Origin of the sequence: Pseudomonas sp. H11T01, from assembly GCF_048515765.1 — a bacterium.
Taxonomy (GTDB): Bacteria; Pseudomonadota; Gammaproteobacteria; order Pseudomonadales; family Pseudomonadaceae; genus Aquipseudomonas.
Genome location: NZ_JBLYED010000024.1, coordinates 1 through 89,014 on the forward strand (window position 1 = coordinate 1; position 89,014 = coordinate 89,014).

At 54.7% G+C, this 89,014-nt stretch carries 81 protein-coding genes and 5 pseudogenes; 52 read left to right on the forward strand and 34 right to left on the reverse strand.

The features are described from left to right. Positions 1–152: 152 nt before the first annotated feature. The 3 genes from fdhA to ACN1C3_RS25710 all read right to left on the reverse strand — a co-directional run bounded on the left by fdhA (position 153) and on the right by ACN1C3_RS25710 (position 3,420). Positions 153–1,352 (reverse strand): formaldehyde dehydrogenase, glutathione-independent, encoded by a 1,200-nt coding sequence (gene fdhA / locus ACN1C3_RS25700; protein ID WP_419118553.1) that lies wholly within the window; start codon positions 1,350–1,352, stop codon positions 153–155. Between the two features lie 532 nt (positions 1,353–1,884). Then, positions 1,885–2,640, reverse strand: a complete 756-nt coding sequence (locus ACN1C3_RS25705) for an SDR family NAD(P)-dependent oxidoreductase (protein ID WP_419118554.1) — start codon at positions 2,638–2,640, stop codon at positions 1,885–1,887. A 12-nt stretch (positions 2,641–2,652) separates the two neighbouring features. Continuing rightward, positions 2,653–3,420 carry an SDR family NAD(P)-dependent oxidoreductase gene (locus tag ACN1C3_RS25710; RefSeq protein ID WP_419118555.1) on the reverse strand — a complete coding sequence of 256 codons (768 nt, stop codon included), beginning with the start codon at positions 3,418–3,420 and terminating at the stop codon, positions 2,653–2,655. A gap of 603 nt (positions 3,421–4,023) precedes the next feature. Between ACN1C3_RS25710 and ACN1C3_RS25715 the strand changes: the two genes are divergently transcribed. The 4 genes from ACN1C3_RS25715 to ACN1C3_RS25730 all read left to right on the forward strand — a co-directional run bounded on the left by ACN1C3_RS25715 (position 4,024) and on the right by ACN1C3_RS25730 (position 7,233). Next, positions 4,024–5,076 (forward strand): alcohol dehydrogenase family protein, encoded by a 1,053-nt coding sequence (locus ACN1C3_RS25715; RefSeq protein ID WP_419118556.1) that lies wholly within the window; start codon positions 4,024–4,026, stop codon positions 5,074–5,076. A 126-nt stretch (positions 5,077–5,202) separates the two neighbouring features. Further along, positions 5,203–5,529, forward strand: a complete 327-nt coding sequence (locus ACN1C3_RS25720; RefSeq protein ID WP_419118622.1) for an enolase C-terminal domain-like protein — start codon at positions 5,203–5,205, stop codon at positions 5,527–5,529. Positions 5,530–5,759: 230 nt separating this feature from the next. Continuing rightward, complete coding sequence (locus ACN1C3_RS25725) at positions 5,760–6,467, forward strand: TetR/AcrR family transcriptional regulator (protein WP_419118557.1); 708 nt, start codon at positions 5,760–5,762, stop codon at positions 6,465–6,467. Further along, on the forward strand, positions 6,457–7,233 hold the full coding sequence (locus tag ACN1C3_RS25730; RefSeq protein ID WP_419118558.1) for a pyrroline-5-carboxylate reductase family protein: 777 nt from the start codon (positions 6,457–6,459) through the stop codon (positions 7,231–7,233). Before ACN1C3_RS25725 ends, ACN1C3_RS25730 begins: the two co-directional genes overlap by 11 nt. A gap of 69 nt (positions 7,234–7,302) precedes the next feature. Here the strand turns inward: ACN1C3_RS25730 and ACN1C3_RS25735 are convergent, their stop codons facing one another. From ACN1C3_RS25735 to ACN1C3_RS25745, 3 genes are all read right to left on the reverse strand, one after another. Then, on the reverse strand, positions 7,303–7,686 hold the full coding sequence (locus tag ACN1C3_RS25735) for a VOC family protein (protein ID WP_419118559.1): 384 nt from the start codon (positions 7,684–7,686) through the stop codon (positions 7,303–7,305). Between the two features lie 63 nt (positions 7,687–7,749). Further along, complete coding sequence (locus tag ACN1C3_RS25740) at positions 7,750–8,874, reverse strand: S-(hydroxymethyl)glutathione dehydrogenase/class III alcohol dehydrogenase (RefSeq protein ID WP_419118560.1); 1,125 nt, start codon at positions 8,872–8,874, stop codon at positions 7,750–7,752. Between the two features lie 55 nt (positions 8,875–8,929). Next, positions 8,930–10,966 carry an FAD-dependent oxidoreductase gene (locus ACN1C3_RS25745; RefSeq protein ID WP_419118623.1) on the reverse strand — a complete coding sequence of 679 codons (2,037 nt, stop codon included), beginning with the start codon at positions 10,964–10,966 and terminating at the stop codon, positions 8,930–8,932. A gap of 192 nt (positions 10,967–11,158) precedes the next feature. Here ACN1C3_RS25745 and ACN1C3_RS25750 point away from each other — a divergent pair, with 192 nt between their 5' ends. After that, entirely contained in the window at positions 11,159–12,139 is a 981-nt protein-coding gene (locus ACN1C3_RS25750; RefSeq protein WP_419118561.1) for an isopenicillin N synthase family dioxygenase, read from the forward strand. Positions 12,140–12,164: 25 nt separating this feature from the next. Beyond that, positions 12,165–13,076, forward strand: coding sequence for a 2-hydroxyacid dehydrogenase (locus tag ACN1C3_RS25755; protein WP_419118562.1), 912 nt, complete (start codon positions 12,165–12,167; stop codon positions 13,074–13,076). Between the two features lie 206 nt (positions 13,077–13,282). Here ACN1C3_RS25755 and ACN1C3_RS25760 read toward each other — a convergent pair whose 3' ends face one another. Then, a complete protein-coding gene (locus ACN1C3_RS25760) occupies positions 13,283–14,161 on the reverse strand; it encodes a LysR substrate-binding domain-containing protein (RefSeq protein WP_419118563.1) in 879 nt (292 codons plus the stop codon). A 206-nt stretch (positions 14,162–14,367) separates the two neighbouring features. On the opposite strand from ACN1C3_RS25760, the gene ACN1C3_RS25765 reads away from it, so the two are divergent. The 6 genes from ACN1C3_RS25765 to ACN1C3_RS25790 all read left to right on the forward strand — a co-directional run bounded on the left by ACN1C3_RS25765 (position 14,368) and on the right by ACN1C3_RS25790 (position 20,718). Beyond that, positions 14,368–14,793 carry a VOC family protein gene (locus tag ACN1C3_RS25765; RefSeq protein ID WP_046054868.1) on the forward strand — a complete coding sequence of 142 codons (426 nt, stop codon included), beginning with the start codon at positions 14,368–14,370 and terminating at the stop codon, positions 14,791–14,793. Between the two features lie 113 nt (positions 14,794–14,906). Beyond that, a complete protein-coding gene (locus ACN1C3_RS25770; RefSeq protein WP_419118564.1) occupies positions 14,907–16,166 on the forward strand; it encodes a cation:dicarboxylate symporter family transporter in 1,260 nt (419 codons plus the stop codon). Between the two features lie 184 nt (positions 16,167–16,350). Then, entirely contained in the window at positions 16,351–18,096 is a 1,746-nt protein-coding gene (ggt, locus tag ACN1C3_RS25775) for a gamma-glutamyltransferase (RefSeq protein WP_419118565.1), read from the forward strand. A 692-nt stretch (positions 18,097–18,788) separates the two neighbouring features. Continuing rightward, complete coding sequence (locus tag ACN1C3_RS25780; RefSeq protein ID WP_419118566.1) at positions 18,789–19,319, forward strand: DMT family transporter; 531 nt, start codon at positions 18,789–18,791, stop codon at positions 19,317–19,319. A 188-nt stretch (positions 19,320–19,507) separates the two neighbouring features. After that, positions 19,508–20,227, forward strand: coding sequence for a hypothetical protein (locus ACN1C3_RS25785; RefSeq protein WP_419118567.1), 720 nt, complete (start codon positions 19,508–19,510; stop codon positions 20,225–20,227). A gap of 68 nt (positions 20,228–20,295) precedes the next feature. Beyond that, positions 20,296–20,718, forward strand: a complete 423-nt coding sequence (locus tag ACN1C3_RS25790; protein ID WP_419118568.1) for a VOC family protein — start codon at positions 20,296–20,298, stop codon at positions 20,716–20,718. Positions 20,719–20,726: 8 nt separating this feature from the next. Here the strand turns inward: ACN1C3_RS25790 and ACN1C3_RS25795 are convergent, their stop codons facing one another. After that, a complete protein-coding gene (locus ACN1C3_RS25795) occupies positions 20,727–21,632 on the reverse strand; it encodes a LysR family transcriptional regulator (protein ID WP_419118624.1) in 906 nt (301 codons plus the stop codon). A gap of 291 nt (positions 21,633–21,923) precedes the next feature. After that, positions 21,924–22,165 (reverse strand): annotated as a pseudogene (locus tag ACN1C3_RS25800) (hypothetical protein); the annotation flags it as partial. Positions 22,166–22,404: 239 nt separating this feature from the next. Between ACN1C3_RS25800 and ACN1C3_RS25805 the strand changes: the two are divergent. The 8 genes from ACN1C3_RS25805 to ACN1C3_RS25840 all read left to right on the forward strand — a co-directional run bounded on the left by ACN1C3_RS25805 (position 22,405) and on the right by ACN1C3_RS25840 (position 31,202). Further along, positions 22,405–23,673, forward strand: coding sequence for a cystathionine gamma-synthase family protein (locus ACN1C3_RS25805; RefSeq protein WP_419118569.1), 1,269 nt, complete (start codon positions 22,405–22,407; stop codon positions 23,671–23,673). A gap of 136 nt (positions 23,674–23,809) precedes the next feature. Then, positions 23,810–25,246: an amino acid permease gene (locus ACN1C3_RS25810; protein ID WP_419118570.1), complete on the forward strand. Its 1,437-nt coding sequence runs from the start codon at positions 23,810–23,812 to the stop codon at positions 25,244–25,246. A gap of 51 nt (positions 25,247–25,297) precedes the next feature. After that, on the forward strand, positions 25,298–26,188 hold the full coding sequence (locus tag ACN1C3_RS25815) for a LysR substrate-binding domain-containing protein (protein ID WP_419118571.1): 891 nt from the start codon (positions 25,298–25,300) through the stop codon (positions 26,186–26,188). Positions 26,189–26,205: 17 nt separating this feature from the next. After that, positions 26,206–27,594: a threonine synthase gene (gene thrC, locus ACN1C3_RS25820; RefSeq protein ID WP_419118572.1), complete on the forward strand. Its 1,389-nt coding sequence runs from the start codon at positions 26,206–26,208 to the stop codon at positions 27,592–27,594. Further along, a complete protein-coding gene (locus ACN1C3_RS25825; protein ID WP_030130664.1) occupies positions 27,591–28,028 on the forward strand; it encodes an Lrp/AsnC family transcriptional regulator in 438 nt (145 codons plus the stop codon). Before thrC ends, ACN1C3_RS25825 begins: the two co-directional genes overlap by 4 nt. Before the next feature lie 114 nt (positions 28,029–28,142). Further along, positions 28,143–29,183, forward strand: a complete 1,041-nt coding sequence (locus ACN1C3_RS25830) for a homoserine dehydrogenase (RefSeq protein WP_419118573.1) — start codon at positions 28,143–28,145, stop codon at positions 29,181–29,183. Between the two features lie 12 nt (positions 29,184–29,195). Beyond that, positions 29,196–30,614, forward strand: a complete 1,419-nt coding sequence (locus ACN1C3_RS25835; protein ID WP_419118574.1) for an aldehyde dehydrogenase family protein — start codon at positions 29,196–29,198, stop codon at positions 30,612–30,614. 222 nt (positions 30,615–30,836) lie between these two features. Then, positions 30,837–31,202, forward strand: coding sequence for a histone-like nucleoid-structuring protein, MvaT/MvaU family (locus ACN1C3_RS25840; RefSeq protein ID WP_419118575.1), 366 nt, complete (start codon positions 30,837–30,839; stop codon positions 31,200–31,202). Positions 31,203–31,556: 354 nt separating this feature from the next. On the opposite strand, the gene ACN1C3_RS25845 is transcribed toward ACN1C3_RS25840, so the two are convergent. The 4 genes from ACN1C3_RS25845 to ACN1C3_RS25860 all read right to left on the reverse strand — a co-directional run bounded on the left by ACN1C3_RS25845 (position 31,557) and on the right by ACN1C3_RS25860 (position 36,609). Continuing rightward, on the reverse strand, positions 31,557–32,858 hold the full coding sequence (locus tag ACN1C3_RS25845; RefSeq protein WP_419118576.1) for an MFS transporter: 1,302 nt from the start codon (positions 32,856–32,858) through the stop codon (positions 31,557–31,559). A gap of 47 nt (positions 32,859–32,905) precedes the next feature. Further along, on the reverse strand, positions 32,906–34,063 hold the full coding sequence (tcuB, locus tag ACN1C3_RS25850; RefSeq protein ID WP_419118577.1) for a tricarballylate utilization 4Fe-4S protein TcuB: 1,158 nt from the start codon (positions 34,061–34,063) through the stop codon (positions 32,906–32,908). Further along, the gene (gene tcuA, locus ACN1C3_RS25855; RefSeq protein WP_419118578.1) at positions 34,050–35,504 is read right to left on the reverse strand and encodes an FAD-dependent tricarballylate dehydrogenase TcuA; all 1,455 of its coding nucleotides are present in this window, start codon (positions 35,502–35,504) and stop codon (positions 34,050–34,052) included. Before tcuA ends, tcuB begins: the two co-directional genes overlap by 14 nt. A gap of 169 nt (positions 35,505–35,673) precedes the next feature. Then, on the reverse strand, positions 35,674–36,609 hold the full coding sequence (locus ACN1C3_RS25860) for a LysR substrate-binding domain-containing protein (protein WP_419118579.1): 936 nt from the start codon (positions 36,607–36,609) through the stop codon (positions 35,674–35,676). Positions 36,610–37,295: 686 nt separating this feature from the next. Here ACN1C3_RS25860 and ACN1C3_RS25865 point away from each other — a divergent pair. The 7 genes and pseudogenes from ACN1C3_RS25865 (at position 37,296) to ACN1C3_RS25895 (ending at position 45,638) form a co-directional block, all read left to right on the forward strand. Then, entirely contained in the window at positions 37,296–38,027 is a 732-nt protein-coding gene (locus ACN1C3_RS25865) for a GntR family transcriptional regulator (RefSeq protein WP_419118580.1), read from the forward strand. A 135-nt stretch (positions 38,028–38,162) separates the two neighbouring features. Further along, positions 38,163–39,452: an MFS transporter gene (locus ACN1C3_RS25870; protein ID WP_419118581.1), complete on the forward strand. Its 1,290-nt coding sequence runs from the start codon at positions 38,163–38,165 to the stop codon at positions 39,450–39,452. A 28-nt stretch (positions 39,453–39,480) separates the two neighbouring features. After that, on the forward strand, positions 39,481–40,326 hold the full coding sequence (locus tag ACN1C3_RS25875) for an amidohydrolase family protein (RefSeq protein ID WP_419118582.1): 846 nt from the start codon (positions 39,481–39,483) through the stop codon (positions 40,324–40,326). Positions 40,327–40,622: 296 nt separating this feature from the next. Further along, entirely contained in the window at positions 40,623–42,008 is a 1,386-nt protein-coding gene (locus ACN1C3_RS25880) for a GntP family permease (protein WP_419118583.1), read from the forward strand. Positions 42,009–42,165: 157 nt separating this feature from the next. Then, positions 42,166–42,312: pseudogene (locus ACN1C3_RS25885) on the forward strand (histone-like nucleoid-structuring protein, MvaT/MvaU family); the annotation flags it as partial. Positions 42,313–42,459: 147 nt separating this feature from the next. Next, the gene (locus ACN1C3_RS25890; RefSeq protein ID WP_419118625.1) at positions 42,460–43,236 is read left to right on the forward strand and encodes an SDR family NAD(P)-dependent oxidoreductase; all 777 of its coding nucleotides are present in this window, start codon (positions 42,460–42,462) and stop codon (positions 43,234–43,236) included. A gap of 275 nt (positions 43,237–43,511) precedes the next feature. Continuing rightward, a complete protein-coding gene (locus ACN1C3_RS25895) occupies positions 43,512–45,638 on the forward strand; it encodes a TonB-dependent siderophore receptor (RefSeq protein ID WP_419118584.1) in 2,127 nt (708 codons plus the stop codon). Positions 45,639–45,807: 169 nt separating this feature from the next. Here the strand turns inward: ACN1C3_RS25895 and ACN1C3_RS25900 are convergent, their stop codons facing one another. Together ACN1C3_RS25900 and ACN1C3_RS25905 are read right to left on the reverse strand one after the other, a co-directional pair. After that, positions 45,808–47,094: a CitMHS family transporter gene (locus ACN1C3_RS25900; protein WP_419118585.1), complete on the reverse strand. Its 1,287-nt coding sequence runs from the start codon at positions 47,092–47,094 to the stop codon at positions 45,808–45,810. 107 nt (positions 47,095–47,201) lie between these two features. Continuing rightward, positions 47,202–48,128 (reverse strand): SMP-30/gluconolactonase/LRE family protein, encoded by a 927-nt coding sequence (locus ACN1C3_RS25905; protein ID WP_419118586.1) that lies wholly within the window; start codon positions 48,126–48,128, stop codon positions 47,202–47,204. Between the two features lie 332 nt (positions 48,129–48,460). Between ACN1C3_RS25905 and ACN1C3_RS25910 the strand changes: the two genes are divergently transcribed. The 4 genes from ACN1C3_RS25910 to ACN1C3_RS25925 all read left to right on the forward strand — a co-directional run bounded on the left by ACN1C3_RS25910 (position 48,461) and on the right by ACN1C3_RS25925 (position 52,887). Next, the gene (locus ACN1C3_RS25910) at positions 48,461–49,402 is read left to right on the forward strand and encodes a hydroxymethylglutaryl-CoA lyase (RefSeq protein WP_419118587.1); all 942 of its coding nucleotides are present in this window, start codon (positions 48,461–48,463) and stop codon (positions 49,400–49,402) included. Further along, entirely contained in the window at positions 49,399–50,598 is a 1,200-nt protein-coding gene (locus ACN1C3_RS25915) for a CaiB/BaiF CoA transferase family protein (protein WP_419118588.1), read from the forward strand. The genes ACN1C3_RS25910 and ACN1C3_RS25915 overlap by 4 nt, the downstream gene beginning before the upstream one ends. Before the next feature lie 77 nt (positions 50,599–50,675). Continuing rightward, a complete protein-coding gene (locus ACN1C3_RS25920) occupies positions 50,676–51,995 on the forward strand; it encodes an MFS transporter (protein ID WP_419118589.1) in 1,320 nt (439 codons plus the stop codon). Positions 51,996–52,116: 121 nt separating this feature from the next. Continuing rightward, on the forward strand, positions 52,117–52,887 hold the full coding sequence (locus ACN1C3_RS25925) for an IclR family transcriptional regulator (RefSeq protein ID WP_419118590.1): 771 nt from the start codon (positions 52,117–52,119) through the stop codon (positions 52,885–52,887). Between the two features lie 141 nt (positions 52,888–53,028). Here ACN1C3_RS25925 and ACN1C3_RS25930 read toward each other — a convergent pair. Further along, a pseudogene (locus ACN1C3_RS25930) lies at positions 53,029–53,363 on the reverse strand (helix-turn-helix domain-containing protein); the annotation flags it as partial. A 44-nt stretch (positions 53,364–53,407) separates the two neighbouring features. Here ACN1C3_RS25930 and ACN1C3_RS25935 point away from each other — a divergent pair. Beyond that, a complete protein-coding gene (locus tag ACN1C3_RS25935; RefSeq protein ID WP_419118591.1) occupies positions 53,408–53,884 on the forward strand; it encodes a LysR substrate-binding domain-containing protein in 477 nt (158 codons plus the stop codon). Positions 53,885–54,051: 167 nt separating this feature from the next. On the opposite strand, the gene ACN1C3_RS25940 is transcribed toward ACN1C3_RS25935, so the two are convergent. The 4 genes from ACN1C3_RS25940 to ACN1C3_RS25955 form a co-directional block, all read right to left on the reverse strand. After that, positions 54,052–55,044: an LLM class flavin-dependent oxidoreductase gene (locus tag ACN1C3_RS25940; protein WP_419118592.1), complete on the reverse strand. Its 993-nt coding sequence runs from the start codon at positions 55,042–55,044 to the stop codon at positions 54,052–54,054. A 100-nt stretch (positions 55,045–55,144) separates the two neighbouring features. Beyond that, positions 55,145–55,705 (reverse strand): NADPH-dependent FMN reductase, encoded by a 561-nt coding sequence (locus tag ACN1C3_RS25945; protein ID WP_419118593.1) that lies wholly within the window; start codon positions 55,703–55,705, stop codon positions 55,145–55,147. A 214-nt stretch (positions 55,706–55,919) separates the two neighbouring features. Further along, positions 55,920–56,324, reverse strand: coding sequence for a nuclear transport factor 2 family protein (locus ACN1C3_RS25950; protein WP_419118594.1), 405 nt, complete (start codon positions 56,322–56,324; stop codon positions 55,920–55,922). A gap of 78 nt (positions 56,325–56,402) precedes the next feature. Continuing rightward, the gene (locus tag ACN1C3_RS25955; RefSeq protein WP_419118595.1) at positions 56,403–57,260 is read right to left on the reverse strand and encodes a sugar phosphate isomerase/epimerase family protein; all 858 of its coding nucleotides are present in this window, start codon (positions 57,258–57,260) and stop codon (positions 56,403–56,405) included. Between the two features lie 109 nt (positions 57,261–57,369). Here ACN1C3_RS25955 and ACN1C3_RS25960 point away from each other — a divergent pair, with 109 nt between their 5' ends. Next, complete coding sequence (locus tag ACN1C3_RS25960; RefSeq protein ID WP_419118596.1) at positions 57,370–58,284, forward strand: LysR family transcriptional regulator; 915 nt, start codon at positions 57,370–57,372, stop codon at positions 58,282–58,284. Between the two features lie 156 nt (positions 58,285–58,440). On the opposite strand, the gene ACN1C3_RS25965 is transcribed toward ACN1C3_RS25960, so the two are convergent. From ACN1C3_RS25965 to ACN1C3_RS25985, 5 genes are all read right to left on the reverse strand, one after another. Then, positions 58,441–59,472 carry a zinc-dependent alcohol dehydrogenase gene (locus ACN1C3_RS25965; protein WP_419118597.1) on the reverse strand — a complete coding sequence of 344 codons (1,032 nt, stop codon included), beginning with the start codon at positions 59,470–59,472 and terminating at the stop codon, positions 58,441–58,443. A gap of 195 nt (positions 59,473–59,667) precedes the next feature. After that, the gene (locus ACN1C3_RS25970) at positions 59,668–60,756 is read right to left on the reverse strand and encodes a Gfo/Idh/MocA family protein (RefSeq protein ID WP_419118598.1); all 1,089 of its coding nucleotides are present in this window, start codon (positions 60,754–60,756) and stop codon (positions 59,668–59,670) included. A gap of 81 nt (positions 60,757–60,837) precedes the next feature. Continuing rightward, positions 60,838–61,641: an SDR family NAD(P)-dependent oxidoreductase gene (locus ACN1C3_RS25975; protein ID WP_347912547.1), complete on the reverse strand. Its 804-nt coding sequence runs from the start codon at positions 61,639–61,641 to the stop codon at positions 60,838–60,840. 351 nt (positions 61,642–61,992) lie between these two features. Continuing rightward, the gene (locus tag ACN1C3_RS25980) at positions 61,993–62,298 is read right to left on the reverse strand and encodes a Dabb family protein (protein WP_347912548.1); all 306 of its coding nucleotides are present in this window, start codon (positions 62,296–62,298) and stop codon (positions 61,993–61,995) included. 89 nt (positions 62,299–62,387) lie between these two features. Then, positions 62,388–63,248 carry an intradiol ring-cleavage dioxygenase gene (locus ACN1C3_RS25985; protein ID WP_419118599.1) on the reverse strand — a complete coding sequence of 287 codons (861 nt, stop codon included), beginning with the start codon at positions 63,246–63,248 and terminating at the stop codon, positions 62,388–62,390. A gap of 204 nt (positions 63,249–63,452) precedes the next feature. On the opposite strand from ACN1C3_RS25985, the gene ACN1C3_RS25990 reads away from it, so the two are divergent. Beyond that, complete coding sequence (locus ACN1C3_RS25990; RefSeq protein ID WP_419118600.1) at positions 63,453–64,367, forward strand: LysR family transcriptional regulator; 915 nt, start codon at positions 63,453–63,455, stop codon at positions 64,365–64,367. A 50-nt stretch (positions 64,368–64,417) separates the two neighbouring features. Here ACN1C3_RS25990 and ACN1C3_RS25995 read toward each other — a convergent pair whose 3' ends face one another. Together ACN1C3_RS25995 and ACN1C3_RS26000 are read right to left on the reverse strand one after the other, a co-directional pair. Beyond that, positions 64,418–65,482, reverse strand: a complete 1,065-nt coding sequence (locus ACN1C3_RS25995) for a maleylacetate reductase (RefSeq protein WP_419118601.1) — start codon at positions 65,480–65,482, stop codon at positions 64,418–64,420. 92 nt (positions 65,483–65,574) lie between these two features. Beyond that, the gene (locus ACN1C3_RS26000; RefSeq protein ID WP_218432265.1) at positions 65,575–65,958 is read right to left on the reverse strand and encodes a nuclear transport factor 2 family protein; all 384 of its coding nucleotides are present in this window, start codon (positions 65,956–65,958) and stop codon (positions 65,575–65,577) included. Positions 65,959–66,734: 776 nt separating this feature from the next. On the opposite strand from ACN1C3_RS26000, the gene ACN1C3_RS26005 reads away from it, so the two are divergent. The 15 genes and pseudogenes from ACN1C3_RS26005 to ACN1C3_RS26075 form a co-directional block, all read left to right on the forward strand. Continuing rightward, positions 66,735–67,589: a sugar phosphate isomerase/epimerase family protein gene (locus tag ACN1C3_RS26005; RefSeq protein WP_419118602.1), complete on the forward strand. Its 855-nt coding sequence runs from the start codon at positions 66,735–66,737 to the stop codon at positions 67,587–67,589. A 96-nt stretch (positions 67,590–67,685) separates the two neighbouring features. Beyond that, positions 67,686–68,687, forward strand: coding sequence for an inositol 2-dehydrogenase (gene iolG, locus ACN1C3_RS26010; RefSeq protein WP_419118603.1), 1,002 nt, complete (start codon positions 67,686–67,688; stop codon positions 68,685–68,687). 187 nt (positions 68,688–68,874) lie between these two features. After that, positions 68,875–70,137 carry an L-fucose:H+ symporter permease gene (gene fucP / locus ACN1C3_RS26015; RefSeq protein WP_419118604.1) on the forward strand — a complete coding sequence of 421 codons (1,263 nt, stop codon included), beginning with the start codon at positions 68,875–68,877 and terminating at the stop codon, positions 70,135–70,137. A gap of 121 nt (positions 70,138–70,258) precedes the next feature. Next, positions 70,259–70,984: an SDR family NAD(P)-dependent oxidoreductase gene (locus ACN1C3_RS26020; RefSeq protein WP_419118605.1), complete on the forward strand. Its 726-nt coding sequence runs from the start codon at positions 70,259–70,261 to the stop codon at positions 70,982–70,984. Between the two features lie 81 nt (positions 70,985–71,065). Then, on the forward strand, positions 71,066–72,019 hold the full coding sequence (locus tag ACN1C3_RS26025) for a sugar ABC transporter substrate-binding protein (protein ID WP_419118606.1): 954 nt from the start codon (positions 71,066–71,068) through the stop codon (positions 72,017–72,019). A 65-nt stretch (positions 72,020–72,084) separates the two neighbouring features. Beyond that, positions 72,085–73,038 (forward strand): substrate-binding domain-containing protein, encoded by a 954-nt coding sequence (locus tag ACN1C3_RS26030; protein WP_419118607.1) that lies wholly within the window; start codon positions 72,085–72,087, stop codon positions 73,036–73,038. An 83-nt stretch (positions 73,039–73,121) separates the two neighbouring features. Beyond that, positions 73,122–74,684: a sugar ABC transporter ATP-binding protein gene (locus ACN1C3_RS26035; protein WP_419118608.1), complete on the forward strand. Its 1,563-nt coding sequence runs from the start codon at positions 73,122–73,124 to the stop codon at positions 74,682–74,684. Positions 74,685–74,722: 38 nt separating this feature from the next. Then, on the forward strand, positions 74,723–75,724 hold the full coding sequence (locus ACN1C3_RS26040; protein WP_419118609.1) for an ABC transporter permease: 1,002 nt from the start codon (positions 74,723–74,725) through the stop codon (positions 75,722–75,724). A 220-nt stretch (positions 75,725–75,944) separates the two neighbouring features. After that, complete coding sequence (locus ACN1C3_RS26045) at positions 75,945–77,171, forward strand: maltoporin (protein WP_419118610.1); 1,227 nt, start codon at positions 75,945–75,947, stop codon at positions 77,169–77,171. 104 nt (positions 77,172–77,275) lie between these two features. Then, positions 77,276–78,139, forward strand: coding sequence for a hypothetical protein (locus ACN1C3_RS26050; protein ID WP_419118611.1), 864 nt, complete (start codon positions 77,276–77,278; stop codon positions 78,137–78,139). Positions 78,140–78,354: 215 nt separating this feature from the next. Further along, positions 78,355–79,620: a methyl-accepting chemotaxis protein gene (locus ACN1C3_RS26055; RefSeq protein WP_419118626.1), complete on the forward strand. Its 1,266-nt coding sequence runs from the start codon at positions 78,355–78,357 to the stop codon at positions 79,618–79,620. Positions 79,621–79,659: 39 nt separating this feature from the next. Beyond that, positions 79,660–80,430 (forward strand): annotated as a pseudogene (locus ACN1C3_RS26060) (sulfite exporter TauE/SafE family protein). Between the two features lie 206 nt (positions 80,431–80,636). After that, positions 80,637–81,062 (forward strand): Rrf2 family transcriptional regulator, encoded by a 426-nt coding sequence (locus ACN1C3_RS26065; protein ID WP_419118612.1) that lies wholly within the window; start codon positions 80,637–80,639, stop codon positions 81,060–81,062. 61 nt (positions 81,063–81,123) lie between these two features. Continuing rightward, positions 81,124–81,993 (forward strand): SDR family NAD(P)-dependent oxidoreductase, encoded by an 870-nt coding sequence (locus tag ACN1C3_RS26070; RefSeq protein WP_419118613.1) that lies wholly within the window; start codon positions 81,124–81,126, stop codon positions 81,991–81,993. A 285-nt stretch (positions 81,994–82,278) separates the two neighbouring features. After that, a pseudogene (locus ACN1C3_RS26075) lies at positions 82,279–82,440 on the forward strand (LysE family translocator); the annotation flags it as partial. A gap of 47 nt (positions 82,441–82,487) precedes the next feature. On the opposite strand, the gene ACN1C3_RS26080 reads toward ACN1C3_RS26075, so the two are convergent. Both ACN1C3_RS26080 and ACN1C3_RS26085 read right to left on the reverse strand, forming a co-directional pair. Beyond that, positions 82,488–82,799: a hypothetical protein gene (locus ACN1C3_RS26080; RefSeq protein WP_419118614.1), complete on the reverse strand. Its 312-nt coding sequence runs from the start codon at positions 82,797–82,799 to the stop codon at positions 82,488–82,490. 350 nt (positions 82,800–83,149) lie between these two features. Continuing rightward, positions 83,150–83,590: a hypothetical protein gene (locus ACN1C3_RS26085; RefSeq protein ID WP_419118615.1), complete on the reverse strand. Its 441-nt coding sequence runs from the start codon at positions 83,588–83,590 to the stop codon at positions 83,150–83,152. 384 nt (positions 83,591–83,974) lie between these two features. Here ACN1C3_RS26085 and ACN1C3_RS26090 point away from each other — a divergent pair, with 384 nt between their 5' ends. Then, positions 83,975–84,832: an SDR family oxidoreductase gene (locus ACN1C3_RS26090; protein ID WP_419118627.1), complete on the forward strand. Its 858-nt coding sequence runs from the start codon at positions 83,975–83,977 to the stop codon at positions 84,830–84,832. A 207-nt stretch (positions 84,833–85,039) separates the two neighbouring features. Here ACN1C3_RS26090 and ACN1C3_RS26095 read toward each other — a convergent pair whose 3' ends face one another. Together ACN1C3_RS26095 and ACN1C3_RS26100 are read right to left on the reverse strand one after the other, a co-directional pair. Further along, the gene (locus tag ACN1C3_RS26095; protein WP_419118616.1) at positions 85,040–85,279 is read right to left on the reverse strand and encodes a hypothetical protein; all 240 of its coding nucleotides are present in this window, start codon (positions 85,277–85,279) and stop codon (positions 85,040–85,042) included. A gap of 395 nt (positions 85,280–85,674) precedes the next feature. Next, on the reverse strand, positions 85,675–85,914 hold the full coding sequence (locus tag ACN1C3_RS26100; RefSeq protein WP_419118617.1) for a hypothetical protein: 240 nt from the start codon (positions 85,912–85,914) through the stop codon (positions 85,675–85,677). A 343-nt stretch (positions 85,915–86,257) separates the two neighbouring features. Here ACN1C3_RS26100 and ACN1C3_RS26105 point away from each other — a divergent pair, with 343 nt between their 5' ends. After that, positions 86,258–86,494, forward strand: a complete 237-nt coding sequence (locus ACN1C3_RS26105) for a hypothetical protein (RefSeq protein WP_419118618.1) — start codon at positions 86,258–86,260, stop codon at positions 86,492–86,494. A 233-nt stretch (positions 86,495–86,727) separates the two neighbouring features. Here the strand turns inward: ACN1C3_RS26105 and ACN1C3_RS26110 are convergent, their stop codons facing one another. Continuing rightward, positions 86,728–87,783, reverse strand: coding sequence for an AraC family transcriptional regulator (locus ACN1C3_RS26110; protein WP_419118619.1), 1,056 nt, complete (start codon positions 87,781–87,783; stop codon positions 86,728–86,730). A 73-nt stretch (positions 87,784–87,856) separates the two neighbouring features. Here ACN1C3_RS26110 and ACN1C3_RS26115 point away from each other — a divergent pair, with 73 nt between their 5' ends. Next, the gene (locus ACN1C3_RS26115) at positions 87,857–88,072 is read left to right on the forward strand and encodes a hypothetical protein (protein ID WP_419118620.1); all 216 of its coding nucleotides are present in this window, start codon (positions 87,857–87,859) and stop codon (positions 88,070–88,072) included. A gap of 459 nt (positions 88,073–88,531) precedes the next feature. On the opposite strand, the gene ACN1C3_RS26120 is transcribed toward ACN1C3_RS26115, so the two are convergent. Together ACN1C3_RS26120 and ACN1C3_RS26125 are read right to left on the reverse strand one after the other, a co-directional pair. Beyond that, positions 88,532–88,798 (reverse strand): hypothetical protein, encoded by a 267-nt coding sequence (locus ACN1C3_RS26120; protein ID WP_419118621.1) that lies wholly within the window; start codon positions 88,796–88,798, stop codon positions 88,532–88,534. Positions 88,799–88,917: 119 nt separating this feature from the next. Next, the coding region (locus tag ACN1C3_RS26125) for a hypothetical protein (protein ID WP_419117329.1) at positions 88,918–89,014 on the reverse strand (97 nt) is incomplete at its 5' end.

The following is an 89,014-nucleotide window of genomic DNA, read 5'->3' on the forward strand; positions in this document are numbered from 1 at the left end:
TCAATTGATGGCATTGATGGGCTGAAAGGCCCTTTTTTCCTGAGCACCTCAGAAAAACAAATGCCCCGACAAGTCGGGGCATTTGTTTTTTGGCCTTGGCCGGCTGTGTTTTCACACAGTCTGTCAAAGCTGCCCTTTTTCCAACCTGCTCCTTAGGCGGCGCTAAACAGTTTGTGCGGATCCATGACGAATTTCTTCGGCACCCCGGCATCGAACTCGTGGTAACCGCGCGGCGCGTCGTCCAGGCTGATCACCTGCACGCCGACGACCTCGGCAATGTTGATCCGGTCCCACATGATCGCCTGCATCAGCTGACGGTTGTACTTCATCGTCGGGGTCTGGCCGGTGTGGAAGCTGTGGGACTTGGCCCAGCCGAGGCCGAAACGGATGTTCAGGCTGCCATGCTTGGCGGCTTTGTTGACCGCGCCCGGGTCTTCGGTGACATACAGACCGGGGATCCCGATATTGCCGGCGACCCGCACCACGCCCATCAGCGCGTTGAGCACGTCGGCCGGGGCCTCGTGCTGCGCGCCGTCATGGCCGTGGCCACGGGCTTCGAAGCCGACCGCATCGACCGCACAATCGACTTCCGGCTCACCGAGCAAGTCGGCGATTTGCTCGTGCAGCGGAGTGTCCTTGGTCAGGTCGGCGATCTCGAAGCCTTGGGCCTTGGCATGCGCCAGACGCAGCGGATTGACGTCGCCGACTATCACCACCGCCGCACCAAGCAGACGGGCGGAGGCGGCAGCAGCCAGTCCGACCGGACCGGCACCGGCGATATACACCGTGCTGCCAGGGCCGACACCGGCGGTCACCGCGCCGTGGTAGCCGGTCGGCAGGATATCGGAGAGGCAGGTCAGGTCGCGGATTTTCTCCATGGCCTTGTCGCGGTCGGGCAGCTTCAGCAGGTTGAAGTCGGCATACGGCACCAGTACGTATTCGGCCTGGCCGCCAACCCAGTCGCCCATGTCCACATAGCCATAGGCACCGCCGGGGCGCGCCGGGTTGACCGTCAGGCAGACGCCGGTGTGCTGTTCCTTGCAACTGCGACAACGGCCGCAGGCGACGTTGAACGGCACCGAGACCAGGTCACCGATCTGCAAGTTTTCCACGTCACGGCCCTTCTCGATCACCTCACCAGTAATCTCATGGCCAAGCACCAGCCCGACCTGGGCCGTGGTCCGACCACGCACCATATGCTGGTCGGAGCCGCAGATATTGGTCGAAACCACGCGCAGGATCACGCCATGGTCAATGCGCTTGCCGCGCGGGTCTTCCATTTTCGGATAGGGGATGGTCTGCACCTCGACCTTGCCTGCGCCGAGATACACGACACCACGATTACCAGACATGTTTCACCTCACTGTTGTTGTGAGAACACGGCCCTTGTACTGCGAAGGGGCGTGCAGATTGGTTGGAAGTCACCTTCCAACCACGCGTGATTAGCAATCATCGTATCGATCCTACGCCTGGTATCAGCACTCTGCGAGGGCATTTAGCACCCAATCACCACCAGTTTCAGGACTCTCAACCGCCAGCCTTGCTGGAGTGGGCAGAAGCCATTGGCCCGGCAACTCACCTCTACGTACAACGCAATTTGGATGAACGACGAGACTTTGCGACAGGGCTCAGGGCTGTGATCGCGCTGAAGCGTGATTGTACCGGGGCGCCTTCACCAGCGTCGCCGACCTGAAAGCGGCTGTCCGCCAATTTATCGAGGCTCACAACGAGCACTGGGCAGCCTGGGCATGAGGTTGATTGTCACAGGCAACAGCGCTCGCATCCATGATCGGGTGGAGGAGTTACGTGGGGGATGCATAACAGGCCTCACCTGAGTCCGGAGGTAGGTGACTGCTCCCTCCGTCGCAGGTAAGGCTGATTCGATCAAAACGGCAGTGGCAGTTTCGCCGTGCGCCCCCCATCCACCACCAGCACCTGCCCGGTGATGAAGGCCGATGACTCCGAGGCCAGGAAAACGACTGTCCCGCCAACATCCGCCGGCAATCCGGTACGTCCGACCGGGTGAAGGCGCAGGAGTGCCTGGCGCGCCGCACGCGGATCAGCTTGAGCGGCGAGGTACGCATCACTCAACTCGGAATTGATCCACCCTGGAGCAATGGCATTGCAGCGGATGCCGTCCCGGCCGAGATCGACTGCCAAGGCTCGGGTCAGCCCATGGATACCGGCCTTGGAGGCACAGTACGCGGCATGTTCAGGGTTGGCGCCTATCCCTTCGATCGACCCGATGTTGATGATGCTGCCACCGCCTCGCTGACGCATCTGGGGCACTAACGCCTTGCACAAGAACGCTGGCGCCCGCAGATTGACAGCCATCATGCGATCCCAGTCCTGTTCGGTCATATCATCAATGGATTTCTCGAACATGAACCCGGCGTTGTTAACCAATACATCGATTCCGCCAAGTTGCTCCTGGGCAAACTGTGCAATCAAACCGGGTGACTCCATCGAGGCGAGATCAGCCTCGACGAAATAGACTTGAGGGTTATCTCGCAAGTCGTCGTCCAGTACCTGGCGCTGAGCGATCAACACGCAAGCTCCCGCCTCAAGCAATTGTTCGGTGATGCCTCGGCCAATCCCTCTGCCGCCCCCGGTCACCACTACATTTTTACCTTTGAGCATCGCTACTTCTCCTTAGCCGGATACCGGCTTGGCGCCTGTGACTTCTACCGTTTCGCCGGCGATGTACCTGGCCTCGTCGGATGCCAGAAATGCGATGACATCCGCAATGTCTTCAGGCTCGGCGATACGGCCTAATGGCACGCTCTTGTTCAGTTCTTGCACGGCTTTGTCCGGATCCAAGCCGCGACGTTCAAAGCCGCTGCGTATCATCGGGGTATTGATTTCGTGCGGGCACACGGCGTTGACACGGATGCCTAAAGGGGCGCAATCGCGGCCCAGATTCTTGGTTAAAGCCGCGACGGCCCCTTTGCTTGTGCAATACGCCACGTGGGCGGGGCCTGGATAAATTCCCCAGACAGATGATGTGTTGACGATTGCGGCACCCGGGCGATTTTTCATGTGCGGTATCGCGGCACGGCAGATGAAGAACACTGCATTCAGGTTTACGCCCATGGCGTCAAACCACATGTCGTCAGTGGTTTCCTCAATCGTGCCTCGGGGAATGATGCCCGCATTGTTCAACACGATATCGATCCCCGAAAAAATATCGACGGTAGTTTGGACAATCGCTTCGCAATATTCTTTTCGGCGTAAATCGCCTGCCACGTAGTGCACTTCGGCGCCCAAGTCACGAACTTTTGCCGAGATTGATTTGCAACCGGCCTCGTCAAGATCAGACAAAACAAGCTTTGCGCCTTCTCGGGCGAACAATAACGCTAACGCCTGTCCGACACCGCCGGCAGCGCCGGTAATGACCACCACTTTATTATTGAATTTCATAGGGCAACCTACCTGGTAGTTTTTTGGCGGAGCCATTATTTAATTTCAACGGACCGCAGCGTCTAGCAACTTTTTTACTGGACCAAAGATAACGTGGCGTTATCAAAAAATTCTGAATCGCGCTTTTGGAGTCACGCTCGGGCCGGTCGGCGTGGGGCAAAATGTAGTTTCGCCACCAGCCCGAACTTGTGAAAACATTGATCATTTGAATAGCGAGCAGTACGACGGAACGCCAGCCGATCATAACGTGAAGTCATCATTTATGTATCTAAAATATCATTATGGTCAGGGGGTGCCAGCTGCTAAGGTTTTCTATAAGCGGGAAGCGACAAGCTTGCAGTTTGCAAGCCTCATTATTTTTACTGGTAACACTTAAGGCGTTGAATGCCCAGAGTTTAAGCGCCTAATGAATAAGAAAAAACAAACACCAGTGAAACTTTTTCGTTTGCGCGTGCAGCAAACAATCTATTGGCAAATCCGCCGACAAATAAAAATCGAAGACAGGTTGCATAACCCTCAAACGACTAGGAGAGCCGAATCATTTTTACATTACCCAAGACCATGCACGCTGTGCTTCTGAAGGGGCATGGGGGTACTGAGCAATTGGAATATCGCACCGATGTACCAGTGCCTCGCCCTGGTGCCGGCGAAGTCTTGATAAAAGTTGGCGCTGCTGGAGTCAATAACACCGACATCAACACGCGTATTGGTTGGTACTCCAAACAAATAACCAGTGATACAAATTCGGGCGGTGCTTCCGGCTTCGCTAAGATCGACACTGAGGACGCATCCTGGTCTGGTGTGCCGCTTAAGTTTCCGCTGATCCAGGGCGCCGATTGCTGCGGACGTATTGTTGCGGTTGGCCAAGGGGTGGACGATTCTCGAATCGGACAGCGGGTACTGGTACGCAACATGCTGCGAGCACCGGTTGAGAATCGGCCGTTCGAGTGCTGGACTTACGGATCGGACTGCAATGGGGCTTTTGCGCAGTTTACAGTTGCACCGGCAGCGGACACTTGGCCGGTGAACAGTGATTGGAGCGACATCGAGTTAGCTTCTATTCCATGTGCCTATTCAACCGCCGAACTTTTACTCCAGCGTGCAGCCGTCAATGGTGCTGACAAAGTGCTGATCACCGGTGCAAGCGGCGGTGTAGGATCGGCTGCGGTCCAGTTGGCGAAATGCCGTGGCGCCGAAGTGATTGCAATTACCAGCGCAAGCAAGGCGGATCAAATTCTGTCTCTGGGCGCCGATCGCGTTATTTATCGAGACGCAAACCTGGTTGAGGCGCTTGGTGAAAACAGCGTCTCCGTGGTGCTGGATCTGGTGGGTGGGAAAGATTGGCCCGCGCTGTTGCAAGTGCTCAAGCGGGGTGGTCGTTACGCTGTTTCGGGAGCTATCGCTGGCCCAATCGTCGAACTGGATCTAAGAACGCTTTACTTGAAAGACCTCACATTTCATGGCTGCACTTTCCAGGAGGATGCCGTTTTCGATGAGTTGGTCAGTCATATTGAACACGGTCGTATCCGTCCCTTTGTTAGCAACAGTTATCCACTGTCCGACATTGCCAAGGCACAGAATGACTTCATAGAAAAACGTTATGCGGGAAAACTGGTATTGGTGCCACCACAGGAGAGTGTTTGTGAAGATCATTGAAATTGAAGTGTATCAAGTCGATCTGCCCTATGCTGGCGGCGTTTATAAGCTGTCAGGCGGCCGTACTTCCAGCGAACCAATGTGCCGCTGATCATGGACGAGCTGGCGACGGATGAAGCTTCGGTGATGCAACTGATCAGCGAGAAGGCTGCAGACGGTATTGGCTTGAAAGTCTCCAAACATGGCGGCCTGACCAGAGCCCGACGTCTGCGCGACATGTGCATGACCTCCGGCTTGACGATGAGCGTCCAAGAGACCGCTGGCTCACAGGTAGCGTTCGCTGCGCTGACTCACCTCGGGCAATCTATCCTACACCGAAATCTGCGCTGCGTGCTTGATACGCGCGATATGTACGATCACGGCGCACGTCGACATTCCCGTGGTGGATGGCCGTATCCGTGCCCCGCAGACCCCAGGATTGGGCCTCACGATCAATCGGGACGTTATCGGTGAACCCGTAGCGGTATATCGCTGAGTTGATCTCCAGCAGCGCGGCGCATGAAGTACTTCGTGCGCCGCGTTTTTTTGTGTGTAATCCACGTTTTTTTGACCAGTGAATTGATTCGGGTCCATTGATTTGGCGAACGAGCGTCTCGAAAATGTACGCCTATGTACATGCCGTGTACGCCACAGATCTTGGGGTGTACAGTGGAGAAGAATTCTCAAATTAAAGGTGCACCCGAATGTCGCAGACAGGAAGGGCGAAAACCAAAGCGCAGGACGCGGGCTGGCGAGGCTCCGTCGATGGTTGGCTGGACGCCGCCTACGATGCTCTTAAAGAGTCGGGTGTGGATGCTGTGCGGGTGATGCCGCTGGCCAAACGCTTGAATTTGTCTCGTACCAGCTTCTATTGGTTCTATGAAGATCGGGAACAGCTGCTCGCGGCGCTCCTCGCTCGATGGCGGGACAAGAACACCGGCGGTATGGTCAGCCAATGTGAGAGTTACGCAGAAAGTATTTCCGAAGCGATTCTCAACGTCTTCGAATGCTGGGTGAACCCTGAGCTTTTCGACTCGCAATTCGAATTTGCCGTGCGCAGTTGGGCGCTGCAATCGGACGAGGTCAAAGCTGAAATCGCGCTGGCCGATGAGGCACGGATGAATGCCTTGGCCGCGATGTTCCGACGGTTTGGCTACGACGGCGAGGGGGCCGATGTTCGGGCCAGGACGATCTACCTCACGCAGATCGGCTACATCTCCATGAAAACCAATGAAGATATCGTCGTACGATTTCGACGGATTCCTCAGTACGTGAGCGTGTTCACCGGCAAAGTACCGAAGCGGCGGGAGCTGGACCGCTTTTATGGAAAGTTCGGTTACGCGGAAAAAGAGCCTGGCATTTTCGTTCCCTTGGTCGACACATTCGAGGAGCCCACTGCCGATGGAGAATAGAACTCTGGGCATCATCGGAGGCACCGGCTGGCTCGGGCGCGCAATCGCCGAGGCGGTGCTCGATAGCGGGTTCATCGGGCCTGACCGTTTGTTGATCTCGAACCGTTCCGGCGTCGGTACCTTCGAGCCAGGCGTGAGGCTGCTGGCCGACAACCAGCAGTTGGTGGACCTCAGCGATATTGTCGTGCTGTCCATCCGGCCGGAGCAGTTTCGTGAACTGCAGATCAACGCCCGCGGCAAGCTGGTGATTTCCTTGATGGCTGGAGTTCCGGCGGTAGCCATCTGCGCGGCCACCGGTGCGGATGTCGTGGTGCGGGCCATGCCGAATGCGGCCGTGGAAATCAGGCAGTCGTTCACGCCTTGGTACAGTGTCGGAAACCTTCCAGAGCGCGACCGCAAGTGGGTGCAGCGACTGTTCGAGTGTGTAGGTTCGGCGGACGAAGTGCCTGATGAAGACTGTATTGATTACCTCAGCGCGTTATCCGGGACTGGGCCGGCCTTCCCGGCAATGTTGCAAATGGCTCTGACTAATCAGGCGGTGGCTGCGGGAATTCCCCTTGCCATCGCGCAGCGCGCTGCACAAGGCGTAGTGGTGGGGGGCAGTCAGATGCTTGCCAGTCGCGATCCGCAGCAAATGATTGAGTCGTTGATGGCTTACCGTGGCGTGACGGCAGCAGCGCTGCAGTCGATGGCCGATCAAAACATCGAGTCCATTGTGGGGCTGGCAGTGAATGCAGGCGCTGAGGTTGCGCGGCGGGGAATGTAGCCAGGGCAGGGTATAACAGTGAAGGCCCGCTGAAGGGCCTCCACTGCAGAAGGCGTCAGACGGTTGCGATTATTCGGCCTTGAAGCAATAGACAGCCAGTTTGTTGCCATCAAGGTCCCGAGCGTAAGCGGCATAGGCATTTTCAGCCCAGTTACGCGAACCCGGTTGGCCTTCACAGGTGCCACCGGCGGCGAGAGCGGTTTCGTGGAATGCATGTACCGCAGCGCGATTTGGCGCTTCGAAGCTGACAGTCACGCCATTGCCAACGTTGGCAGGATTGCCATTGGCGGGTTTGAGCACGAAGAACGACGGTTTATCCACGCCCCAAATGGAGCCGGATTCATCAAGGTCGGCAACTCGGTTGAGACCAATTGCTTTGAGAACACCATCATAGAAGGTCCGTGCTTTGGCAAGGTCATTGGTACCGACAGTGACATGGGTAAAAACAGACATGTTGATTTCCTTTGGGTTGTGATGCGGGTGTGAGCGCTGGCCGATATCACGGCAGTGCCTTGGTCAGAAATGAATGACAGTGCGAATGCTTTGCCCGGCATGCATCAATTCGAAAGCCTTGTTGATGTCCTCAAGGCCAAGGTTATGAGTGATGAAGGTTTCAAGCGGAATTTCGCCGGTGCTCGCTTTCTCGACGTAGCTGGGAAGCTCCGTGCGGCCCTTGACCCCGCCAAACGCGCTGCCGCGCCAGACGCGCCCGGTCACCAGCTGGAAAGGGCGGGTGCTGATTTCCTGGCCCGCACCGGCGACACCGATGATGATCGATTCACCCCAGCCCTTGTGGCAGCACTCCAGAGCAGCTCGCATCAATTTGACGTTGCCGACACATTCAAACGAATAGTCCACGCCACCGTCGGTGAGTTCGACAATCACATCCTGAATGGGCTTGTCATAGTCCATGGGATTTATGAAGTCGGTCGCGCCGAGCGATAGGGCGACATCGCGCTTGGCCGGGTTGATATCAATGGCGATGACTCGCCCGGCGTTGGCCATTTTCGCGCCGATGATGGCCGCCAGCCCGATCCCGCCGAGCCCGAATATCGCAACGCTTGCCCCAGCCTCGACCTTGGCAGTATTGAGTACGGCACCAATGCCTGTGGTCACGCCACAGCCCAGCAGGCAAACCTGCTCTAGAGGCGCATCCTTGGGGATTTTGGCCAGGGAGATCTCCGGCAGTACCGTGTACTCGGAGAAGGTCGAGCAGCCCATGTAGTGGAACACCGGCTGGCCCTGAAAGGAGAAACGGGATGTTCCGTCAGGCATCAGGCCTTTGCCCTGTGTCGCTCTGACTGCCTGGCACAGGTTGGTCTTGCCCGATAGACAGAATTTGCATTGCCGGCACTCGGCCGTGTACAGCGGAATCACATGGTCGCCGACCGACAATGACGTCACGCCTTCGCCGATCGACTCGACGATCCCGCCGCCCTCATGACCCAGCACGGCAGGAAAGATCCCCTCGGGATCATCGCCCGAGAGGGTAAAAGCATCCGTGTGGCAGACACCGGTTGCCACGATTCGTACCCGTACTTCACCAGCCTTGGGCGGTGCGACATCGATGTCCACCAGCTGTAACGGCTGTCCTGGGCCGAAAGCGACTGCCGCCTTCGATTTAATGGTCACTGCTGACATGGTTTCCCTCTTGTTCATGGCGAGCCTGCGTTCCAACAAGAATGGAGGTTCGGATTCAGATTTCTTTCACCAGGCGCAAAGCGTCGTAGATGGCCGCATGGGTGTTGCGAGCAGACACAGCGTCGCCGATCCGGAACAGCTGGAAGCGTCCTTCGGGATTGGTGACGATGTTCTGTGCCGTGCCGGCGATCAGGTCATGCTGCTCTACCGCGCCGCCATTGGTGGAGAGAGGACGCAGGTCGAAGTACAAGTCGTCCAGGGGAAGGGTGCCGTGGTTGACGACCACCTGATCGACCACGCGCTGCTTGTGAACCTGTCCGTAATCGCTGCCAAAGGTTGCAACGAGCCCGCCATCACGTTTTTCCACTGTATCAACCCGGTAGGTCACGGTGAAGGTGACGTCTAGGTCCTGCAGGCTGCGCATGTAGGGCACCAGGTTCATAGCCATGACTTCAGGTGCAAACGAGCGGTCAGGGGTGACAATTTCGACTCTCGCACCGCTTTGCGCGATGACCTCGGCAGCCTGCAGGGCAGCATGATCCCCCGCATCGTCGAAGATCAGTACGTTGCGACCGGGCTTGATGTCGCCGGAAATGATGTCCCAGGTTGAAATCACGAGTTCGTTGCCCACGCGGAGTACCTCGGTATCCGGCAGGCCGCCGGTCGCAACGATAACCACGTCTGGCTCGAAGGCTTGCACAGTGTCGGCTTCGGCCCAGGTATTGAAGTGAAACTTCACCCCCAGCCGTTCGCATTGCGCCATTCGCCAATCAATGATGCTGATCATCTCGCGACGACGCTCGCTCAGCGCAGTCAGACGAATTTGCCCACCCGGTTGGTCAGCCGCCTCAAGCACCGTCACGTCATGGCCGCGTTCACCGGCGACCCGCGCTGCTTCCAGCCCAGCAGGGCCGGTACCGACCACCAGCACCTTGCGCTTGACGGTGGCTTTGGGAATGTCATGAGGCATGGTGGTTTCCCGACCCGTCGCTGCGTTGTGGATGCAGTAGGCCGCGCCGCCCTGGTAGATGCGATCCAGGCAATAGTTGGCGCCCACGCACGGGCGAATGTCTTCTTCGCGCTTCTCGATGATTTTGCGCACGATGTGCGGATCGGTCATGTGCGCGCGGGTCATGCCCACCATGTCCACTTTGCCCGAGGCGATCGCGTAGCGCGCGGTGGCCACGTCGGGAATCTTCGCAGCGTGGAAGGTCGGAAAGCCTGTCGACGAGCGGATCTCGCCAGCGAAGTCGAGATGGGGCGAGTTGCGCATACCCTGAATGGGGATGACATCAGTCAGGCCGGCATCCGTATCGATGTGACCGCGCACGACGTTCAGGAAGTCGACCAGTCCGCTGTCCTTGAGCATGTGAGAAACCTGCATGCCCTCACTGGCAGTGAAGCCACCGGGCAATTCTTCATCACCGGTGTAGCGAACTCCCAGCAGAAAATCTTCGCCGACCCGCTGGCGGATGCCACGCAGGATGTCGAAGGTAAAGCGCATGCGGTTTTCCAGCGAGCCGCCGTAAGGGCCGTCGAGGTCATTGGTCAACGGCGACCAGAACTGGTCCATCAAGTGCCCGTAAGCCTGCAGCTCCAGGCCATCGAGACCTGCCGCCTTCATGCGCTCCGCGGCGTCTACATAGTCCTTGATGATCCGCTCGATGTCCCATTCTTCCATTTTCTTCGGGAAGGAGCGGTGCGACGCCTCGCGGCGGTGTGACGGCGACACCACTGGTAACCAGTCGGCCTTGTCCCAGCGGGTGCGACGGCCCAGGTGAGTCAACTGGATCATCACTGCCGCGCCATGTTCATGGCATTCATCGGTCAGGTCCTTCAACCATCCGACTACTTCGTCCTTGTAGGCGAGCACATTGTTGAACACCGGCGGGCTGTCTCGGGATACGGCAGCGGAACCGGCAGTCATGGTCAGGGCGACGCCGGCTTTGGCGCGCTCCACGTGGTAGGCGCGATAGAGATCCTTGGGCATGCCGTCCACAGGGTAGGCCGGCTCATGGGAGGTGGTCATGATCCGGTTTCTGAGGGTCAGATTCTTGATTTTATAGGGTTGCAGCAAGGGATCGCTGGACATCGTGGTGCGCTCCAAAGTGGGCTTCATCAGGCTCGGTGACTTAAAATTAGGATAAATGTACACCTGTGTCAACTGTCGATGACACAGGTGTACATTTTGCTTGCGTGCCAAAAAATCCAGGATTAACATCCGCCCAAACAAGGACGAATGTGGCTCGTCCGCGTCTGTCATCCATTTAGAAAGGAGAGAAGCGTGACTGAGTTATTTGATATTCGTTTGGCCAGCAAACAAACGGCCTTCACCGAAATCCCGGTCATAGATATTTCGCCACTCATAAACGGCGAAAATCCGCTGCGGGTGGCAAGCCAGATAGGCGAAGCGTGCGAAAAAGTGGGGTTTTTTTATATAAAAAACCATGGCGTTTCGCAGCAACTGATAGATGAGATGTACAGGCTCACCAAACTTTTTTTCAAACTTTCATCCGAGGAGAAGAACACACTTAACATCGTGAACTCCGGGCTTACGCTACGTGGTTACATCCCGATGTATGCGGAAAACGTAGATCCTGCTAATACGCGCGACTTCAAAGAGTGCTTTGATTACGGCGCCCATTACGATGAGGTTTCTCCGTTTTTTGGCCCTAATCAAATGCCGTCCGGACTGCCGCAATTCGAAACGGTTGCCGAGGATTATCATTCAGCTGTATTGACGCTCGCGAGAACGCTCATCGGCGGCATCGCGCTGAGTCTGGATTTGCCGCAACATTATTTTGAACAACGCCAACGCAAGCCCATCACTATTCAGCGAGTTTTGCGTTATCCGCCTCAGATAGGAAAGGTCTCCCTGGAAGAGATTGGTATTGGTGCTCACACGGATTACGGCTTCCTGACAGTCCTGTCTCAAGACACAGTTGGCGGTTTACAAGTAAAGAACCGTGCAGGGGAGTGGGTTACTGCCCCACCCGTTGAAGGCACTTTTATCGTCAACATTGGTGATCTAGTTCAAACCCTCACCAACGATCGCTACACCTCGACAATGCATCGCGTCATAAATACTAGCGGTCTAGAGCGCTATTCAATACCTTTCTTTATTGATTTGGATTTCGATGCGGTTGTTGAACCTGTGCCAACTTGCGTGAGTGAGGCTCTACCCGCGAAGTACGAAGCGTACACTTGTGGTCAACACAAATTTAAGCGTTTCGTAGAGAGCTATGCGCATCTTAAAGGCGAATAGGGAGTTTTCAATGTGCATCCTATACATGGCCGACCCAGCCGATGCGCAGAAATGGCGAGATTGCCTGTCAACGCTCGCCCCTGAACTAGAGTTCCGCCAATGGCCTGATATCGGTAACCCGGCAGAGGTGCACTACATCCTGGCTTGGGAGCCTCTTGCCGACGTTGCGGAGCAGTTTGGTAATCTTCGACTCCTCTACGCTGCCGGGGCTGGAGTCGACCAGTTTGATCTGACCCGTTTGCCTGCTCACGTGTCGCTAATACGTCTGGTAGATAGCTCGATGGCTGACATCATGGCCGAGTATGTTTTGTTTGGTGTTCTTGTCTTGCATCGAGACATCCTCGCTTACCAAGAAGATCAGCGCAGTGGTCGCTGGCAACCTCGACCAATCGTGCACGCTTCACAGCGGCGTGTTGGTGTCATGGGGGTTGGCAATCTCGGACGCGCCGCGCTTGATCGCCTTCAGCCATTGGGATTTCAGCTCAGTGGCTGGAATCGTTCTTTGAAGGAGGTGCCAGGTGGCCACTGTTACGTCGGCCCGGACGAACTGGAGGCGTTTTTAGGGCAGTGCGACATCCTTGTGAACATGTTGCCACTGACTCCCGAAACAGAAGGGATACTCAATGCTGCGAGGCTCGATTGCCTCCCTCATGGAGCTGGACTGATTAACGTGGGACGTGGCGCCCACGTTGTAGAAACAGCTCTGCTTTCTGCGTTGGATGAAGGCCGTCTGGGAGGTGCCGTACTGGATGTTTTGGCACAAGAGCCTCCCACTCAAGACAACCCACTCTGGAAACACCCTCGAGTGCTCCTGACTCCTCATGTTGCAAGCGATGTGCAGATTGAAGGTGGTGTGGCGGTGATAGTTGAGAATCTTCGAAGAGAGCGTGAGGGAATGCCTCTCTTGAATGTGGTTGATCGGTCTAAAGGCTATTAGATTGCGCATTGAAGGGGCGTTGGCTTAACGCAGCCTCACATGAATACTGACTAAGGACAGCTCGCTTTGATGAATGAACGCGATGTGCGTAGCGAGTCACGCTTGATCACCGATTTCAGCCTGATCGGTGTCAAGTCCTGGCTGACCAAGTGATTTTGGTTTAAGTACAAAAGGGCCCAGCGAGGGCCCTTTTTGCTGTCCGGGTATTATTCAGAACCGGTCTTAACTTGCTCACTAATAAGTTGGGCCAGTATCCGCACCGGTTCGGTAAAGCTCTGTCGAGACCTGTGTACGAGCCCGATATCACGGTGGAAGGTGTGCTGTCCGAGATCGAGCGCTCGTACACCTACGGGCCATTCCTGATGGGTTGCTGTCTGCGGCACCAGCGCAACACCAACGCCATTTTCCACTAGCTTGATGATCGCCTCTAGTTCATCCAGCTCGCAAACCTCACGCAAGGTGAAATGCATTTGTCGCAGGAAACGATCCACCTGCCTACCCCCGAATGATGATCGGTCATACCGAATGAACGGTTGGCTCGAAAGGAGTACTGACCAATCTTCTCCTGGCACGTCGCGCGGAACGATCAGACGGTAGGGTTCGAGCGCTAGGGTCGTCCAACGCAGATCGCTTTGAAGCGAGAAGGGCGGGCGAATGATTGCCGCCATATCGATCTCACCGGCATCCACGAGATTGACCAACTCCATCGATAGCCCTGGGATTACTCGGGTTCGGCATTGCGGGCATTGTTGGTGAAACTTGGCTAGTGCGTCTGGAAGATAGGAGCGCTGTACGGAAGCGATAGCACCGATGTTCACCAGAACGCTCGCAGGAAGTCCGATCGTGGTGGAGCCCAGATTGTCGTAAAGCCGAAGCAGCTCTTGCGCTTGCAGGAGTATTTGATGGCCCATCCTGTTTAGGTGGGCTGAGCGTCCCTTCCTGTCGAATATCTCAAAGCCGAGCTCGGCCTCTAGACGCTGAATCTGGGCGCTCACCGCTGCTTGGGTGAGGCCGATTTTATTCCCGGCAGCGGCAAACGTACCTTCCCGTGCAACGGCGATGAGTGTTTTGAGTTCTTTAATCATTCACAAATATTAATTGTGTTTCTGAGAAAATTATATTGATTTTTTTACTTGGTTGGCCGCCCTACGATGTGCCTATCCCCCGGCAACTGCCCGAGCCTATAAGCCGATGTCGGTGGGACGGCGGAGCTTGAAGCGTCTCGAAAAACCAACGGCCAGCATTCATACGCTCCGTCCTTTACCAACAAAAAAACTGTATTGGAGTTCTGATGAGCCTCTCGCCTTTCCACCTCGCAATCCCCGTTTACAACCTCGCTGGCGCACGCACCTTTTATGGTGAAGTATTTGGGCTGGAAGAAGGTCGTTCCAGCAACCAGTGGGTCGACTTCAACTTTTATGGCCACCAACTGGTTATTCACGAACACCCAAAAACCGCTTCCCAGGAAAGCGTCCATAGCAACCCGGTAGACGGCCACGACGTACCCGTTCCGCACTTCGGCATCATCCTGGGCTGGGAAGAATGGGAGGCGCTGGCCGAGCGCTTGAAGTCTTTCGGCACGGAGTTTGTGATCGAACCCTACATTCGTTTCAAAGGGCAGGTCGGCGAGCAAGCCACCATGTTCTTGTTCGACCCGTGCGGTAACGCCCTTGAATTCAAGGCGTTCAAGGATATGAGCCAGCTCTTCGCAAAATAAAAAAAGTGTTGGCACAACAGCGTTGTGCCATTTGAACTCAAGTGAGCTGGAAGCTCATGACTCTAGCAACTGCCAGTTAACGCAGTCCTTTCATTCCAACAAGAAGGCTAGACATGAAACGTATTCCCTTGGTGTGGCAAATCATTGCCGGGCTGTTGCTTGGCGTGCTCGTCGGTTGGTATTTCAATACCCATCCGCAGTATCAATCTTGGGTCAGTGCAGAAATTCTGAAACCGCTTGGCGATATCTTCATCAAGATGATGAAGATGGTCGTTGTACCGATCGTGTTCTGTTGCATGATCCTGGGCATTGCGGGAGGCGGCGATAACAAGTCATTTGGCCGTATGGGCATAAAGTCGCTTGGGTATTTTTTTGCGATCACCGGCCTGGCGATTGTGATGGGTCTTTGTTTCGCGAATATCTTCGAGCCTGGCACAGGCACTGATATTTCCGGTATTACGCATAGCGCTGCGTCCATCACGATGGAACCTTCGAAGGGCGCTCTCGTGATTGTGCAGAACATCGTCCCGGACAACGTCTTTGTGGCAATGTCCGAAGCCAAGCTGCTGTCGGTGCTGTTCTTCGCCGTGTTGTTCGGCACGGCATTGAACTCGCTTCCCAAGGAGAAGAGCGCGCCAGTGGTCGCTATGGTTCAGGGTATTTCGGATGCGATGTTCAAAGTCGTCTCAATCGTCATGGCTTACGCTCCGATAGGTGTATTTGGCATGATCGGCGCGACTGTTGCGACCTTTGGCTTTGCCTCGCTATTGCCCTTGCTCAAGTTGATTGGTGTGGTCTACCTGGCACTGATTGTCTTTGCGTTGGTGGTTCTCGGCGGAATTTGCTATCTGATCGGCGAGAACATTTTCAAGCTGATCAAGTATTTCCGAAATGAGCTGATCCTTGCGTTCTCGAGTGCCGCATCGGCAGCGGTTATGCCGCAGTTGATGAGCAAATTGGAGAGCTATGGCGTTCCGCGCCGCATCGTCAGTTTTGTAGTGCCGGTGGGTTACGCATTCAATCTGGATGGCGCGTCGATTTTCCTTGGGGTGGCTACGATTTTTGTCGCTCAACTCTATGGGATCGACCTGTCGCTTTCTCAGCAGATTCTGCTCGTGGTCACGATGGTGCTGACTTCCAAAGGTGCTGCCGGTGTACCTGGATTTGCCATCATTATTTTGTCTGCGACGTTGGCGTCAGCCGGTCTTCCATTGGAAGGGGTAGCACTTATCGCGGGGATCTTCAGGATTATCGATAGCGGAACAACCACGCTGAACGTGTTGGGTAATGCGATTGCACCATTGGTTATCGCCAAATGGGAAAAGGCAGCCCTTGAGCCTTCGAGAGCCGAGCGAGTAGCACAGAAAGCGTAGCTGCCCATGAGGAGCCATCGGCCATCAAAGCTTTTGGCTCTTCTAGTTTTCGTGGTTCAACAATAAATGTTTATGTCTGTTCTCTTTGCCGGGCTTTGAGTTGTGCAGTTGTATTTTTTTCTTAATTGTATCGATTCAGATTTCCGCGTTTTGCTGCCGATTATTAATAAAAATAAGGTGCTTTATGTGCAAAGAATCCTTTATCGATTCACACCCTAAATTTGCTTTGTTCTATGCGTTTTTACTCGCCTGCATCCTAATAGTGGGAAATGCTCAGGCCGCTTCAGGCAACACTATTCAAACGCTCCAGTTGACCCATTCTGCGGTGGCAGTGCCTGATCGTTATGCGGCCGAAACCGCCGAAGCCATCTTCGCCAAAGGTGGTAATGCCATCGATGCGGCGGTGGCCATTGCATTCACGCTAGCCGTTACCTATCCGGAAGCGGGGAACATTGGCGGTGGTGGGTTCATGACGATCTATCACGAGGGTAAACCTTACTTTCTTGACTACCGCGAGCGGGCACCGCTCAAGGCGACCAGGGACATGTTCGTCAACGGCACAGGCCAAGTGATCCCTGCTGATAGCACCCAAAGCAGCGTGCTTGGCTACAAAGCCGTGGGCGTACCAGGTACGGTCGCCGGCCTGTGGGAAGCCCATCTGCGTCTTGGCAAACTCAGCTGGCAGGCGCTGGTCGAACCGGCAATTCGCTATGCAGATGCAGGCTTTCGAGTTGATGAAATGCTAGCCGGTTTGGCGGCAACGGAAAACCAACAGCGATTCGCGGGAAAAACCAATTTCTCTAAGCATTTTGGTACGTTGCAGTCGGGCATGATCTTTAAGCAGCCTGAACTGGCAGCGGTATTGAAGCGAATCGCGAAGCACGGCGCTGCAGGTTTCTATTCCGGCAAGACAGCCGAACTGATCGTCGCTGATATGACAGAGCATGGCGGACTTATCAGCGAAGCCGACCTGCGGAACTACAAGGCAATTTGGCGAGAGCCGATACAGGCAAACTGGAATGGCTTTCAAGTGGTGACCGCGCCACCGCCCAGTTCCGGCGGGATCGCTCTGGTTCAGCTATTGAAGATGAAAGAGGCGCGAAATACGGATTTTAGTGGCGTGCCGCTGAACTCGCCCGAGTACATTCATCTGGTCGCAGAAATCGAAAAGCGAGTGTTTGCTGACCGAGCTCACTACCTGGGCGACCCTGATTTCTACAAGGTTCCGGTAGGACAGTTGCTGGATCAGAATTACCTACTGCGGCGCGCAGCGGAAGTGAGTGTTTCGGCACCCTCAGACACCAGCAAAGTAGCCGCAGGTTTGAACATTACGTTCCCGGAAAAACCGGAAACGACTCATTTTTCGATCGTCGACAAATGGGGAAACGCGGTATCGAACACCTACACATTGAACGGCTTCTTCGGATCCGGCGTGGTCGCCAGTAAAACCGGAATACTGCTCAACGATGAGATGGATGACTTCTCTGCTCTTGCCGGAGTGCCCAATCAGATGGGGGTTGTCGGTAATGACACCAATGCGATTGAGCCCGGAAAGAGACCACTTTCCTCGATGTCTCCGACCATATTCCTGAAGGACGGGAAGGTCGCGTTGGTCATCGGCACGCCGGGAGGCCCTAGAATTTTTACGTCGATCTTTCAGGTGGTGAGCAATATCTATGACTTCAAATTGCCGCTAAAGGATGCAGTTAGCGCGATGCGTTTTCATCATCAATTGCTGCCGGCAAATACCATTTTCTGGGAGCCTTACTTACCGATCACCGGGCAATTGGCCGAGGATCTCGAGGGCAAAGGCTACAACCTGGTCAATCAGGGCTTCAATGGTGATATTCAGGCGATCAAGGTGGATGGCGGTATCCCGGAGCCGGTGACAGACCCAAGGGGGAGGGGAGTAACAATGCTTGTGAAATAGCCTGTCAATGCAAACAAATAGCGACCGGAGCTTCGTGGCTCCAGTCGCTTTTTTGCGCAGCTATCACCGTCTGATAACAGGGGTCGACTAGAGACGAGGTCACCCTGTTGGCGCCGACGCCGAATCGACCCAGTTGCCGAGATGTCACTGACCCAGTCTAGTTCCTTGCGCACCGTTGACTGTGCTGGATTTTTACCAATTTTGAGGTGGGTCAATCTTGCGTAGGCACGTGGGTCAATTCGGCATCGATGCTAACAAGTACGTCGTCTCCGTACTGTTCCACCAAGGCTTGCAGCACTGTCCATTACGCGGAGTGCCGTATTGCGAGCGATGGAAGGAATGGAGCATGGTTGAGGCGGCTTCGCGATGACTGTATATGGATACAGTTCCCTATTGGACTTGCCGCTTCAAAGCTAGGTGATCATTCCTAGGCGAATCGCAGGCAGAACGCTCGCCTTGGCTTTCGATCAGCCGAGTAGCGCAGGCATGTCTCTCGGCAGCTAGGCATTCTCTGGCCGTGACCGGCAGAAACCGGCAGAAATCGGCCATAGCGGTCTCCCGCAACCGCCTAGACGCATAAAGGAAATATCATTCATTAGGCGAATATGGCGTGTGTGAATTGTCGATTTCCATTCAAAGTATATATACCTCAATATTTTTCCATCGACACCGAAACATAAGAGGTTACGGTCATGTTTGGGAAAATATCGATTCTTGCAACTGTTCCAATGGGCCTGGCTCTGATTGCCGGCGCCTTGATTCCTCTACAAGCCTCCAGCAACGGCGCTCTTGGCCGTGAACTTGGACATCCACTCTGGGCCGCCCTTACTTCGCTGATCGTCAGCTCAGCTGTTCTGATCGCCACCATCATGGTTCTTCGCATACCGCAGCCAAACATTGTGGGAGCGCTGCAGGGGCCTTGGTGGCTCTGGATAGGCGGATTCAGCGGGGCCATTTATGTCGCAATGGCCACCTTCCTGCCCCCAAAGCTTGGCGTTTCGAACTACATCTTGTTCGTGATGGTGGGCCAGGTCATAGCCGCAATGCTAATCGATCACTTTGGCCTCCTCGGCCTGACCGCGAAGCCAATCAACTTGGTTCGGGTTGTAGGGGTGCTGATCATCTTCTTCGGATTGATCGTGGTTCAAGTGGGCTCGAACAAAGCGCCCGCTAATTCCGGAAAGTTGATTCAGACCGCAACGGTCAACGCGAACCTCAAATAAACCAGAGCCTCCCTTTCGGTTGGTTGTCGCTCCTAGTAGCCAGCCCTTTTTATTCAGGTCGACCCTCTAGTCGAACCAACGCACGCGGCTTGCGTGCAAACAGCCGAGAAATCTTTCTCGACTGGCATGAGGTGCATATGAACGGTAGTTCAGCACTATATTTTCGTGAAAAGATCGGAGTGTTATTTATGAATATCGTGAAACTGCAATTCAGTGATGGCCGTCCGAACGCTGTTGGCCTTGAAGAAGTAAACGCCGTGCTTCGGAGCGTAGGTGTTCGTGCAAGCACCGTGAGCATTCCGGATGCAGCCAAACCCATTTTGAAAGCATCGCAGTCCCGCACTGTCACCGAGGCCGAGCAAGAAGACCTGATCAAGCTCTTCAGCCTGAACCGGGCAGAGTTGCTTGAGCAGATCGAACTGGCTGGTCGTGTGCCCGAGTCACCACGTGGCGGCCTTCTTTCCACCCGTCAGCCTGGCGTTGCCCCCTATCCCAAGGTCTACGACATGCTGGCCATCCCTGACGAACACCGTGCCGGCGTTCTGGAGACCTTCGGTCGCTTCCACGTCAACATGGCTGAGAACGGCGTGGGGATCGATGAGGTGATGACCGTCGTGTCGGGCGGGTCGTTCACCTGGATGTTCGTGCTGCCCGAAGGAGTTGTAGTACGGCTCACCGTTGGCCCAGCCAGTGAGGAAACAGCGATTCGCTTGAGTTATCCAGGCATGGGCATTCACGCCGGATACATGGATGCGAAACAGGGCTTGATCGTGGCATATGCTCACGGCCCCGAAGAGTTCGTAGTCCACTACGACGAGCCTACTGCGCCCCATGCGGATCTGTTGAACACCAATCCTTGGGTGGATTTCTCCGGCGGCATGCCCAACCTATTCGACAAAATCCACTAAGCCTTCCGTTCACGTACCTCCATACCCTTGAGGAGTGGAGGTTCGTTTTCACTTCAGGAGTCGATCAAATGTCTATTTTCAGAGTCCAGCACATCGACCACGTTGTCCTGCGAGTGGAGGACATGGAGCGGAGTGTCGATTTCTATACCCAGGTTCTTGGGTGCGCGATCAAAAAGCGCAACGAACAATACGGCATGATCCACCTCGGTGCAGGAAGCTCAATGATAGATTTGGTGGATATCAATGGCCCCTTGGGTGCCATGGGCGGCGGGGCTCCAGGGAAAGAACGACGTAATGTCGATCATTTCTGCCTTCGAGTCGAACCCTTCGATGAGCAGGCGATCCTTGCCCACTTGCAAGCTTTTGGCATCGTTGCTGATAAGGCGGTGACTAGGTACGGGGCCGAAGGCGTTGGCCTATCGATTTACTGCTTCGATCCTGACGGTAATCAGGTTGAGCTCAAAGGCCCCGCTGAGTCGGGAGCTGCTTAAGCCAAGATTCAGGTGCTCTGGCTGCACTTCAAGATTGCATCCCTGATCCACCTGTTGGCAGGGTCTGCGTCTTTACGGGCATGCCATGCTTGTTGATAGGACAGGACGGGAAGATCTAGCGGAGCATCGAACGTTCGGAGCGTTGGATATCTATCGAGACCACTGACGGCCCAGCTCGCAACGGTCAGGATAAGGTCTGTGCCGGCAATGAGCTCGATTGCGGCGCTCCAATGGGGAAGTGCCACAGCGATTCTTCGACGCAGTCCCATGCTTGCCAGCACTCTTTCGATCTCGTCATTCGCATCAGGCCGAAGGGCAAGCATCACATGCGGGCGCTCCAGCCATTCCTCTAGCGTCAGGCAGCCACATTCCGGTAGGGCGCTTTCGTCGGCGAGGCTGACAAAATGCTCCGGGAAAAGCTCCTGCACATGGATGCCATCCGGATACTCCGGAAAGATACCAAGCGCCACATCGAGCTCACCATCAGCTAATTGGGCCATCATGGTTTCACGACTCGCTTGGCTGACAGCCAGATCCACTCCAGGCGCTACATTGCGAACATGCCGTACCAAGCTAGGCAGTACCCGGCGAGTGGCATAGTCGGACAGCGATAGCCGGAACCGTGCTTGAGAGCTGCTGGGGTCGAAGTCAGAAGCCCCCAGCAAGTCATTGAGGTGCCTTAACGCCTGTTCAAGAGGCCCTAGCAAGCTTTGAGCTCTGGCGGTGAGCGCCAATTGCCCGTCGCGGCGGATCAGCAACTGATCGTCAAAGTGCGCTCGAAGTTGAGCCAGGGCATGGCTGACAGCTGGCTGGCTTTTATGCAGCCGAACCGATGCCCGAGTCACGTGCCGCTCCAACAACAATGCATGGAGGGTCAGCAATAGATTTAGGTCGATTCTTCGTAGCTCTTCCAGCATTGGCTCGAATCTAGGTGGAGTGTCAGGGAAGCGTACCAAACTGTCTTGAGCCATGACAGATCAGCCCACTCAGCAGCACAGGGGCTGAGCCAAAAAGCTGAAAAATGCTAGCAGAGATAATCTTTTTGTAAATCAGCATGTTATGACACACTAACTATTATGGTCATTCAGATAGATCGGTCTGAAGGGCAATACTGTTACTCGCTACACGAGACTGCGGACAGATCCAGCGGGCCAGGAAGCATTCATATCTCCCGACCTTTGGACTGCCATCCGGCGACTGTGGGTGCCATCGTTCCACCAAGCATGGAGTCGCTCTCCGAGTGTACCTTTGCAGCTTGAACACGCGTCTTGGTCGCTTTTAGCTGCTCAGGTTCGCCCGAGGCTTTCGCTGTCTTCACCCCATATCGCGCTGCCGTGAGATCGTTGACCAACCGCTGCCGCACATCCTCACTGAGCGATGGGTTGGTGCAACGCCACAGCGGCTCTTTGACTACAAAGTATCGACCGTCAGGAGTCATTGGGTTCATCTCTGCAATTCCATGGTGCTTGAGTGCGGCGCACCCAAGCTCGTCATGTCTCGCAGCTGAATGTTGGTGAGGTACTCTCAGTTAGTAACGGTTTGACACTCTGTAACTCGCATCCAGCCATTAAAAAAAGCACCCCTTACTCCCAGATATCATGATTTTTCACAAGCATGAGCCTTCCTTATAGTCCTCCCAAGCCCACTTGGAACACGGTTGTGTTTCCCTTGATGCGAGACAGTTTTATGGAAAATAAGAAACGCGCCGTCCAAGCTTTAGAGGTTGGTATGGGGACTCGAGTCGTATGGGGAGGAGAGCAAGTTCAACATCCCTACAATGCGACCCAGACCCCCATCGTGGTCAGTGCCGCCTATGGCTATGACGATATCGATAAGTGGTATGACGTGGCATTGGGAAAGGAGCCCGGCTTCATTTACAGCCGGATGAGCAATCCCACTGTCTCTGTCTTGGAAGATAAACTCTGTGAGCTCGAAAACGCAGAGTCGGCTGTAGCTTTCAGTACCGGAATGGCCGCAATCAGCGGTGTACTACACACCTTCCTATCCCATGGGCAGCGCGTGATATCTACACGTGACAGCTACGGCGGTACGAACAAGATTTTTGAGGAGTTTCTTCCACGCATGGGTGTGGAAGTAACCCTTTGCGATACGCTCGACACCGTGGCACTTGAGCAGGAGATCGCGAAAGGCTGCAGTGTCCTGTACCTGGAAACACCCACGAACCCAACGCTGAAAATCGTTGATATTCGGTGCCTTGTGGCAGCGGCGAAGCGAGTGGGCGCTTTGGTCGTTGCGGACAATACATTTGCGACGCCTCTGAATCAGAATCCGCTCGCCTTAGGCGTTGATGTGGTTGTGCACAGCGCGACCAAATTCCTTTCCGGTCATGGTGATGTACTCGGCGGTGTGGTGTGCGGCGCCGAGCATTTGATGTCTCAAGTTCGCCATTACCGCGAAATCAATGGGGCCTCGCTGGATCCTTTTTCAGCGTACTTAATCATCCGGGGCATCAAGACTCTGGCTCTGCGTCTTCGCCAGCAACAGGCGAGTGCGAAGCTTTTGGCCGAGTATCTCTGTACCGAGCCGCTGGTCGAGTCTGTGAACTATCCGGGGTTGCCTCAACATCCAGGTCATGACATCGCTCGATCGCAAATGAACGGATTCGGCGCCATCGTCAGCTTCGTGCTGAGGGGAGGCATGGACACAGTGACTCGTTTGCTACCGCTGCTCAGATATGCGCATCGGGCGGGTAATTTGGGCGCTGTCGAGACCATCTACGGGCCGGCACGGACGACCAGTCACGTGGAAAATACCTTGGAAGAGCGCCAGGCACTTGGAATTTCCGAAGGCTTGGTTCGAGTGTCCGTAGGTATTGAGGACTCAGCAGATTTATTGGCTGACCTGAAACAAGCCTTCGCTTCAGTGCGAAGTAAACAAGGTGATGCAAACCTTCACGCTGAAAGTGCCCAACGTTTCATTGAGGTAGGAGCCTGAAGACGGGCAGGACTTTCGATACTCATCTTAAGCCCTTCATGAAGAATGAAAATAATAAAATCCTGCGACAACAAAATTGTACTGCCCAAAAGCCAGTTACAAGGCGTTTGTCCGAACATTTCATGAGAATACAACTATGACCACACAGATAGAAGATAATCAGCCCGATCCAAACTCGCATTTCAAAAAGGAAATGCAAACCCGCCACATCGTTATGTTGGCACTGGGCGGTGTGATCGGTACGGGGTTATTCCTTACCTCCGGTTATACGGTTAACCAGGCAGGGCCGCTCGGTGCGGTGATCGCTTACATCATCGGTGCGGTGATGGTGTATTTAGTCATGGTCTGTCTCGGTGAGTTGGCTGTACAGATGCCAGAAACCGGATCGTTCAGTAGCTACGCAACGCGATACCTGGGCCCTGGGACAGGCTATACAGTAGCCTGGCTTTACTGGCTCACTTGGGCAGTGGCTATCGGTTCAGAATTTACAGCTGCGGGCATACTGATGGTTCGGTGGTTTCCTGACACACCGGTCTGGATTTGGAGTGCGCTGTTTGCCATTGCAGTCTTCTTAAGCAATGTTGTCTCTGTCCGGTTGTTTGCGGAGACTGAATTTTGGCTTTCGCTGATTAAGGTTCTGACCGTTATCACGTTCATAGTGATCGGCGGAGCGGCAATTTTCGGACTTTTTCAAGTACAGAATTTGCAGGGGGCGGGACTTTCCAACTTCACACGTGAGGGGCTGTTCCCCACCGGGTTATTACCCATTGCAATGACCCTCCTGGCTGTTTCCTTCGCATTTTCCGGAACTGAGCTGATCGGTATTGCAGCAGGTGAAGCGCAAGATCCACAAACTAGCGTGCCCAAGGCAATCCGTACGACAGTGGTACGTTTGGCGCTGTTCTTCGTGGGGACAATTTTCGTCCTGGCGACGTTACTGCCACGAGAGCAAGCGGGGCTCGTAGAAAGTCCGTTCGTCATGGTGTTTGAGCTGATTGGTATCCCATACTCTGCCGATATTATGAACTTCGTCATTCTCACGGCACTGATTTCCGCCGCTAACTCGGGGCTGTATGCAGCATCGCGCATGCTGTGGACATTGAGCGATCAAGGACATATGCCTAAGCGCTACGCCAGGCTTTCCAGTCGGGGCACACCAGTGAACGCCATCGTTCTTAGTATGGCGGGTGCAGTGGCTTCACTGCTCAGCAGTGTGTTTGCCCCTGATACGGTTTACTTAGCTTTGGTGTCCATTTCCGGTCTGGCGGTCGTAGTCGTGTGGATGAGCATTGCTGCAAGCCAGATCGCGTTCCGTCGTCAATACGTCGCTCATGGTGGACGAGTTGAAGACCTACATTTCCGTGTACGTGGCTATCCGTGGGTACCTATCGGTGCGATGTTGTGTTGTCTGCTGGCCTGTGTGGGTATCGCTTTTGATCCTGAGCAGCGAGTGGCGCTTTACTTCGGCCTCCCCTTTATCGCGTGGTGTTATTTCGTTTACTGGATCACTCGGAACAAGAGAGCAGAGCGGTTGGCTTTAGCTGCCGCTGTTCATTCCTCTGGCACCGCGTGAATTTCTCAGGCAATGATTGAGCATAGATAAAGCCCTGATGAGGTTGCGCCGATGAGTCAAAAGTCACTACCACCCTTGAACTGGTTGAGGGCATTCGAAGTATCGGCGCGTTATTTGAACTTTACCCACGCGGCGGAAGAACTCCATTTGACTCAAGGGGCTGTGAGTCAGCAGATCCGTCAATTAGAAAGTCACCTCGGTGTGGCGCTGTTCAAGCGCTTACCTCGAGGGCTTGGCTTGACCGAGGAAGGGCAGTCGTATCTGCCTGTCGTACAAGACGCGATCAGTCGCCTTGCAGTCGGCACAAACGAGATTTTCGGCCAGCACAATCGAAGACATTTGAAGGTGCGTGGCAGCCTTTCCTTTCTTCACTATTGGTTGGCCCCCCGGCTCGCAGGTTTTTGTCGGGAGTATCCGCAGATCGATATTCGATATATCAGCAATATTTGGGTGAAAGAACCGGATGGCGAGGATGACCTGGAGATTCGCTGGGGATGCGGTGAGTGGTCGGGTTTGCACGCTCAGCGATTGACTTGGGACATCCTTCAGCCTGTTTGCTCCCCAAAGCTCATGGCCAGCTCACCCATACATGAGCCTCGCGACTTGATGAACCATTCCCTGCTTCACGTGTTGGGTTACGAAGAAGGTTGGGGTTACTGGTTGAAGCGAGTTGGAGCAGACGACGTCGACTATTCCCGTGGCCTTCAGTTTGACACGCTGATTTCCACGATCCGCATGGCAGAACTGGGGCAGGGTGTTGCGCTAGCACGGTCTTCCGTGGTCGAGGATTTGCTTAAGAGTGGGCAATTGGTTGCGCCATTCAATCACCGAATCGAGGCAAGCGAATCCTTTTATTTGGTGCACGAGCAGACCGAAGTGCTATCGCCTGATGCCGCAAATTTTTCTACCTGGCTGGTGGCTCAAGCTCACCGCCTTTTGTAATACGATTGGGAGTGGCCATGGATTATGTAAGCACACGCGGCGGTGACATGCGGGCGGATTTTCGCAGTGTGGTTCTGTCGGGGCTCGCTGAAAATGGTGGTCTCTATGTCCCAGCCAGTTTGCCTATCTTCACCGAGAGTCAGATTGCTAGCTGGTCGTGGCTGCCGTTTGATGAGTTGGTTTGGCGAGTGATTTCGCCTTTTGTTGGCTCCTCCATAAACGAAAGTACCTTGCGCGCCTTGCTCAGTGACAGCTATCAACAATTCAAGCACCGCGCCATTACGCCGCTTGAGCAGATCGGGCATAACGAGTGGATACTCCAGCTGTTTCATGGCCCGACCCGTTCTTCCAAGGATTTCGCCGCGCAATTGCAGTCGCGCCTGGTCGAGCACTTTCTGGAGGAGGTCGGTAAAGAAGCGTTGGTGGTCGGTGCAACTAATGGTGATACCGGCCTCGCTGCGCTTGAGGCCTTTGCTAACTGCCCGGCTGCCCGCATGGCGATACTGTATCCGCGCGACGGGCTTGCGCCTGAGCAACTCAGTGCCTTGCAGGAAGCCAACCCACAGCGGGTTCAGCTGTTTCCGGTTGACGGTAATTTCGATGATTGCCAGACGCTGGTCTCCCGACTCTTGCGTGAGTGGCCGTTGGACGGAGTGATGCCGGTCTGTTTCAACTCGACCAATTGGATCGGCGTCCTGGCCCAGATCGTTTTTTACTTCCACGCGGCGTTGCAACTGGGCGGTGGCTCGCGTCCTGTTGGCTTTAGCGTTCCAGCTGCCAGCTCGGCCGAGATCTACGCCGGCTACATTGCGCAGAAAATGGGATTACCCATCAATCAGGTGATCATTTCCACCAACAGCAATGATGCCCTGCACCAGTTTTTTCATTGCAATCGCTACTCCACCCGGATGACTAATCGAACAGTATCGCCGGCGATGGACTTCTCGTTGTTTTCGAACCTGGAGCGGTTTATCTGGGAGATTTACGAGCACGATGGCTGCTCAACAAAAGCGCTGATGGAGCATTTTGAAAGTTGCGGAGAAATGAGCATCGGCAATCAGCAATGGCTGCGTGCCCGAGTACTCTTCGATTCCTATGCGGTAGACGAATCCCAGGTGCGCGATGAGGTGGTCGAGCTGTTCCGAGAGACAGGCTCGGCCATCGATCCTCACACCGCTGTCGGTGTACTGGCTGGCCGGCTTCACCGACGCAGCCTAGGGGCGCCAATGGTCACCTTCGGGCAAATTGCGCCGGCCAAGTCGGCGGCGCTGTTGGCAGAGCTGGGCGTCTGGCAAGCAAGCGTTCCGAGTACTGTCGAGGTGCGCGCGCAACCACCTTACTTGGCTAAGGACGATCTGGAGGGGCTGTGCCAAGCTCTTCGTCTGGCGCAGCAGAGGCTTTCATGAAGCGCATTCTGGATCCGCTGGACGAGCGCATACTGGCCGAACTTACCGCTAATGCGCGAATAGCCCATATCGAACTGGGTGCCAAGATCAACTTGTCGCGCAATGCTGTGCGCCAGCGCATCGAGCGTCTTGAGCGCGACGGTGCGATCCAGGGCTATACGGTACTTCTCGGTGAGTCGCGGCGACCTACATCGCTTATCAGCGCGGTGATCTTTGTCTACCGCTACGACCGCATGCGTGGCGAAGAAGTACTGGCTGCGCTGCGCTCCATTCCCGAAGTCGTGCAGTGTGAAGTACTCAGTGGTGAGTTCGATTTAATGCTGCGCGTGAATGCCGCCACACCTGAACGTGTCCATCTCGTGTGGAAGGAAATCGCGGCCATGCCAGGGGTGGAAAACACCGTGACATCGTTCGTCCTTTCTGCGGTGTTTTGAAAACATCGTGCTTGGGCAAAACGCCCAACTAATACAGCAGACTGCCATATTCAACTGCCAAAGCCCGGCTCTTAGGATGTTCCTATCGAACAACATCAATACAGGAACAGCTTTATGACTGAGTACAAAATTGCCTTGGTAGGGTTTGGTGGCGTGAACCGTGGCTTCGCCCAATTGGTCGCCGATCGTAATGCCGAGTGGAAGGAGTCCCTGGGCTTCACTATTAAAATTGTCGGTGTCACCGATCTGTTCCTCGGCTCCATCGTCGCTAAAGACGGTCTGGACGCAAAGCAGTTGGTCGCGCTGCCGGTTGAGAAAGGCGCACTCGCTCAACTGCCCGGCGGCAATGCTGAGGCCTTCAACGAAACCGTGATCAAGCATTCCGGTGCAGACATCATCGCTGAGGCCACTTTCACCAATCCGGTGGATGGCGAGCCCGCAACTACCTTTTGCCGCTGGGCCTTGGAAAGTGGCATTCATGTAGTAACCACCAATAAGGGGCCTATTGCGCTGCACGGTACCGAGCTCAAGGCGTTGGCCCGTCGCAACCAGGTCGCTTTCGAATACGAGGGGGCGGTGATGAGTGGCACCCCCGTGATTCGTCTGGCCAAGCAGGCCTTGGCGGGTGCCAGCGTACAAGGCTTCGAAGGCATCCTGAACGGCACTTCCAACTACGTGCTCACCCAAATGAAAGACGGCCTAACGTTCAACGATGCCGTCGTACAAGCGCAACAGCTCGGCTACGCCGAGGCAGATCCAACCGCCGATGTGGAAGGGTTCGACGTACGCCTCAAGGTGGTCATCCTGGCCAACGAACTGCTCAATGCACGACTGAAAGTCAGTGATGTAGCGTGTTCGGGCATCAGCAATATCAGCGCGGAAGATATTGCTCAGGCAAGTGCCAATGGCGCGAGCTGGAAACTGATTGGCTCAGCCGATCGTGAAGCCGATGGCTCGGTTCGAGCGAGTGTCGAGGCCCGGCTGCTGCCGAATTCGCATCCTCTGGCAGGTATTGCCGGCGCCACGAATGCCGTGTCATTCAATACTGGACTGCTGGGGGCCGTCACAGTATCGGGCCCGGGAGCGGGGCGTATCGAGACGGCCTTCGCATTGCTATCGGACATCGTCGCCATCCATACCGCCCATGGCAAATAACAGGAGATAGTCATGAGCGTATCCAGCATTGCCAGTATCCAGCTTGTTGAAGCCAAACAGATTGATGTGTTCAGTCCATTCGATGGTCGCTTGGTAGGGAGCGTCCCTTGCCTCGATGCAGCCGCAGTTCCTGGCTTGCTGGAACGCGCGCGAATCGGCGTGCGCGAGAGTGCGGCAATGCCTCGTCACCTGCGTGCGCGCATTCTTGAGGACGCCGCCCGGTGTGTGGAGCTTGAGTCTGAAGCATTTGCCAAGCTGATCGTTGCAGAGGCGGGAAAAACGCTGCGACAAGCAGAGAAGGAAGTGAAGCGTTGCGTGAACACGTTGAAGCTATCGGCGGAAGAGGCGCGTCGTAACGCCGGGGAAGTGATTCCATTTGGGGCTTATGAAGGATCGGAATCGCGTCAAGGTTGGTTCACGCGGGAACCGTTGGGGCTTATCGTCGCGATCACGCCCTACAACGATCCGCTGAATTTGGTCGCCCATAAACTCGGCCCGGCAATCGCCGGTGGTAACGCCGTGATTTTGAAACCCTCGGAACTTGCGCCGTTGTCTGCTCTCAAGCTCGTTGAGTGCTTGGTGAAAGCGGGTCTTCCACCCTCTGTGATTACCCCGGCTACGGGTGGCGTCGACTTGGGTAAAGCATTGGTGGAGGTTCGCGAAGTTCGGATGATTTCCTTTACGGGTGGTTTTGCCACGGGAGAGGCCATTGCTCGTAGTGCCGGGTTGAAGAAGTTGGCAATGGATCTGGGAGGAAATGCCCCGGTTCTTGTGCTTGAAGATTGTGATATTGAGCCGACCGTGGAGTCCTGTGTGTCTGGTGCCTTTTGGGCAGCAGGGCAGAATTGCATCGGCACTCAACGCATCCTTATACATAGTTCAATTTATGAGGACTTCCGTGAGCGTTTTGTCAGCCAAACGCGCGCTTTAGTAGTGGGTGATCCTGACCAGCGAGCAACGGATGTAGGCCCGATGATCACGGAGCAGGCGGCCCGTCGTACCGAACAATTGGTAAATGAAGCGCTGGCCGAGGGGGCCGTTCTTCTGTGTGGGCACCATCGCCAAGTGGGAAGTTATGCGCCGACCGTGCTTGAGCATGTGAGGCATAGCAGTACGATTTGGCAGCAGGAAGTATTCGCGCCGGTGGTCATCCTGGAGCCTTTTGACCATCTGGATGACGCTATTGCTCTGGCCAACGCAACAGAGTACAGCTTGCATGCAGGTCTTTTCACACGTGATATTTCCAAGGCTTTAAAACTAGCGCGTCAGATTGAAGCGGGTGGCGTGATGATCAATGATTCTTCCGACTATCGTTTCGATGCCATGCCATTCGGTGGTTTTAAGTACGGAAGTCTGGGGCGCGAAGGTGTTCGATTTGCGTATGAGGACATGACACAGCCGAAAGTGGTCTGCATCAGCGAGCTGGATTAAACCTACAAAGTAAATTGCCATCGGCTCACATCGGGTGGACGCTTTTATCTTACGCCCGATGTCCCCTTTGCTAAAAAATGGAAGTGCATCGCACGAACTTACACAGAAGTGCACGCCCGATGCTTTGTGAGATACCCTGACCTCAACTGTAAAGCGGTGAACGGACAACTTCTTTGGTTCACCCTTTCTCACATTTGCATGCAATCATTTACGAGGTTAACGATGTCCAAGCTCGCGGAATTCCGCCAACTCGAAAAACATCTCGCCGAGCAGCTTCAAGCGCTCGAAGCACTAAAAGGCGATGCTGGCCTAAAAAAAGAAATCGAATTTGAAACGAAGCTACGTGCATTGCTCGCCGAGTACAGCTACAGCCTACCGAACGTGATCAACTTGCTTGATCCTAAGGCTGGCCGTCGTGCACCAGCTGCTGAGTCCAAAGCAGGCACTCGCAAGCCCCGCCAAGTGAAGATCTACAAAAATCCGCACACCGGCGAAGTCGTCGAAACCAAAGGCGGCAACCACAAGACCTTGAAAGAGTGGAAAGCAGAGCACGGCTCCGAGACCGTTGAGTCCTGGCTGAATAAGTAATTTTGATTTGAGTACAAAAGGGGCCCTTTGAGGGCCCTATTTTTTGTTTTGTGAATGACAGACTTGTCGCATTGTGTTGGCGCCGACGCCGAATTGATCCAGTTACCAAGATGCCACTGACCCAGTCTGATTCCTCGCGAACCATTTCCTGCGCTGGATTTCTGCCGATTGGAGTTGGGTCAGTCTTGCGTAGGCACGTAGATTAATTCGGCGTTGGCGCCAACCCTGCGAGGGCTTTCTGCTCGCACATCACGTATCCACAAGGCATAGGCTTGGCGCATCGACTTCGGCAGATCTTGTTCTGCGGCGGCTGGCATTGATGATATTGAAACCAGACCTACTGTGACTCCTATTTCATAAAGCGTTCACCGCTATGACTTTTTGCCGACGATATAGAATCGTTGTCGCAGTGAAGCCGCACAAGGCAGCAAACATTAACCAGTAAGCGGGTGACGCCTTATCACCCGTCGCCTGCACCAGGATTGTCGATACTGCAGGTGTAAAACCACCAAACACAGCCGTCGCTAAACTGAATGCCAAGGAAAATCCTACCACTCGCACGTTTTGCGGCATCACTTCGGTCAATGCCGCGACCATCGCGCCGTTGTAGATTCCAAAGAAGAAAGAGAAGTACAGCAACACTGCGAGCAGTCGCTCGAAACTCGCGGCCTCGGCCAGCCAATGCATGGCAGGATAGGCAGTGAAGATGCATAGCAAGGAAATTGCCAGCAACAGCGGCCGACGGCCAATGCGATCGGAGAGCGCGCCGCCGATGGGCAGCCAAATGAAGTTGCTCAGACCGACAAAGAGCGTGACCACCAGACTGTCAGTGGTGCTCAGGTTTAGTACAGACCTGCCAAAAGTGGGGGTGTAGACGGTAATCAGGTAGAACGTGGTGGTGGTCATTGACGCTAACAGACCGCCCGCCAGCACCGTGCGCCAGTTATCCCGCATTGAGCGAAATACTTCACTAGCGCTTGGGTGATGGGTGCGCGCTTTGAACGCTTCAGTTTCCTGTAGCGAACGGCGAATGATGAAGATGAACGGGATGATTACGCAGCCGATAAAGAATGGAATACGCCACCCCCACGCGGCAATTTCAGCGGCCTCCATCGAGGCGTTAATCGTGTAGCCCAAGGCAGCCGCAAGAATGATCGCAACCTGTTGGCTGGCCGACTGCCAACTGGTGTAAAAACCGGTACGGCCCGGGGTAGCGATTTCAGCCAGATACACCGAAACACCACCCATTTCCGCGCCTGCGGAGAAGCCCTGTAAAAGCCGCCCCAGTAACACCAATATAGGTGCTGCCACACCAATGCTGGCGTAGCCTGGTACTAAGGCTATCAATACCGTCCCTGCGGCCATGATTGACAGCGTTACGATCAAGCCCTTGCGACGTCCTACCTTGTCGATGTACGCCCCCAGTACAATAGCGCCCAACGGACGCATCAGGAATCCCGAACCGAATACGGCGAAGGTCATCATCAGCGAGGCAAACTCGCTGGTGGCAGGAAAGAACGTTTGGGAGATGTAGGTCGCGTAGAATCCAAACAGAAAAAAGTCGAACTGTTCGAGAAAGTTACCGCTGGTGACTCGCAAGATGGCGCCTAATTTAGGGCCCTTGGAACGGCTTGCTGCAGTTGTTGTTTTCATCATGGCTACCGTAATGCTCACTGTTGTTATTGGAATGAGTGGTTTAGCGGTTAGTCGCTGCTGGCGTTAATTGGGTTCGGTTGGCGTTTTTCGATGGAGTATTTGAGCAGAGCTGCGCTGCGGAAGATTCCATGGGCGAATTTGCTGTAGGGCATGGTCAGGAAAAACGCCATGACCAGACCGAGATGGATAGCCAACAACAGGCCAAGGGCATTTGTTTCACGCAATGCCAGCAGTGCCAGGCCGCTAGCGCTCACTAGAAACAGCAACGCGATGAAACCGCGATCCATGGGTTTCTGATTTTCGTCGCCGTGTTCAGGGTTGCGACGCAGGTTTAGCCACAACAAACCCGCAGGGCCAATCAGCAAACCGAGTCCACCTACGATTCCAAACATCACTGGCAGGCTCAAGATTGGGTAGGGGGCCGACCAGTCCAGAAGAAAGTGATAAAGCGTGGCGATACCGGTGGCGGCGAAGCACAGCATGAAGCCGTAGAACGTGAGATGGTGGAAGCGCCGACGCCACAAGGTGAATTTATCATCGGCGTTGTTGCAGCCCTCGCCATGCCCTCCATCCAGGTATTTGAGTTGGGCGACGTTGGCCGTGGCTTCCAGTGCAGCGGATGTTTTTAGCGGCAAGGGTGCTGCAACCGGAGAGACGTTGCGCCAGAAACGTCGCACGCCAATTGTCAGTGCTAGCACCGCGAAGCCGAAAACAGCGCCAAACATCAGTGCCAGGGTGTTATGCGGGAAGATCCCATAGAAGTTCCCCCCGGGAATTGCCGTGAACAGATTGCCCATCACCATCAGTGTTAGACACAGGAACAATGCCAGCCCCGCACCAGAAGCCAGCGCCAAGGTCAGTCCGTTGCGCTGATACAACTTGCCCATCACCTGCGGCCAAGCGTATTCGGCGTATGTATTCAGGCGTACTTTGGCCATGGCCTTCGGCACATTGATCTCGAATTCGTGGGGGGCGGCGTACTGACAGGCATGCAGGCACGCACCGCAGTTATGACAAAGGTTCGCCAGGTAATGGATGTCTGCCTGAGCAAACTCTAGGCGCCGAGTCATCGCGGGGAAGACCGCGCAGAAGCCTTCGCAATAGCGGCAGGCATTGCAGATGGTCATCTGCCGCTGGACTTCACTTTCGTCAAGATTTAACACCGGGATCAACCCGCTCGGCGCTTTGGGGTCAAACAGTTGCATGTCGAGATTCCGTGTTTATGGGGGAAGGGCCAAAGCCCGCCGAAGCGGCCGCCTGTACACCGGCTATTCGGCCGAACGCGGTACCGATGGCCATGCCAATACCGGCGGTGTATCCCTTGCCCAGCACATTGCCGGCCATCATTTCTCCGGCTACGAACAGGTTGGGGCTCGCCTTGCCATTGAAATGCACTGCTGCGGTTTCGTCGGTGGCGAGGCCGAGGTAAGTGAAAGTGACACCCGGTTTGAGTGGATAGGCGTAAAAAGGCGGTTTAACCAGTGGCCGTGCCCAATGAGTTTTGGCAGGCGTGAGCCCTTCGGTATGGCAATCGTCCAGCGCGGTGTGATCGAAAGTGCCGACGCGGCAGGCGCTGTTGTAGTCCTCTACGGTCTTGACGAATTGCGCCTGTGGCAGCTTCAACTGACGGGCCAAGTCTTGCAGAGTATTGGCGGTGGTACCGGGGAAAACAGGCGGCATGAAACGGCCGATGGCTTGTTGATCGATGATCGAATACGCCTGCTGGCCTGGTTGCCCTGCAACCAGACGCCCCCAGATTGCATAGCGCTTGGGCCAAAAATCTTCGCCTTCGTCGTAGAAGCGTTCGCCGTCGCGATTGACGACCACACCCAACGACACGCAGTCGATGCGGGTGCAGATGCCGCCGTCATACAGTGGTGCGCGGGCATCAATTGCTACCATGTGCGCTTGTGTCGGATCACCGATAACATCAGCGCCGAGATCGAGCATGCGCCGCAGCAAAACTCCGGTGTTGAATCGTGTACCACGGATCAGGAAGTTGTCGGATGGCCATTCACCGCGTTCGTTCTGACCCCAGGCTTCGCGCAGCCATTCACGGTTGGATTCGAAGCCACCTGCCGCTAGAACGCAGGCTCGGGCTTCAATCCGTTCTGCCGCTACGCGCTGACCGTCGACTTCTCGTTCGCCAATGTGAGCGGCGATGAATTTGCCATCGTCCAACTCAATGTCGGTCACTTGAGTGTTATAGCGGACTTTCACGCCCAGACGTTCAGCGCTACGGAAGTATGCGTTAACCAGCGCTTTGCCTCCGCCCATGAAAAAAGCGTTGGTGCGTGCCACATGCAGAGCACCGGACAGAGGAGGTTGGAAATGCACGCCGTGTGAACGCATCCAGTCTCGGCAAGAAGACGATGCACGAATGGCGATACGGGCAAGTTTCTCATCGGTGATGCCACCGGTGACCTTCAACAGGTCTTGCCAGTATTCTTCTTCCGGATAGGCATCGGCCAGCACGTCCTGCGGTTCGTCGTGCATGCAACGCAGGTTACGGGTGTGTTGCGAGTTACCGCCGCGCCAGGCTTTTGGTGAGGCTTCCAGCAGCATTACGCTGGCACCGGCTTCTCGCGCCATCAGCGCGGCACACAAGGCCGCATTGCCACCACCTATGATTAGAACATCGATCATTGTCACTCCTCGATACGCAAGGAGGCAGGAACGATGTACTCCTTGCTGGGGAGGAATGTAGGGGACTGGGCGACGCGCCGAAAGGCGACTTTTGACGCGGGGTGTTTAGTTTTTCTAAAGGCTTTGCCTTAACGCGACTCTTATGTGCCGAGATGGGGCGCAGCGGGTGTTATGCCTCTACATCCTCAATCCACGTTGCTCCCGGCCACTGTTTGTCGACGACTAATTGTCGCGCCACATCGACTATGACCAAGCGCGCTGCCAATGCTGCAGGAGATAGTTCATCGTCAGCCAGCGTCGCCAAAAGATTGCGGCGTCCCACATGAGGATCGGCAATTTTAACCAATGAAAGCCCGGATTCGCCTTTCAATGCTGCAGCGGCACCGGGTTGTATCGTCGCTGCATGACCCGCACGGACGGCGTTCATCAGGACGGCGAGGCCATCCACTTCCATGATGATATTGGGCGTCAAACCTGAGCGCTCAAACGCGCTCATCAATGTCGAGCGCAAACCATGTTGCGAGCTCGGCATCACAAGCGGTAGGCCGCCGAGGTCTGCTAACTGCACGCTATCACCTCGGGGCGATTGAGGCAGTGAAGGCGAAGCGATTACAAATAATTTTTCATCCAGCAAGGGGGTTACGTTCCAGCGTTTACCACCGTCGAGCTGAAAGAGAATCGCGAGATCAATCTGCCGAGCATTTAGCTGTGCGGATAAATGCCCGGAAAGCATTTCTACCAGATGCAGCTGAATATCCGGATAACGCGCACGCATCGCATTGATCAACGGCAGCGCAAGAACAGTCGCGGTAGTAGGCGGTAACCCAACACTTACGTAGCCACTCATACGGCCGCGGTGGGCGGCCATGATGGCATTCTCCGCCTGCCGTAGCGTCAATTGGGCATGATGTAAAAATGCAAACCCTGCGCTAGTAGGTGCTACGCCGGTGGTGGTTCTGTTGAGAAGACGGGTCGATAACTCGCTTTCAAGCTTGGAGATTTGCTGACTTAGAGCAGACACGCCAACGTCCAGTTCAAGCGCAGCGCGACCCAGACTGCCATGTTCGACAATTTTTACGAAATAGCGCAGTTGCCTCAATTTCAAACGATGCTACTCCCCACCAAGTTTTTATTCGAAGGCCTAATAGGCTGCACGCGAGTCAAGGAGCTATCAAGCACATTGTTTTGGAGGTGAGTGACAGCGTTTATACAGCCTGAGATGTTATGCCTTGGCAGTCAATCGCTGTGTATTGGGTCGAGTGTATTCATCGCCGGGCCGGGCTAGCCCGTAGACTGAGCCGATGCTCGCCACTCGGGCCAGAACGATATTATTGCCATCCATCGACCTCAACAGGCATCTATCCGTGAAAGATCTCGTTTCAACTGAATGCTGGCTCTTTTCATGACGCGTGTACCGAGCGCAACGTACTTCATCACCTGATAGACCTCGCGAGCGGTGAGAGGGGGTGTTGTGTTTTAAGTTACGGCTCTGACACCGTCGAATCCTGGCTGACCAAGTGATTTTGGTTTGAGTACAAAAGGGCCCTGAAAGGGCCCTTTTTATTGCCCATAGTTAATGGCATTTCACTGCAGGAAATCTGCTTGGGATTTTGAAGGGATTGGGAAAGTCGACATTGCGAATCACAGAGCTGGCTTGACGTAGGCTTGCCTGGGCGACGGTTCACCATTCGTCAGCAAGGGGCCGTGCCCCTCCTTGACAGCGAAGTCGTCTGGGGAAATACTCGCCACAAGATTCATATAGATGACTAGATAATAAGGTGAATAAAGTCGATGAATTCTCTATCCAGTGATGTTCGCCTGCCGCTTTACCAACGCCTGCGTGACCACTTGGCAGAGCAAATCGCCAACAATCGCTGGCGTCCGGGGGAGGCCATTCCCACCGAAGCCGCGCTTTCAGCGGAATACCAACTGTCCACTGGCACCGTGCGCAAAGCGGTCGACGCGCTGGTCAGTGAGGGCATCCTGGAGCGACAGCAAGGTCGAGGCACTTTCATTCGCCGGCCGCAGTTTCAATCGTCACTGTTTCGTTTCTTCCGTTTTCAAACCGCTTCCGGCGAACGCCAGGTGCCGGAGAGTCGCATCCTATCCATCGAGCCGGTAGCCGCGCCTTCGGCGGTGGCCCAGGCGTTGGGCCTGCCTGTCGAGTCGCCGGTCATTCGCATCGTCCGGGTTCGTCTACTTGATGTTCAGCCGGTGCTCGCCGAAGAAATCTGGCTGCCGCGTAACCGCTTTGAGGCACTGCTGGAGATCGACCTGAGCCGTAAAGGGCCACTGCTGTATCCGATCTACGAAGAAGTCTGCGGGCAGGTCGTCGCCTATGCCGAAGAAACACTGACCGCTGAATCTGTGAATGACGTGCATGCGCGATTGCTGCAAGTCCCGATCAACAGTCCGGTGGTGGTGATCGAGCGTCTGGCGCGCGATTACGCCGGTACACCGCTGGAGTGGCGTCGCTCACGTGGGCATGCCGAGCACTTCCGCTACAGCGTGGATATTCGCTAACCCTGTGCCTGAGTAGCGGATCACTCAGCGACGACTCGGTCGTTGCTGATTTCATTGTTTTGATTGCCACGACTCGCCCGTAGCGGCGCGGTTTGTTCTCGGCTGCCTCCCGTTCCACTTATAAGGATAAGAATCATGTTTAGCTGGTATCGCCAAGTCACTCCTCGGGAGCGCAAAACGTTTTGGGCCTGCTTCGGCGGATGGTCGCTCGACGCACTGGAAGTACAAATGTTTGGCCTGGCGATTCCGGCTTTGATCGCCGCCTTTGCCCTGACCAAGGGCGACGCGGGGCTGATCAGCGGAGTGACTCTTGTCACTTCAGCCATCGGTGGCTGGGTAGGGGGGACGTTGTCCGACCGCTACGGCCGGGTGCGTACGCTGCAGTGGATGATTTTGTGGTTCTCCTTTTTTACCTTTCTCTCCGCGTTTGTGAGCGGCTTCAACCAGCTCTTGATCGTCAAGGCGCTCCAGGGTTTCGGCATCGGCGGAGAGTGGGCAGCAGGTGCAGTATTGATGGCCGAAACCATCAATCCGCAGTATCGGGGCAAAGTGATGGGCACCGTACAAAGTGCCTGGGCCGTGGGTTGGGGGCTGGCCGTCGGAGTGTTCACACTGATTTATTCCTTCGTGCCGCAGGACATGGCGTGGCGCGTGATGTTCCTGGTCGGGCTGCTACCGTCGTTCCTGATTATCTGGGTGCGTCGTAATGTCGAGGAGCCCGACAGCTTTCAGCGTCTGCAAAAAGAAAACGCCATCCCGCAAAGTTTCTTCAAATCCTTGGCCGGCATCTTCCGCCCCGATTTGATCCGCGTAACGCTGTTCGGTGGTCTGTTGGGGCTGGGTGCGCACGGTGGTTACCACGCGGTGATGACCTGGCTGCCAACGTTCCTCAAGACTGAGCGCAATCTGTCCGTACTGAACTCTGGCGGCTACCTGGCGGTGATCATCTTCGCGTTCTGGTGTGGGTGTGTAGTCAGCGGCTTTTTGATCGACCGTATTGGCCGACGCAAAAACATCGTGCTGTTCGCGCTTTGCTGTGTCGTCACTGTGCAGAGTTATGTGTTCCTGCCGCTGACCAATACCCAGATGCTGTTCCTGGGGTTCCCGCTCGGCTTTTTCGCGGCCGGTATTCCCGCGAGCCTTGGCGCACTGTTCAACGAGCTATACCCGGCGGATGTACGCGGTGCCGGTGTGGGCTTCTGCTACAACTTTGGCCGAGTGCTTTCAGCGGTGTTCCCGTTCCTGGTCGGTCACATGAGCGACTCCATGTCCCTTGGGTCTGCGATTGGTATCGACGCTGGGATTGCCTATGGCGTGGCGGTGATCGCGGCACTTTGTCTGCCGGAAACCCGTGGACGCAGCCTCGAAGCTTCGAGTGCATCGGTGCCAGCAACGGTCAACGGCAACGAGAGTGCGCGGGCCTGATGCCCTTTACCTTCTATAGATGAACGCTATGACTGACACCTGTTCTACGCCGATCACCGGCATCGACTCCCATGCTCATGTGTTTAGCCGTGATCTAAATCTGGTCGGTGCACGGCGCTATACCCCTGATTACGACGCCACGCTTGAGCAGTATCTGACGCACTTGCACGCTCATGGTCTGAGTCATGGCGTATTGGTGCAACCGAGCTTTCTCGGCACCGACAATAGCTACTTGCTGGCGGCGTTGAGGCAAGCGCCGGATCAGTTGCGAGGCGTGGTTGTGCTGGAACCAGGCGTCAGTCGCGCCATGTTGAATGACATGGATAACCTGGGCGTGGTCGGCGTTCGCTTGAACCTGATGGGTAAGGCGTTACCTGATTTTCGTAACAGTGCCTGGAGAGAGTTTTTCAGCCACATTGCTGATCTTGACTGGCATGTCGAGTTGCATCGGGAGGTAAAGGATCTGCCGGGACTGATCCATCAATTGACGCCGTTCGGTTTGAAGTTGGTGATTGATCACTTTGGTCGGCCGGATGCCAATTCGGGCGTCGATCAGCCCGGGTTTTGCGAGTTACTGGAGTTGGGATCGAAAGGTTCGATCTGGATGAAGGTATCGGGAATCTATCGTTTGGGAGGTACGCCGCAACAGAACATCAATTTCGCTCGAATGGCATTACCGCTGCTGGAACAAAGTTTCGGCCTTCGCCAGTTGGTGTGGGGCAGCGACTGGCCGCATACGCAGCATGAGCAAAGCATCGGTTTCAGCACCGTAATCGATCAGTTGCAAGCCCTGGAGTGTTCGACGCAGGTTAGCTATTCGTTGTTGGTGCAAGTCCCTCGAAGGTTATTCGGTTTTGCAAAAGGCGAAAGCTGAAACTTACGCCTGCATTTGCAGATGACCATTCATCTCACCCATTTAAACGAATACATACAGAACGTTCGAAGTGCGACGTTGTAGTAAAACCTATCGTGCCTCATCGAGAAGTCCTGTGTAATAGCAGCATATTCCAATTACAAGAGAGTAGATTCCATGAACACGTCATCCAATGCCGAAGTTGAAAGCACCCAAACGATATTTGGTTTATCGCGTGCGCCGACAGGCGTTACGGTTTCAAACTTCTCTTTCAAATCTGAGTGCAGTTTGGGCGCCAGCCCAACCGAGATCCTTTCATGACTCCTTTAGATATAGACCTCTTACTGACCGCATTGGTGAGCGTCCTGGTGCTGGTGGCGCTCATCGTGTCGCGTCTCAAAATGCACCCGCTCCTGGCCTTGCTAGTAGTTTCCGTTGGCGTTGGCTTTGCAACCAGTATGGAGCCAGAAACCATCGTCACCCATTTGATCACCGGCGCCGGAAAGACACTGGGGGCAGTAGGGGTCGTAATCGCGCTTGGAGCGATGCTAGGCAAAATTCTTGCTGACGCAGGCGTCACAGAGCAGATCGCCGAGGTCATCCTCAAGCGAACATCGGATCGGATGATACCTTGGGCCATGATGATGGTTGCATTTGTAATTGGCATTCCCATGTTTTTCGAGGTGGGCTTGGTGATCATGCTGCCGCTGATTTTCAGCGTGGCGCGAAAGCTGGAAAGCCAGGCTCGCTTCAAAGGTTCAGCGTATGTGTATGTGGGTGTTCCGGTGATTGCGGCACTTGCAGCCATGCACGGGATGGTACCGCCGCACCCTGGCCCCTTGACGGCCATCGCCGCGCTCAAAACCTCGGTTGGGCCCACAATGCTCTATGGCTTCCTTGCGGCTATTCCTGCAATGATTTTAGGCGGCCCGCTTTATGGCGCATTCATTTCGCCGCGCATGAGCACTCGGCCCGATCAGGTTTTGCTAGATCAGTTCACCCTAGCTGAAAAAGCCGACGATCAACCAAGCACCAGCGTATGCCTTGGCGTGCTGGCAGCCTTGCTACCGGCGATCCTGATGCTGATTCATGCCGTCGCTGAAATGGTATTACCCAAAGGCAATGCGATCCTGAAAATGGCTAGTTTCTTGGGCAATCCCCTGATTGCCATGCTCCTAGGCGTGCTGTTCGCAGGGGCAAGTCTGGTACTCGCGCGGGGCGGCGATGCGGGGCAGTTGCGCGAATCCCTGGGCAAGAGCCTCAAGCCAATCGCCTCAATCATCATGATCATCGCCGGCGGTGGTGCCTTTCAGGAGCTGCTGACCAGCGCCAAGGTGGGCGATGCCATTGTGCACCTGACTCAGCAGTCTGCGTTCCCTCCGCTGATCTTGGGTTGGTTGATCGCGATGTTGCTCTCGGTATCTACCGGTTCTGCCACTGTAGGTATCGTTGGTGCTGCCGGCTTGCTGGCGCCGCTTGCAGGTGCTGATCCCAGCCTCAACCTGCCTCTGCTTGCGTTGTCCATAGGCTGCGGCTCGCTGTTCTTCAACTATGCGAACCATGCGGGCTTCTGGATGGTGAAGGAATCCTTCGGCATGACTATGGGCGAAGCCACCAAGACCATTTCGGTGGTTCAATCCATCGTAGCCGTGGTCGGTTTGATTGTGGTGTTGATGTTGAATGCGGCTGTCACGGTGATTTGAGTCAGGATCTGTTCGCAGGTAGTAACCCTGCCCGAGCGAGTTAGCCGAGGGTGGGAGATAGAGTTACGTTCCACAGGGTGTTTTACCATCGAACTTGAATGCTCAGTGTTCGCTGGTAAGCATGGAGCGTTTTACTCGGCTCTAACCCTAAAGTGTCGGCACCCGTAAGCCACGCATGTTTAAGGTCTATAAAAACCCTCACACTGACGAAGTCGTCGAAACCAAAGGTGGCAACCACAAAACGCTGAAGGAATGGAAGGCAGAACACGGCTTCGCGACCGCCGAGTCTTGGCTGACCAAGTGATCTTGCTTTGAGTACAAAAGGGCCCTTCGAAGGCCCTTTTTATTTGCAGTTTATCGACGTCGGCGACCAAATCCTCAACCGGCGTTTCCGGCTATCTGCTACACCTCCATTCGTGTGCTTCGCAAACCTTCAACAGAGGCAAGGATGATGAATTCAAGCTGGGCAGATCAGGTGGCGCTTGTGAGTGGAGCGGGCAGTGAGCTTGGAATCGGTATGGCTATTGCCCATCGTCTTGGGGCTCAAGGGGCCAAGCTGATCGTCACGGCAAGCAGCGCACGCATCAATGAGCGGGTTGCGGAGTTACGCGCCGCCGGCTTCGAAGCAGAGGGTCGACCGGTAGACTTAACTCAGGAAACTCAGGTTAGAGAGTTCGTCGCTTGGGCTGAGACCGTATGGGGCCACATCGATATTCTCGTAAATAATGCCGGTATGGCGATGCAAGGGAGTCCGGAAACATTCGCCGAGCTGACGAGCACAAGTCTCGAATCGTGGAATCTTTCAATTGCTAGAAATCTGACAACCGCTTTCTTGTTAACCCAAGGGGTGTTGCCAGGGATGCGAGCCAGAGGGTATGGCCGCATAGTGAATATAAGCTCTACAACGGGCACACGAGCCAGTAATCCAGGAGAGGCTGCTTATAGTGCGGCAAAGGCCGGAATGGTAGGCATGAACATGAGCCTTGCCCTTGAGGTTGCTCAATTTGGTATCACGGTGAATTCAGTCGCGCCAGGTTGGATTGCTACTGGATCGAGTACTCCTGATGAAATAAGAGCAGCACGCTCTACACCTCTTGGAAGGGCGGGTCGGCCAGAGGAAGTGGCCGCTGCCGTTGTATTCTTGGCTTCACCTGAAGCGAGTTACATCACAGGTGAGTTGCTCGTGGTGGATGGAGGCAATTGCTTGGTTGAGAACAAAGCTCATTAAGACTTTTTTAATCCCTTCTGCGACTGTTGAGTCCTGGCTGGCCAAGTAATTCTCAAATGAGTACCAAAGGGCTCCTCGAGGGCCCTTTTTTACGTCATATGGTCTTCAAGCGATGTGTTCTGGAATTGCTTCATTAGCGATTTGAGCAACCGTAGGTAGCGTTCAGAAAATACAAATGCGAATACGTATCAAAAGCCGATAATGCGGTTTACCATACGCCGCGATTTATTGGCACGTATGCCGTCCCATTTGGCTATTTTCTCAAGGTTTCCTAGATGCGTCGTACTCTGGTTTCTATCTGTGTGATCCATGCGTTTTCCGCTTCCTCCTGGGCAGAGGACGCCACAACCGATAAAGCCAGTCTGGAGTTGCAAGCGACCGACATCGTTGGCACGGCTGACTTTGAAACCGCCCTGGGGCCCGTGGACGGGTACCGGGCGACGCGTTCAGCCAGTGCAACGCGTACCGACACGTCGATCCACGAGACGCCTCAATCCATCAGTGTAGTGACCAAGGATGTCGTGGAAGACATCAGTGCCACCCGATTGCAGGATGCGCTCGATTACGCCGGTGGTGTGGGGCGGGCCAACAACTTTGGCGGCCAGGGCCTGACCACATTTACCGTGCGTGGATTTACCACCGGGGAGTTTTATCGCAACGGGTTCCCGATCAACCGTGGCTATCCGAACATGCCGGATGCGAACACTATCGAAAGGCTCGAAGTTCTGCGAGGGCCTGCGACCATGCTCTATGGCCGAGGCGATCCAGGTGGCACGTTCAACATCATCTCCAAACAACCTCTGGCCGAGCCCACTGTGACGCTGGGTAGCCAACTCGACGACCAGGGAATGCAACGCGGAACTCTGGATGCCTCCGGCCCGCTGGATGAAGAAGGCCGTTTGGCCTATCGCCTGAATTTGGTGGGAGAGGGCGGCGATACCTTTCGAGATCATGTCGAAACCGAACGATACGGCATCACGCCGGTACTTGCCTGGCAGGTCAACGACGACACCAAGGTGATCTTCGAGGGGGATTTCATGCGCAACAATCACCCGCTGGATCGCGGTGTGACGCACTTTCCCAATCAAATCGGCACCGCCTCTCGCGACACCTTCTTCGGCGAAAAAGACGTTGGCAAACTGCACAACGACAACAACATGGCGCAGCTGCGTTTCGAACACGTGCTCGACGATACCTGGACGCTGGGCGGCGGATTCCAATGGCTCGACGGCACACTGCAGGGAAATGCCGTCGAGGCCAACGGTGTCGCGGCTGACGGGCGCACCCTGGGCCGCAACTTCAACTATCGCGAGCTGGAGTGGACGGACAAGGACACCCAGCTCAACCTCACCGGGCATTTCAACGCGGGCGGTTTCGAACACACCTTGCTGACCGGCGTCGAGTACGAAGATTATGACTATCAGTCGATCATCCAGCGCTCCAGTGGGGCGGTGAGTGCCTACCCGATCGATATCTTCGACCCGGTGTATGGCCAGCCGCGTCCAGCCTTGACCCGCACCCCGACCAACGACAAGGAAAACCTCAAGACCTACGCCGCGTTCATCCAGGATCAGGTGGCCTTGACCGAGCGCTTGCGCGTCCTGGCCGGGGCCCGTTTCGAACGCTTCGAGCATGACTACGAAACCTTCGTGCCGGGCAGCAGAAGCTGGCAGGCCAGCGACAATGCGGTGACCCCGCGCATAGGGGTGACCTACGATCTCAGCGACACAGTGGCGATTTATGCCGATACGGCGCGCTCGTTCAAGCCCAATACCGGTGCCAGTCGTGAGGGCGGCGGTTTTGATCCGGAAAAGGGAAAATCCTATGAACTGGGTATCAAGTGGCAAGCGCTGGACAGCCAGTTGAGTGTCGATGCGGCGATCTACCAGATCGAAAAGCGCAATGTGCTCACCACCGATCCCGTGGACTCGACCTACAGCGTGGCGGCAGGCGAGGTACGCAGCCGTGGCTTTGACTTGAACATCGCCGGCAACCTGACTCCGCAATGGCGCGTGATTGGCGGCTACGCCTATGTCGATGCCGAAGTGACGAAGGACAATGTCATCAAATCCGGCACCCGGCTAATGAATGTTCCGCAGAACAGCTTCAGCTTGCTCAATGTCTACGAGTTCCAGGATGGCGCGCTCAAGGGGTTGGGTCTCGGCACCGGGCTCAAATACGTCGATGAGCGCGCAGGGCAGACGGCCAATACGTCGTTTTCAATGGGCAGCTACACCGTTGTCGACCTGCTGAGCTACTACAAGGTCAACGACAAGATCAGGTTCAATCTGGATGTGAAAAATCTGACGGACGAAGATTATGAGGAGGGGGCGTTCGGCAACGTTTACGCTTATCCAGGGGCACCGAGAACGGTGCAGGTCGGTATTTCATATACTTTGTGATTCGATTGAATGGGTGGTCTTGCGAATTGTGAAAGCTCAGCACGTCCTGCAGCCGTTGAGTCCTGGCTGACCAAGTGAGTTCGGTTTGAGTACAAAAGGGCCCTTCAAGGGCCCTTTTTTTAATGAGTTTCGAGAACTCAGATTTTTGCTGGTTTACCTCTCACATCCGTCAATTAATGACTGTTATCGCCCCAGTCGCGATTGCAGCCATAAGCATCACTAAGACCGTTCCGAACGTCCATTTCAGGGAGACTCGCTGGTTATCGCCGTAGTCAATATCCAACAGCCCGCATAGCAGATAGGTTGATGCAACCAAAGGGCTGAGTAAGTGAACGGGCTGGCCAATGAGTGACGCAATCGCCATTTCATTTGGGCCTATCCCGTAATGAGCCGCTGTCTCTGCAAGGATTGGCAACACGCCAAAATAAAACGCATCGTTTGTCAGCACATAGGTGAACGGCATGCTCAGCAAGGCTGTGATCAGCGACATGTAATGACCGGCCTGTTCTGGCAGGATCATGATGAGGTTATCCGAGATCGCCTTGATCATCCCTGTGCCACTCATGATGCCGACGAATATGCCTGCCGCGAAGATCAGCAGAGTGACGGCCATGACGTTATCAGCATGACGGGCGATGACTTCTTTCTGCTGTTTCAGGCTTGGGTAATTAACGAGGCAAGCTAGACCAAACGCGAGCATGAACAGAATTGGCAAGGGCATGAGGTTGAGCATCATACCGGCGATCAGCGTCAGTGTTAGTACGACGTTGAACAGAAACTTCGGATCTTTAAGGCGAATGTGCGCGTAACCTTCGAGCACTTCGTCCTCACTCACTGTTACCACACCGAGCCGACGATATTCCATGCGCCCCAGCCACCAAGCGGCAAGGACAACCCAGACAGCACCGACAATCATGATCGGCACCATCTCCAGGAACAGCGCTGTAATGTCTACATGCATGGCGCTAGCCGCGCGAGAAAACGGCCCCGCCCAAGGCAGGATGTTCATTACGCCGATGGCCATCAGCAAAACGGTCGCCATTACCTGCAGCCGAATTCCAGTCAGCCGGTACAACGGTAAGAAGGCAGCGGTGGCAATGATGTAGGTGGTTGCGCCGTCTCCATCAAGGCCAACACACAGTCCCAGAACGGCAGTGCCAACAACAATCTTACGAGGGTCTCCTTTTACTAGGCGCAGTAATACTTTAATCAGCGGATTGAAGAGCCCCGCGTCGGTCATCAGACAGAAGTAAAGGATCGCAAACGTCAGCATGATGCCCGTCGGCGCGAGCATTTTTACGCCGTCGTACATCATTGCGCCGAGTTGGCTCGCAAAGCCTCCCAGGCACCCGAATACGACAGGTACGAGTAATAGCGCTACCAGGGGAGACAGGCGCTTGCTCATGATTAGGTACATGAAACAAACGATCATTGCGTAGCTTAAGAAGATCAGCATGGGTGTGCCTTTTATTAGTCTTGTAGGGCTGGCGCGGTGAGCGCGCACTTTTTTCTGGCCGAACGAATCCCGTGCGGGCAGCACTGAGGGTTCAACGCTTCATGGATTTAACTGTGGGAGAACATGGGCAGACCGGCGTGTTCAAGATCGGCTACCAATATCGAACTGGTAGAGGAGTCAGTGATGAACAATTGCTTGTTGTCGGCGCCGCCAAAAGCCAAATTGGTTAGGGTGCGTCCATCGGTGCATGATCGAATGCGATAGAGCGGGACAGCATGTGGGTCGAACACCCAGACACAGGCATTCCCTGCGTCGCAAACGTAAAGATTACCGATACAGTCAAGTGCCAAGCCATCGGCTCCACTTACTCCTCCCGCCATTGCGGCGAAGATTCCCACTTTGCTGGTTCCGCCGTCACTCTGAATCGGCAGACGCCAGATTGCATTGCCGCGAGTCATCGCAACGAATAATGCATTCTGCTGGAGATTCATCACCAGACCGTTCGGGCTTGGGCCGTTGTCTATCAAACGGGTCAGGATTTCTTTATCCAGGTCGTAGGCAAATACTCGACCACTCGAATCCTGTTGGCCGGTTTGACCTTGATCGGTGAAGTAGAGCTTTCCGCTTCCATCGAAGAACAGATCGTTTACGCCTTTGAATCCTTCGCTACGGCTGTGCGTAAGAAATGGCGAGATTGAGCCTGTATTTGGATCGAGTACAAGAATGCCCTGCTTGTAGTCGGCAATGAAAACTCGACCATCCCGGTGGATTTTCAGTCCGTTCGGCCAACCGTCATATTCCGCAACCAGCGTCCAATTGCCCAATGGGTCTATTCGAAAAATACGACCGTAGGGAATATCAGTTACGTAGAGGTTTCCGCTTACGTCGAAGGATGGCCCTTCTAGAAAACTTTTGACGTTCTGTCCGGGTTTGTTAGCACGTACCCAGTCGGAGTCACCATCCTTCCAGAAGGCCTCAGGCATCGTAGTAAATACGCGAGTCGGTAAATCACGCGGGGGGGCATAAAGGCTCACAGAGTCGACTCCTACACGGGCGCCGAACAAGACAGGTATCGACCTTCGAGGGTGAAAAAGCCTGTTCTTCGCATTGTTTTTGTTCTGTCAGACAGAATTGAATATCTTCTGGCAGAACAAATGTCGATCTATTTTCCTTCCCTGTCAACCCACCTGCTGCCGTACGGCACTGATCCGACCATCTGCGCTTGCCTCGTTTAAATCAAAAACCCCAACTCACTGGAATTACAGATGGGTGGCGTTGACAGCTTGAATTCATGCGCTCATTATTTATTTCAGAACAGTGTTCTATCAGATAGAACGAATGCAATTCAACACCCGGAGAGCCGGCGATGAACGATAAAAACAACATAGATATTCTGATTAGCGAGGTAGGCCCACGGGATGGGTTGCAGAGCGTCAATGCTGCGATGCCCACGGAGCTGAAGAAGCAGTGGCTAACTGCGCTGGCAGATGCCGGGCTTCGAGAAATCGAGGTCGGCTCTTTTGTCTCGCCCAAGCTGCTTCCACAGATGGCTGACGCAGCAGAACTGGTCGCTCACCTTCGGCAAAGACAGGATGTATTCGTCACCGCCCTGGTGCCTAACCTCAAGGGCGCAGAGGCAGCCTTCAAATCCGGCGTCCAGAAAATTACGATGCCGATTTCCGTCAGCGAACCGCACTCACTTGCCAATATCCGCAAGACCCATGAACAGGTTTACGAAGAGGTGCGTTCTATTGTCACCCTTCGAAACAAGCAGTTTCCTCATGTCGAGATCGAGTCCGGCCTGTCGACGGTATTCGGCTGCACGATTCAAGGTGTAGTCCCGGAATACGACGTGATTCGCATGGCGTTGCGCATGGTCGAGCTGGGCGTTGATGAGGTCGGTCTGGCCGATACCGTCGGCTATGCGAACCCGGCTCAAGTACGCCGTCTTTTCACTCGGTTGCGCAGCGAGATAGGTGCTAAAGCAGGCAGTGCGCATTTCCACAACACTCGCGGCCAAGGGTTGGCAAACGTGGTTGCCGCGCTGGATGTTGGCGTCACGACGATCGACGCTTCCCAAGGCGGTCTCGGAGGATGCCCTTACGCACCAGGTGCCTCGGGAAACATCGTCACCGAAGATCTCGTCTATCTGCTCGAATCCATGGGGCTACGTACCGGTGTCGACATCGACAAACTGGTAGCGGCCCGTGAGTGGCTCAAACAAGGGTTGCCTGGCGAACCGCTCTACGGGTTTATCCCGGACGCTGGGGTGGGTAAAAACTTTCAATACGCCGGGGGCGCGCAATGAGCATGCAAAATCAGAACATCCAGACATTGCCGCTGGCGGGCATCCGGGTTGTCGAGTTTGTGCACATGGTCATGGGCCCTACGTGCGGCTTGGTACTTGCAGATCTAGGTGCGGAGGTCATCAAGGTCGAACCAACGCCTGAGGGCGACAATACGCGCCGCTTGACGGGTTCTGGCGCGGGTTACTGGATGACCTACAACCGCAATAAGAAAAGCTTTGCTGTCGACATCAAGTCGGAGGATGGCATGGCCGCAGTACGCAAGCTGATTGAGAGCGCGGATGTGGTCACCGAGAATTTTCGGCCAGGCGCGATGGAGAAGCTTGGGCTGGGTTATGAAGACGTGAAAGCTATCAAGCCCGACATCATCTACAGCTCCATGAAAGGTTTTTTGCCTGGCCCATATGAGCACCGCACGGCGCTGGATGAAGTGGTGCAGATGATGACTGGGTTGGCCTACATGACGGGCCCTGAAGGCCGTCCATTGCGGGCGGGTGCTTCGGTTAACGATGTGATGGGGGGAATGTTCAGCGCCATTTCGATCCTCGCAGCACTTTGGCAACGCAAGGCCACCGGTGAGGGCCAATTTGTCCAAACGGGCCTTTTTGAAAACTCAGCTTTCCTGGTAGGCCAGCACATGATGCAAATGGCAACCACAGGAAAGCCCGCAGCCCCAATGCCCAGCCGACTTTCAGCGTGGGCAATCTATGACGTCTTCACCACGCTGGATGATGAGCAGGTTTTCATGGGCGTGGTGAGCGACAGTCAATGGGTCAGTTTCTGCGATGCCTTTGGCTTCGATCAGTTGGGCCGTGACCCCGATCTCGCGAAAAACACCCAACGTGTTCAGGCTCGTTCAAAGATTCTTCCCCAGGTGAAGGAGCGGCTCGCCAGCCTAAGCAAACATGACGTCATGGCCATGTGCGAGCGAGCAGGCTTGCCTTTTTCTCCTATCCAGCGCCCTCAGGATCTATTCGAGGATCTGCATCTCAATGCCTCTGGAGGCCTGGCACACCTCTCCTTGGAAAACGGCGAAGAAGTAAAGGTACCGATGCTGCCGTTCGAGATGAATGGTCGGCGCATGGATGCTCGTCTGAATGTGCCTCGGTTAGGCAGCCATTCAGAGGAGCTACTCGCAGAGATGGGTTACGGCTCCGGGGACATCGAGTCCATGCGAGGTCGTGGCATCGTCCGCTAACTCTCGAACCTGAAGCACATTCGCTGACGGTTTTTCCCGCCGTCAGCCATATAAAAATAAAGTTGAGGAAACCAGTCATGGCTATTGTCACGACATCTCCGAAAAGCTCTAACGCATTAGCGGCGCAACCTCTTGATGCAGAACAAACGCGCGTCCTTCACAAGGCCGCATGGCGTTTGATTCCGTTGCTTGCTCTCGCCTATTTTTTCAATTACCTGGATCGCACCAGCGTAGGTTATGCCGCGCTGCAAATGACCGGTGATCTTGGATTGACCGCTACCCAGTTTGGGCTTGGCGCTGGGATCATGTTTTTTGGCTACTGCTTATGTGAAGTCCCCAGCAACCTAGCAATGTATCGATTTGGCGCCCGGCTCTGGATGGCTCGGATCATGATCACATGGGGACTGGCAGCCGCCGCAACGGCTCTGGTAGTCGGGCCTTACAGTTTCTATGTGGTGAGGCTGATCCTTGGTATCGCTGAAGCAGGTTTCTTTCCTGGCGTTATCTTCTTCCTGACGTTGTGGTTTCCAGCGCAATACCGCACAAGGGTGCTGGCATGGTTCACAGTGGCCACACCTATTTCATTCCTGGTAGGGGGCCCACTATCTATTTGGCTCTTGCAGATGCATGGCTTCCTTGGGCTGGCCGGCTGGCAGTGGATGTTTATCATCGAGGGGATTCCCGCCTGTATTCTGGGATTGATCACATTGAAAGTGCTGACCAACCACCCCGCAGAGGCAAAGTGGCTGACTCCTCGTGAGCGTGATTTGATCGCCGGTATGCTGGCGGAAGAACAAAGCAAGGGACAACACAGCCATGGTTTCAAGGCAGCGCTAAAGGATCCGAGGGTGTGGATTCTCAGCTCGATCACCTTCAGCTTCACCTTAGGCTCCTACGGTATCGGCATCTGGTTGCCACAGATGCTCAAGGCCCATGGTGTAGAAATGAGCATGATTGGGTGGGTCGCGGCGATTCCTTATTTCTTCGCAACCATTGGCCTATTGATCTGGGCCAAACATGTTGATCGAACCGGCAAGGGGATTTTTAACCTCACGCTTGCGATGCTGCTTGCAGGATTGGCGCTGCTTTTCGCGCTGCAGATGAATGCATTGGTACCTGCATTGGCCGGAATCACTCTGGCACTGGTTGGTACGATTGCAGGAAAAACGATCTTTTACACACTGCCCGGCAAGTTCCTTCGTGGCCAGGCAGCTGCGGGCGGTATAGCTTTGATCAACTCGATTGGTGCCTTCGGTGGCTTTGTGGGCCCCTATCTTATGGGGTTTCTCAAAGACTACACAGGCTCGTTCACAGCAGGGCTGATGGTGATGGGATGCATCATGTTTGTGGCTGCGGCGATGGTCATGTCGTTGCGCCTGTTTCTGCGCGAGGAGTGACGCACTGGCTCCTTGGCTGCTCAGAAGGTATCTTAAGTTCATTGAAATTGTCTTGCAGGCGATTACAGCTGCGCTACTGCCGCTGGGTCGCCTGCGAGCTCAGACCTGACGTTGAGTGGCTATGAACACCGAATCTGAAACAGGCCTTTCTGATCAATCCAACGGCGTTGAGGGTGGCGGAGTCGCCGCTGTGGATCGAGCTTTTTCGATTCTCGCTGCCTTCCAGGTCGAACAGGAAAGTCTGACATTGGCCGAGCTTGCGAGGCGAACCGGGCTCTACAAAAGTACAATTCTGCGGTTGATTGCATCGTTGGAGAAGGCCGGTTTTGTGCGCCGTCTGAGTGACGGTAGTTATTCGGTCGGGCCTGAGCCTCTTCGTCTGTCGCAGCTGTACCAGGCCTCGTTCCGCCTTCGTGATGTCATCCATCCATTGTTAGAGTCAATAACAGAGGAGAGCGGTGAAACGTCCTCTTTCTATGTACTCGAGAACGGCAGCAGGGTGGTGCTGTTTCGTGTTGAGCCTAAGCGAGCAGTGCGTGTTTCCGTATTGGAGGGCTCGCGCTTCCCTTTGCATGCCGGTGCATCAGGAAAGATTCTTCGCGCTTTCTCTCGACAGGAAGATCCTACTTTGACGGACGTGCGTGAGCGTTTTTGGGCCAGCTCTTTTGGTGAGCGGGATCCGGAAACGACAGCTGTATCGGTACCTGTATTTTCGATTGGCTACGAGCTAAAGGGCGCACTCACACTCTCTGGCCCGTCTGATCGCCTATTGCAAGAGCATGTCCAACACGCAGCATCAATCCTGCTACGTAATGCCGTCATTGCAACGAGTGCCTTGGGCGGTAGTAATGCAGAACTACGAAATGCGCTTGCAAGACTGAACCCTGAATAGGCTCTGTATCCTTGATATTTCGGTGCTTCTGCAGACGTGCTAGTGTCTGGTAGCGTACTTGTCCGCTACTGACTGCCCGATCATTGCCTGATGATTAGTCCAAGATGGCTCTACTAACGGATGTCAAACTTTGAAGTCGTTTTAAACAATCTCGCCAGTGATCGCCTGCCGTATCTCGCGCACGTCTCGGGTGGGCGGAGCGCCGAATTGTCGTAGGTATTCGCGGCTGAACTGTGATGCGCTTTCATAGCCGACAACGAACGCCACATCTGACGCGCGATGCTCGCCAGTGAGCAAAAGCTGGCGAGCTTCCTGCAATCTAAGCTGCTTCTGATACTGGATGGGACTGAGGCCTGTCATCGACAGAAAATGGCGATGCAATCTTGCTCGGCTCATACGCTTGCGTCGCACAACGCCTCGATGCAAAGTCGAGTGTTGTAATTGTCCCTAATACAGGCAACAGCCCGCCGGATGCTCGCCCTCACTTTGAGGCTATGGAGGCCATTTTCCAAGCTTTGCTATGTCTTCGAGAAAAGCCTGCCGGCAGGATACGGACACGGCAGCAGATTTCAGCTTTCATACAGTGTTGTGGCCAGTGCTGGAAACATTTTTGGCTCGGTACCCAGAGATCAACGTAGAGGTGAACTGTGACTATCGACTGGTCGACATCGTAGCCGATCGTTATGACGCAGGCGTCCGATATGGCGACACGGTGGGAGAGGGGATGATCGCTACAAGGATTGCCCCTGACTTGCGCATGGCCGTTGTAGTGACGCGAGACAAATTAGATACAGTCAAAAACTCGCTCATCACCCCAGATTTTTTAGCATCGGCGTTTTGTATTGCTGGCTATAAATGCTGCCTGCACAAATCCCTTCTATTCCAAGTGTTGTGGCCATGGGACGTCGTCGAGTCCCAAGGCGGCAACCACAAGACGCTGAAAGAATGGAAAGCAGAACACGGCTCCGCAACCGTCGAGTCCTGGCTGATTAAGTGAATTTGGTTTGAGTACAACAAAGGCCCGTCGAGGGCCTTTGTGGTAATTGAGCAGGACTCTTTGAATGAGGGACGGACGATCGCTTGGTCGAGCCATTGCTAGCTGGTATACGACAGCTGCGACTGGGGGCATATTTCAAGCTATCCGTGCGTGAGGCCTTCTTCGATTTAGCTTAAAAAATCGGCTATGGACTCTGCTGCAAGTTGGTAGGAGCGACAGCGGGCTTGTGGATCATAGATCCGGGCGTCGATCATGAGCTCGTCAGCCTTAGTGAATTCTAAGAACTGCACAAGGCCGCTACGGACGTCATCCGTGGTGCCTATTGCCGTGAATGTGAGCTCTTGCTCCAAGCTCCGGCGTACATTCGGCGATATCCGTTCCATGAAGCCTTCTTCAGGTGCCGGTAATAGCGTTGGCTGACCTGTGTGAACCCCTGCCACCCATTTACGGTGGGAGCTCGCGATCATTTCAGCCTCTGCCCGAGTGTCTGCGGCGAACACATTGATCCCTGCCATGACGTAAGGTTTGGAAAGATGGCGAGAGGGTTTGAATTTCTTGCGGTAGACCGATAGTGCCTCTTCAATCATCCTCGGTGCGAAGTGTGAAGCGAACGCATAGGGTAAGCCGAGCTCCGCTGCAAGGCTTGCGCCGTATGTACTCGATCCCAAAATCCAGACTGGGATGTTTTGGCCGGCGCCTGGGACAGCTTGTACACCTTGATGACCTTTTCCTTCGAAGTAGTTGAGAATCTCTAGAACGTCGTTTGGAAACTGGTTCGGGTGCGCATCTAACGACCTTCTCAGCGCTCGTGTAGTAGCTTGGTCTGCCCCCGGTGCCCGACCTACCCCAAGATCAATCCTGCCTGGGTAGAGCGTTTCCAAGGTGCCGAATTGTTCGGCAATCAAGAGTGGGGCGTGGTTTGGCAGCATGATCCCCCCCGAGCCAAGTCGGATCGACTTCGTGTGGGCGGCCAAATGGCTCATGAGCAAGGTGGTGGAGGAGGAACCGATCCCTGGCATGTTGTGGTGTTCAGCCAGCCAATATCTACGGAAGCCACATTGCTCGACGTGCTGAGCCAGCTTTACCGAGTTCGCGTAGGTCTGCGCAAGAGTGCTGCCGGCATTAATAGGTACGAGGTCAAGAATGGAGAGAGCTGTCATGGTGCTCCTGATTTATGCAATGCTTACTTCGGTGTTGCAACTGCACTAACTAAGCAACTACCGGTACTCGGATTAATGTTTCGCATTGGCTACAGGCCCATCAAGCCCTGTGCATGCCAACAGTTCGGCTGAGCGCCGTCAGCTGGGAGGCGATAAGTTTCTTAGTCGTTTCGTCAGTAATTCGTCCTAGCTCCTGGTCAACCTTTGCGGGGATTTGGCTGATCATGATCTCAGGCTTGTTTAGCACCATCGCGTCGAGGAATACCAAAATCTGGCGCAGATGATATTGCGCTCTTGCACCACCGATCATGCCAGGCGATCCGCTCTGGATCGCCACCGGCTTGCCTGCAAAAGGTGTCTCAGGAAGGCGAGATATCCAATCCAAGGCGTTCTTCAGCGCCCCTGGTACGGAGTAGTTGTACTCCGGGGTTACGATGATGACTGCGTCAGCTTGTTTGATGGACTGGCCCATCCGGACTACGGAGTCTGGGAAGCCTTCGGCCTGAACGTCCGCATCGTAATGTGGAATTTCTTGGATTGGGCCGAGGAGTTCGATTGATACCCCCTCTGGAGCCAGCGACTGCAGCGAGCGAGCCAGAGTGCCGTGGTACGAGGCCTTTCTCAGGCTGCCGAGGAGTGCGACGAAATGCTGTGCTTCCATGTTGAAGTCCTATCTGTAGTTCTGGTGGGGGCAGATGACTTGTGGATTAGCGGTGCGGGGATAAGTGATCAGTGACCTCAGGAAGGTCAGGCCATCAAGCTTGTTCCTGCCCCACACTGCATGTGGGTGCTCGCAGTAGAGCTGCACCTGGAGTGGTTGGACGGCGAGTGCAAAATCCAAAAGCCAAAAGCCCGAACCAAGTCCATGGCGACAGTCATTGGGCCGCTATTGCAACGCCGTAGGAGTTTTCGAAGAAGCGATAGCGAGTGATCAGATCGTCGGTGACCTCAAATTCGATCGCAAACTCACTCGTAATCGTCTTACCGGTGCGCAGCACCTTGCACTCCAGCGAGCCGAGAGCGACGCCGCGCTCATGCTCGGCCATCACCGTGGTGATATCGAAGCTGATTGGCTGGAGGTATTGGCCGAAGTCTCGGTAAAACGCGGCTACCGCCTGACGACCTTTACGCTCTCCAACCCAAGGGGCGATATCTGGCGCGCCGGGGATGCTCCAATCAACGTTTGGGCAAAAGCTCTCTGAAATAGATTCTGGGCTTTGGCTACTGGAAATCTTTGCGAACAAATTGCGAATGACTTCGAGGGTTTTTTCAGTGCTCATGGTTTCAAGCTCCAGTGAAGAGATGAACAACCGGCTTTCAGCCATTGATGACTAAAAGCTCGGCATCACGGCTCAAACTTACTTATCGAACTGTTTGATGGTCGCCTGGAAGGCGCGGTTGGCCATGATTTCCAGTGGAAGCTTGCGCTCAACGTCAGAAAGGATTTCCAGACCCCAAGGGCCTTCGTAGCCAGCCGCCTGGACTGCTTTGATGAAAGCCGGCACGTCGAACACACCTTCACCTGGCAAGCAGCGCTTGTGAATGGTGTCCATCCACAGTGGTTCTACGGCGTACTTGTGAGCGTCGTTGAGCTCAATCGACTTAATGAAGTGTGCAGGGATCTTGGCGATATCGCTGAAATCAACGCCACCTCGGCTCAGATGCCAGATGTCCAGCAGGATGCCGCCATTAGGTTGGTTCGCGCCCTCCACGATGGCCAGCGCGGTCTCTACGGTGCGGACATTGCTGAAGGGCATGATCTCCAACACGATGTTCACACCGACCTTAGCTGCCTGTTGGCAGAGCAGGGTGAACTCTTTCACCATCAATTCGATGTCGGCGACGTCTTCACCAATACCGGGGCCAATCTTGATTGAGCGAGCGCCCAGTTCTTTGGCGGCGTGAATCAGCTCTTGGCGCACCTTGTCCGACTGACGACGGCGCTCACCGCTGTGGTACCAGTCAACAAGGAACTCCAGCTCAACGTGTTTGATACCGTTGTCTTGAAGGATCTGCTTCATGGCCGGGAAGCCGATCTTGTCGACCGTATCCATCATCCCATTGTGAACTAGGCCGATACCTTTGAAGCCTGCGTTCGCGGCAGCCTCCATACGATCCTTGAAGGAAAATGGGCTGACTTCGCTTGGGCCCATCGGGTAAATATCGCCGGCAATTGTCCAGTAGGCCGCCAACAGTTCAATGTTTTGAGTAGTCATTTCGAATCCTCTGTATCCAGGTTGTGAATCAACGTGGGATTAGATTAAGGTAGAGATTCGGTGTGATAAACTACATAAAACTCCTTATAGAGTTGACTAAAGGTTGACAATGGCTCAGGTCGAACAAGCTCTCAGTGGTGTCCTGATTTTTGTCGCGGCAGCCCGCGCGGGGAGTTTTACCGTTGCGGCTGATCGCCTTGGCATCACGAAATCGGCGGTGGGGAAGAGCATCGCGAAACTGGAAGAGCGACTCGGTTGCAAACTGTTCCACCGCACCACTCGTAGCCTCGGGCTCACGGTGGATGGCGAGGCTTACTTTGCAAGCTGCTCAGTGGCTTTGGACGAGATTCTGGCAGCGGAAGCGTTCTTGACCAGCCATCAGCAAACGCCCAGCGGACGACTCAGAATCGATCTTCCAGCAGCCTATGGGCGAAGTATTGTCCTTCCGGTGTTGCTAGACATTATCGATACCAATCCCGAGCTCAAGCTGACAGTGACGTTCACAGATCATGTAATTGATCTGATTGAAGAGGGCATTGATCTGAGCATCCGATTCGGAACGCTGAAGGACTCCAGCGGCCTCATAGCGCGCCGTTTAACAGTTCAAAAACAGATCATTTGTGCTGCGCCACGGTATCTTGAAAAACGCGGCTGTCCTGAGTCATTGGAGGACTTGCAGAACCACAGCTGCATAGTGAATTTCCGGAAAGGGCAGCGGTTAAGCTGGAGCGTTCTTGATAATGCCGGACAGCTCACGAGGATCATTCCTCCGGGTACCCATGAGGTGGGTGACGGTGATGCAATCGTTGCCATGACAGTCGCTGGTCACGGCATCTGTCAGATGCCCAGCTCTCTGGTGCGCGATCATCTACAGGCAGGGCGTCTGGTACCTGTTTTGGAGCAATACAGCCCTGGAGATGTGGAAATTCATGCAGTGTGGCCACAGACGCGTCACCTGCTGCCCAAGGTTCGGCGGGTGGTGGACGAGCTGGTGGTTCGAGCTGAGCAAGGCGCGTTGGATTGATGTTTCGCGTCGATTGAAATGAAGGGCAATGAAGTTGGGATTTGTCGTGCGTTCAATGAAAGTCGACGGAACGGGATAGTGAGCTAACGGCCAAGTGATTGAGTGACGTACGCAAACGAATTTTTCGCACGACGTCGATAACATTCCAGTTCTACTTTACTCACCAGCAAATTGGATCAGAAACTTCGGAGCTGTTTGGCCTGCCTCATTCATGCGTTCGAACAGCATTACCGCTGACTCAGGAGGAGCTATTTGCGCGACTAGCCGATCTGGATTGATTTTCCCTCTGGCGAAAAGACTGAGCGTTTCGCCGTAACAATCAATGCCGTGCAAAATGCCGTGAACCGTCAGATCTTTTAAAGCAATGTCTGCTTGGTTCACATTCTTCGATGGTGTGCTTGTAAGTCCGAAAAGTGCGAGTCGTGCGCCCATATCAGCGAGGTCGCACGCTAGGCTCATTGCCGACCCTGTGCCTGAGGTTTCGATGACAACGTCGTAGTTATTCCGCTGAGCTTTTTTCGGGGACAGAACATGTGTTGCCCCCAGTTCAAGTGCAAACTGGAGTTCTGACTCAGCAAGACCAATCACATCGACTGTGAGGGCGGTCTGTTTTGCCACGAGCAGGCTCATAAGGCCCAAGGTGCCTGAGCCGATCACGGCGACTCTGTCAGCCATGTTGATCTGAGTGCGAGCACACGCGCTGTATGCGCTGACCATCGGTTCGGTAAGGGTGGCTGATTTCAACGAGACGTTACCGGGAACGACTGTTACCGCATAATCCGGGACTGCGATGTAGTCAGCAGCAGCTCCGGACATAAAACGCTGGCCAACTTCCTTGAGGTTTCGGCATTGTTGTCGTTTTCCTCGCTGACATCGGTCACATTTTAGGCATGGAACCATGCTGTGGCCGACAACGCGGGCACCAATTTGTGGGTGTTTGACGCCTTCGCCAACTGCAACCACTATGCCGGTGTATTCGTGTCCGAAGATAAACGGATATTGAATGTAGCCCTTTTCAATATAGAAACTGTTTCCCGAATACAGATGGGAGTCAGTGCCGCAAATGCCAACATACGCAGTTTTGATGATGATCTCTCCGGGCTTGGTTACCGGCGCGTCGACCTCACCCAAGTTGAGTTGAGAAGGGCCACTCATCAAGAGCGCTTTCATCTTGTGTTTGTTACACATAGCTACTCCATGTGTCGCGCATGCCTCTACTACTCAAAGCGAGAGATTACGGATGCGCGAACCAGACTCGGGTGCGCACGCGACTTTTTGCTTGAGCCTGCTGAGCTCATCAGAGAAAAATACTGTTGTGCTCTCAATGAAAATAACCAGCATCTCCCTAGTCGTTACGAGCACGACAGGGAGTGAGGGGCTGATCTAGCTGAGCAATACTTCTTGTCCGCGTTGGGCTGCCGACTCGAAAAGTGCTTCGAGGATCACGTTGATGTTGTGGGCCTGCGTGGCGGGGACTTGCGATGGCAATCCGTTTCTCAGAGAGTTAACGAAGGCTGCGGCCTCTCGATCGAAATACACCGGATTGCCAATCTCAGCGATCTCGGGCGAATACACTGTTTTGCGCACGGCCCATATCTCCGGGAAGCTTGTTTCGTTCCAGTGTGTCCATCCCTGCGGATGTCCGATTTTTCCGTCATGGTAGAGCTTGTAGGACGCAGGCATGGGCGTTGAGTGCATCACGCCATGTGTGCCATAAGCGGTGATATCCCAGCTCTCCGTCCATGGCATGGGATCCCAGGATGTGAAGTCGATCGTTACGATCTTGTCGTCATAGTTGAGCACTGCTGCGGCGGCGTCCTCACGCGCAGAGTCGCTCATCTGTCCTTCGAATTTGGTGATACGAGCGTTGACCGACTTGGGCATGCCAAAGTGGAGGAGAATGCGATCAATCGTATGGCATCCGATTACGTAAAAAGCGCCGCCAAGGTCACCTGGCTGCTTCATGTGATTCGTATCGGCCTCTTCATGTGAGCACCCGGCATGAGCACGCACCTGGAGAACCTTGCCTATTTCTCCGCTCTGCAAAACCTGCTGCATCTTCTCCACTGAAGGTGTGAACCTCCAGCAATACCCAACCTGGAACAGGTTGCCGGTGCGCTGCACCGCTTCTACGACCCGGGCGGTGTCTTCTGAGCGGCGCCCTGCTGGTTTCTCGCAGAGTACGGCTTTTCCTGCTTCTAGTGCTTCGATCGCCCAGTCAGCCATCAGATAGCTTTTCGGATGCACCAAGATGATGTGTACATTCGGATCGTTCAGGATTTCCTCTTTGCTGCGCGCTTGTAAACCGAGTGCGTCCACGAACGGTTCTAGCAGGGGGCTGTCATCATACGCGCCAAGAAATTGCACATTGGGCATGCGCTGAAAAGCCTTCACGCGCCCGGACGTATGGGGGTGGGTAATGCCTAGACACGCTACGCCTAGCTTGGTTTCGCTGGTGACTTTCTGTGACATTTTGGACTCCTCGTTGTACGCAATTATTGCCCCACCCTCTACCGGTGGGGCGATTTACTCCGTTGAGCTTGGAGGGTGAGGTCAAATCACCGAGCGGATGCTGCCGCCATCCACGCCCCAGACGCTCGAAGTCACGAAAGAGGCGAGGTCGGATGCCATGAAGACAATGACGTTTGCAACTTCTTCAGGCGTACCGAGACGGTCGAGCGGGAGTTGGCGAAGGGAGAGTTCGTGCTCGACGGCCAGTTGGGGTTCCATGCCATGAACTTTGCCCATGGTTTCGGCAAAGCCGCCTGACTTTGTCCAGAACGGTGTCCAGATTGGGCCTGGAGCTACCGCGTTTACACGGATGTGTGGGCCTTCACTGCGAGCCAGCCCCTTTGTGACCGCCAAGACAGCTGCTTTCGAGGCGGCATAGTCCAATGGGCAGGGCTCTGGCTGTCTGGCGAGGTCGGATGCGTTATTGATGATCACGCCACTTTTTTGGGCTCGCATGATTGGTAGGACTTTGCGGCAAGCACGGACGTAGCTCATGAAGTTGAGTTGCATGGTTGCTTCCCAATCTTCATCGGTGAGGTCATCGAACATTCGCACCGCGCCCGATCCGACGTTGTTCACCAGGACGTCGACTTTTCCGCCATAGGTAGCGAGCACATGATCGATGCCCTCGTTCACGCCAGTCAGGGTGCTGAGATCGGCTTTCGCAACCGATACCGTAACACCCAGCGCTTCAGTGTCCGCTTTCAGCTCTGCGAGAGCGTCAGCGTCCCAATCCAGCAGGGCCAGATGGCTGCCTTCTGCGGCGAATGCGAGCGCGGTTGAGCGGCCGATTCCTTTTGCCGCACCGGTAATCAGAACGACTTTGCCAGCAAGGTTTGTTTTCATAATTGGATACCTTTTTAAGCCGGGAAATTGAGTGCAACGTGTTTACCAGATAGGAGTGCAAGCGTAAGTCAGGCTCCGGTAGCTCTAAGACAGAAATCCAGAGCGTGTATTCGGAAGCTGAGAAAGGCAGCGCTGTACTACCTCTGGTTGTCGACACCCTTCATGCTGCAACTTGACTGCGGCGCTGGTGGGGCATCGCTCCACCAAGTGCACAGCGCGGCACTAAAGAATCGGGCAGAGGGAGGTGCTCGTAGGGGGAGTGGTGTGTTCACGCGACTGTTCCAGATTCTTTTTATTTGATGGAGAAACTGAGTGGAAAGGCGTTGCAGCTGCACAAGGCAGCGTGAGCGCCTAGATGTAGTAATCCACTTGATGCCTTGTAATGCGCAAATTTCCGAGTTCCTCACGAACTCGAAGGTGAGCCGGATGACTTGCGTATCCCTCCAGTGCTTCCGCCGAGTCAAACTCGGAGTAAAGAACCACATCGCACGCATAGTCGATCTTGCTGATATCAACTCCGATTTCTAAGGTTCTCAAACCGGGGATTTCCGTCCGGATGCTTTCAAACGCAGACTTCAGTTTCTCGATATTGGTGGAGCGCTCCTGCTCATTTTCGCCACGCAGATTCCACATGACGATGTGTTTGATCCGTTGCATAGTCCTCTCCGAGGTCAATTAGATACTTAGAGCAAGGGCGGCCTGCAAAGCCGTGCAGGCCTGTGTCGGTTTGAAGTCGTTTAGCGTGGCTATGCGTGGTGCAGGATGAAATCGAAATCCAGGGTGTAATACAGAGAGTCGATTTCCTTGCCATAAGGGTCGATGCCGCTTTCATGGCGAACCCAGTCGGCAATGAGTGACGAGCGCACGCCAAAAACAGCATCCGAGTCGAGGTAGTCGCCGCCTTCACGGAATACGTGCGTGACCAGGCGCAGGAATCCCGGAGCGGTGATCATGAAATGCAGGTGGGCTGGACGCCATGGGTGACGGTTCAACGCCTCCAGCATCTTGCCGACAGGGCCGTCGTGGGGAATTGGATAACACTCGGGCACGATCGACTTGAAGTGGTAGAGACCCTGTGCGTCCGCCTGGATTATTGCTCGGCCTTGGTAGTTATCCAGTCCAGGCTTCTGGACGTCATAGAAACCAGCTTCGTCTGCTTGCCAGACTTCAATCGTGGCGTTGGGAATTGGGGTGCCGTCGGTGGTTCGTACCTTGCCTTTGACGAACCAGGGTGTACCAGGCAGGCCACCACTGATGTCCTCCCCTAAATCGTAGTGAGGGGCATCGGCCACGTGAAAGGGGCCGAACACGGTCGCTTCGGTACACCCAACAGGCTTCTTGTGGTTCTGTGCGGTGACAAGCGTGGACAGCCCCAAGGTGTCCGAGAGCAAAATGAATTCCTGGCGAGTTGGGGTGCATATTTGACCGACTGCTGTCAGGAACTCGATACCCTTTTCCCACTCTTCCTCTGTCAGCTTGGTCTCGCGGGCGAACGCGTGAAGGTGCTGTACGAGAGAGGTCATGATTTCGTGAAGTCGACGGTCTTCTGTGCCGCAGTTTCGCTCCAGAACGGCTCGGGTGATTGTCTGCTCATCTAGGTTTCGCATGGGAGTGCTCCCTGTATTTTTATTTGTGGTGGGAGAAGGGGGGTTACCGGCCTTCGCCTTTGGGAGAGCCACGTGCTAAGGGCAGAAGCTTGTTCCCGAATTCATTGGACTACGCTAAAGTGCTGAAAGGTGGAATAAAATACTCAAAATGAAAATCTTTATTTCACCTATGAAAAACCCAGCCACCTTTCGGGATATGTGCTGATGGATCGATTCACAGAGCTAGAGCTGTTTGTCCACACTGCGGAACTGGGAACGCTGAGCAAGGCGGCTGAGAAGCTTGATATTTCAAATGCCGCTGCAAGTCGGCATCTGGCGGCCTTGGAAAACAGGCTCAAGGTTCGTTTGGTCGAGCGAAACACACGGCGCTTATCGCTTACGAATGCCGGTCATGATTTCTATGCGCGATGCAAAAGCCTGCTCGCTGAACTTGCCGAGGCTGAGGCCACGGTGAGTGCGGCACTGGTTGAACCCACGGGCACACTGACTATAACCGCGACAATTTCTTTTTCCATGTTGCACCTCGCGCCTTTGGTTCCCGAATTCCAGCGCCTGTACCCGGGAATAAAGGTCAAGATCGTCGGGGCCAACCGTTACTACGACATTATCGACAGTGAAATCGACCTGGCGATTCGTGCACGGGAATTCGAGGCTGACTCCAGCATCACCATCCGCAAATTGGCAGAGACAAGAAGGGTTCTGGCGGCGTCACCCAAATACCTCAAACGCAAGGGAGTGCCTGCCTCAGTGCAAGACCTCGCAAACCATGATGTGCTGATCTACAGCCTTGCCAACCATCCGAACACGATGGAGTTCAGCAAGGGGACTGAGCGAGAGACCGTTAAGGTGCAACCTGCGCTGGAAACAAACGATGGGCAGATTGTGCGTGCTGCGGCCCTGGCGGGAGCCGGGATTCTTGTGCAGCCCAAATACATCGTTTATGACGACTTGGTGGCGGGTAGGCTGGTGTCTGTCCTAGATGATTGGGATCTCCCCCGGCTTACCATCAACGTGGCATTTCAGGATCGACGTTACATGCCGGCCAAGACGAGGCTCTTCATCGATTTTCTGTTGGATAACTTCAAGCGAAACGATTATGAGCGTTACTGGACTAGCTGAAAAAAACCTCGGCCCGCACCCATCGACCGAGCCGAGGTTAAGGTCAACTTTTATTCGGGGCGTTTGCCCTCGTAAGCGTTCTGAAGCAACTGACGGATACCCTCACGCTCGATAGGGCGGGGGTTCCAGTAAGGATTGGACAGGGCAATTTCAGTTGCCCGGTCAAGGTCTTCTTCTGTCAGCCCCAGTTCGCGAAGAGTCATTGGGGCGCCGAGCCTCTCAGCCAGGTCGTACAGCGCTCCCCCCGCAGAGTTGTGCTTGACTCGCAGTGCTCGAACGATACGTGCGGCCGCATCCGGTGCTGCGCTGGCGTTGTACGAAATCGCATGAGGCAACACGACGGTGTGTGTTTGGGCATGAGGCAAGTTGAAGCTGCCGCCCAGTGTGTGACACAACTTATGGTGCAGTGCCATTCCCACGTTCCCCAACACGGTGCTGCACAACCAGGCGCCGTAGAGACAGTCGCTGCGGGCATCCAGATCATCTGGTGCTTTGGTCACTTGCTCCAAACCTTCAGCCATCGCCCGAATACCTTCCTCGGCGATGAGTGACATGACTGGATTGCCATCCTGTGCATAAAGGCCTTCAGCTGCGTGGGCAATCGCGTTCATGCCGCTCATTACCGACAGGCCAACAGGCAACGTTGCGGACAGTTCAGGGTCGTAAATCACTGTCCTTGGAAGGACGCGGGGATCCTTGCCGGTTTTCTTGATACCGTTTTCAGTGAGCCCATAAACGGGTGTCATTTCTGATCCAGCGTAAGTTGTTGGAATCGCCAGAATGGGTAACCCAGACTCAAGCGCAATGGCTTTGCCCAGACCTGTGGTCGATCCGCCACCGATTGCAACTGCGCAATCGGCTCCCAGCACCCTGGCAATCTCTCTGGCTTCGCGTGCAGTCTCGATCGGCACGTGCATGACTGCTTTATCGAAAATGCCTGCGGCACGTTCGCCGAGGATTTTCGCAATGCGTTCAGCCTGATCACGCTGTTCCGGCGTGGAGAGTACGAGTGCACGACGAGAGCCCAAGCGATCGATTTCGGCCTCAAGTTGCTGTAAGGATCCTTTGCCAAAAATGACTCGGGCGGGCAAACCGGTATAGGTGAAATTCTTCATGATGGTGAATGGGTTCCTATCGATGGAAGGGGGGGCAGAAGCAGGTGGTGTGCGTGGCACCTATCGCTTTGTTTTCGCCGATGGGGCTGGCTTTAGCTCGGGATAGGGGTTGGCTGATAGGCAATCAGCTTCCACTCACCTTTACGCTGCTCCCAGACGGCGAGAGCCTTGTTACGTAGGGTTTTTGCGATGCCGCCCGATGTGATCTCGCCATTCATTTCACCGAATACGAGTGCGATGTCCCCGACCACCTTGATGCTTTGAATTGGGTGTTCGATGCGGTGGTAGACGTAGAATCCGTTCAGGCACTTGTTGAGGTAGCTCTCAAGCGTATCGACGACGCCGTTGGAATGGGCATAGCTCAGGTCAGGATGTGCGAACGCACGGAATGCCTCGAAATCACCAGCCAGGATGGCGTCATAGCGTTTGTCTTCGAGTGCACGAATCAGATTTTCAACTTCATTATGGTTCTTCATGCTCGGCCTCTTTTGTATGGCGGGGCATTGAGCGAGTACTTGGAATGCCCCGCGTTGCGTTGCCGTCGGATAACCGTTGTCCTTCGGTCGACGCTCACAATCAAGCCTATATTTACAATCTTGGATATAAAACCTCTTGAATGGAATTCTTTATTTCATGGGTGAAATAATGCTTATTCAATAAAACAGTGTGTTCTCTATATCCGTCTTACCGCCTATGTCAGAGGTGATTGTGGAAGGATAGGTAAGCTGCCAAGCAAGATTCACCAAGCAGATTCTTCCACTAGCTGGAAAAGAGATTTCTCTTTCTGGTCTTTTATACCTGAAAACGCATGTCTAAGATCGTTCCAAAATGACAGCCACCTAGGCTGCACAGAACAAGAACGGAGACTTAGCTATGCACTTTCTCCTTGCCCTATTTACGCACTGTCTCGCTGCTGCTTGGCTCTCCCTGAGCCGTTCGTACCGAGATCAGCAGATTCCGTTTGCAATCAAAAACATGTCAATCGTGTTGACCGAGTGTTGCTCGACAGAGGGCGATTGTTCCCGCTTGCCAGCGCCTGATCGTAGCTCCTCTCCAATAGTCCCTTCATTTCTTTCGCAATCGCAGCGCCGGCGGCTAGCGATCGCTATGTCACCGCGCTTCGGTTGCGGTTTTTCCTCTGGAGTTTTGCCGACCTGGAGTTTGGCAGCTGCCAAGCACTCTGCCGGTACTGAATCCGCCCTTTGGTAGTGCAACTACCTAAAACACAGTAACTGCGTATCAGGAGATTTAAATGAGCAATCAAAATGTAGAACTGCTGGCGGCGTACTTCACGCTCTCGGGTGACGTGTACCCATTTGGCCCTACTGAGATCAGCCCGTTTGCATTCCGCGACCGTGTAGAGGCCGCTGCTGAGGCTGGTTACAAAGGTGTAGGCCTCATCCATGTCGATTTGATGTCCACCGTCGATCGGATTGGCTTCCGGGAAATGCGTCATATCCTCGAAGCTAACGGCATCAAGCATGTTGAATTCGAATTCCTCACCGACTGGTACAAGGATGGCGAGCTGCGTCGTGCTTCCAACAAAATGCGTGCTGAGCTATTCAATGCCGCTCAGGAGTTGGGTGCACGCGCTGTTAAAACCGCGCCTGGCCTGAATGAAGAGCATGCCGATATTCCTCTGATGATCGAACACTTCGCTCAGCTCAGTGAAGAAGCGAAGTCCTATGGCACTAACATCGTTTTGGAAATCATGCCATTCAGTAACGTGCGCACCATCGACACCGCACTGGCATTGGTGCAAGGCGCTAACCACGACAACGGCAAACTGCTGCTGGACATCTGGCACCTCGCTCGCGGCGGCGTTGACTTTGCCGACATCGCCCGTATCCCCGGCAAGTTCATCGGCTCTATCGAGCTGGACGACGCCGATAAATATGCCGTAGAGCCTCTGTGGCAAGACACCATCCATCGCCGCCGCCTGCCAGGCGAAGGTGTGTTGGACATTCCTGGTTTCATTAAAGCAGTCCAGGCCACTGGTTACACCGGCCCGTGGGGTGTGGAAGTGCTTTCCGAAGTGGTGCGCAAGTTGCCTCTCCAAGAAATGGCTCAGCGTACCTACGAAACCACCATTTCTCAGTTCAAGTAACGCGAGCAGATCTGCGTGTTGCTGCGCGGGGGAAAATGTCTCCCGCGTCCCTACCTAAAAATAACAGGCAGCCAGGCTGTCGAGGGAAGAACCATCATGTTACGTATTGCTGTTTTGGGTGCTGGACGTATCGGAAAAATCCACGCCGCCAACGTCGCTACCAATCCTCGCACCAAACTTGTTGTGGTAGCTGACCCGTGGAAAGAAGGTGTCGACGCGCTGGCTAAGCAACTGGGTTGCGAAGCAGCCTACGACTATGCCTCGGCCGTTGATCGTGAAGACGTCGATGCAGTGTTTATCGGCACGCCTACAGAATTTCATATCGAGTTGATGCTCCGCGCTGTAAAGCTCGGCAAGCCAGTGATCTGCGAAAAGCCGATCGACATGGATTACGAACGCGCGAAGGCTGCTGTCGAAGAGCTCGAACGCCTCAATGGTCGTGTGATGCTGGCGTTCAATCGTCGATTCGACCCCGACTACCTGCGTCTTCGTCGTGCAATCGACGATGGTGAAATCGGGGTGGTTCGACAAGTCATCATCACCAGTCGTGACCCGGCGCTGGCTGCGAGGGCATACCTGGAATCGTCCGGAGGAATATTCCGTGACATGACCATTCACGACTTCGACATGGCTCGGAGCCTGCTTGGCGAGGAGCCAGTTGAGGTTTTTGCGGTCGGAAGCCGACTGGTCGATCCGTCGCTCGAATCTATTCCGGACTATGACAGTGTGATGGTGCTGATGCGTACCGCTTCTGGTCGCCAATGCCACATCAACTGTTGCCGTGAGGCCGTGTATGGCTTTGATCAGCGCCTGGAAGTTTCTGGTTCCAAGGGCATGCTGCTGAACGAGAACCATCGTTCGAACAGCGTCCGCCGTTTCGGCGCTGAGGCCACTGACGTGGCTGATCCTCTCCTCAATTTCTTCCTGGAGCGTCACGCCGACTCTTACAAGATTGAGCTCAACAGCTTCCTGGACGCGCTCGAAAGCAACAGTCCGATGCCAGCAACACCACGCGATGGTCTCTTGGCGCTTCGCTTGGCGAACTGCGCCACTGAGTCCGCTGAGACGGGCAAGTTTGTGCGGGTAGGGAACCACTAATCGTTCCAAGGCGTGAGCCCTAAAGCCTGTACTGGGCTCCGCCTTGATGCACCAGAACAAAAGGATGCTTGAAGTTGACGTAGCAAAACGTAGTTGCAAGGGCTGTGGCATTTGGCCCTAGACCAGGATTTCAACATCGCCTGGCGTGCACTGATGACGGTTAACAAAACATATAAAGGTACCGGTCATGAACACAGATACGAAAGCCCTAACCGGGCTGGCCCATAACCATGAAAAGCTTTCCTCGACCCGGCTAGCGTTTATTTTCGTGACGAGTTTATTTTTCATGTGGGGCCTCTCGCATGGGCTTCTCGACGTGCTGAACAAGCACTTCCAAGACACCCTCCATATTTCTCGTGCGCAGTCAGGATTGGTTCAAACAGCCTACTTCGGGGCGTACTTCATCATTGCCCTGCCGGTCGGCCTGTTCATGGAGCGTTTTGGCTACAAGGCAGGGATTCTGGCAGGGCTTGCATTATTTGCCTTCGGAGCACTGCTGTTCATTCCGGCTTCGATGGCCGGAACATTTACGCCATTTCTGGTTGCGCTGTTTGTGCTTGCCTGCGGTTTAGGCTGCCTGGAGACTGCCGCAAACCTATATGCCGCCGCACTTGGCGATCCTGCAAAATCAGAACAACGTCTGACATTCTCTCAGTCCTTTAACGGTCTGGGGGCGTTCATCGGGCCGGTCATTGGTGGCGCGGTCTTCTTCGCCCCACCCATTGAATTCAGCGGTAACCGCGTTGATCTGGTTTCGGTGACGTACGTGGCATTGGCCGTCATCGTGATGTTGATGTTCGTCGCCTTTGCTCGAATTAAACTTCCTGAAATTCGCAGCGAAAAAGCCTCTGATGTACTGATTCCAAATGGGGTTGAAGTAAGTCTCTGGAAGAAGAGCAACTTTACTGGTGCGCTGGTCGCCCAGTTCTGCAACGTCGGTGCTTACGTCGGAATTGGTGCGTTTTTCATCAACTACGCGATTGATCACTGGCACGGAATTTCCGTTCAGAAAGCATCCTTCCTGCTTTCGCTCGGGATGCTCGCCTACATGATCGGCCGATTCGCCGGGACATGGGTAATGCGTTATGTCCCTGCACGTTCAATACTGATCCTCAACAGCTTGGTGAGCATGATTCTATGCATTGTTGCCATCGCCGGATTTGAGCGGATCTCGATCTTCGCGGTCACCGCCATCTATCTCTTCATGTCTGTGATGTATCCAACGATCTTCGCGATGGGCATTCGGGGGCTCGGTACACAAACCAAGAAAGCCGGTTCGTGCTTGGTGATGACGCTCGTGGGTGGTGCCTTCGTTCCACTGCTGATGGGGGCGCTTGCTGATCACTTCGGAATTGCTACGGCGTTCTATGTACCGCTGGCATGTTTCGCTGTCATCGCGTGGTATGGGCAGAGCCAGCCACCCGTGACGGCGACCGACAAAGCTCACTAACTCATATTCCCAGCAACGACGTGTAGTAGGCCCTGCATTGCGAGGCCTGCTGCAACGGATTCGGCTTGCCCGAAATTCTTGCACGCTGGTGATTGGCAAGTTTCAGATTAGGAAAATCAACATGAAACGACTACACAGCAAAGTTGCGTTGGTGACTGGCGGTGGAATGGGTATCGGACGTGCGATCGCCGAGCTTTTCGCCGATGAAGGAGCCACCGTTATCGTTGGCGATGTGCACCAACCTGAGCCATACAAAAATGCAAGCGTCGTTGCCAAGCACTTGGATGTGTCAAAGCTGGAGGACTGGGAACGTCTCGTCGAAGAGGTAGTTCGTGAGCACGGTAAGGTTGATGTGCTCGTGAACAACGCGGGCTTGGTAGGATCCTACCTTCCCATCGATGAGATCACCCTCGATGACTGGAATCGGGTCATCGATATCAATCAAAACGGTGTGTTCTATGGGATGAGAACCGTCATCCCAGTCATGAAGCGTCAGCACGCAGGCTCCATCGTTAACGTGTCTTCAATCTGGGGCATCGTCGGCGCCAGTGGTGTGTCGGCGTACCAGGCTAGCAAAGCTGCAGTGCGCATGATGAGCAAGAACGCAGCTCTGTCTTATGTGGCCAACGGTATCCGCGTCAACTCGTTGCATCCGGGGTTGGTCGAAACACCGATGATTGCTCGCCAAGCGGCTGATACCACCGCAGCCGTCGTCGCAGCGACGCCGATGGGGCGTGCGGCGGATCCCAAAGAAATTGCCTACGCAGCTTTGTTCCTCTCCAGTGATGAAGCGAGCTTCATCACTGGGGCAGAGCTCGTGGTTGATGGAGGTTACACAACGCCCTGAGCGTTCTATTGACGTGCGCGTACTGCGACACGGGCAACTCCGTGCCGCAATTTTGATACCCATCTGAGGAGAACAAAAATAATGAAAACGCAGAAAGGTGGTTTGTTGTGCAGCGCTGTTTTGGCAGCAGGTTTGATGTTACAGCTTTCGCCGACAATGGCAGCCGGTGAGAAAATCGTCGTCAATTTCCAAACGTTATCCATACCCTACTTTATCTACATGCATGAGCAAGCCTCGCAGGAAGCCAAGGCTCTCAATGTAGAGCTGCTTGTGCAGGATGCTCAGTCCTCCTCCACCAAGCAGTCCTCCGATGTCGAAAACGCCCTGACTCAAGGCGTCGATGCAATGGTCGTCGCACCCAATGATGTGACCGCCTTGGCACCTGCCTTGAACGAAGTACTGTCTGAAAAAGTACCCCTCGTGACAGTCGACCGCCGTGTCGAAGGAACTGATGCGCCAGTTCCCTACGTCACTGCGGACAGTGTCGCAGGTGGTCGTCTCATGGCCGAGTTGGTCACCTCCAACATGAAAGACGGCGCTCGTGTGGCGTTCATCGGCGGTACCGCTGGCTCCTCGACAGCCATTGATCGCGCTAAGGGCGTCCATGAAGGACTCAAAGCTGGCGGGAAAAAATTTCAACTCGTGGCTGAGCAGTCAGGGGAGTGGGAGCGTGCCAAGGCCATGTCGGTGGCTGAAAACATCCTGACATCGCTGAGTGCAAACCCTCCAGATGCAATCATCTGTGCGAGCGGCGACATGGCACTCGGGGCTGCGGAAGCCGTGCGGGCCATGGGGTTGAAAGGCAAGATCAAAGTCATCGGGTTTGACGCGTACCCAGAGGTGCTGCGTGCCATCCGAGACGGAGATATCGCCGGCATCGTGGAGCAAAGCCCGAGCAAACAAATCAGGACGGCCCTTCGCATGGCGGTGAAGAAAGTACGCGGCGAAGCAGAGCTCGAAACGGTCATCGTTCAGCCATTCATGGTCACCCAGGAAAACCTGAGTCAGGCAGAACAATACAGCGCCATTCAATAACTGGCGGTTCTTCGTCCGGTAAATCCGACTGTTTGATGTACCTATGCAATTTAAGGAAATCGAGAATGAAAACGAACAATAAACGTCGAGTGCTGACTGCTGCATTGGCCACAGCTTTTTTGATGTCGAACGCACCCGTTTTCGCCGCTGGCGAGAAGATTGCGGTGAGCTTCCAAACCCTATCAATTCCCTTCTTCATCTTCATGCATGAGCAGGCAGTGCAGGAAGCTAAAGCACTGGATATCAACCTGCTTGTCCAGGATGCCCAGGCTTCATCCTCCAAACAAAGTTCCGATATCGAGAACTCGCTCACACAAGGTGCTAAGGCAGTTGTATTGACTCCGAACGATGTCTCCGCGCTCGCACCGGTTATCAATGATGTGCTGGATGAGAAGGTTCCGGTAATCGCAGTTGACCGCCGTGTGGAGGGCACTTCCTCAGCTGTGCCATTCGTAACGGCAGACAACGTGGCGGGTGGGCGCATCATGGGTGAGTGGGTTGTGAAGAACATGCCCAAGGGGGCCAATGTGGTACTGATCACCGGTCAGATTGGCTCCACCACCGCAATGGATCGAGCGAAAGGGGTGCATCAAGCACTGACTGCGGCCGGTAGCAACTTCAAACTCGTGGCCGAGCAATCCGGTGAGGCTGATCGTGCCAAGGCAATGTCGGTGGTCGAGAACATTCTGACCGCTTCGGCGGGCACTCCACCTGATGTGATTATCTGCTCCACCGGTGATATGACGCTTGGAGCAGTCGAAGCCGTGCGAGGTATGGGACTCAGCAACAAGATCAAAATCATTGGCTATGACGCGTACCCCGAAGTTCTGAAAAGCATCAAGGCAGGTGAGATCACAGGCATCGTCGAACAGAGCCCAAGCAAGCAGATCCGAACGGCCTTGCGTCTGGCCGTGGACAATATTCGCAATGGCACCAAGATCGAATCAGTGACCGTTCAGCCGTTCATGGTCACCCAGCAAAACCTGGATCAAGCGGAGCAATTCAGCGCTATCAAGTAATCGACTACCCATCTTTGTAATTGACGCGGGAGAGAGCACCGCTATCTCCCTATTTAACGGATCTAGGACTGGAAGGCATCGGAATGAACGATACGCTGCTGCAAGTTCGCAATATCAAGAAGACCTTTCCAGGGGTTGTTGCACTCAATGGCGTAAAGCTCGAAGTCGGCAAAGGTGAAGTACACGCTTTGCTCGGTGAAAACGGGGCGGGCAAGTCGACCATCCTGAAGATTCTGGCCGGTGCCCAGCCTGCGGATGCTGGTCAAGGTTCACTTGAATTCAATGGCCATGTGCTGCAGGAGCATGACACTCCCATGCGCCGCCAAGAGCTTGGCATCATTACTATCTATCAGGAGTTCAATCTCATCGCCGACATGTCTGTCGCTGAGAACATGTACCTCGGACGTGAGCCGTTACGACATGGGTTTGTTGACTGGAAGCTGATGTTTAGTGATGCCCAGCATGTCCTGGACGACCTCGGTTTGACCATTACACCAGGGACGATGGTTCGCAAGCTCAGTGTGGCTGAACAGCAGATGGTAGAGATTGCCAAGGCGCTCACCATGAATGCGAAGCTCATCATCATGGATGAACCTACCGCTGCGCTCAGTGGCCGCGAAGTAGACAAGTTGCACGGAATCGTCGCGGGTCTGAAGGCCAAAGGCATCAGCATCATCTACGTGTCGCATAAGCTCAATGAAGTGAAGGCTTGCTGTGATCGTTACACCATCTTTCGTGATGGCGCCTACATCACCTCTGGGGACGTCGCAGACGTCAGCGTCGATGACATCGTTCGTCTGATGGTTGGCCGGGACGTCGAGTTTGTGCGCAAACCGCTCACCGGCTCTCCAGGCGAAGTGATGCTGAAAGTGCAGAGTGTTTCCAGAATCTCCGGTGGCGGCGGCCAAAGTCTTCATGCAACGCCACTACGCGATATGTCCATCGATGTGCGGGCTGGGGAAATTGTTGGTTTCGCTGGGCTGGTAGGAGCAGGCCGTACAGAACTGGCTCGTGTGATCTTCGGCGCCGATGGATGCGATGAAGGGATCATCTACGTGAACGGTCGCCAGGTTTCTCCGTTTCGATCGCCTCGTGAAGGCATCGCTGCCGGAGTCGCGCTTGTGCCGGAGGACAGGAAGCAGCAGGCCTGCTTCTTGGGGCACTCCATTCGTTGGAACATGAGCCTACCGAGCTTGGGTGGGATGAAGCGCTGGGGCATGTTCATTGATGACCGAGCTGAAACCCAACTCATTCAGGACTACCAGAAGCGACTGCGAATCAAGATGGCTAACGACAGTGTGGCCATTGGGACTCTGTCAGGGGGAAACCAACAGAAAGTCATCCTGGCCCGATGCATGGCGCTCAAGCCGAAAGTTCTCATTGTCGACGAGCCAACGCGAGGCATTGATGTTGGGGCCAAAGCAGAAGTTCACCAGGTTCTGTTCGATATGGCGCGCGCTGGCATCGCCGTGATTGTCATCTCTTCCGAGCTGCCCGAAGTCATGGCCGTCAGCGACCAGATTGTCACGTTCCGGGAAGGAACAATCACCGGTGTTGTCTCGGCTGATGAGGCAACTGAAGAGCTACTGATGCAGCGAATGGCTCAGGGAGTGAGTTCGACGCTTTCACACCAAGGCGTGGCCTAAACGGGCCGCACCCGCATCATCTATCGAGTAAACATAAAATGATCAAACCAGCATCTAGTGAGTCGGCCGTGGAGCATCGGAAAAAATTCGAGATGGTCGGGTTCTTCGAGAAGTATGGCGTGCTGTTGTTCCTCGTCGCACTGATCGCCATTTTCACCCTCTACAACCCAATGTTCCTGTCGGTTCGCAACATCAAGAACATTCTCACCGAGGTCTCAATCTACGGGATTATCGGCGTGGGAATGACCTACGTGATTCTCACGGGAGGTATCGATCTGGCAGTGGGATCGCTGCTCGCATTTGCCGCTATTAGCGGTGCATTCCTGATGCAGGCATTGGGCGGCGACTTCTTCATGGGATGGCTTGTTGCGATGCTGGCAGCGTGTGCTGTCGGTACGATGGCAGGCTACCTCCACGGTAAGGTCGTGACTCGATTTGGCGTTCCTGCATTCATCGTGACACTGGGTGGTCTCACGGTATGGCGCGGTGCGACGCTCATTGTGAATGATGGTGCTCCTGTGAGCGGCTTCAATGAAGCGTTCCGTTGGTGGGGGAGAGGAGACGTGTTGGGCGTACCTGTTCCCGTCCTGGTCTTCATGATCGTCGCTTTGGTGGGATACATCGCACTGCGATACACACGCTATGGCCGCCAGGTTTATGCCGTTGGCGGTAACCCTGAGGCAGCTCGGCTTTCAGGTTTGAGCGTGCAGGCGGTTGTGTTGAGTGTTTACGTCATCACGGGCTTCCTCGCAGGTCTTGCAGGGTTCCTTCTTTCTGCCCGACTTGGGTCGGCTGAGGCGGTCGCTGGCTCGGGCTACGAACTTCGCGTCATTGCTTCGGTGGTGATCGGAGGGACGAGCCTGTTCGGTGGCCTGGGCGGTGTCGGCGGCACGATTATCGGAGCGCTGCTTATCGGCGTGCTCATCAATGGACTCGTGATCATGAACGTGTCCGCTTACTACCAGCAGGTGGTCATTGGAGTCATCATCGTGCTGGCGGTTGGCTTCGATACATACGCCAAATCAAGAGGCAAGTCATGAGCAGAGCAGCTCGCTGAGGCCGCCATTTTGTAGTGCTCTTGCGGGAGCCGTTAGCGAGCCTCATTAGCTGTTCGGTATTGCGCAGCCTGCGTCAGATCCAGGCGTTCAACGCATAACCCAATTCAATAAAAAAGCCCACTTCCCCGGAAGAGAAATCTTCCGGACTGGGCTCGGCTGTCCCCAAAAAAACAACACTAAAACAATAAATGGAGTAAGCGGCATGTCGTTCAACACCAAACGAGCTTTCTGGCCGGTACTCGCCGTAGTGGTATTGCCACTGTCTGCACATGCGCTGGATTTCAGTGGTTATTTTCGCACCGGTGCCGGGAACTCATTAGAGGGAGGCAATCAGTCTTGCTTTCAGCTTCCAGGGGCGCAATCCAAGTATCGGTTGGGTAATGAATGCGAGCAATACTTTGAATTCGATCTGCGGCAAGACCTACTCAAGCTCGACGACGGTTCCGCTATTAGCGTCGAAGGTATGGCTCAGTTGTACAACGAGTATGACCATACACCGAAATTTACGGGGGACTATGGCTTTGCGCGAATGAACCAGATGTATGCCGAGTGGAGCAAAATGCCCGCTCTGAACGGAGGGTCCTTTTGGGCGGGCCGCCGTTACTACAATCGAAACAGCATCGAAATGAGTGACTTCTTCTACTGGAACCAGAGCGCGAATGGCTTCGGGTTCGACCAGGTAGGCATTGGCGATCTCAAGTACAGCTACGTTTTCTCGCGCAAAGACAACCTGTTCCAAAAGGACTTCACCAACCGCCACGACTTCACCGTCGGTGGCTTCGAAACAAACCCTGGGGGTAGTGTGCAGCTGGGCGTCAGCTACCTCGAAAAGCCAAACAACAGGGATGACTCTCACACTGGCTGGTCGGCTATCGCACAGCACAAGCAGAAAGGGTTCCTGGGAGGGTTGAATACCTTCGCGGTGCAGTACGGACAAGGCCCAGGAACTGCACTGAGCTACACCGGCGACCCAACGCTGGACAGCAGCAACCATAGTTGGCGTTTCGTGGAGTACTTTGACTGGCAAATGACTCAGCGATTCAGTGGGCAATTCCAAGTCGTTTACCAGAAGGACACCCGTCCCGATGGAGATGACCAGAACTGGCTTTCAGTTGGCATACGCCCGGTCTATGCGTTCACGGATCAATTCAAATTGAGCACCGAGGTTGGCCGAGATCAAGTGGATGCGCCCGGTGGGACGCGCAAGCTGACGAAGTTCACCATCGCACCAACGTGGTCTCCTGCAGGGCCTGGCTATTGGGCTCGTCCGGAGCTTCGTCTGTATTACACCTACGCCTCCTGGAACGAAGCCGCCCAACGTGCTGCGAGTCAATTGGCTGCAGGGTCAGCTCTATCTGACAGTGGAGCTTTTGGTAATGCCCTGAATGGCTCCAACGTGGGTGTGCAACTTGAGTACTGGTGGAAGTAAGCCAATCAGTCATCAGTGTCCAGTTAATTGATCCTGGGGAAGCCCTACCTCGTCATGATGTCCAGGTAGGGCTTCGATTATCAAGCGGTGAAAGAGACCTGTTTATGTTGCGCAGCAGCATTGTTTTAGCATTCGTACTGCTCGGGTTTGCGGCACAGGCAATGGCAGAAAAGGTCACTCTGATTGCGGATACGAACGCCAAAAGTGCATACCCGATCGGACTTCTGAAGTTGGCATTGTCTCTAAGCGGAAAGCGCTACGATTTTGAGTTCCTGCCCGACTCACCGACGGCCAAGCGGCAAGAAGAAATGGTTCGTCAGGGAAGCTTGAGTGTGTTCTGGACGAGCACGTCCAAGGCGCTTGAGGCTGAGTATCGACCCATTCGAATTCCGATATACAAAGGTCTTCTGGGGTATCGAATTTTTCTGATCAGGAAGGAAGACCAGCCGATGTTTTCAAAGGTTCGTACCCTGAATGACCTCCAGGGGATGGTGGCTGGTCAGGGCCAGTACTGGAGTGACACTGAAATCCTGCGAAACGCTGGGCTTGTTGTAGCGACTTCCACTAAGGATGAGGGATTGTTTTACATGCTCGATGGCGGGCGTTTCGACTACATGCCACGAGGCGTTCCCGAGCCTTGGGATGAGATCAAGGGGCATCCGAATCTGAATCTCGTCGTTGAGCGTGAGCTGATGCTGGTCTATCCATCTCCAGCCTACTTTTTTGTTTCACGGGATAACCCTCAACTCGCTGAAGATCTGGAACGCGGCCTCAACGTCGCAATTGCGAAGGGTGATTTTGACCGTTATTTCTACTCAAGCCCAATGATCCAAAGTGTTCTGAAGGACGCAAACCTTAAGGGGCGTCGAGCCATCCGAATCAGCAATCCGAACCTGCATGAGGACACTCCGTTGTCCCGAAACGAGTTGTGGTTTAACCCTGAGCAAGATAAAGGTGAGGCACCATGATTGACTCTCTGATTGGAAAGGCCTTGACGTTTCTTGTGGTGGCGATGATCACAGCGGCGGTCATCGTTTTATCGGTAGGCTACGTCATCAACGAGCGTCAAATTCAGGAGCAGTTTGAGGCGGATGTGCACTCCAGCATCGAACTCGCTCAAGCATCCCTCAGCGAACCTGTATACGCCTATGACTTTCAGCAGGTCGTGCAGATCGCCAAAGCCATGATTGGTACGGCACGAGTAGCCTCTATCAGCATTACCGACCAACGTGGGAAGGAACTCGCAAACGTTCGAGGTCGTGACGACACAAGCACTGTCCAGGTACCTTCTGTGCAAATTCATCGGGACGGTGCCCTGGTAGGGCAATTGTCCCTAGCCTTCAATACATCGCAAGTTCAGCAAGCCAGGCAGGAACGGCTGTTTAGCAACCTTTGCCTGGTTGCAGTGCTTTTGGGTACGGGAATCTTGGTGGTGTACTTGCTGCTTCGGCGGCTTGTTCTCAGGCCCGTTTCGGTTGTCGGAGTGTCGCTGGAAGAGATTGCATCAGGTGGCGGTGACTTGACTCGTCGACTCCCAGTTAGAAGCAATGACGAAATTGGGCAGCTTTCAGGAAGCTTCAACAAGGTTCTGGATCATCTGTCAGGTCTGATCCGTGATATCACTGACATGGCCCATCGGGTCGCCACGAATGCGATCTCGATGAAGGAGGCCAGCATTGAAAGTGCCGGAACCTCCGAGCGACAAATGGACGAAATCGCTATGGTTGCGACAGCGCTGCAGGAACTGTCCCAGACTGCCGGCGAAGTTGCTTCGCACGCGACGGCGACTGCAACCCGAATCAGGGCATCGGAGCAATTTGCTCATGACGGAGGAGCTGCGGTTGAGGAAAATCTCAAATCGATCCAGCAGCTTACTCAGCGAATAGCCACGACCTCAGAGAAAATTCTCACGCTACGCCAGTGGGGTGATCGAATCGGAACCGTGACCGTCTCTATTCGAGCTATTGCTGAACAGACCAATCTACTCGCCCTAAACGCCGCCATTGAGGCAGCTCGTGCGGGAGATCAGGGTAGAGGGTTCGCGGTTGTTGCAGATGAGGTTCGTGCCCTCGCGCAAAAAACGCGATCTTCGACTGAAGAAATAGAGGAGATTATTTCAAGCCTTCAGAATGCTGCGGTCGAGGCACACGAGTCAATGCAGTCCAGCCGCGAAGCAGTTGAGATGGCTATAGGTACTTCCGCAAGCGTAAGCCAGGCGCTAGACAGGATCCGTGCTGACATTCTGCTGATTCGAGAAATGAACGAGCAAATCGCAACTGCGAGTGAAGAGCAAACGTCTGTATCCATGGATGTTAGCCGCAATGTCACCGCTATCCATACGTTGTCGGAATCGGTGGTTAACCACTCGCAGGATGTTCTGGGCCGCAGTAGAGCGCTGTTGGATGCAAGTGGGGAGCTTCGTCAGCGAGTAAGTCAATTTAAAGCTTGAGTCTGAACTTCGGCCTCAAGGATAAGAACGGAGTAGGGCATGCCGCTGGTGGAATTGTTCTTGTTGGGGATACCGGCTGTCTTGTTGACAGGGATATCGAAGGGCGGTTTTGGAGGAGCGCTTGGCGGAATTGCCGTGCCGCTGCTTGCTCTGCATATGCCTCCAACTCAGGCCGCAGCGATCATGCTGCCGATTCTCTGCATAGCCGATATCACCGGACTGCGCCGCTTCCGAGGTAAGTGGGACACGGGCAATCTGAAGATCATGCTTCAAGGTGCCCTGGTGGGAGTGATGATCGGAGCTTTAGCGTTCGGTGCTCTAAGCGAACGTTTGATCGCACTCTTGAGGGAGGAATCGCGATCGTATTTTTTTGCTTGAACGTCTGGGCTGCCCGGCACACCCTTGCGCCTTCGAATCCACATGTTGGTAAGGGAACGTTCTACTCTGAATTGCCGGGCTTCACGAGCTTTGTTGCTCACGCAGGTGGGCCGCCTCTGATGTCTGCTTCCTCAGCAAATGGACAAGGTGCGGTACGTCGCGACGACTAATGTGTTTTTCTTACTAACCAACGCTATAAAGCTAGTGCCGTATGCGCTGTTAGGTCAATTTTCCGTGACCAACCTTGGGGCTAGCATGGCGCTTGCTCTGATCGTGATACCCGGCGTCTGGTTGGGCATTTGGCTGCAAAGCCGGGTGAACCAGAAGTGGTTCTATCGGATCGCTTGGTTTGGGCTTCTTGTGACCGGATTACAGTTGGTACCCTTGGAATTATCTGAGCATAGTAGTGAGGTTCGGTTGGGGAGCAGGTGATGCGATGCGTCGTTGGTAGCCACGTAGCGCAGCATTCTCAGTTCTTACTCGCTCCTCGGACTAGAACGCCTACCTGCTTCAGACACATAGGACGAGGGAATGAGCAAGTAATCTTCACCGTGGGCCATTCGACTAAGCCAATCGACTCGTTCATCCAATTCCGCGCGGCTCTTGAATCAATACGGATACTAATATAGTATCCATAAATGGCTTCAGTAAATACTCAATTTTCGATCGCCGTCCACGTAATGGCGGCGATCGCACATCACGAGGGAGTTTTCGCGTCGGAAATTCTCGCGGGCAGCGTGAATGCGAACCCGGTTTTCGTTAAAAGAATCCTCGTTAAACTCTCGAAGGCGAAGCTGGCTAAAACGACTGTTGGTAAGTCGGGCGGTTATGGCTTAGCACGAAGCCCGAAAAGTATTTCGCTCTTAGACATCTACTCTGCGGTAAACCCTCCAGATGCTTTTGCCATCCATACTTATCCCATAAGGAAGGAGTGTGTCGTGAGCTCTAACATCAAGGAAGTCATGAGCGAGGTGCTGGTTGGCACTCAGGAGGCCCTCCACAGGGATCTGAGACAGACGACTTTGGCGGATGTGGTGTCCAAAATCAGAGCCAAGTCCGGTTAGCTTTTTTTTGCCCTTAATAGATACTTTAATAGTAGCCAATACCCATCAAAAGGAACACGAGATGACGCAACTGAAAGGAATGTCCCCTGTGACTACCGGTGGCGCCACCGGAACTGGGCCCGCCGCTGCAAAGCAGGGCAAGGATGCGCCCACCGCCGTTCTCATCGGGGTGACCGGAGGACTTGGTCACGCGCTGGCCAGGCTCCTCGCGGCCGAGGGCTTTCGGTTGGTGCTCGCTGCACGGCGAGAGCACGACGCCGCCGCGCTGACCGGTCGGAACGACGGTTCGGCGATTTACCAGAGCGCGGACGTCACCGATCCGGCGAGCCTCGAGAAGCTGGCGGCGGCGGCCTTCGAGCACCTCGGCCGGATCGATGCGGTGGTGAACCTCGCGGGTATTTCGCCGCGCAAGGCCATTGAGGACTACACGTCTGCCGACGTCGACGATTTGCTCGCTGTCAACGTGAAGGGGCCCATCTTCGTGACACAGGCATTCCTGCCTGGACTGCGCAAACAAGCCGGCGGCGGAGTGGTTGTCCACATCGGCGGCGCCATGGACGGCCGGGTGGCGCTGCCGTTCATGAGTGCCTACGCGGCGACGCGCGGCGCGCTGGCGAGCTACGTGCAAGGCGCCAACCGCGAGCTTGCCGGGACGGACGTGGTGCTTTCTTTCTTCGGGCCTGTGCCCTCCAACACCGAGTCGGAGTCCGCATTTTTCGACATGTGGCGCAAGATGGGCGTCGCCCTCTGCGAGCCCGACGTGGTCGCGCGCGAAATCCTTACCACGATCCGCCAGCGACGCCGGGCCCACATCATGGGCGGCGGGATGCTTAGGATGCTCACGCTCGTGAACGCCATCTCGCCATCCGCTGCTGATGCGATCGGTTTGCGGCGGTTTGCGAAGCTCATCCAGCAGCATCGTCCACACTGATCGGGGCGGTTCGCGCCTGTCGCCGGGGCAGGCGGAGGGGCTCCGCTCCTGAGCCGGCTTCCGGGCTTCGTTGCGTATAACATGGCTTGCAGATTGAGGTGCGCGTGCGCAAACCGAGACTGTTTCTTGCCGACAAAGGCTATGACGGCGATTTCCTGCGCGAAGAACTCCTGACGTGTGCTACGCCAGCGGTTGCTCAATATGATTCACCGGCTCAATCAGGACGCTAATGACCTACGAGCGGCGCGTGACGATATCCAGGGCGGAGCCATAAAGCTCGCGTGATCGGTCTCGGTGACGTCTCTTGGTCTGTATGCCGCACTGGTCTCTTGGGCCAAGGGCGTGTTGACCCGTCCCGAGCTATCCCGGTGGGTCAGCCGGGTAGTTGGGGCGACATTCATCTGCTTCGGAGCAGCCATCCTGACCATGCGTCGACAGGCTGAATAAGAGGAGGGCGGCTAGGTACCGATTACCGCTGCACAGGCGCCAAAACATCACCACTGATTTGATGCAGAGCCTGCCTCTTTTAAGCCCGGGTAATCATCGAGCGCAAGGCTAGACTCACCATCTTCCATCGGCTCGCGCACTGATTTATGTATCATTCCGGCTTCAGCATCCGCACGCATCTGATCGAGCTCCTTGTGAAACGCCTTGTCCTGAACCGTGGGCTTACTCGTATATCGCTTGCGTTCCGGTTCTGGCTGGGCGGCATAAGTCGTTACTGCGTCAGGGTCGTGCTGCAGCTTTTCTTGAACTTGAGACTCCAGCATCGCACGAAGCGCGTCTTTGTCAGGGCGAGTTAGCAATTTTTGACTCCTACACCAGGAATTCAAGCACCCAATTTTTGAACTGGGCCATTGGCCGGCTGGCGAAAATTAAAGTTGTAGGTCGCTTCATCGACCATGTCGGTGATCTGGGCTTTAGATGCCACCAATGGGCTTCCCGTTCGAAGCGAGAGAGCATTAGATCGGAAATCTCGTCGAACTCGGCGGGAGTCTCAAATTGAGCATCTGCTGGGTCTAGTCCGTAAACCAGCAAGAGGCGCGGTCAGTAAAGGAGCTCAGGCGCCTGAGCAACGCCCAAGACTGAGTCGGCGTCTCTTCCTCAGCCTTTCCTGTGCCATTGGCTGATGAGAGCGGCTTGTCATCGTTGAACGCTAACCACAAGCAACGCTTACTGCCTTCGCGGCGCGTTGGAGTTCCTGTTTAACATCGGCAGGTATCCGCTGTTTGATTAGTCGCTGTTCGAGGAATAGCTGATCGCCACGAGTGTCAACCTCAGCGTCAATAGCAGCAGCCTGCGCCTCTATGGCGGCAGCGTGCGCCTCTATGACAGCGTTAACCTCTGCTTCATTAGTAGCGGCGTCGAGAGCATTAACTAGAGCAGCCACTTTGGCTTCGTCATCCTTGTCGTACGCGTCCAAAGACAATCCGGCAGCCAACGCCCGCGCTCGGATTTCCACTCCTTTCAGGGACTGTTGAGTTTCTCCACACAGAGCGTCCCGTTTCTGGTTCTCGGCGGCGTCCCACTGGATTAATACATACGTCATCGCGCCGACAATCGCCACGATGATGACACCCATCAGGCTCCGCTTCATGGCTGCACCTTCGACCGTCTGGGGAATGAGTTTTCGATGGGCATCGCTTCGACTCTATTCGACGAAATGAAAGCGTAGCATCGGAACCGACTGGCTCCGTTACCTAGCGAGTCAGGTGAAGGTCGCAGACACCATTCGTCTATTGCGCTGCACTCTGGCGCTGGTGGCGTTTCCAAAGAAGTCTCATACCTTGAATTGGAGGCTTATATGAAACCCGATCCATCTACCACCAAGGACACGCCAACTGAGGATCTGAGCAACCCCAATGACGACGGCTGTGCGCTAGGTACTGCTGGCCGAAACGAAGACCCGAATGCCACGACAGACTGGGACAAAAAAAGTGATTCTTCAGGCCATCGCCTAGCACCGGATGACGCCCGGGGGTTGCCAGGCTATCCCAAGCCACCATTTGAGCCACAGCGACAACCCGTCCCGGGTAGCCAAAGCAAGATGCAACCGTATCCTGATTGCGGAGAAACCAGCTACAAGGGATCGGGGCGGCTGGCCAACAAAATAGCTTTGATCACGGGGGCTGATAGCGGCATTGGCCGGGCGGTGGCCATCGCGTTTGCGCGCGAAGGCGCTGACGTAGCGATCTCTTACCTTAATGAGCATGAAGACGCCCAGGAGACTGCGCATTGGGTGGAAGAGGCCGGTAGGCAATGCCTACTATTACCAGGAGATTTGGCCGACAAGACCCATTGCGCTGCGATTGTGAATAAGACTCTCGAGCAGTTTGGTCGTATCGATGTATTGGTGAACAACGCCGCCTTCCAGATGACCCACGAAACGTTGGAAGAAATTTCTGATGATGAGTGGGTTAAGACCTTCGATATCAACATCACCGCAATTTTTCGTATATGCAAAGCTGCGTTACCTTCCATGGCGGCGGGTAGTTCGATCATCAATACCAGTTCGGTCAACTCGGATATGCCAAAGCCGACCTTGCTCGCCTATGCGACCACCAAGGGCGCAATCGCCAACTTTACGGCTGGCCTCGCACAGATGTTGGGGGAGCGAGGTATAAGGGTGAATAGTGTCGCGCCAGGCCCGATCTGGACTCCGCTGATTGTGTCCACCATGCCAGAGGATGAGATAAAGGAGTTCGGTGCTAAGACACCTCTGGGCAGGCCTGGTCAACCTGTAGAGGTCGCGCCAATTTACGTCCTGCTGGCCTCGGATGAAGGTAGCTACATCTCGGGCTCACGGTATGCCGTCACAGGCGGAAAACCTATTCTCTGACGTGTTGATTGCGGAGCAGCAGAGCCTGATTGATGCAGGCTCTGCTCAGCATCATTTACAACAATCACGACCGTCAGGCTGGACTCGAGCGAGTGTGAAAACTGGCTTGAATCGCGCCATGGAGTTGGTCAATCCAACTTTTTGGCCACCCCCGTTCAAGAGAAACCGCAGAAACTCTAAAAACCGGCGCCGGCCCTCAAGCATTAGCTAGTTACCATCCGCCACCTTTCGTTCTATCTCAGCTATTTTTCGACTGAGTTCTTCAGCGTCCTGCTCCTTGGTTCGAGTTGAAGAGGGTGTAATGGTTTGATCTACACCTTTGGCGTCACTATCCCTGTCCTTAAGATCTTTTTCGATCACATTGGCGGGTTTGCCAGACGTATCGGTGGGTGGGGCGTTTGACGTAGCTTCTGATTCGACGTCGTTAACATTGTCATCGTTGTTCATATCGCTTACCTCCATTAGCCTACACATTGGATACAGCGGTAAGGCTTGAGTTCGAGATTTTTTGCCGGCGTTCCAATGAGTCGACGGTATCGATTTGCTCGAGCAGCGACTTTCAATGGATTCAAGAGAACCCCAAGTATCGCTGCCCATCCGACGACGTACCGTGAAGCCTGTCTATGAACCACTTTTGGCGGTGTCGGAGTATCAGCTTCGGGCGCTGGGCGGGCCGGAGCGGATCTTTCATTAAGCTGGAGAAAGAGCGCGGAAGAACTTACTGCAGGCGCCGCAGCAACTGGATCTTCAAGCAGCCAGTTCACCATCCCAAAGGCTGTTGCCAGCCACAAGATGCCTATAACGATAAGCAGCGCGACGAAGCCTTTTAAGTTCATTTCGGCTTACCGAGTGATCTTGCCTTTGGTTTCGAGCCATTGCTGACGAGCTTCGAGGTACTTTTCGTCCGCACGCCTTTTGAGTTCCGAGAACTCATGAAGGGTTTGAGCGGAAATAGGTTGTTTACTCAAGATCGCATAGGCTGCTTCGCTGAGCTGATCCGCTTCAACGAAGAGCTGATTGCTGAGGTCGATGGATTCAGGCCACGGGGCTTTTTGCGCTTTTTTCGAAGTGATCGGGGTCATAGCGGCATTTCCTTCTGGCAGAACTCGAAGGTGGAAATGCTCTCCTGGCAGTCCTTCAAGTCAGGCGTCGAGCACGAAAAAACGCTCGGCGTGTGGTCATCGTTCCTGACCATAACGGCATATGGCATTACACGAGCTTGGACTAATTTAAACTGTTTTGCCGTTGGGTCTGATAGGTGGTGTTTTTTCGAATTGCTCACATTCTGGTGCGTCTATCGCGATGGATGGAACGGCGCCGGGATTCGCCTGATCGCTGTGATCATCCGAACGAGCTGGATCTGACTTCCGGAATGGTCGATCCTCATGGGGTGCTACGATGCGGCCTCCTCAAAAGGATCACCACATGACCAAGCACGATATATATGACGAGCACGAAGGCTTTCGGCTCTGGAATTACATGACGTGCACAAGGGACGAGGAAGGCCAGGAGGTCTGGCGGATCAACGTCGAGGTGAAGCGCGTTGATGAGGTAGTGATTCCGGTTGTGGCCGGTCACCAGACATTCACTGACCGTGGACTGGCGCAGGTTGCTGGGCGGGAGCTTGGGGCGCGGATGGTGGCGGAGCGTTCAGCACAATAGGTGTTAATCAGGAATAAATACCCCTCGGCATGCGTTAGTGAATGACCGCTTTTGCCGATTCCTGCCGTCACGACTGACCGAAATCGACCCAACGTTGGGAAAAACGCAGCACCGGCGCCAAGCTATCCGACATCGGCGCCCGGCCCTGCAGCCCTGAACGAGCAAAACGACCAAAGGGAGTAGTGGGACTAAACCAAAATGAGCAGGACGGTGCCCAAGGTGTAACGCATTCCTTAGCCGGCTAGACGGGTCTTGGTTTCCCTGGCCTCAAGTGACGAATCGTTGGCTCGATACTGACCTGGCGTCATGCCGAACCAGCGCAGGCAAGCCTTGTGGAAACTGCTGTGGTCGTGAAAGCCGAGCAGGTAAGTCACGTGCTTCATATTGAAATGGGAATGACGCAGGTAGAAGTCGGCCAACTCCCGACGCACATCGTTCAGGACATCCTTGAATTGCGTGCCATCCTTCTCCAGTGCCCGTTGCAGCGTTCGCTTGCTGATATTCAGCGCGGCCGCAATCGATTCCATATCACACTGGCCCTGCGCTTGCCGCTGACTCAGGCGCTCGGTGATCAGCGCACGAATCCTGCACACGATGGTGACGCCGTACAACAGCTCCAGCTGAGCTTCGGCAAAGCTGTCATGGAGCATGGCCAGCGCCTCGTTGGCCATGCTCAACGGACGCAGCAGCTCCTGGCCATCGAACAGGATGCTGTCATAGGCCGCCCCGAAACGCAGCTCATAGCCAAACAGCCGTTGATGCTCGCAGATGTCTTCCGGTTGGGGATAGCTGAACTCCACACTCAGCGGTTGCGGCGATTTGCCACCGCTCAGCCAGCGACAGATACCCAGCAGCGATCCGAGGCTGGCATCGGTGTACTGTCGGGGCTTGATCGAACCGCGCTGATGATGATCGAGCGCGGCCAGGCGGTAATGCTGTTGTTCCTGGACAAAAAACAGGCTGAATCCAGTGCTGATCAACGGGCTGAAATGAACCAGTCGTTCGAATGCCTTTTTCAGGTTCAAGCTGGACATCATGGTGTAGCCAACGATCTGAAAAATGCCCGGATGGAAATTCTCGTAGGCTTTCAAACCAATGTTCGGATCGCTGGAGGCCTGAGCCGCCAGATCCCATAGGCGGTAGACAGTGCTTCGTTCGTAGAATGATCCCGGTATATCTGCGCGCTTTATATCAAGTCCAGCCTCCTGGCACAGACTGTCGACTTCCAGTCCTTGCGCCGAAAGCGTATTCACCAGCACCCTGGCATAGCCTGAACTCATTCTGTACATGACGATCCCATCTCCCTGTTAAACCAGACATCCTTTACCGCTCCAGCGAAATCGGCGGCCTTATGTGTTTGGAATGTTGGGTGAGCCGGGGGATGTGGTATTGCGTCATGAGCAATCGCAAGTGCTCGATGGCGTCATGGAATTTAAGATCGGCATGTCGTCGCTTTTCTTGGTACTGGCTGAAAGCTTCCGCATCCAGGTAGGGCCGATCAAGAATATTCAGGGCGTCGCAGCTCAAGCTATGGGCTTCGCTGAAAAGCTGGTTGTTACGCTCAAGAACCAGGTTTAGACAGGCTATGGGTTGATGGGACACTCGCGTGTTGTTCATTGCAGTACCTTTTTAATTGATCTGTTGTTATTTTTTTTTTGGCTCAACCTGCGCTGTTGCGTTGGCAGGCCGGCTCGGGCAAGAAACGTCGCCGCACAGGTACAATTATTTCAAGGATATGCCAACCAATAGCCCCCCCATAGGCGACGTCGCTGAGCAGGTCGGCTCCAACGAGGAGCTGATTGCTGAGATTCAAGGATTCAGGTCATGAGCAATTTTGCTTTTTTTTGGAAGTTATAGGGGGCATGACGTCATTTTTTCTGTCAGGACTCGTAGGTGAAAATGCTCTCCTGGCATGCCTTCAGGGCAGGCATCGAGTATCAAAATCCCTCAAGCGCTAAAACGAACGTGACGAAGGCGGTATATCCGGATTTGGAATGGAGTATTACGCGGATCACCGGTAGCGATCCGCGAGAATGCTTACTCTGGCATTGTCCAGGATTGCAGCTTGTAGCCCTCCTGGCTCAACTCGGCGCGCACCTCTTCCAGCACGCGTTCCAGCTGCGCCGGGTTGGAATAGGTACTGCTTGGAATCTGTTTGCGGCCAATACGAGTGTTGGCCCGGTCGATGACGGTCAGGCTCAGTTCGCCATTACCGTCTTGCGGAGCCCAAGCGACGCATTGAAAAGGTTCGAATGCGTGGCCGGCAATCAAAAGTGCTTCGTTGATGCGGAGCGGGGTGCTCATGGGTCTTCTCTCCTTGTACCCAAACAAATGATGTGCCGTCGGTTGGGCTTACCAGTCGGCTGGTTATTAGTACTGATGCGCAAAGGGGGGCCCGACCTGATCAGGTCGGGCGAGGTGAATCAGTATTCCCAGAACATCCGTTGCAGCTCTTTGCTGTCTTGAGTCTTGGTCAGCGCGACCATCGCCAGGATCCGGGCTTTTTGCGGGTTCAGGTCA

Excerpts from the sequence above, each read along its gene's own strand:
- ACN1C3_RS26020 (WP_419118605.1), top strand. The coding sequence starts at position 70,259 with ATGAAACGACTACACAGCAAAGTTGCGTTGGTGACTGGCGGTGGAATG.
- ACN1C3_RS25960 (WP_419118596.1), top strand. The coding sequence starts at position 57,370 with ATGGCTCAGGTCGAACAAGCTCTCAGTGGTGTCCTGATTTTTGTCGCG.
- ACN1C3_RS25760 (WP_419118563.1), bottom strand. The coding sequence starts at position 14,161 with ATGATTAAAGAACTCAAAACACTCATCGCCGTTGCACGGGAAGGTACG.
- ACN1C3_RS25765 (WP_046054868.1), top strand. The coding sequence starts at position 14,368 with ATGAGCCTCTCGCCTTTCCACCTCGCAATCCCCGTTTACAACCTCGCT.
- fucP (WP_419118604.1), top strand. The coding sequence starts at position 68,875 with ATGAACACAGATACGAAAGCCCTAACCGGGCTGGCCCATAACCATGAA.
- ACN1C3_RS25965 (WP_419118597.1), bottom strand. The coding sequence starts at position 59,472 with ATGTGTAACAAACACAAGATGAAAGCGCTCTTGATGAGTGGCCCTTCT.
- ACN1C3_RS25910 (WP_419118587.1), top strand. The coding sequence starts at position 48,461 with ATGAACGATAAAAACAACATAGATATTCTGATTAGCGAGGTAGGCCCA.
- ACN1C3_RS25720 (WP_419118622.1), top strand. The coding sequence starts at position 5,203 with ATGCAACTGATCAGCGAGAAGGCTGCAGACGGTATTGGCTTGAAAGTC.
- ACN1C3_RS25875 (WP_419118582.1), top strand. The coding sequence starts at position 39,481 with ATGACTGACACCTGTTCTACGCCGATCACCGGCATCGACTCCCATGCT.
- thrC (WP_419118572.1), top strand. The coding sequence starts at position 26,206 with ATGGATTATGTAAGCACACGCGGCGGTGACATGCGGGCGGATTTTCGC.
- tcuB (WP_419118577.1), bottom strand. The coding sequence starts at position 34,063 with ATGCAACTGTTTGACCCCAAAGCGCCGAGCGGGTTGATCCCGGTGTTA.
- ACN1C3_RS26095 (WP_419118616.1), bottom strand. The coding sequence starts at position 85,279 with ATGAACAACGATGACAATGTTAACGACGTCGAATCAGAAGCTACGTCA.
- ACN1C3_RS25880 (WP_419118583.1), top strand. The coding sequence starts at position 40,623 with ATGACTCCTTTAGATATAGACCTCTTACTGACCGCATTGGTGAGCGTC.
- ACN1C3_RS25745 (WP_419118623.1), bottom strand. The coding sequence starts at position 10,966 with ATGTCCAGCGATCCCTTGCTGCAACCCTATAAAATCAAGAATCTGACC.
- ACN1C3_RS26085 (WP_419118615.1), bottom strand. The coding sequence starts at position 83,590 with ATGAAGCGGAGCCTGATGGGTGTCATCATCGTGGCGATTGTCGGCGCG.
- fdhA (WP_419118553.1), bottom strand. The coding sequence starts at position 1,352 with ATGTCTGGTAATCGTGGTGTCGTGTATCTCGGCGCAGGCAAGGTCGAG.
- ACN1C3_RS25825 (WP_030130664.1), top strand. The coding sequence starts at position 27,591 with ATGAAGCGCATTCTGGATCCGCTGGACGAGCGCATACTGGCCGAACTT.
- ggt (WP_419118565.1), top strand. The coding sequence starts at position 16,351 with ATGTGCAAAGAATCCTTTATCGATTCACACCCTAAATTTGCTTTGTTC.
- ACN1C3_RS25705 (WP_419118554.1), bottom strand. The coding sequence starts at position 2,640 with ATGCTCAAAGGTAAAAATGTAGTGGTGACCGGGGGCGGCAGAGGGATT.
- ACN1C3_RS25870 (WP_419118581.1), top strand. The coding sequence starts at position 38,163 with ATGTTTAGCTGGTATCGCCAAGTCACTCCTCGGGAGCGCAAAACGTTT.
- ACN1C3_RS25955 (WP_419118595.1), bottom strand. The coding sequence starts at position 57,260 with ATGACTACTCAAAACATTGAACTGTTGGCGGCCTACTGGACAATTGCC.
- iolG (WP_419118603.1), top strand. The coding sequence starts at position 67,686 with ATGTTACGTATTGCTGTTTTGGGTGCTGGACGTATCGGAAAAATCCAC.
- ACN1C3_RS25725 (WP_419118557.1), top strand. The coding sequence starts at position 5,760 with ATGTCGCAGACAGGAAGGGCGAAAACCAAAGCGCAGGACGCGGGCTGG.
- ACN1C3_RS26040 (WP_419118609.1), top strand. The coding sequence starts at position 74,723 with ATGATCAAACCAGCATCTAGTGAGTCGGCCGTGGAGCATCGGAAAAAA.
- ACN1C3_RS26110 (WP_419118619.1), bottom strand. The coding sequence starts at position 87,783 with ATGTACAGAATGAGTTCAGGCTATGCCAGGGTGCTGGTGAATACGCTT.
- ACN1C3_RS25805 (WP_419118569.1), top strand. The coding sequence starts at position 22,405 with ATGGAAAATAAGAAACGCGCCGTCCAAGCTTTAGAGGTTGGTATGGGG.
- ACN1C3_RS25740 (WP_419118560.1), bottom strand. The coding sequence starts at position 8,874 with ATGTCAGCAGTGACCATTAAATCGAAGGCGGCAGTCGCTTTCGGCCCA.
- ACN1C3_RS25940 (WP_419118592.1), bottom strand. The coding sequence starts at position 55,044 with ATGACAGCTCTCTCCATTCTTGACCTCGTACCTATTAATGCCGGCAGC.
- ACN1C3_RS25755 (WP_419118562.1), top strand. The coding sequence starts at position 12,165 with ATGGCCGACCCAGCCGATGCGCAGAAATGGCGAGATTGCCTGTCAACG.
- ACN1C3_RS25920 (WP_419118589.1), top strand. The coding sequence starts at position 50,676 with ATGGCTATTGTCACGACATCTCCGAAAAGCTCTAACGCATTAGCGGCG.
- ACN1C3_RS25780 (WP_419118566.1), top strand. The coding sequence starts at position 18,789 with ATGTTTGGGAAAATATCGATTCTTGCAACTGTTCCAATGGGCCTGGCT.
- ACN1C3_RS25950 (WP_419118594.1), bottom strand. The coding sequence starts at position 56,324 with ATGAGCACTGAAAAAACCCTCGAAGTCATTCGCAATTTGTTCGCAAAG.
- ACN1C3_RS26070 (WP_419118613.1), top strand. The coding sequence starts at position 81,124 with ATGACGCAACTGAAAGGAATGTCCCCTGTGACTACCGGTGGCGCCACC.
- ACN1C3_RS26025 (WP_419118606.1), top strand. The coding sequence starts at position 71,066 with ATGAAAACGCAGAAAGGTGGTTTGTTGTGCAGCGCTGTTTTGGCAGCA.
- ACN1C3_RS26105 (WP_419118618.1), top strand. The coding sequence starts at position 86,258 with ATGACCAAGCACGATATATATGACGAGCACGAAGGCTTTCGGCTCTGG.
- ACN1C3_RS25770 (WP_419118564.1), top strand. The coding sequence starts at position 14,907 with ATGAAACGTATTCCCTTGGTGTGGCAAATCATTGCCGGGCTGTTGCTT.
- ACN1C3_RS25985 (WP_419118599.1), bottom strand. The coding sequence starts at position 63,248 with ATGCGAAACCTAGATGAGCAGACAATCACCCGAGCCGTTCTGGAGCGA.
- ACN1C3_RS25845 (WP_419118576.1), bottom strand. The coding sequence starts at position 32,858 with ATGATGAAAACAACAACTGCAGCAAGCCGTTCCAAGGGCCCTAAATTA.
- ACN1C3_RS25865 (WP_419118580.1), top strand. The coding sequence starts at position 37,296 with ATGAATTCTCTATCCAGTGATGTTCGCCTGCCGCTTTACCAACGCCTG.
- ACN1C3_RS25915 (WP_419118588.1), top strand. The coding sequence starts at position 49,399 with ATGAGCATGCAAAATCAGAACATCCAGACATTGCCGCTGGCGGGCATC.
- ACN1C3_RS25710 (WP_419118555.1), bottom strand. The coding sequence starts at position 3,420 with ATGAAATTCAATAATAAAGTGGTGGTCATTACCGGCGCTGCCGGCGGT.
- tcuA (WP_419118578.1), bottom strand. The coding sequence starts at position 35,504 with ATGATCGATGTTCTAATCATAGGTGGTGGCAATGCGGCCTTGTGTGCC.
- ACN1C3_RS25975 (WP_347912547.1), bottom strand. The coding sequence starts at position 61,641 with ATGAAAACAAACCTTGCTGGCAAAGTCGTTCTGATTACCGGTGCGGCA.
- ACN1C3_RS25925 (WP_419118590.1), top strand. The coding sequence starts at position 52,117 with ATGAACACCGAATCTGAAACAGGCCTTTCTGATCAATCCAACGGCGTT.
- ACN1C3_RS26065 (WP_419118612.1), top strand. The coding sequence starts at position 80,637 with ATGGCTTCAGTAAATACTCAATTTTCGATCGCCGTCCACGTAATGGCG.
- ACN1C3_RS26055 (WP_419118626.1), top strand. The coding sequence starts at position 78,355 with ATGATTGGTACGGCACGAGTAGCCTCTATCAGCATTACCGACCAACGT.
- ACN1C3_RS26115 (WP_419118620.1), top strand. The coding sequence starts at position 87,857 with ATGTTGGGTGAGCCGGGGGATGTGGTATTGCGTCATGAGCAATCGCAA.
- ACN1C3_RS25935 (WP_419118591.1), top strand. The coding sequence starts at position 53,408 with ATGTCTTCGAGAAAAGCCTGCCGGCAGGATACGGACACGGCAGCAGAT.
- ACN1C3_RS25785 (WP_419118567.1), top strand. The coding sequence starts at position 19,508 with ATGAATATCGTGAAACTGCAATTCAGTGATGGCCGTCCGAACGCTGTT.
- ACN1C3_RS26045 (WP_419118610.1), top strand. The coding sequence starts at position 75,945 with ATGTCGTTCAACACCAAACGAGCTTTCTGGCCGGTACTCGCCGTAGTG.
- ACN1C3_RS25970 (WP_419118598.1), bottom strand. The coding sequence starts at position 60,756 with ATGTCACAGAAAGTCACCAGCGAAACCAAGCTAGGCGTAGCGTGTCTA.
- ACN1C3_RS26005 (WP_419118602.1), top strand. The coding sequence starts at position 66,735 with ATGAGCAATCAAAATGTAGAACTGCTGGCGGCGTACTTCACGCTCTCG.
- ACN1C3_RS25895 (WP_419118584.1), top strand. The coding sequence starts at position 43,512 with ATGCGTCGTACTCTGGTTTCTATCTGTGTGATCCATGCGTTTTCCGCT.
- ACN1C3_RS25730 (WP_419118558.1), top strand. The coding sequence starts at position 6,457 with ATGGAGAATAGAACTCTGGGCATCATCGGAGGCACCGGCTGGCTCGGG.
- ACN1C3_RS25945 (WP_419118593.1), bottom strand. The coding sequence starts at position 55,705 with ATGGAAGCACAGCATTTCGTCGCACTCCTCGGCAGCCTGAGAAAGGCC.
- ACN1C3_RS26120 (WP_419118621.1), bottom strand. The coding sequence starts at position 88,798 with ATGAGCACCCCGCTCCGCATCAACGAAGCACTTTTGATTGCCGGCCAC.
- ACN1C3_RS25815 (WP_419118571.1), top strand. The coding sequence starts at position 25,298 with ATGAGTCAAAAGTCACTACCACCCTTGAACTGGTTGAGGGCATTCGAA.
- ACN1C3_RS25995 (WP_419118601.1), bottom strand. The coding sequence starts at position 65,482 with ATGAAGAATTTCACCTATACCGGTTTGCCCGCCCGAGTCATTTTTGGC.
- ACN1C3_RS25830 (WP_419118573.1), top strand. The coding sequence starts at position 28,143 with ATGACTGAGTACAAAATTGCCTTGGTAGGGTTTGGTGGCGTGAACCGT.
- ACN1C3_RS25840 (WP_419118575.1), top strand. The coding sequence starts at position 30,837 with ATGTCCAAGCTCGCGGAATTCCGCCAACTCGAAAAACATCTCGCCGAG.
- ACN1C3_RS25900 (WP_419118585.1), bottom strand. The coding sequence starts at position 47,094 with ATGCTGATCTTCTTAAGCTACGCAATGATCGTTTGTTTCATGTACCTA.
- ACN1C3_RS26030 (WP_419118607.1), top strand. The coding sequence starts at position 72,085 with ATGAAAACGAACAATAAACGTCGAGTGCTGACTGCTGCATTGGCCACA.
- ACN1C3_RS25735 (WP_419118559.1), bottom strand. The coding sequence starts at position 7,686 with ATGTCTGTTTTTACCCATGTCACTGTCGGTACCAATGACCTTGCCAAA.
- ACN1C3_RS26050 (WP_419118611.1), top strand. The coding sequence starts at position 77,276 with ATGTTGCGCAGCAGCATTGTTTTAGCATTCGTACTGCTCGGGTTTGCG.
- ACN1C3_RS25990 (WP_419118600.1), top strand. The coding sequence starts at position 63,453 with ATGGATCGATTCACAGAGCTAGAGCTGTTTGTCCACACTGCGGAACTG.
- ACN1C3_RS25835 (WP_419118574.1), top strand. The coding sequence starts at position 29,196 with ATGAGCGTATCCAGCATTGCCAGTATCCAGCTTGTTGAAGCCAAACAG.
- ACN1C3_RS25810 (WP_419118570.1), top strand. The coding sequence starts at position 23,810 with ATGACCACACAGATAGAAGATAATCAGCCCGATCCAAACTCGCATTTC.
- ACN1C3_RS26000 (WP_218432265.1), bottom strand. The coding sequence starts at position 65,958 with ATGAAGAACCATAATGAAGTTGAAAATCTGATTCGTGCACTCGAAGAC.
- ACN1C3_RS25980 (WP_347912548.1), bottom strand. The coding sequence starts at position 62,298 with ATGCAACGGATCAAACACATCGTCATGTGGAATCTGCGTGGCGAAAAT.
- ACN1C3_RS26035 (WP_419118608.1), top strand. The coding sequence starts at position 73,122 with ATGAACGATACGCTGCTGCAAGTTCGCAATATCAAGAAGACCTTTCCA.
- ACN1C3_RS26100 (WP_419118617.1), bottom strand. The coding sequence starts at position 85,914 with ATGACCCCGATCACTTCGAAAAAAGCGCAAAAAGCCCCGTGGCCTGAA.
- ACN1C3_RS25890 (WP_419118625.1), top strand. The coding sequence starts at position 42,460 with ATGAATTCAAGCTGGGCAGATCAGGTGGCGCTTGTGAGTGGAGCGGGC.
- ACN1C3_RS25790 (WP_419118568.1), top strand. The coding sequence starts at position 20,296 with ATGTCTATTTTCAGAGTCCAGCACATCGACCACGTTGTCCTGCGAGTG.